This is a genomic window from Micromonospora sp. U56 (assembly GCF_018070095.1).
Classification (GTDB): domain Bacteria; phylum Actinomycetota; class Actinomycetes; order Mycobacteriales; family Micromonosporaceae; genus Micromonospora; species Micromonospora purpureochromogenes.
In genome coordinates, this window is record NZ_JAGPYL010000010.1 from 1 (window position 1) to 93,462 (window position 93,462).

The 93,462-nt window shown below is 70.7% G+C and carries 81 protein-coding genes, 3 tRNA genes and 2 pseudogenes; 53 read left to right on the forward strand and 33 right to left on the reverse strand.

The window, feature by feature from the left end; genetic code table 11:
- From KBX37_RS06225 to rdgB, 10 genes and pseudogenes are all read left to right on the forward strand, one after another.
- Window positions 1-784 (forward strand): annotated as a pseudogene (locus KBX37_RS06225) (hypothetical protein); the annotation flags it as partial.
- Window positions 785-899: 115 nt separating this feature from the next.
- Window positions 900-1,190, forward strand: a complete 291-nt coding sequence (clpS, locus tag KBX37_RS06230) for an ATP-dependent Clp protease adapter ClpS (protein WP_088963684.1) — start codon at window positions 900-902, stop codon at window positions 1,188-1,190.
- Window positions 1,191-1,192: 2 nt separating this feature from the next.
- Window positions 1,193-1,687 carry a DUF2017 domain-containing protein gene (locus KBX37_RS06235; RefSeq protein WP_179806249.1) on the forward strand — a complete coding sequence of 165 codons (495 nt, stop codon included), beginning with the start codon at window positions 1,193-1,195 and terminating at the stop codon, window positions 1,685-1,687.
- A 54-nt stretch (window positions 1,688-1,741) separates the two neighbouring features.
- Entirely contained in the window at window positions 1,742-2,230 is a 489-nt protein-coding gene (locus KBX37_RS06240) for a Mov34/MPN/PAD-1 family protein (RefSeq protein WP_210774967.1), read from the forward strand.
- A 62-nt stretch (window positions 2,231-2,292) separates the two neighbouring features.
- Complete coding sequence (locus KBX37_RS06245; protein WP_210775036.1) at window positions 2,293-2,637, forward strand: MoaD/ThiS family protein; 345 nt, start codon at window positions 2,293-2,295, stop codon at window positions 2,635-2,637.
- 12 nt (window positions 2,638-2,649) lie between these two features.
- Window positions 2,650-3,615 carry a PLP-dependent cysteine synthase family protein gene (locus tag KBX37_RS06250; protein ID WP_210774968.1) on the forward strand — a complete coding sequence of 322 codons (966 nt, stop codon included), beginning with the start codon at window positions 2,650-2,652 and terminating at the stop codon, window positions 3,613-3,615.
- A 192-nt stretch (window positions 3,616-3,807) separates the two neighbouring features.
- Window positions 3,808-4,554 carry an MBL fold metallo-hydrolase gene (locus tag KBX37_RS06255; RefSeq protein ID WP_179803392.1) on the forward strand — a complete coding sequence of 249 codons (747 nt, stop codon included), beginning with the start codon at window positions 3,808-3,810 and terminating at the stop codon, window positions 4,552-4,554.
- A gap of 67 nt (window positions 4,555-4,621) precedes the next feature.
- On the forward strand, window positions 4,622-4,783 hold the full coding sequence (locus KBX37_RS06260) for a hypothetical protein (protein WP_307848976.1): 162 nt from the start codon (window positions 4,622-4,624) through the stop codon (window positions 4,781-4,783).
- A gap of 46 nt (window positions 4,784-4,829) precedes the next feature.
- Complete coding sequence (gene rph / locus KBX37_RS06265; protein WP_210774969.1) at window positions 4,830-5,558, forward strand: ribonuclease PH; 729 nt, start codon at window positions 4,830-4,832, stop codon at window positions 5,556-5,558.
- Entirely contained in the window at window positions 5,555-6,172 is a 618-nt protein-coding gene (gene rdgB, locus KBX37_RS06270) for an RdgB/HAM1 family non-canonical purine NTP pyrophosphatase (RefSeq protein WP_210774970.1), read from the forward strand. Before rph ends, rdgB begins: the two co-directional genes overlap by 4 nt.
- Before the next feature lie 130 nt (window positions 6,173-6,302).
- Here rdgB and hutH read toward each other — a convergent pair whose 3' ends face one another.
- The 6 genes from hutH to KBX37_RS06300 form a co-directional block, all read right to left on the reverse strand.
- The gene (gene hutH, locus KBX37_RS06275) at window positions 6,303-7,838 is read right to left on the reverse strand and encodes a histidine ammonia-lyase (RefSeq protein ID WP_210774971.1); all 1,536 of its coding nucleotides are present in this window, start codon (window positions 7,836-7,838) and stop codon (window positions 6,303-6,305) included.
- On the reverse strand, window positions 7,835-9,004 hold the full coding sequence (hutI, locus tag KBX37_RS06280; RefSeq protein ID WP_210774972.1) for an imidazolonepropionase: 1,170 nt from the start codon (window positions 9,002-9,004) through the stop codon (window positions 7,835-7,837). Before hutI ends, hutH begins: the two co-directional genes overlap by 4 nt.
- A gap of 51 nt (window positions 9,005-9,055) precedes the next feature.
- Window positions 9,056-10,414, reverse strand: coding sequence for a formimidoylglutamate deiminase (locus KBX37_RS06285; RefSeq protein WP_210774973.1), 1,359 nt, complete (start codon window positions 10,412-10,414; stop codon window positions 9,056-9,058).
- A 148-nt stretch (window positions 10,415-10,562) separates the two neighbouring features.
- The gene (locus KBX37_RS06290; protein ID WP_210774974.1) at window positions 10,563-11,762 is read right to left on the reverse strand and encodes an allantoate amidohydrolase; all 1,200 of its coding nucleotides are present in this window, start codon (window positions 11,760-11,762) and stop codon (window positions 10,563-10,565) included.
- A gap of 53 nt (window positions 11,763-11,815) precedes the next feature.
- Complete coding sequence (gene hutU, locus KBX37_RS06295) at window positions 11,816-13,471, reverse strand: urocanate hydratase (protein WP_210774975.1); 1,656 nt, start codon at window positions 13,469-13,471, stop codon at window positions 11,816-11,818.
- 13 nt (window positions 13,472-13,484) lie between these two features.
- Window positions 13,485-14,336, reverse strand: a complete 852-nt coding sequence (locus KBX37_RS06300; RefSeq protein ID WP_210774976.1) for a MurR/RpiR family transcriptional regulator — start codon at window positions 14,334-14,336, stop codon at window positions 13,485-13,487.
- A 185-nt stretch (window positions 14,337-14,521) separates the two neighbouring features.
- Between KBX37_RS06300 and KBX37_RS06305 the strand changes: the two genes are divergently transcribed.
- The 9 genes from KBX37_RS06305 (at window position 14,522) to KBX37_RS06345 (ending at window position 27,000) form a co-directional block, all read left to right on the forward strand.
- The gene (locus KBX37_RS06305; protein ID WP_210774977.1) at window positions 14,522-15,922 is read left to right on the forward strand and encodes a hypothetical protein; all 1,401 of its coding nucleotides are present in this window, start codon (window positions 14,522-14,524) and stop codon (window positions 15,920-15,922) included.
- 38 nt (window positions 15,923-15,960) lie between these two features.
- A complete protein-coding gene (locus tag KBX37_RS06310) occupies window positions 15,961-16,566 on the forward strand; it encodes a hypothetical protein (protein ID WP_210774978.1) in 606 nt (201 codons plus the stop codon).
- 146 nt (window positions 16,567-16,712) lie between these two features.
- Window positions 16,713-19,358: an acyltransferase family protein gene (locus tag KBX37_RS06315; RefSeq protein WP_247657154.1), complete on the forward strand. Its 2,646-nt coding sequence runs from the start codon at window positions 16,713-16,715 to the stop codon at window positions 19,356-19,358.
- A 5-nt stretch (window positions 19,359-19,363) separates the two neighbouring features.
- Window positions 19,364-20,509, forward strand: coding sequence for a glycosyltransferase (locus KBX37_RS06320; RefSeq protein ID WP_210775038.1), 1,146 nt, complete (start codon window positions 19,364-19,366; stop codon window positions 20,507-20,509).
- Window positions 20,499-21,983, forward strand: coding sequence for a hypothetical protein (locus KBX37_RS06325; RefSeq protein WP_210774979.1), 1,485 nt, complete (start codon window positions 20,499-20,501; stop codon window positions 21,981-21,983). Before KBX37_RS06320 ends, KBX37_RS06325 begins: the two co-directional genes overlap by 11 nt.
- Entirely contained in the window at window positions 21,980-23,194 is a 1,215-nt protein-coding gene (locus tag KBX37_RS06330; protein ID WP_210774980.1) for a glycosyltransferase, read from the forward strand. The genes KBX37_RS06325 and KBX37_RS06330 overlap by 4 nt, the downstream gene beginning before the upstream one ends.
- Window positions 23,191-24,447 carry a hypothetical protein gene (locus tag KBX37_RS06335; RefSeq protein ID WP_210774981.1) on the forward strand — a complete coding sequence of 419 codons (1,257 nt, stop codon included), beginning with the start codon at window positions 23,191-23,193 and terminating at the stop codon, window positions 24,445-24,447. The genes KBX37_RS06330 and KBX37_RS06335 overlap by 4 nt, the downstream gene beginning before the upstream one ends.
- 28 nt (window positions 24,448-24,475) lie before the next feature.
- Window positions 24,476-25,744 carry a DUF1800 family protein gene (locus tag KBX37_RS06340; protein ID WP_210774982.1) on the forward strand — a complete coding sequence of 423 codons (1,269 nt, stop codon included), beginning with the start codon at window positions 24,476-24,478 and terminating at the stop codon, window positions 25,742-25,744.
- Window positions 25,744-27,000 (forward strand): DUF1501 domain-containing protein, encoded by a 1,257-nt coding sequence (locus KBX37_RS06345; protein WP_307848977.1) that lies wholly within the window; start codon window positions 25,744-25,746, stop codon window positions 26,998-27,000. Before KBX37_RS06340 ends, KBX37_RS06345 begins: the two co-directional genes overlap by 1 nt.
- A gap of 18 nt (window positions 27,001-27,018) precedes the next feature.
- On the opposite strand, the gene KBX37_RS06350 is transcribed toward KBX37_RS06345, so the two are convergent.
- Window positions 27,019-28,323, reverse strand: coding sequence for a sugar transferase (locus tag KBX37_RS06350; protein WP_247657155.1), 1,305 nt, complete (start codon window positions 28,321-28,323; stop codon window positions 27,019-27,021).
- 355 nt (window positions 28,324-28,678) lie between these two features.
- Window positions 28,679-29,752 carry an LCP family protein gene (locus tag KBX37_RS06355; protein ID WP_210774984.1) on the reverse strand — a complete coding sequence of 358 codons (1,074 nt, stop codon included), beginning with the start codon at window positions 29,750-29,752 and terminating at the stop codon, window positions 28,679-28,681.
- Window positions 29,753-29,879: 127 nt separating this feature from the next.
- On the opposite strand from KBX37_RS06355, the gene KBX37_RS06360 reads away from it, so the two are divergent.
- Together KBX37_RS06360 and KBX37_RS06365 are read left to right on the forward strand one after the other, a co-directional pair.
- Entirely contained in the window at window positions 29,880-30,713 is an 834-nt protein-coding gene (locus KBX37_RS06360) for a class I SAM-dependent methyltransferase (RefSeq protein WP_210774985.1), read from the forward strand.
- A gap of 128 nt (window positions 30,714-30,841) precedes the next feature.
- Window positions 30,842-31,783: an expansin EXLX1 family cellulose-binding protein gene (locus tag KBX37_RS06365; RefSeq protein ID WP_210774986.1), complete on the forward strand. Its 942-nt coding sequence runs from the start codon at window positions 30,842-30,844 to the stop codon at window positions 31,781-31,783.
- Window positions 31,784-31,786: 3 nt separating this feature from the next.
- Here KBX37_RS06365 and KBX37_RS06370 read toward each other — a convergent pair whose 3' ends face one another.
- The 4 genes from KBX37_RS06370 to bcp form a co-directional block, all read right to left on the reverse strand.
- On the reverse strand, window positions 31,787-32,317 hold the full coding sequence (locus KBX37_RS06370) for a GNAT family N-acetyltransferase (RefSeq protein WP_210774987.1): 531 nt from the start codon (window positions 32,315-32,317) through the stop codon (window positions 31,787-31,789).
- Window positions 32,318-32,382: 65 nt separating this feature from the next.
- Window positions 32,383-32,468, reverse strand: a tRNA-Leu gene (locus KBX37_RS06375).
- Window positions 32,433-33,359 (reverse strand): hypothetical protein, encoded by a 927-nt coding sequence (locus KBX37_RS06380; protein WP_210774988.1) that lies wholly within the window; start codon window positions 33,357-33,359, stop codon window positions 32,433-32,435. The genes KBX37_RS06375 and KBX37_RS06380 overlap by 36 nt, the downstream gene beginning before the upstream one ends.
- 30 nt (window positions 33,360-33,389) lie before the next feature.
- On the reverse strand, window positions 33,390-33,866 hold the full coding sequence (gene bcp, locus KBX37_RS06385) for a thioredoxin-dependent thiol peroxidase (RefSeq protein WP_210774989.1): 477 nt from the start codon (window positions 33,864-33,866) through the stop codon (window positions 33,390-33,392).
- A gap of 123 nt (window positions 33,867-33,989) precedes the next feature.
- Here bcp and KBX37_RS06390 point away from each other — a divergent pair, with 123 nt between their 5' ends.
- From KBX37_RS06390 to KBX37_RS06405, 4 genes are read left to right on the forward strand one after another with little or no spacing between them, the layout of a single operon-like run.
- The gene (locus KBX37_RS06390) at window positions 33,990-34,706 is read left to right on the forward strand and encodes an energy-coupling factor ABC transporter permease (RefSeq protein WP_210774990.1); all 717 of its coding nucleotides are present in this window, start codon (window positions 33,990-33,992) and stop codon (window positions 34,704-34,706) included.
- Window positions 34,703-35,104: a PDGLE domain-containing protein gene (locus tag KBX37_RS06395; RefSeq protein WP_210774991.1), complete on the forward strand. Its 402-nt coding sequence runs from the start codon at window positions 34,703-34,705 to the stop codon at window positions 35,102-35,104. Before KBX37_RS06390 ends, KBX37_RS06395 begins: the two co-directional genes overlap by 4 nt.
- Window positions 35,104-35,874, forward strand: a complete 771-nt coding sequence (cbiQ, locus tag KBX37_RS06400) for a cobalt ECF transporter T component CbiQ (RefSeq protein WP_210774992.1) — start codon at window positions 35,104-35,106, stop codon at window positions 35,872-35,874. Before KBX37_RS06395 ends, cbiQ begins: the two co-directional genes overlap by 1 nt.
- Entirely contained in the window at window positions 35,871-36,641 is a 771-nt protein-coding gene (locus KBX37_RS06405; RefSeq protein ID WP_210774993.1) for an energy-coupling factor ABC transporter ATP-binding protein, read from the forward strand. The genes cbiQ and KBX37_RS06405 overlap by 4 nt, the downstream gene beginning before the upstream one ends.
- Before the next feature lie 49 nt (window positions 36,642-36,690).
- Here the strand turns inward: KBX37_RS06405 and KBX37_RS06410 are convergent, their stop codons facing one another.
- Genes KBX37_RS06410 through KBX37_RS06425 form a run of 4 tightly spaced genes read right to left on the reverse strand, consistent with a single transcriptional unit; the run spans window position 36,691 to window position 39,639 of the window.
- Window positions 36,691-37,788, reverse strand: coding sequence for a hypothetical protein (locus KBX37_RS06410; RefSeq protein WP_307848978.1), 1,098 nt, complete (start codon window positions 37,786-37,788; stop codon window positions 36,691-36,693).
- Window positions 37,785-38,501, reverse strand: coding sequence for a thioredoxin domain-containing protein (locus tag KBX37_RS06415; protein WP_210774994.1), 717 nt, complete (start codon window positions 38,499-38,501; stop codon window positions 37,785-37,787). The genes KBX37_RS06410 and KBX37_RS06415 overlap by 4 nt, the downstream gene beginning before the upstream one ends.
- Window positions 38,494-39,018: a MauE/DoxX family redox-associated membrane protein gene (locus KBX37_RS06420; RefSeq protein WP_210774995.1), complete on the reverse strand. Its 525-nt coding sequence runs from the start codon at window positions 39,016-39,018 to the stop codon at window positions 38,494-38,496. Before KBX37_RS06420 ends, KBX37_RS06415 begins: the two co-directional genes overlap by 8 nt.
- A 33-nt stretch (window positions 39,019-39,051) precedes the next feature.
- Window positions 39,052-39,639 carry a sigma-70 family RNA polymerase sigma factor gene (locus tag KBX37_RS06425; RefSeq protein ID WP_210774996.1) on the reverse strand — a complete coding sequence of 196 codons (588 nt, stop codon included), beginning with the start codon at window positions 39,637-39,639 and terminating at the stop codon, window positions 39,052-39,054.
- 108 nt (window positions 39,640-39,747) lie between these two features.
- Here KBX37_RS06425 and KBX37_RS06430 point away from each other — a divergent pair, with 108 nt between their 5' ends.
- The 4 genes from KBX37_RS06430 to KBX37_RS35900 all read left to right on the forward strand — a co-directional run bounded on the left by KBX37_RS06430 (window position 39,748) and on the right by KBX37_RS35900 (window position 43,990).
- On the forward strand, window positions 39,748-40,392 hold the full coding sequence (locus KBX37_RS06430; protein WP_210774997.1) for a zf-HC2 domain-containing protein: 645 nt from the start codon (window positions 39,748-39,750) through the stop codon (window positions 40,390-40,392).
- Window positions 40,393-40,493: 101 nt separating this feature from the next.
- Complete coding sequence (locus tag KBX37_RS06435; protein ID WP_210774998.1) at window positions 40,494-42,158, forward strand: copper resistance CopC/CopD family protein; 1,665 nt, start codon at window positions 40,494-40,496, stop codon at window positions 42,156-42,158.
- Between the two features lie 20 nt (window positions 42,159-42,178).
- The gene (locus KBX37_RS06440) at window positions 42,179-42,919 is read left to right on the forward strand and encodes a YcnI family protein (protein ID WP_210774999.1); all 741 of its coding nucleotides are present in this window, start codon (window positions 42,179-42,181) and stop codon (window positions 42,917-42,919) included.
- Window positions 42,920-43,054: 135 nt separating this feature from the next.
- Window positions 43,055-43,990 carry a hypothetical protein gene (locus tag KBX37_RS35900; RefSeq protein WP_210775000.1) on the forward strand — a complete coding sequence of 312 codons (936 nt, stop codon included), beginning with the start codon at window positions 43,055-43,057 and terminating at the stop codon, window positions 43,988-43,990.
- 147 nt (window positions 43,991-44,137) lie between these two features.
- On the opposite strand, the gene KBX37_RS06450 is transcribed toward KBX37_RS35900, so the two are convergent.
- Window positions 44,138-45,388 (reverse strand): glycosyltransferase family 87 protein, encoded by a 1,251-nt coding sequence (locus KBX37_RS06450; RefSeq protein WP_210775001.1) that lies wholly within the window; start codon window positions 45,386-45,388, stop codon window positions 44,138-44,140.
- Window positions 45,389-45,460: 72 nt separating this feature from the next.
- Here KBX37_RS06450 and orn point away from each other — a divergent pair, with 72 nt between their 5' ends.
- Together orn and KBX37_RS06460 are read left to right on the forward strand one after the other, a co-directional pair.
- Complete coding sequence (gene orn / locus KBX37_RS06455; RefSeq protein ID WP_210775002.1) at window positions 45,461-46,051, forward strand: oligoribonuclease; 591 nt, start codon at window positions 45,461-45,463, stop codon at window positions 46,049-46,051.
- Between the two features lie 111 nt (window positions 46,052-46,162).
- Window positions 46,163-46,238, forward strand: a tRNA-His gene (locus tag KBX37_RS06460).
- 51 nt (window positions 46,239-46,289) lie between these two features.
- Here KBX37_RS06460 and KBX37_RS06465 read toward each other — a convergent pair.
- Together KBX37_RS06465 and KBX37_RS06470 are read right to left on the reverse strand one after the other, a co-directional pair.
- Window positions 46,290-47,576: an Ig-like domain-containing protein gene (locus KBX37_RS06465; RefSeq protein WP_210775003.1), complete on the reverse strand. Its 1,287-nt coding sequence runs from the start codon at window positions 47,574-47,576 to the stop codon at window positions 46,290-46,292.
- A gap of 234 nt (window positions 47,577-47,810) precedes the next feature.
- Window positions 47,811-49,070 carry an Ig-like domain-containing protein gene (locus KBX37_RS06470; protein ID WP_210775004.1) on the reverse strand — a complete coding sequence of 420 codons (1,260 nt, stop codon included), beginning with the start codon at window positions 49,068-49,070 and terminating at the stop codon, window positions 47,811-47,813.
- A gap of 185 nt (window positions 49,071-49,255) precedes the next feature.
- Between KBX37_RS06470 and KBX37_RS06475 the strand changes: the two genes are divergently transcribed.
- From KBX37_RS06475 to KBX37_RS06530, 12 genes are all read left to right on the forward strand, one after another.
- Window positions 49,256-49,331: transfer RNA gene (locus KBX37_RS06475), tRNA-Lys, on the forward strand.
- 230 nt (window positions 49,332-49,561) lie between these two features.
- The gene (locus tag KBX37_RS06480) at window positions 49,562-49,978 is read left to right on the forward strand and encodes an NUDIX domain-containing protein (protein ID WP_210775005.1); all 417 of its coding nucleotides are present in this window, start codon (window positions 49,562-49,564) and stop codon (window positions 49,976-49,978) included.
- Window positions 49,979-50,324: 346 nt separating this feature from the next.
- Complete coding sequence (locus KBX37_RS06485) at window positions 50,325-51,704, forward strand: hypothetical protein (RefSeq protein WP_210775006.1); 1,380 nt, start codon at window positions 50,325-50,327, stop codon at window positions 51,702-51,704.
- A gap of 7 nt (window positions 51,705-51,711) precedes the next feature.
- The gene (locus KBX37_RS06490; protein WP_210775007.1) at window positions 51,712-52,596 is read left to right on the forward strand and encodes a phosphotransferase; all 885 of its coding nucleotides are present in this window, start codon (window positions 51,712-51,714) and stop codon (window positions 52,594-52,596) included.
- 446 nt (window positions 52,597-53,042) lie between these two features.
- Window positions 53,043-53,204 carry a multiple cyclophane-containing RiPP AmcA gene (gene amcA / locus KBX37_RS06495; RefSeq protein ID WP_210775008.1) on the forward strand — a complete coding sequence of 54 codons (162 nt, stop codon included), beginning with the start codon at window positions 53,043-53,045 and terminating at the stop codon, window positions 53,202-53,204.
- A complete protein-coding gene (locus KBX37_RS06500) occupies window positions 53,201-53,518 on the forward strand; it encodes a hypothetical protein (RefSeq protein WP_210775009.1) in 318 nt (105 codons plus the stop codon). The genes amcA and KBX37_RS06500 overlap by 4 nt, the downstream gene beginning before the upstream one ends.
- Window positions 53,519-53,618: 100 nt before the next feature.
- Window positions 53,619-55,757, forward strand: coding sequence for a radical SAM protein (locus tag KBX37_RS06505; RefSeq protein ID WP_247657157.1), 2,139 nt, complete (start codon window positions 53,619-53,621; stop codon window positions 55,755-55,757).
- Window positions 55,758-55,771: 14 nt separating this feature from the next.
- Window positions 55,772-56,818, forward strand: coding sequence for an aldo/keto reductase (locus KBX37_RS06510; RefSeq protein WP_210775010.1), 1,047 nt, complete (start codon window positions 55,772-55,774; stop codon window positions 56,816-56,818).
- 13 nt (window positions 56,819-56,831) lie between these two features.
- On the forward strand, window positions 56,832-57,386 hold the full coding sequence (gene cyaB / locus KBX37_RS06515; protein ID WP_210775011.1) for a class IV adenylate cyclase: 555 nt from the start codon (window positions 56,832-56,834) through the stop codon (window positions 57,384-57,386).
- 167 nt (window positions 57,387-57,553) lie between these two features.
- Complete coding sequence (locus KBX37_RS06520) at window positions 57,554-57,772, forward strand: sigma factor-like helix-turn-helix DNA-binding protein (protein WP_374103676.1); 219 nt, start codon at window positions 57,554-57,556, stop codon at window positions 57,770-57,772.
- Window positions 57,772-58,782 carry a CU044_5270 family protein gene (locus KBX37_RS06525; RefSeq protein WP_210775012.1) on the forward strand — a complete coding sequence of 337 codons (1,011 nt, stop codon included), beginning with the start codon at window positions 57,772-57,774 and terminating at the stop codon, window positions 58,780-58,782. Before KBX37_RS06520 ends, KBX37_RS06525 begins: the two co-directional genes overlap by 1 nt.
- Window positions 58,783-59,262: 480 nt before the next feature.
- On the forward strand, window positions 59,263-60,060 hold the full coding sequence (locus tag KBX37_RS06530) for a DeoR family transcriptional regulator (protein WP_210775013.1): 798 nt from the start codon (window positions 59,263-59,265) through the stop codon (window positions 60,058-60,060).
- 125 nt (window positions 60,061-60,185) lie between these two features.
- Here the strand turns inward: KBX37_RS06530 and KBX37_RS06535 are convergent, their stop codons facing one another.
- The gene (locus KBX37_RS06535; protein ID WP_210775014.1) at window positions 60,186-60,689 is read right to left on the reverse strand and encodes a hypothetical protein; all 504 of its coding nucleotides are present in this window, start codon (window positions 60,687-60,689) and stop codon (window positions 60,186-60,188) included.
- A gap of 484 nt (window positions 60,690-61,173) precedes the next feature.
- Between KBX37_RS06535 and KBX37_RS06540 the strand changes: the two genes are divergently transcribed.
- From KBX37_RS06540 to KBX37_RS06560, 5 genes are all read left to right on the forward strand, one after another.
- A complete protein-coding gene (locus KBX37_RS06540) occupies window positions 61,174-62,061 on the forward strand; it encodes a replication-relaxation family protein (RefSeq protein WP_210775015.1) in 888 nt (295 codons plus the stop codon).
- A 383-nt stretch (window positions 62,062-62,444) separates the two neighbouring features.
- Window positions 62,445-63,362, forward strand: a complete 918-nt coding sequence (locus tag KBX37_RS06545) for a DUF2637 domain-containing protein (RefSeq protein ID WP_210775016.1) — start codon at window positions 62,445-62,447, stop codon at window positions 63,360-63,362.
- Window positions 63,337-63,753 (forward strand): hypothetical protein, encoded by a 417-nt coding sequence (locus KBX37_RS06550; protein ID WP_210775017.1) that lies wholly within the window; start codon window positions 63,337-63,339, stop codon window positions 63,751-63,753. The genes KBX37_RS06545 and KBX37_RS06550 overlap by 26 nt, the downstream gene beginning before the upstream one ends.
- Entirely contained in the window at window positions 63,750-65,222 is a 1,473-nt protein-coding gene (locus KBX37_RS06555; RefSeq protein ID WP_210775018.1) for a tyrosine-type recombinase/integrase, read from the forward strand. Before KBX37_RS06550 ends, KBX37_RS06555 begins: the two co-directional genes overlap by 4 nt.
- Before the next feature lie 2,953 nt (window positions 65,223-68,175).
- Window positions 68,176-68,814: a hypothetical protein gene (locus tag KBX37_RS06560; protein ID WP_210775019.1), complete on the forward strand. Its 639-nt coding sequence runs from the start codon at window positions 68,176-68,178 to the stop codon at window positions 68,812-68,814.
- 387 nt (window positions 68,815-69,201) lie between these two features.
- Here KBX37_RS06560 and KBX37_RS06565 read toward each other — a convergent pair whose 3' ends face one another.
- From KBX37_RS06565 to KBX37_RS06580, 4 genes are all read right to left on the reverse strand, one after another.
- Window positions 69,202-72,492, reverse strand: coding sequence for a DEAD/DEAH box helicase (locus KBX37_RS06565; RefSeq protein ID WP_210775020.1), 3,291 nt, complete (start codon window positions 72,490-72,492; stop codon window positions 69,202-69,204).
- On the reverse strand, window positions 72,489-75,404 hold the full coding sequence (locus KBX37_RS06570; RefSeq protein ID WP_210775021.1) for a DUF1156 domain-containing protein: 2,916 nt from the start codon (window positions 75,402-75,404) through the stop codon (window positions 72,489-72,491). The genes KBX37_RS06565 and KBX37_RS06570 overlap by 4 nt, the downstream gene beginning before the upstream one ends.
- Window positions 75,405-75,406: 2 nt before the next feature.
- A complete protein-coding gene (locus tag KBX37_RS06575) occupies window positions 75,407-75,775 on the reverse strand; it encodes a hypothetical protein (protein ID WP_210775022.1) in 369 nt (122 codons plus the stop codon).
- 116 nt (window positions 75,776-75,891) lie between these two features.
- Window positions 75,892-79,119, reverse strand: coding sequence for an ATP-binding protein (locus KBX37_RS06580; protein WP_210775023.1), 3,228 nt, complete (start codon window positions 79,117-79,119; stop codon window positions 75,892-75,894).
- A gap of 664 nt (window positions 79,120-79,783) precedes the next feature.
- Between KBX37_RS06580 and KBX37_RS06585 the strand changes: the two are divergent.
- Window positions 79,784-80,984 (forward strand): annotated as a pseudogene (locus KBX37_RS06585) (IS110 family transposase).
- 352 nt (window positions 80,985-81,336) lie between these two features.
- Here the strand turns inward: KBX37_RS06585 and KBX37_RS06590 are convergent.
- On the reverse strand, window positions 81,337-81,837 hold the full coding sequence (locus tag KBX37_RS06590) for a site-specific integrase (RefSeq protein WP_210775024.1): 501 nt from the start codon (window positions 81,835-81,837) through the stop codon (window positions 81,337-81,339).
- Here KBX37_RS06590 and KBX37_RS06595 point away from each other — a divergent pair.
- Window positions 81,786-82,067 carry a PP2C family serine/threonine-protein phosphatase gene (locus KBX37_RS06595; protein WP_210775025.1) on the forward strand — a complete coding sequence of 94 codons (282 nt, stop codon included), beginning with the start codon at window positions 81,786-81,788 and terminating at the stop codon, window positions 82,065-82,067. The genes KBX37_RS06590 and KBX37_RS06595 overlap by 52 nt on opposite strands.
- Before the next feature lie 505 nt (window positions 82,068-82,572).
- A complete protein-coding gene (locus KBX37_RS06600) occupies window positions 82,573-83,067 on the forward strand; it encodes a hypothetical protein (RefSeq protein ID WP_210775026.1) in 495 nt (164 codons plus the stop codon).
- Window positions 83,068-83,303: 236 nt separating this feature from the next.
- On the opposite strand, the gene KBX37_RS06605 is transcribed toward KBX37_RS06600, so the two are convergent.
- Window positions 83,304-83,570 (reverse strand): hypothetical protein, encoded by a 267-nt coding sequence (locus KBX37_RS06605; protein WP_210775027.1) that lies wholly within the window; start codon window positions 83,568-83,570, stop codon window positions 83,304-83,306.
- A gap of 241 nt (window positions 83,571-83,811) precedes the next feature.
- Here KBX37_RS06605 and KBX37_RS06610 point away from each other — a divergent pair, with 241 nt between their 5' ends.
- Together KBX37_RS06610 and gltX are read left to right on the forward strand one after the other, a co-directional pair.
- Window positions 83,812-85,035 (forward strand): IS256 family transposase, encoded by a 1,224-nt coding sequence (locus KBX37_RS06610; RefSeq protein WP_210775028.1) that lies wholly within the window; start codon window positions 83,812-83,814, stop codon window positions 85,033-85,035.
- Window positions 85,036-85,843: 808 nt separating this feature from the next.
- Window positions 85,844-87,292: a glutamate--tRNA ligase gene (gene gltX, locus KBX37_RS06615; RefSeq protein ID WP_307848979.1), complete on the forward strand. Its 1,449-nt coding sequence runs from the start codon at window positions 85,844-85,846 to the stop codon at window positions 87,290-87,292.
- On the opposite strand, the gene KBX37_RS06620 is transcribed toward gltX, so the two are convergent.
- The 7 genes from KBX37_RS06620 to KBX37_RS06645 all read right to left on the reverse strand — a co-directional run bounded on the left by KBX37_RS06620 (window position 87,186) and on the right by KBX37_RS06645 (window position 93,028).
- On the reverse strand, window positions 87,186-87,782 hold the full coding sequence (locus tag KBX37_RS06620; protein WP_210775030.1) for a hypothetical protein: 597 nt from the start codon (window positions 87,780-87,782) through the stop codon (window positions 87,186-87,188). The two genes, gltX and KBX37_RS06620, sit on opposite strands and share 107 nt — an antisense overlap.
- Window positions 87,749-88,219: a DUF6361 family protein gene (locus KBX37_RS35905; RefSeq protein WP_374103677.1), complete on the reverse strand. Its 471-nt coding sequence runs from the start codon at window positions 88,217-88,219 to the stop codon at window positions 87,749-87,751. Before KBX37_RS35905 ends, KBX37_RS06620 begins: the two co-directional genes overlap by 34 nt.
- A gap of 65 nt (window positions 88,220-88,284) precedes the next feature.
- A complete protein-coding gene (locus KBX37_RS06625) occupies window positions 88,285-89,040 on the reverse strand; it encodes a DUF429 domain-containing protein (RefSeq protein ID WP_210775031.1) in 756 nt (251 codons plus the stop codon).
- Window positions 89,041-89,253: 213 nt separating this feature from the next.
- Entirely contained in the window at window positions 89,254-90,150 is an 897-nt protein-coding gene (locus KBX37_RS06630) for a hypothetical protein (protein WP_210775032.1), read from the reverse strand.
- A 318-nt stretch (window positions 90,151-90,468) separates the two neighbouring features.
- Window positions 90,469-91,359: an alpha/beta fold hydrolase gene (locus KBX37_RS06635; protein WP_210775033.1), complete on the reverse strand. Its 891-nt coding sequence runs from the start codon at window positions 91,357-91,359 to the stop codon at window positions 90,469-90,471.
- A gap of 89 nt (window positions 91,360-91,448) precedes the next feature.
- Complete coding sequence (locus KBX37_RS06640) at window positions 91,449-92,345, reverse strand: thioesterase family protein (RefSeq protein ID WP_210775034.1); 897 nt, start codon at window positions 92,343-92,345, stop codon at window positions 91,449-91,451.
- Entirely contained in the window at window positions 92,321-93,028 is a 708-nt protein-coding gene (locus KBX37_RS06645) for a TetR/AcrR family transcriptional regulator (RefSeq protein ID WP_210775035.1), read from the reverse strand. The genes KBX37_RS06640 and KBX37_RS06645 overlap by 25 nt, the downstream gene beginning before the upstream one ends.
- Window positions 93,029-93,462: the final 434 nt, after the last annotated feature.

Sequence of the window (93,462 nt, forward strand, 5' to 3'; positions counted from 1 at the left end):
CGAGCATCCCGGCCCGCGCCGGGCCCTCGGCGCCAGGGCCGCCGACGCGGGGCTGCGCCGCGCCAGACTCCACCCGCCCGAGCTGCCCGGCGCCCACGGCCGGGTGGCCGTCGTGCCCGACGCCGACGCGGGAGGCTGGTCGGAGCGGCTGGAGCGGCAGACCCGCACCTGCGCCCGCAGCATCCGCCAGCACCTCGCGCTGGAACTGGCCAACATCCACCTGCGCGCGGTCCAGGAGATCGTCTTCGGGGTGGGCTGCGCGGCCCTGCCGCAACTGCTCGACCGGGAGATGGAGGCGCTGTCCCTGCTCGCCACCGCCCAGTGCGACCAGGCCGTGCGCGCGGTCATCGACGACGCCGCCGCGCGGGTCCTCGGCGCGCCGCTGGCCGAGGGGGTCCGGCAGCGGATCGCCGCGGCCGTGCGGTGGGGTCTGGCCGACCAGCCGCAGGGCCGGGACCTGGAACGGGTGCTCCTGGTCACCAGCACCGCCGGGGTGGGCGACCTGGTCGGCACCGGCGCGATCGACGCACTGGCCGGCCATCCCGGTGCGGACCGCTTCGAGGTGCTGCCGCCGGTCGCGGTGGCGCTCTCCGGCGGGTGCTGGCAGCACTGGCGCACCCCGGGCAACAACGATCCGATGGCGGCCCGGTCCTGGGCCCAGCGCGCCCTGCGCGAGGTGGAGTTGGAGCTGGCCCGCGAGGTGTCCCGGCGCTTCGAGGCGGTCCGTCTCTCCCTTGGCGCGGTGCTCTCCGATGCCCTCGATCACGGCATCCTGCTCGCCTGAGCGCGGCGTCGTCACGTCGCCGCCCCGCCCGGTCCGCGCCGCCCGGGAGGGTGATCCGGGCCGCCCCGGCGTTCCGGTTCATCGGTTCGCCGAATCCGGTGGCACGATGGGGGGCATGGCGGCTCCACAGGTTGCACCGGTCGAGACGCCGGACACCGACGAGGTGCCGGTCTCGGACCGGCCTTGGGTGACGATCGTCTGGGACGACCCGGTCAACCTCATGACGTACGTGACCTGGGTCTTCCAGAAGCTGTTCGGGTACAGCCGGGAGAAGGCCGAGAAGTTGATGCTGGACGTGCACCACAAGGGCCGGGCCGTGGTGTCCAGCGGCGCCCGGGAGCGGATGGAGCACGACGCGTCGCAGCTGCACGCTTACGGGCTGTGGGCGACGGTGGACCGCTCGTGAGCATGTTCCGCCGCCAGGGCGGCCGCTACGTCGCGACCTTCGCCGTCGATGAGGTGCGGGTGCTGCGCAAGGTGGCCTCCGAGGTGGTCGGGCTGCTCACCGACGGGTTCGACCACTCCGACCCGGTGGTCGGGCGGCTCTTCCCCGACGCGTACCCGGACGACCCGGCGAACACGGCGGAGTTCCGCCGGTACACCGAGGGCGACCTCAAGACCGCCAAGATCGACCAGGCCGGCGCGATCCTGGCCGCGCTGCCGGACGAGGCGGGCGGCGAGGTGCGGCTGGACGCCGAGGCGGCCGAGGCGTGGCTGCGGGCGCTCAACGACGCCCGGCTGGCGATGGGCGTCCGGCTGGAGATCAAGGACGGCACCGACCTGGGCGAGGAACTCGACGACGCGGTCGCCGAGGACCCGACCTCCTCGCGGGTGTTCCAACTGTCGGTCTACGCCTACCTGGGATATCTCCAGGAATCCCTGCTCAACGCCCTGATCGACTGAGTGTGACGGTCACCGCATCGCAGTCCGCGGCCGGTGGGCGCTAGGCTGGGCGGCGTGCTGAGCATCGACCGGTCGATCGTCGAGGCGATCGTGGCGCACGCGCGCCGGGACCACCCGGACGAGGCGTGCGGCGTGGTTGCCGGTCCCGCCGGCAGCGACACCCCCACCCGGCACATCCCGATGGACAACGCCGCGCGCTCGATGACGTTCTACGAGTTCGACTCGATGGAGCAGCTGCGGGTGTGGCGGGAGATGGACGACCGCGACGAGGAACCGGTCGTCATCTACCACTCGCACACCGCGACGCAGGCGTACCCGTCCCGGACGGACATCTCCTTCGCCGGCGAGCCCGGAGCCCACTACCTGCTGGTATCCACCCGCGAGCCGGACAGCGAGGAGATCCGCTCCTTCCGGATCGTCGACGGCGTGGTGACCGAGGAGCCGGTGCGGATCGTGGACGCCGCGGTGGACCCGCACGCCGTCCAGTCCTACATGTTCGGGCAGAGCCCGGCGACGGTCGACTACGAGTGTTCCGGCCGCTGACCTTCAGCGCCGTTCACTTCCCGTCCGTCACCGAGGCACACCCGATCAAGGAGCACGCCACCATGGCCATCGAGGTTCGCATCCCCACCATCCTGCGCAGCTACACCGGCGGCGCGAAGGTCGTCGAGGGCGCCGGGGACACCCTGGGCGACCTGCTCACCGACCTGGACTCCCGGCACGCCGGCCTGCGGGGCCGGCTGGTCACCGACGCCGGCGCGCTGCACCGCTTCGTCAACGTCTACGTCAACGACGAGGACGTCCGCTTCCTCGGCGCGCTGGACACCAAGCTCACCGACGGCGACAGCGTGACCATCCTGCCGGCCGTCGCCGGTGGCGCGTTCGGCTTCGCGGCGGCAGCCGCGATCGCCTCGCACGCCGTCTCGCGGCGCGCGGCCGTCGCTCGCTGACCGGCGGCCGTCATGGCTCGCTACGACAGCCTGCTCGACGCCTGTGGCGGCACCCCCCTGGTGGGGTTGCCCCGGCTCTCGCCGACGGTGCCCGAGGGGGCACCGCCGGTGCGGCTCTGGGCCAAGCTGGAGGACCGGAACCCGACCGGCAGCATCAAGGACCGGGCGGCCCTGTTCATGGTCCGCGCGGCCGAGGAGTCCGGCCGGCTCCGGCCGGGTGACACCATCCTCGAACCGACCAGCGGCAACACCGGCATCTCGCTGGCCATGGTGGCCAAGCTCCGCGGCTACCGGCTGGTCTGCGTGATGCCGGAGAACGTCTCCACCGAGCGGGTCCAGCTGCTCCGGATGTACGGCGCGGAGATCATCTTCTCGCCGGCCGCCGGCGGCTCGAACCAGGCCGTCGCCACCGCCAAGCAGATCTCGGCGGAGCACCCCGACTGGGTGATGCTCTACCAGTACGGCAACGACGCCAACGCCCGGGCGCACTACGAGACGACCGGCCCGGAGCTGCTGCACGACCTGCCCACCATCACCCACTTCGTGGCGGGCCTGGGCACCACCGGCACCCTGATGGGCACCGGCCGCTACCTGCGGGAGAAGGTCGACGGCATCCAGGTCGTCGCGGCGGAGCCGCGCTACGGCGAGCTGGTCTACGGCCTGCGCAACATCGACGAGGGGTACGTTCCGGAGCTCTACGACGCCACCGTGCTGTCCCGGCGTTTCTCCGTGGGCACGCGGGACGCGGTGCTGCGGACCCGGCAGCTGGTGGAGGTCGAGGGGATCTTCGCCGGCTTCTCCACCGGCGCGATCCTGCACGCCGCCCTCGCGGTGGCCCACGAGGCGGTGCGGGACGGCCGCCGCGCCGACGTCGCCTTCGTGGTCTGTGACGGCGGCTGGAAGTACCTCTCCACCGGCGCCTACGGCGGCACGCTCGCCGACGCCGAGGACGCCCTGGAGGGTCAGCTCTGGGCCTGAGGCCCGACCCTGGGCCGGCCGGTCCACAGCGGCCGGCCCGGGGGTGTCACGTTGATGACAACTTCCAGTAGATGATTCTTGCCCCGCCGTCGCTGCGCGTAGGCTGCGCAGCGTGGCGTACGCGTCGGTAGAGATCATCGGCGAGGCTCGCACCGGCGTGTCGACTACGATGAGTAACGACAAGGCGACCGGATGAGACTGACCGTTCTCGGCTGCGCGGGCAGCTTTCCCGGCCCCGAGTCCCCCTGCTCCGCCTACCTCGTCGAGGCGGACGGCTTCCGGCTCCTGATCGACTTCGGCTCCGGGTCGCTCTCCACCCTCCAGCGCTACGCGGGGCTGCACGCCCCGGACGCCATCCTCCTGACCCACCTGCACTGCGACCACATCCTCGACGCCGCCTCGTACGTGGTGGTCCGCCGGTACGCCCCCGACGGGCCGTACCCGCCCCTGCCGGTGTACGCCCCGTCCGGCGCGCCGGACCGGCTGGCCGCGGTCTACGACCAGGAGGACAGCACGGTCGAGGACGTCTACCAGTTCTACGGCCTGCAACCCGGCACCTTCCCGATCGGCCCGTTCACGGTCACCGTCGACCGGATGAACCACCCGGTCGAGACGTACGGGGTGCGCCTGGAGCACGGCGGGCGGGTGCTCTGCTACTCCTCGGACACCGCGCCCTGCGACGCGCTGCTGCGGCTGGCCCAGGACGCCGACGTCTTCCTCTGCGAGGCGAGCTACCTCGACGGCATGGAGAACCCGCCGGACCTGCACCTGACCGGCCGGGAGGCCGGCGAGGCGGCGACCAAGGCGGGGGTCGGCCGGTTGCTGCTGACCCATCTCGTGGTGGCCTGGGGCAGCGAGTCGCACACCGTCGAGTCCGCCGCCGGCGCGTACGCCGGTCCGCTGGAAGTGGTCCGGGCCGGCGCCGCGTACGACGTCTGAGCGGGCACCTCCTGGATTGACCGACTGAGCCGGGTCCGCCCGGCGCACGTACGGCACGGCGGCCTCGATGGCCGACGCGGTCGTCCGGCTGCTGGACCGGCCGGAGGCGGCGCGGCGGGCGACCGCCCGGGCGCGGGCCGAGGAGTTCGGCTGGCCCGCCGCGGTCGCCGGTTTCCTGCGGGTGCACGGGGCGGAACCGGACGGCACGCCGCCGCGGCTGCCGGGCTGAGGACACCCCGGGGCGGTTCGATCACTCGACCGCATAAGGTGCAGGCATGGCGCGACCTGACGGGCGGCTGCCCGACCAACTCCGACCGGTGACCCTGACCCGCGGCTGGAGCACCCATCCGGAGGGCTCCGTGCTCGTCGAGTTCGGTGGCACGCGGGTGCTCTGCACCGCCAGCGTCACCGAGGGGGTGCCCCGCTGGCGCAAGGGCTCCGGGCTCGGCTGGGTGACCGCCGAGTACGCGATGCTGCCCCGGGCCACCAACACCCGCTCGGACCGGGAGAGCGTCAAGGGTCGGGTCGGTGGCCGTACCCACGAGATCTCCCGGCTGATCGGCCGGAGCCTGCGGGCGGCCATCGACCTCAAGGCGCTGGGCGAGAACTCGATCGTGCTCGACTGCGACGTGCTCCAGGCCGACGGCGGCACCCGGACGGCGGCGATCACCGGCGCGTACGTGGCGCTGCACGACGCGGTGACCTGGCTCGCCGGGCGCAAGGCGCTGGCCGGCAAGCCGGAGAAGGTGATGCACCGGTCGGTGGCGGCGGTCAGCGTCGGCATCATCGCCGGCGAGCCCCGGCTGGACCTCGACTACGCCGAGGACGTGGCCGCCGAGGTCGACATGAACGTGGTGTGCACCGGCGAGGGCGACTTCGTCGAGGTGCAGGGGACCGGCGAGGCCGGCATCTTCTCCCGTACCCAGCTCGACTCGCTGCTCGACCTGGGGCTGTTGGGCTGCGTGGAACTGGCCGACGCACAGCGGAAGGCACTCGCATCATGAACAAGGTCCTGCTCGCCACCCGTAACCGCAAGAAGCTGATCGAGCTGCAGCGGATCCTCGACGGCGCGCTCGGCGCGCACCGGATCGCCCTGATCGGGCTGGACGACATCGAGGAGTACCCGGAGCTGCCGGAGACCGGCCTGACCTTCGGCGAGAACGCGCTGATCAAGGCCCGGGAGGGCTGCCGCCGCACCGGCCTGCCCACCATCGCCGACGACTCCGGGCTCGCGGTCGACGCCCTCAACGGCATGCCGGGCGTGTTCAGCGCCCGCTGGGCCGGCCGGCACGGCGACGACCGGACCAACCTCCAGTTGGTGCTGGACCAGATCGCCGACCTGCCCGACGAGCACCGCGCCGCCTCGTTCGTCTGCACGGTCGCGCTGGCGCTGCCCGGCGGCAAGGAGCACCTGGTCGACGGCCGCCAGGCCGGCCGGCTGCTGCGCGCGCCGCGCGGCGACGGCGGATTCGGGTACGACCCGATCTTCCTCGGCGACGGTCAGGACCGCACCAACGCCGAGCTGACGCCGGAGGAGAAGGACGCGATCAGCCACCGCGGCAAGGCCCTGCGCGAACTCGCCAAGCTCGCCGCCAAGGTCCTCCCACCCACCCCCTGACCCCCTCCCGCGCGTCACCCCACGGGCGCGGGCACTTTCACGGAAAGAGTGGCTGTTCCGCGTCGAATAGCCACTCTTTCCGTGAAAGTGCGGGTCGGGGAGCGGGGTGGGGAGGGGGCAGGTGGGCGGGTCAGGCGAGGGGGCCGAGTTCGCGTTCGATGGCGGCGCGGAGGTCGGGGCCGGCCAGGACGGCGCGGGCGGCTTCCATGACCGGGGCGAGGAAGACGTCCGGGCCGGGCTCGCCGGCGACCGGGGCCAGCGCCTCGACGGCGGCCCGGCCGGCGGGCGACGGGGTGAGCGGCGCGCGCAGCTGGAGCCCGCGCACGGCGGCCAGCAGTTCCACCGCGAGCAGGCTGGTCAGGTTGTCCAGCACCGTGCGCAGTTTCTTGGCCGCCGCCCAGCCCATCGAGACGTGGTCCTCCTGCATCCCGCTGGTGGGCAGCGAATCCACCGAGGCGGGGGCGGCGAGCCGGCGGTTCTCCGCCACGATCCCGGCGGCCGTGTACTGGGCGATCATCAGGCCGGAGTTGACCCCGGCGTCGGGGGAGAGGAACGCCGGCAGCTCCCGGTTGCGGGCCACGTCGAGCAGCCGGTCGACCCGGCGCTCGGCGATCGCGCCCACCTCGGCGGCGGCGATGGCCAGGTAGTCGGCGGCGAAACCGAGCGGCGCGCCGTGGAAGTTGCCGGTGGACTCCACCCGGCCGTCGGGCAGCACCACCGGGTTGTCCACCACCGAGAGCAGCTCCCGCGCGGCCACCGTCGTGGCGAAGTCCAGGGTGTCCCGCGCGGCGCCGGCCACCTGCGGGGCGCAGCGCATCGAGTACGCGTCCTGCACCGCGTGCGCCAGGTCGTCGCGGTGCGAGTCCATCACCCGCGAGTCCTGGAGCAGCCGGTGGATGTTCGCCGCCGACGCGGCCTGGCCGGGGTGCGGCCGGATGGCGTGCAGCTCGGGCAGGAACGGCCGCTCGGAGCCGAGCATCGCCTCGATGGCCAGGGCGGCGGTCACGTCGGCCATGGTGAACAGGTGCCGGGCGTCGTGGATCGCCAGCAGCAGCATGCCCAGCATGCCGTCGGTGCCGTTGATCAGCGCCAGTCCCTCCTTGGCGGCCAGCGCGATCGGCTTCAGCCCGACCCGGTTCAGCGCGTCGGCGGCGTCCATCCGCTCGCCGGCCGGGCCGAGCACCCAGCCCTCACCGAGCAGCACCAGCGCGCAGTGCGCCAGCGGCGCCAGGTCGCCGGACGCGCCGAGCGAGCCGTGCTCCGGCACCCACGGGGTGATCTCGTGGTTGAGCAGGTCGACCAGGGCCTCGGCGACCAGCGGGCGGACCCCGGAGTGGCCCAGCGCCAGCGAGCGGACCCGTAGCAGCATCATCGCCCGGACCACCTCGCGGGGCATGGGCGCGCCGACCCCGGCGGCGTGCGAGCGGATCAGCGCGTGCTGCAGCTCGGCTCGCCGCTCGGGTGCGACGAAGGTGTTCGCCAGCGCGCCGAAGCCGGTCGAGACGCCGTAGACGGGTCGGCCGGCGGCCTCGATGCCGTCCACGATGGACCGGCTGGTGCTCATCGCCTCCACGGTGGCCGGGTCGAGGACGACCTTGGCGGTGCCGCGGGCGACCGCGAGCACGTCGGCGGGGGTGATCCCGGTGGGCAGGATGGTCACGGTCATTGCGGAACTCCGTTGTGCAGAACCTGGCGGATCAGTGGTACACCGGGCCGGTAGGCCAGGTGCAGGTGGGACGGGGCGTCGAGGATCACGAGGTCGGCCCGGGCGCCCGGGGCGAGCACCCCGACGTCGTCGCGGCGCAGCGCCCGCGCGCCCCCGGCGGTCGCGGCCCAGACGGCCTCCGCCGGGGTCATCCGCATCTCGCGTACGGCGAGCGCCACGCAGAACGGCATCGACGAGGTGTACGACGAGCCGGGGTTGCAGTCGGTGGCGAGCGCCACGGTCACGCCCGCGTCGAGCAGCCGGCGGGCGTCCGGATACGGCGAGCGGGTGGAGAACTCCGCCCCGGGCAGCAGGGTGGCGACGGTCGGCGAGCCGGCCAGCGCGTCGACGTCGGCGTTGCTCAGGTGGGTGCAGTGGTCGACGCTGGCCGCGCCCAGCTCCACCCCCAGCCGTACCCCCGGGCCGGGGCCGAGCTGGTTGGCGTGCACCCGTACGCCCAACCCGGCCGCCCGTCCGCAGGTGAGGATCGCCCGGGTGTGGTCGGCGTCGAAGGCGCCCCGCTCGCAGAAGACGTCCACCCAGCGCGCGTACGGGGCGGCGGCGGTGAGCATCGGCCCGCAGACCAGCCCGACGTAGTCGTCGGGGCGGTCGGCGTACTCGGCGGGGACGACGTGCGCGCCGAGGAAGGTGGTCTCCGCGCTGACCTCGGCGGCGATCCGCAGCGAGCGGGCCTCGTCGGCGACGGTGAGGCCGTACCCGCTCTTGATCTCCATGGTGGTGCTGCCCTGCCGCATGGCCTCCGCGCGCAGCCGGCGCACGGTGGCCCGCAGCTCCTCGTCGGAAGCGGCCCGGGTCGCGCCGACGGTGGTCCGGATGCCGCCGCCGGTGTACGGCTGCCCGGCCATCCGGGCCGCGAACTCGGCGGCCCGGTCCCCGGCGAAGACCAGGTGGGCGTGGCTGTCCACGAAGCCGGGCAGCACCGCCGCGCCGCCGGCGTCGATCCGTCGGTCGGCGGCCGGGGCGTCCCGGGACGGGCCGATCCAGGCCACCCGGCCCTCCTCGACCAGCAGCGCCACCCGGCGGCGGATGCCGAGCGGGCCGCCCTCGCCCGTGCCGGCGACGTTGGTGACCAGTTCGCCGATGTCGTCGAGCAGCAGGCTGCTCACGCCGTCCCTCCGCTCTGCGGCCCGGTGCCCCAGAACCGCCGGCCCGCGCGGCTACGCACCGGACACCGCCGTGATCGCGTCGCGCAGCTCGGCCGGCACGTCCACGGTCAGGTGCGCGCCGTCGCGCACCACCTGCCGTCCGTCGACGACCACCGAGCTGACGTCGGCGGCGGTCGCCGCGAAGAACGCCCCGACCGGCGGCACCCCGGCCGTGCGGGCGGTGTCGAGCCGTACCGTGACCAGGTCGGCGCGGTCACCGACGGCGAGCCGGCCGGCGTCGGCCCAGCCCAGCGCGGCGTGCCCGCCGGTGGTCGCGGCGGCCAGCAGGTCGACTGCGGTGAAGTGCCCCCGCCGGCGGGTGCGCAGCCGCTCGTCCAGCTCGACCGCGCGGGCCTCCTCGAAGAGGTCGACCACGGCGTGGCTGTCACTGCCCAGGCTGAGCGGGCTGCCGGCCTCGACCATCCGCCGGGCCGGCCCGAGCCCGTCGGCCAGGTCCCGCTCTGTGGTGGGGCAGAGGCAGACCCCGGTGCGACTCTCCCCGAGCAGCGCCACGTCCGCGCCGGTCGGGTGGGTGGCGTGCACGGCGGTGACGGCCGGCCCGAGCACCCCGTGGTCGGCGAGCAGCCGGGTGGGGGTGCGGCCGTGTACTGCCCGGCAGGCGTCGTTCTCGGCGGGCTGTTCCGACAGGTGCACGTGCAGCGGCGCGCCGCGCCGGTCCGCCCAGCCGGCGACGGTGGCGAGCTGTTCGGCCGGCACCGCGCGGACCGAGTGGATGGCCGCGCCGACCCGGGCGTGCCCGGCGTCAGGGGTGAACGCGCTGACCCGGTCCGCCCAGCGCAGCGCGTCGCCGTCGCCGAACCGCCGCTGCGGCCCGGCCAGCGGGGCGCCGTCCACGGTGGCGGTCAGGTAGCAGGTGTCCAGCAGGGTGATCCGGATGCCGGCCTGCGCGGCCGCCTCGACCAGCGCCGCCGACATCGCGTTCGGGTCGTCGTACGGGGTGCCGTTCGGGCCGTGGTGCAGGTAGTGGAACTCGCCGACGCAGGTCACCCCGGCCAGCGCCATCTCCGCGTACGCGGCCCGGGCCAGGGCCAGGTACGAGTCCGGGTCGAGCCGCTGCGCGACCGCGTACATCCCGTCCCGCCAGGTCCAGAAGTCGCCCCGCCCGGCGTGGGTGCGTCCGCGCAACGCCCGGTGGAAGGCGTGCGAGTGGGCGTTGGCCAGGCCGGGCAGCGTCAGCCCGGGCAGCCGGACGGCGTCACCGAGCACCTCCACCCCGGCGGCGGGCCGGCCGGCGGTCAACGGGGCGACCGCGGTGATCCGCCCGTCGACCGCCTCGATCAGCACGTCCGGGGTGGGCTCGGCGTGCTCGGGCAGCCAGGCGTACTCGGCGAGCCAGCGGGTGGCGGTCATGGTGTCGACTCCCTGTGGAGCTGAATCGTCTGCGACATCACCCGATCATGGCCGCGCCGAATCGTCTGCGACATCAGCTCCACAGCCCCCGCCGGGGCCGGTGCCGCCCGGCCCCGGCCCGTCGTCGGCCCGGCCGGCCGGGCCGGGCTCATCGGCATGCCAGCTCCTGGAGCACCCGGGCCAGGGCGGTGACCCCGGCGGCACAGTCCGCGTCGGCGGCGGACTCGGCGGGGGAGTGCGACACCCCCGTCGGGTTGCGAACGAAGAGCATCGCGGTGGGCAGGTGCGCGGCCAGCACCCCCGCGTCGTGGCCCGCCCCGGTGGGCAGCACCGGCGCGTCGAGCAGCGCGGCCAGCCGGTCGGCCAGCCCGCCGTCGAAGGCGACCAGCGGGGTGGCCGACTCCTCCGTGCAGGTCAGCTCCGTGCCGTCCCGCTTCGCCCGCTCGGCCGCCTTGGCGTGCACCGCCCCGACCAGCCCGCGCAGCGTCTCCGGTTCGGCCGCCCGGGCGTCCAGCCAGCCGGTCACCCGCGACGGGATCGCGTTGGTGGCGTTCGGCTCCACCGACACCCGGCCCACGGTGGCGTGCGCGTCGCGCAGCCGGGCCTCCTTGTTCGCTGCCAGCACCGTGAACGCGTAGGTCAGCATCGGGTCGCGGCGGTCGGCCATCCGGGTCGTACCCGCGTGGTTGCCCTCGCCGTGGAAGTCGAAGCGCCAGCGGCCGTGCGGCCAGATCGCGCTCGCGACCGCGACCGCCGCGTCGGCCTCGACCAGCGCGCGGCCCTGCTCGACGTGCAGCTCCACGAAGGCGGCGAAGCGGCCGAGCAGCGCCGGGTCGGCGCCCGCGGGCCGGTCACCGAGCGCCTCGGCGAAGCTCACCCCGGCCGCGTCGCGCAGGCCGGCCGCGCGCTCCACCGCGATCTCCCCGGTGACCAGCCGCGACCCCAGGCAGGGTACGCCGAACCGCGCCCCCTCCTCCTCCACGAACGCCGCCACCACGATCGGCCGGTCGGGCGTGACGCCCGCGCCGCGCAACTCGTCGACGGCGAGGAACGCGCTGACGATGCCGAGCGGCCCGTCGTACGCCCCGCCGTGCGGCACCGAGTCGAAGTGGCTGCCGGTGAGCACCGCGCCGCCGGCCAGCGAGTCACCCCACCAGGCGAAGAGGTTGCCGTTGCCGTCGGCGGTGACCGGCATGCCCCGGTGCGCGGCCTGCTCGCGGAACCACTCCCGCAGCCGCAGCTCCGGCTCGGTCAGCGCGTAGCGCAGGTAGCCGCCGCTGCCGGCGTCCCGCCCGACCGGCGCGATCTCGTCCCACAGCGCCCGGAACCGGCCGGCGAGATCCGTCACGGCATCCCTGTTGTTCGCGACTGCGGGGCTCCGCTGCGCTGCACTCCTCGCGCTCACGCGGAACCCTCGGCCATCGGCACCCGGACCCCGGTCCGCTCGGCGACCTCGCGGGCGGCCTCGTACCCGGCGTCCACGTGCCGGATGACGCCCATGGCCGGGTCGTTGGTGAGCACCCGCTCGATCTTCTGCCCGGCCAGCGCCGTGCCGTCGGCGACGCAGACCTGCCCGGCGTGGATGGACCGCCCGATGCCCACCCCGCCGCCGTGGTGGATGGACACCCAGGACGCGCCGCTGGCGGTGTTGACCAGCGCGTTGAGCAGCGGCCAGTCGGCGATCGCGTCGGAGCCGTCGGCCATCGCCTCGGTCTCCCGGTAGGGGCTGGCCACGCTGCCGCAGTCCAGGTGGTCCCGGCCGATCACCACCGGCGCGGACAGCTCACCGGAGGCGACCATCTCGTTGAACCGCACCCCGGCCTTGTCCCGCTCGCCGTAGCCGAGCCAGCAGATCCGCGCCGGCAGGCCCTGGAAGGCGACCCGCTCGCCGGCCATCCGCATCCACCGGGCCAGCGACTCGTTCTCGGGGAACAGCTCCAGGATGGCCCGGTCGGTGGCCGCGATGTCCTTCGGGTCGCCGGAGAGCGCCGCCCAGCGGAACGGGCCCTTGCCCTCGCAGAACAGCGGCCGGATGTACGCCGGCACAAAGCCGGGGAAGTCGAACGCCCGCTCGTAACCGGCGAGCTGGGCCTCACCGCGGATCGAGTTGCCGTAGTCGAAGACCTCCGCGCCCGCGTCGAGGAAGCCCACCATCGCCTCGACGTGCTTCGCCATCGAGACCCGGGCCCGGTCGGTGAACTCGGCCGGCTTCGCCGCCGCGTAGTCCCGGGCGTCGGCCAGCTCCACCCCCACCGGCAGGTACGACAGCGGGTCGTGCGCGCTGGTCTGGTCGGTCACCACGTCGATCTCGACGCCGCGCACCAGCAGCTCGGGGAAGACGGTGGCGGCGTTGCCGACCACGCCGACGCTCAGCGCCCGGCGGTCCCGCTTCGCGGCGAGCACCCGCTGCACCGCGTCGTCCAGGGAGTCGGCGATCTCGTCGAGGTAGCGGTCGCGCACCCGGCGCTCCAGCCGGCTGCGGTCCACGTCCACGATCAGGCACGCGCCGCCGTTCATGGTCACCGCGAGGGGCTGCGCCCCGCCCATCCCGCCGCAGCCGGCCGTCAGCGTCAGCGTCCCGGCCAGGGTGCCCTCGAAGCGCTTCGCGGCGACCGCCGCGAACGTCTCGTAGGTGCCCTGGAGGATGCCCTGGGTGCCGATGTAGATCCACGAGCCGGCGGTCATCTGCCCGTACATGGTCAGGCCGAGCTGCTCCAGGCGACGGAACTCCGGCCAGGTGGCCCAGTCGCCGACCAGGTTCGAGTTGGCCAGCAGCACCCGGGGCGCCCACTCGTGGGTGCGCATGACCCCCACCGGGCGGCCGGACTGCACCAGCATCGTCTCGTCGTCGCGCAGCTCGGTGAGCGTACGCACCAACGCGTGGTACGACGGCCAGTCCCGGGCGGCCTTCCCGGTGCCGCCGTAGACGACCAGGTCGTCCGGGCGCTCGGCCACCTCCGGGTCGAGGTTGTTCATCAGCATCCGCAGGGCGGCCTCCTGCGGCCACCCCTGGGCGGTGCGTGCGGTGCCGCGAGCGGCGCGGACGGGCTGGTGCATCTCGAAACTCCTCTCAGCCGAGGAACAACTGGCGACGGGCGGCGGACGACTCGAACGCCTCCAGGCGAGCCTGCGTGTCCGCCGGGGAGGCGTCGCAGATCGCCTGGAGGACCACCATGGCCAGGGTCATCGGGGCGGTGTGCAGGTCGAAGACGAGGTCGGTGCCGACCGTGGCGGGCAGCACCAGCTCGGCGTACTCGGTCGCCGGGCTGACCGGCGAGTCGGTGATCGCGACCACGGTCAGCCCGGCGTCGCGGGCCTCCCGCAGCGCCTCGAAGGTCTCCCGGGGGTAGCGGGGCAGGACGAAGGCGAGCAGGGCGGTCGCCCCGGACGCCGCTGCCTGCTCCAGCCGGTCGGTGAGCAGGCTGCCGCCGTCGTCGAGCACCCGGACGTCCGGGTGCACCTTCGCGGCGAAGTAGGCGAAGTACGCGGCCAGCGGCGCCGCCGCGCGCAGCCCGAGCACCGGCAGCGGGCGGCTGGCCGCAAGCAGGTGCCCGGCGGCGGCGATCCGGTCCCGGTCGGCGAGCTCGCCGGCGAGCCGCTCCAGGTTCGCCATCTCGGCGCGGACCGCCCGCTGGAGTTCGTTGCCGTCGCCGTCGCCGCCGGTGGCGCCGCCGGCGGTCAGCTCGCGCAGCCGCCGCCGCAGCGCCGGGTAGCCGTCGTGGCCGAGCGCGACGGCGAACCGGGTCACCGACGGCTGGCTCACCCCGGCCAGCTCGGCCACCTCGGCCGCCGACAGGTACGACGCGGCGGCGGCGTGCTGCACCAGGCAGTGCGCGATGCGGCGCTGGGTGGGCGTGAGCCGGACGCCGTGGAACAGGTCGAGCACCCGGTCGGGGGGTGCGGCGACGGCTCCGTCATTCATGGCGTGACTGTATGCATGAAAACTTTCAGACGCAACCGTCGTCCGTTCGGTCACACCCGGCCGACCGTCGGTGGTCCACACGGGAGGAACCCCTGGTGGGGCGGGTACGGCCGCGACTGCCGGCGGCCGCCGCGCTCGCGACGTTTCTGTACTATCCGCACGGCGGGTGAGCAGAGGAGTGGGGCATGCAGCCGGACGGTCCGTACAGGTTCACCGAGGTGATGGGCGTCTGCCAGGTCGGCAGAGCCTGGTGGGCCGTCGACGGGCAGGACCGGCTGGTGACCGTCGCGGTGCTCGAACCCGTGGTGGCCGAGGACCCGGCCTGGCGTCGGGCCTTCTCCGCCATGGCCGACGCGCTGGCCGCCCCGGGCGGTGGCGGCGGGCCGTACCTGGCCGCCGACTTCACCGCGGCCGCGCCCTGGGTGGCGTACGCGGCCGACGGCGGGCCGGGTGCCGACCGGCTCTTCCTCGCTTTGGGCCACGAGATCCACAGCGAGGAGGCGGGCGAGGACAGCACCGTGGCGATGCTCCAGGTGCCCCAGTCGCAGCCGGCCCCGTGGGCGGTGCAGGGCGACCCGACGCAGGTCTCCGCCCCGCCGCAGTCCGTGTCGACGCCGTCCGTGTCGACGCCGTCCGTGTCGACGCCGCCCGTGTCGGCGCCGCCCGTGTCGGCGCCGCCGCACCAGGCCGCCCCGCCGCCGGTCTCCGCTCCGCCGCAGCCGGTCGCCACGCCTCCCGTGTCGGCCCCGCCGCAGCCGTTCTCGACGCCCCCGTACCCGGTCTCCACGCCTCCGCACCAGGTGTCCGGGCCGCCGGTGTCGCCGGCGTACCCGCACCCGACCAGCGTGCCGCCGTACGACCCGCTCGCCTCCACCGCGCGCCGGATCCAGCCCTCCGAGCCGCGCCGACGCCGTACCGGGCTCTGGCTCGGGATCGTCGCCCTGGTCCTGGTGGTGATCGCCAGCGCCGGTGGGGCTTTCGTCTGGGCGAACTCGAACGGCACCGACAAGCCGAAGACCACCGCCTCCACCAGCCCGGTGCTCCAGCCGGAGCAGAAGTCGCCGCCCCAGTCGCCCGGCATCGAGCCGCCGAGCGCGGGCGAGTGGCCGAAGGAGTGGCCCAAGTTCAACCCGGGCGACGCGGTACGCACCTTCTCCGATCTGGAGGGCCTGGGCTTCACGCTGAAGGTGCCGGCGGAGTGGGACTGCACCCCGGCCGGCCGCGCGCAGGGCTTCGTCAAGTACAACTGCGGCGTCTCGAACGGCAAGCAGCAGATCGGTGGCGAGCTCATCGTGCGGGACTGCCCGGCGCCGTGCGACACGCAGCGGCAGACCGCGATGCGTCAGGAGGAGGACGCCTGGGGCCTCCAGTGGATGCGGGGCGGCCAGTTCGTCTCCTATGCCGACTCCAGCAAGCTCCAGCTCGACGGTGAGCGCCGGTACGGCGTCGTGCTCGTCGCGTACTGGCGCGGCGGGGACACCGGGCAGATCGACCGTCAGCTCGTCTTCCGGATGACCTCCCCGATCGACGGGGCGGGCCGGCTGCGCCGGGTGGCCAACCACCTCCGCGACACCCTGATCTTCTGACCGAGCCGACCCCCTTCATCGTTCCGCGGAGATCCGACATGCCCTCTGGTACGGCCTTGGCGCGTCGGTTCGCCGTCCTGCTCGGCATCATCGTTATCGGTTTCACCGGTGCCGTCCCCGCCGCGGCGGCGGCGCCGACGTACGCCCGCAACGAGCCGGCGGTCGCGGTGGCGACCCCGTCCACCGTCTTCCTCGAGGCGAGGTACGTCGGCTATCTCCGCAGGACCGCCGGCGGCGCCCTGGTCCATCCGGAGCCGGTGGTCGTGGTGCGCCGGTGCAGCGGCGTGGTGGTGAACCCCGACGGTTACGCGGTGACCACCACCGTGTGCGTACAGCCGAGTCGGGAGGTGCTGCTCGTCAACGCCCTGTACCGGCTCGGCCGCACCCTCGTGCAGCAGAACGAGCTGCCGGCGGAGCGGCTGGACACGTTCGTCGCCGGCCTCAGAACCTCGTCCACGTTCACCGGCGCGAAGCGGGGCACGACGCCGACCGTGCGGCTGACCGGACAGTTCGGCGCGGCCAGCTCCGGGGACGGCGCCGCCCCGGCCGTCGCCGGCGTGGTCACGAAGGCGCTGCCGCCGGCCGGCTCGTCGCGCTCCTGGACACCGACACGTCCGCCGATGGCGAACCGATCCGTGACCTGATCGCCACCGCCAACATCGGGCGGCTCCTCGACCAGGGCGGTGTCGACAACCGGCTGAGCGAGGTCGACCGCGCGTTCCGCTCGGCGCTGAACGGCTATTTCGCCGGCCGGTACTCGCAGGCGACGGAGCGGTTCGACGACGTCCTGATGCAGGACCCCGGGCACGTCGCGGCCCGGGCGTACCGGCAGCGGGCGGAGGAGCGGCTGAGGCTGGACGGCGACGCCACCGAGAACGCGGCGAACTGGTGGTTGTACCTGCTGTCCGCTGCGGGCGGCGTGCTCGTCATCGGCGCGGTGAGCTTCCTGCGGCGGGCGCTCGGCGGCCGGTTGCAGCCGGCCCTGTCGGGCGGGCCGGGCCCGGAGGCCGTCGACGCGGCCCCGGAGGGCGGTGGCGCTGCCCCGGAGGGCGTTGGCGCGGAGCCGCCGGCCCGGGAGGCGGTCACCCCGCCCGATCCGGTTGCGCCGCCCGCGACCGCCGCGCCGGTGCCGTCGTCGCTGGCGGACACGGTCGTGCTGGCCCGGCCCGGGACCGGCAGGACGGACGCCCCCGTCCCGTCGTCGCTGGCGGACACCGTCGTGCTGGTCCTGCCCGACCTGGACCGGGCGGACCCGCCCGCGCCGTCCTCGATGGACGACACGGTGGTACTGAAGTTGCCCGAAGCGCGGCCACCCGCGCCGGCGCAGGAGTCGGCCGACCCGGAAGGCGCCGCACCTGCGACGCCCACCGACGCCGCACCCGAGGCACCCCGCGAGCGGCCGCGGAGCGCCTTCCGCCCCGACATCGAGGGTCTCCGCGCGCTCGCCGTCCTGCTGGTGGTGCTCTGGCACGCCGGCGTCCCGTACGTCTCCGGCGGGTTCGTCGGGGTGGACGTCTTCTTCGTCATCTCCGGCTACCTGATCACCACCGGGATGGCGGCCGAGGTGGCCGCCCGGGGTCGGCTGTCGCTCGGTCGGTTCTGGGCGAGACGGGCCAAGCGACTGCTGCCCAGCTCCGCGCTCGTCCTGCTCGCGGCCCTGGTCCTGACGCACCTCCTGCTGCCGGCCATCCGCTGGCGGGACACCGCGTGGGACGTCGTGAGCAGCGCCCTCTACCTGGTCAACTGGCGGCTCGCCGAGCAGTCGGTCGACTACCTCGCCGCCGACCAGGCGCCGAGCATCGTGCAGCACTACTGGTCGCTCGCGGTCGAGGAGCAGTTCTACCTGGTGTGGCCGGTGCTGCTGGTGGGCATCGCCTGGCTGGCCCGGCGCGGACGCGCCCCGCACACCCGGTTCCGCACCCTCGCGCTCGGCGTGGTGGGCGTCGTCTGGGCGGCCTCCTTCGCCTGGTCCGTGCTGCTGGTCGAGACCGACCCCGGCCGGGCCTACTTCGTCACCACCACCCGGATGTGGGAACTCGCGGTCGGCGCGCTGCTCGCGCTGGCCCCGCTGCGGCGGCTGTCCGGCGCGGTCGCGTCGGCGGCGGGTTGGCTGGGCGTCGCGGCCATCGCGGCCTCCGCGGTGGCCCTCGACACCACGATCCCGTTCCCGGGCGCGATGGCGCTGCCGGCCACCGTCGGGGCGGCCCTCGTCATCGCGGCCGGGGCGACCGGGCGGTACGGCCCGGTCGCGCTCCTGCGGCTGCCACCGATGCAGTTCCTCGGCGGCATCTCGTACACGCTCTATCTCTGGCACTGGCCGCTGCTGGCGGTGCTCACCGCGCGGATGCCCGACCCGGGCCTGCCGGCCGTGGCGGCCACCGTGGCCCTCTCCGTGGTGCTCGCGTACCTGACCAGCCGGTTGGTGGAACGGCCGCTCTGGCACTCGCCGCGGCTCGCGGTGCGACCGCGGGTCGCGCTCGGGCTCGGGGCGGCCTGCACCGTGCTGTCGGTCTGCGCGGGCCTGGCCTTCCAGGTCACCACCGGTCCGGCCGCGCCGGACAGCGCGGCCGTGCGCAACGCGCTGGGCGCCGCCGTGCTGACCGCGGACGACACCACCGGCGCGGGGGCGCCCGTCGACCGCGTCCCGTCGGTCGTGCCCGACCCTTCGGTGGCCCGGGACGACCTGCCGTCGGTCTACGCCGACCGGTGCCACGCCAGCCAGACCGATCGCAAGGTGCTGCGCTGCGCGTACGGCGCCCGGGAGGCCGCCGTCACCGTCGCCGTGATCGGTGACTCGCACGCCGCGCAGTGGGTGCCCACCCTGCGGGCGGTGGTGGAACGACGGAACTGGCGGCTGCTGACGTACACCAAGTCGCAGTGCCCGGTCCTCGACGTCGACGTGGTGGGTGGGGACGGCCAGCGCCCCAACAACAGCTGCGCGGCCTGGAACCGGGACCTGCGGGCCAGGCTCGCCGCCGATCGTCCGAACCTCGTCGTGACCACCAGCTACAACTACTCCGCCTACCGGGACGGCCGGACGCTCAAGGGGGCGGACGGCCGGGCGGCGCTGGTGGACGGGATGCGCCGGACCTGGCAGTCGCTGGCCCGGGTCGCCCCGGTGGTGGTGCTGCGGGACACCCCGGCGCCGCGCTTGGACGTCGCGGAGTGCGTGTCGGCCCACCCGGAGCAGCTGACCAGGTGCGCGGTGCCGCGCGACGAGGCTCTGGCCGGCATCGGTCCGCTCCAGGTGGACGCGGCGAAGGGCCTGACCGGCGTACGGCTGGTCGATCTGAACGACGCCATCTGTCCCGCCGAGCGGTGCGCGGCGGTCATCGGCGGGGTGCTCGTGTACCGCGACACGAACCACCTGACGGCGACGTACGCGCGGACGCTGGGGACCCGGCTCGACGAGCAGTTGCAGATGGTGATGGGGTGAGCGGAATGATCAGCAGGGACAGCGGTGCCGCCGTGGTCCGTCCTGCCGGCGAGGGCGTGGATGACCCGCTGCTGGCCGGCCGGTCGGTCGCCCTGGTGCACGAGTGGTTCGGCGCCACGGGCGGCTCGGAGAACGTCTTCCTCGCCATCCAGGAGGTGCTGCCGGACGCCAAGGGATTCGTGCTGTGGCGTGACCACGACGCGCGACGCGGCCTGGACCTGCGGGAGTCGTGGCTCGCCCGGACACCGTTGCGGCGGTCCAAGGCGCTGGCGTTGCCGCTGATGCCGCTGACCTGGCGCACCCTGACCCGCGAACGGTTCGACGTGGTCATCTCGTCGAGCCACGCCTTCGCGCACACCGTGAAGTTCCGGTCCTCCCCGGACGCGCGCTACCTGAGCTACATCCACTCGCCGGCCCGCTACCTGTGGAGCCCGGACTTCGACGGTCGGGGCTCGAACGGAATGCTGACCGTGCCACGGCGCGTGCTGCAGGGCGCCGACGTGCGGTTGAGTCGGCACGTCGACAGCTACGCCGCCAACTCCCGCGAGGTCCAGGCCCGGATCCAGCGGTTCTGGAAGCGCGACGCCCGCATCATCCACCCGCCCGTCGACGTGGACTATTTCACCGACGCCCCGGCGGCCGAGCGCCGGCAGGACCGCGGCTACCTGCTCGGGGTCGGGCGCTGGATCCCGTACAAGAAGTTCGACCTGATGATCGAGATCGCCGAGGCCGCCCGGCTGCCGCTGGTGATCGCGGGGTCGGGGCCGGAGGAGGAGGCCCTGCGCCGGCAGGCGGCGCGGGTCGGGGTCCCGGTCACCTTCGAGCGGCAGCCGTCCCGGCAGCGGCTCCGCGAGCTGTACTGGGGGGCGAAGTGCCTGCTCTTCCCCACCCACGAGGACTTCGGCATCATCCCGGTGGAGGCGATGGCCTGCGGCACGCCGGTGCTCGGGCTGCGCCGGGGCGGGGTACTGGAGACGGTGGTCGACGGCGAGACGGGGTTCCTGGTCGACTCGGACGACCCCCGGGAGTACGCCGCCATGCTCGGCCACGTCGACGGACTGGCCCGGGACCGGGTCCAGGCCCACGCCGCCCGGTTCTCCGCCGCGGTCTTCCGCGCGAACGTGGCCTCGTGGGTCGCCGATGCGACCTGACGTCGCCGGGGCGGCCGCGCACCTGCGGCGGCCGTCCGGCCGCTCCCTGGTCGCGGCGGTCACGTTGCTGGCCGTCGTCACGGCCCTCGGCGTCACCACCGTGCTGCCCCGTCCGACCGTCGCCGGTGTGCTCGGCCTCGTCGTGATGGCCGTGTGTCTGGCGGCCCTCTACCAGACCACCCGGTCGGAGTCGTTCACCCCCGTCGCCGTCACCTTCTGGGCCTTCGTCACGGTCTGGGTCGGCTTCGCGCCGCTGCTGCAGATCCGGGACCGGCGCCTGCCCTGGCCCGACCTGCCGCTCGACCAGGACTACGTCAGCGCGCAGGTCATCCTCCTGTTCGCGGTCGTCGCCTACTGGGCCGGCAACACCCGCCGCCTGCCCGCGCCGCGCCCGAACACCTCGCCCCGGACCCGGGTCACCATCGAGAAGGCGCTGACGGTCACCGCCACCGCCGCCGTCCTGGCGGTCGGCTGCCTGCCGATGACCGGCGGTCTGGTTGTCCGGTTCACCAGCCGCGACGACCTCCAGCGCGCCATCGCGGAGGCGGGCCTCAAGAGCCGGCAGGACCTGGCGCTGCTCGGCCTGCTCAGCACCTTCCCGGCCGCGGTTGCCGCGGTCGCCCTCGTGCTGTGCCTGCTCTGCTGGCGGAGCCGGAACTTCGTCGGCCCGAAGGCGCGGTGGATCCTGCTGGGCACCACAGCCGTGGCGGTGCTGCTCAACGTCATCTACAACAATCCGCTCTCCGCCAACCGGTTCGCCGCCTTCGGGGTGCTGCTCGCCGCCGGCCTGGCGATCGTGCCGTTCGAGCGGCAGCGTTGGCGGACCCTGTTCTCGCTGGGCATGCTGACCGGGCTCGCCGTGCTCTATCCGCTGGCGAACCTGTTCCGCAACGCGCGGTCGCGCGGCAACCTCCGGTTGGGCCTGGACGCGTACTACACCTGGGACTTCGACGGTTTCCAGCAGACCGTGAACGCCGTCTACCACGCCCGGGTGCACGGCCACACCTGGGGCCACCACCTGGTGTCGGCGCTGCTGTTCTGGGTGCCCCGCTCCTGGTGGGAGGGGAAGGCGATCCCGGCCGGCAACGCGGTGGCGGCCGGCCGGGGCTACGGGTTCCAGAACCTGGCCCTGCCGTTCTGGGCCGAGACCTACCTGGAGTTCGCCTTCGTCGGCGTGGTGGTGCTGTTCTTCTTCTACGGCCGGCTCGCCCGGCGACTCGACCGCGCGATGACGGCCACCCCGGCCGGGCTCGGGACCGCCCTCACGGTCACCTTCGCCGCCTTCCAGATCGGCCTGCTTCGCGGCCCCCTCGGCGCGCAGATCCCGTTCGTCGGTGCCGCGTTCGCGGTGCTCGTCGTGGGCGTGCTGGTCCTGCCCGACCCGGGCTGGCGGCTCACCCGACCGCCCCCACCGGTGGAGCACGGCTCGACGGCCGACGCACCCACCGGAGGAGAAGGAGATGGCGCACAATGACTGAATCACGGCCCAGGATCGCCGTCCTCGCCGACTGGTGGTGGCCGGACGAGGTCGGCGGCGCGGAGCGGTCCGCCCAGGCGGCCGCGCGGGAACTGGCCGGCTTCGCCGACGTGTCGGTCTTCGTGCCGTCCACCGCCGATCGCACCTACTCCGACGGGCCGCTCACCGTGCACGCCGTGCGTCGCCCCTTCGCCCGGCGGCAGCACGCGGACACCCGGGTCCGGCGCGGGCTGGAGTTCCTGACCGCCTGGCTGCTGCCCCTGGTCGCGTCGCGCCTGACTCGCCGGATCGGGGCGTTCCGCCCGGACGTCGTGGTGGCCACCAACATCTCCCGCACCGGTCCCTGGCTGCCGCGCTGGGTGAAGGCGCGCGGATTGCGGTACGTCCGGGTCTTCCACGACCTGAGCGACACCTGCTGGCGTCGGTCGCGGCTGAAGGACTCGCGCAACTGCGAGACCGTGTGTGGGGAGTGCCGGGTCAAGGCGGGAATCATGCGGGGCGCCACCCCGCGCGGCGCGGTGAGCGTCTGTGTGTCCGGCTTCGTCCGCGACCAGCTCGTCGACGCGGGCCTGACCACCCCGGCGGCGAGCCTGGTCGGCTATCCGCTGATCGGCCCGGCGGAACCGGTACGCCCGGCGGGGCGCATCGACGAGACCCTGCTCGTTGTCGGCTACCTCGGCCGGATCGACCCGGTGAAGGGCATCGAGTCGGCGATCCGTACCGCTGGCGCGTACCAACGGAACACGGGCACCGGGGTGCGGGTGCTGGTCGCGGGCGAGGGTCAGCCCGACTACACGCGGACGCTGGCCGAGCTGGCCCGGTCGGAGGGGGTCGCCCTGCACCTGCCCGGCCGCATGACGGTCGACGCGTTCTGCGACTCGGTGGATGTGGTCCTCATCCCGTCCCGCTGGATGGAGCCGTTCGGCCGGGTCGCGGTCGAGGTCGGGCGCACCGGGACACCGATGCTGGTCTCGCCGCTCGGTGGCCTGCCGGAGGCGGCTGCCGTCTCCGGCGGCGCCTACGCGTACGCGGACTTCCAGGATCCGGAGGGGGCCGCGGTCGCGCTCGGTGAGCTGCTGGCCGGCGCGGCCCTCCCGGTCACCCGAACGGGCGGCGATGCGGCGATGACGCTGCCGCAGACCGTGGTCGCCGCCACCCGTCGGGCGTGGGCCGGTGTGGACGACGCGACGGTCGGGCGGCGGCCGTGACCGGAACGATCGCCCCGCCGCGGACCGGCGGGCGAAACTGGGCCCGGCTCGCCCTCACTCTCGGGCAACTGGCCCTCATGGGCACGGGTCTGGTCCTCAGCCTCTCCCTCGGGTATGCCGGTGACCTGTCCGCGGTCGGCGCCACCGCGCCCGCCATGCTGGTGTTCCAACTGGCCTGCGGCGTCCTGCAGCGGTCCCTCGCCGAGGCGACGCTGCTCGCCGAGGCACACGCCGAGCGGGTGGCCGAGCGGACGGACTGCCAGCGGTCGGTGGCCGCCGCGTTCACCGGCGGGCTCGTCGGCGCCGGGCTGGCGGCGGCGTCGGCGCTCGCCGTGTCCGGCGGGTCGATCGAGCTGGCCGTCGCCTACGCGGCCGGCATTCCGTTCGCGCTGGCGCTGGACATCGGCCGGGCCGCCGGCGTGGCGGCGGGGGCCGCCCGGGCGGTCTTCGTGGAGACGGCCGCGTGGCTGGCCGCGCAGCTGGTCCTGATGGTCGTCTTCGCCGCCGCCCGCTCGCCGCTGGCCATCTGCCTGTCCTGGGCCGCCGTGAACGCGGTGTTCTTCCTGGCCGCCGCCGGCCGACCCGAGCGGCGCCCGCTCTTCTCCGGACTGGTCGGGTGGGTGCGGTCGCGGCGGAACGTGATGGGCGCCGCCTCGCTGGACGCCCTGCTCGTCGGGCTCACCCCGGTGCTCGCCATGCAGGTCACCGCCTTCGTGGTCGACGCCGCCACGCTCGGCGTCATCCGCATCACCCAGCAGCTGTTCGGGCCGTTGGCATTCGTGTCGATCACCTTGCGTCGGGTGCTGGTCTATCAGCGCAAGGCCAACGTCCAGACGACCCGGAGGCAGGACCTCCGCGACGGGATGCTGGCGTCGGCGCTGATGACCGCCGGTTCGGTCGTCCTCGGGGTGGCGGTGCTCGTCGGGCAGGGGTTCGTCCCCGCGCTGGCCTTCATCCCCGCGGGGTGGATCCTGGTCGCGGCCGGGCTGGAAAAGGCCGCCCTCGGCTTCTCCTACGGCTGCTCGCTGAGCAGGTTCGTCCGCGGCGAGTTCGACCTGCTCCTGCGCGCCCGCTACGTCATGCTCGGCCTGACGGTGCTCGCCGCGCCACTGCTGACCGTCGTGATCGGCGCGTCCGGGTACCTGATCGGCTCATCGGTCGGCATGGTCGTCTACTCGCTCGTCCTCGTCGCGTTGCCGGCCCGCCGCCGTCCACAACCGACACCCGTCGCGTCGGGTGCCGGCCTGTCCTGATGAGAGCCTCTCGTCTAGGTTGTCGGTCATGAGCGACAGTGTCGGCCTGCTGCTGCGGCGTGCCGGATTCGGCCCGACCGCGGTCGAGCTCGCCGCCGCCCGCCAGGCCGGCTACGCCGCGGCGCTGTCCGGACTGACCGCGCCGCCCGGCCCGGACGTCGGCGCGACCGGCGCGCCCATCCCGGACCTCGGGCCCGACGCGTACGCGGGCAAGCGCGACCTGACCTACGAGGAGAAGGTCAAGCTGGAGGACCTGCGCACGGCGCAGACCGAGCAGATCACCGAGTGGTGGTTGAACCGGATGACGGTGGCCAGCCACCAGGCCGTCGAGAAGCTGGTCTTCTTCTGGCACGGGCACTGGGCCACCTCGGTCAAGAAGGTGCGCAGCCCGCAGCTCATGCTGAGCCAGCACCGGACCCTCCGCGGCGCCCCGGACTTCACGGTCATGGCCCGGCGGATGGTCGTCGACGCGGCGTTGAACCACTACCTGGACGGGCACCTCAACACCCGGCGGGCGCCCAACGAGAACCTCGCCCGCGAGCTGTGCGAGCTGTTCCTCCTGGGGATCGGTAACTACACCGAGAAGGACGTCAAGGAGGCGGGGCGGGCGCTCACCGGCTGGCGGTTCAGCCTCACCATGGGGCGGTCGGTCTTCGACCCGAGAGCCCACGACCCGGGGCGCAAGACCATCCTGGGCCGGACGGCGAACTTCACCGCGCAGAGCCTCGTCGACGTGTTGCTGATTCAGGAGACCTGCCCACGGTTCATCGCCACCCGCCTCTGGTTCCGGTACGGCTCGTCCACCAAGCCCCTGCCGAAGGGCCTCCAGGAGAAGATGGTGCGCGCCTTCCCCGCACCGATGGCCATGCTGCGGGTGCTGCTCGCGGACGAGGCGTTCCAGGCGACGGCCGGCACGATGGTGAAGCAGCCGGTCGAGTGGCTCGTCGGCGCCCTGCGGCAGCTGGGGGTGCGGCCCGCCAACCTCACCCCCGAGACCCGCAGAGCAGTCCTGCACGATCTGGAGAACCTGGGGCAGTTGCCGTTCGCGCCCCCCAACGTGGGCGGCTGGCCCTCCGGCGGCGCCTGGCTGACGTCCGCCGCGGCCCAGGTCCGGTTGCGGCTGGCCGGCCGGATCGCCGAACAGGCGCCGGTCGACCAGCTGACCCCGGAGAGCCTGGCGTACGTGCTCGGCGTCGACCGGTGGACGAACCGCACGTACGCCGTGTTGCGGGGCGCGCAGGACCGGCGGCAGCTGTTGACCCTGGGTCTGGTGAGCCCGGAATACCTGGTGACATGATGATGGATGCGCTGACTCGACGTCGGTTCCTGCTCGCCTCGGGCGTCACCGCGGGCGCCGCGCTCGCGGCGGGCGCCGGGGGCATAGGGATCGCCCACCTGCTGCGAACCGCGGGACAGGACCCGTCCGCCGCGCGGTCGAAGAAGCTCGTCCTGGTGACGCTCTACGGCGGCAACGACGGGCTGAACACGGTCATCCCCTACACCGACTCCGCCTACCACTCGGCGCGCCCGGAGCTGGCGTACGACGCCGCGAAGGTGCTGCACCTGGACGACGCCCTCGGCCTGAACCCGGTCATGCGGGGCATGAAGCAGCTGTGGGACGAGAAGCGGCTGGCGGTCGTCCTCGGGGTCGGCTACCCGCGGCCGGACCGCAGCCACTTCCGGTCCATGGACATCTGGCAGACCGCGTCCCCGGCCGAGCCGGTGACGACCGGCTGGGTGGGCCGCTGGCTCGACGGCACGAACGCCGCGCCGGAAGCAGCGGTCAGCTTCGAGCCGGTGCTGCCCCCGGTGCTCGCGGGGCAGACCAGGGCCGGGTCCTGCGTCAGCGTCGGCGGCCTCGAACTGCCCCCTGGCATCACCGCCGACGCCGTCGCGGCCCTCGGTCGCGGGGAGCCCGGGGAGCCGGAGCTGCAGGCCCGGGCGGCCCGTGCCTACGGCGATCTGCTCCACGTCGATCGGTTGGTCCGCGGCGCGGAACGGCACCAGAGCCCCTCCCCGGACAACGCGGGCGAGGAGGTCCTGACCACGGGTCCGGGCAGCCGGAGCGTCCTGGAGACCCAGTTGGCGCTGGTGGCCCGTTGCGTCGAGGCCGCCGTGCCCACCCGGGTCTACTCGGTGAGCCTCGACGGGTTCGACACCCACGCGATGGAGCGGGCCGGCCACGAGAGCCTGCTCACCCGGCTCGACCGTGCGTTGTCGGCGTTCGTGGCACGGATGGCGCGGACCGAGGCGGGACGCCAGGTGACCGTGGTCGTCTACAGCGAGTTCGGCCGCCGGGTACGCGCCAACGCCTCCCAGGGCACCGACCACGGGACGGCCGGACCGGTGTTCGTGCTCGGGCCGACGGTGGCCGGCGGGTTCCACGGCGAGCAGCCGAGCCTCACCGACCTGGACGACGGCGACCTCAAGGCCACGATGGACTTCCGGGACGTCTTCGGCACGGTTCTGGCATCGGTGCTCGACGCCGATCCCGACCGCTACGTGGGCAGCGGCTACCGGACGAAGCCGCTGCCGCTGCTCAGCGTCGACTGAGGAGGGGTGGGTGACCGCTCACCGGCCGCCCGCCCGGAACACCTCCGCGATGGTCCGCAGGATCACCTTGACGTCCAGCCAGAGCGACCAGTTCTCGATGTAGTAGTTGTCGAACCGCGCCCGATCGGAGATCGGCGTGTCGCCCCGCAGGCCGCTGACCTGTGCCAGCCCGGTGAGCCCGACCGGGACCCGGTGGCGCATCGCGTAGTTCGGGTACTCGGCGGAGAACTTCTCCACAAAGTACGGCCGCTCTGGCCGCGGCCCGACCACGCTCATCTCCCCGCGCAGGATGTTCCAGAGCTGCGGCAGTTCGTCTAGCGACGTACGGCGCATGAACCGCCCGATCGGCCCGACCCGCCGGTCGTGCGCGATGGACCAGTTCGTCTGCGACTCGTGCTCGTTGACCGGGCGCATCGACCGGAACTTGATGACCTGGAACGGCGTGCCGTAGCGGCCGATCCGCTCCTGGCGGAAGAAGACGCCCCGCCCGCCGTCGAGGAACGTCGCGACCACGCAGAGCAAGAGCAGCGGGCTCAGCGCGAGCAACGCCAGCGAGGCGAGGACCACGTCGGACGCCCGCTTGATCGCCCAACGCGGTCCGGACAGTGTGATGTCACCGATCTGCACGATCGGGATGGCGCCGACGTGGTCGGGGTATGCGCCCTGGGATCGGGATCCCCAGAGGCGGGGGACCGCCCAGAGGTCACAGCGGGCGCTGACCGGACGCAGCAGAAACTCCATCACGGTCGCGTCGGGACAGTCCGGATCGGCGATGATCAGGACTTCGCACTCCACCAGCCGGACGAGCTGCTCCAGGTCGTTGAGCGTGCCGATCAACGGCAGTCCGCCGGCGTCCTGCCGGGACGGCGCGTCGACGCAGCCGACGAACCGCAGGCCGTACTGGGGGTAGCGGCGGAGCAACCGGGCCAGCTCCACGCCGACCGGGCCCCCTCCGACGATGATGGCGTTGTGCTCCAGCCACCGGCGCTTGCGCGCCAGGAGGGTGAACTTCCTGGTGCAGGCCCGGCCGATGATCACCAGCCCCGCGGAGAGCGCCACGCCACGCATGAATCCGCTGACGTACGGCACCGAGTCGTGACGCTCGGCCGCGATGATGGCCACCACCGCGCCGGAGGCCAGCAGACGCCCGCAGAGGCTCGGCAGCTCGTCGAGGATGCTGAGGTGACGGCGGGCTCGGTAGAGCCCCCCGGCGGCGAAGACAGCCACCGTGAGGGCGGCGTTCGCCAGGGTGCCGCGCCAGTAGTTCTGGCTCAGCAGCAGGGGGGCGAGCAGCGCGGCGAGGTCGACGGGCAGGACCAACATCCAGGCCCGGAGCCCGCGCGTCCCCTTCGAGGCCCGCGAGCTCGCGTACGGTAGCACCGCGGTGGTGTCGAGACCGGGGCGCGCAGCCGGGCTCATGGGCTCGCTGGGCAGCCGGACCGAGGGAATCCCCGCGAGGACTCCCTCGTCACCCAACAGGTGGGGCGGTGACGCGACGGCCCCCGGTGATTCATCCTGGAGCTGCGCCGTGCCCGCAGCCGGTCCTGTTGTCGCCGAATGGCCTGACATTGTCGATTCTCCCCCGTGACGGCCCGGGCCGCTTGATGCCGGCACCGGGCGATCGAAGGATACGAGCGGCTCACTGACGCCACCACAGCCGGCACGACAAAGGAGGGTCCTACTTTCCGGCGGAAATGATCTGCTGGACCGAGTCACGGCGGACTGCGTCGAACAGCTCCTTGGCCTTGGCGTTGTCCGGGAACACCACGCTCTCGCTGCCGACCCGGCCGGTGCCCTTCACCGGGCAGGTGTAGAACCCGAGGTTGCCGCTGCGCAGATGGCGCATCTCCATCGCCAGGTCCACCAGCGACATCGACTTGTCGACCGCCACCGAGTTGGCCGTGGCCTTCACGAACGAGTTCAGCTTGGTGGGGCTGCTCAGCGTCCCACCCGAGGCCGCCTTGTCCAGGATCGCCTTGATCACCTGCTGCTGGTGCTTGATCCGGGTGAAGTCGCCGTTGGCGAACGCATAACGCTCCCGGGCGTAGTCCAGCGCGGTGGCCCCGTCCATTGTCTGCCGACCCGCGACGAACTCGCGCTTGCCGCCGGGGTTGAGCGAGTGGGTCGAGGTGAAGCCCTGCTCCACGTCGATCTCGATCCCGCCCAGGGCGTCGACGATCTCCTTGAAACCGGCGAAGTCGACCATCGCCACGTGGTCGATGCGGACCCCGGTGAACTTCTCCAACGTCTGCACCATGAGCGGCACACCGCCCCACGCGTAGGCTGCGTTGATCTTGGCGTCCCGGCCGCCCCGACCCTGATCCGAGCGCGGGACGTGCGTCCAGGTGTCCCGCGGGATCGAGATGAGCTGGGCGCTCGACCGGTCCTTCGGCAGGTGGGCCAGGATGATGGTGTCGCTCCGGGAACCGCCGGTGTTCTCCGGGTCGCGCGAGTCGCTGCCCAGGATCATGATGTTCATCGCGCCCTTGGCGACCACCTGCGGCCGGGACTCCTCGGGCACCCCGGTGAACGCGTCGACCCGGTCGATGGAGGAGTTGACCGAGCGGTAGTACAACCCACCCGCGAGGACACCACCGCCGGCCAGCAGCGCCAGCACCAGCAGCACGATCAGGGCGATACGCCGGCCGCGACGCGGAGCCGGAGCGGACGGCTGGCCCGCAGCGTCGACATCCTCCTCTTCGGACGCGAAGAAGCGCGGTTCGGAGACGGCGAACTGCTGACGATCTGACATGGCCGCGATGCTACTGATTTACGTTTGCCTCCGGGGACCCTCGTCCGTACGGTCAGCCCCGGCCACCCGGTCGGTGAATCAAAAACTTTCTTCGCCACTCTTCACCTTCACCTGGTACAACCTCGGCGTGGACGCAACGACGCTTCGCCGGGCCATCGCCCGCACCCGCCTCGCCCCGGTCGCCGCCTTCCCGAAGCGGCTCGGCCGCGTCGCCCGGCACGACGCCAGGGTCATCCGCACCTCCGCCCGCTGGCTGTTCACCTCCCGTGAGCACCACAACTACACCTACGAGCTGACCAAGCTGAGCCGCCAGCACCTGACCTGGTTCGTCAGCGTCGTCTGCGGCACCCCCGTCAAGCAGGTCCGCGCGTACGTCGAGGAGATCGAGTCCGACGACACGCTGCGCGGCCACATCGAGCGGGCCACCGCCGGCGCCGCCCGCCGCGGCCTGGCCGACAAGCAGGTCCGGTACGCCCGCCGCGTCGGCTGGTACGCCATCGTCCGCGCCACCCGGCCCGGCCACGTCGTCGAGACCGGCGTCGACAAGGGGCTGGGCAGTTGCGTGCTCGCCGCCGCCCTGCTGCGCAACGCCGCCGACGGGCACCCCGGGCGGCTCACCTCGCTGGACATCAACCCCGAGGCCGGCTACCTCGCCCGTACCGCACCCTGGTCCGACGTGGTCGACCTGGTCATCGGCGACTCCATCGCCTCCATCACCGCGCTGGACCGGCCCGTCGATCTGTTCCTGCACGACAGCGACCACAGCCGGGCCCACGAGAAGCGCGAATTCGAGGCGGTCGAGCCGAAGCTCGCCCCCGGGGCGATGCTGCTCACCGACAACGTCACCCACACCGACGTGCTCGCCGCCCACGCCGAACGCACCGGCCGGCGCTTCCTCGCCTACCGGGAGACCCCGCGCGACCACTGGTACCCCGGCGACGGCATCGGCGCGGCCTGGTGAGCGCTCCTGGCGTTGGGGCGGCCGGCTCAGCTTTCGCTTAGCCGGCTTGTCGCCCGGCTTACCGGTCCGGCAACATCGACCGGCGTGACCGACGGCAGCGCTCCCGGCGTCTCCGCCCCCCCCGTTCCATGGCGGGCCGCCGCCGGGCCCCCCGCTCCGCCCGTACCCGCTGGCTGGCCGCCGGTGGCGTCGCGGCGCTCGCCGCCGTGCTGGGGCTCAGCCTCGCCCTGCGCTCCGGCGCCGCACCCGCCTGCGCCGCGCCTCGGGCGCTCGCCGCACCGCCCGTCGGCGGCACCGTCCACAAGGGAAAGGCCACCTGCTACGACTCCAAGGGCGCGGGCGGCAACTGCTCCTACCCGTCCGCGCCGGCCAACCGCCGCTACGTCGCCCTCGGCCCGTCCGAGTACGCGGCCGGCGCCGCCTGCGGTGGCTTCCTCGACGTCACCGGTCCGCGCGGGACCGTCCGGGTACTGGTCATGGACCAGTGCCCGGAGTGCGAACCCGGCCACCTCGACCTGTCCCGGGAGGCGTTCGCCGAGATCGCCGACCCGGTGCAGGGCATCGTCGGGATCAGCTACCGGGCGGTGGTCGACCCGCCGCTGCCCGGCCCGCTGACCTACCGGATCAAGGAGGGCGCCTCGCAGTGGTGGTTCGCCGTGCTCGTCGGCCAGCACGGCAACCCGCTGCGCTCGGTCGAGGTGCGGCCGGGCAGCTCCGGCGCCTGGCGCGGCGCCGCGCGGCAGGACTACAACTACTGGCTGATCGAGTCCGGCGCCGGTCCCGGGCCGTACGCCATCCGGGTCACCGACGGGTACGGCAACCGCGCCACCGCCACCGGCATCCGGATGGCGCCCGGCCAGGTGCAGCGCAGCACGGTCAGGATGTACGGGGGTGCCGCTCCCGCCAGGGCCACCACGCCGGCGCGGTCGCCGTCAGCGCACCCCAGCCGGTCGGCAACCCCGTCGGTGTCGGCGTCGCCCGACCTCGCGGCGGCCGCCTCCCCGCCGGCCGTGCTCGACGCGGCGGTGGCGCCGGTAGGCCCCACCCGTGCGGCCGGTTGCGGCGGCTGACCGTCAGCCCGCCGGCTCGTCCAGGTCCCGCCACATGAGGATCTCGTCGCGGTCGTCGCCGGGGGCCACCCGCAGCGCGCCCGGCAGCCGCCCGATCTCCCGGTAGCCGAGCCGGGCGTAGAACGTCTCCAGGCCGAGCCCGCCCCGCACCGTCACGTGCAGCGCCCGCCAGCCCAGCTCCGGGGCGCGGCGCGCCGCCTCCCGCATCAGGTCGAGGCCGTAGCCCCGGCCCTGGGTGTCCGGGTGGACCATCACCCGCTTGAGGATGCCCCAGTGCGTCTTCAGGTGGAACCGGTTGTCCGCGAAGATCAGCACCGCGACGAGGCGGTCGTCCTCGTACCCGACGAGCAGCCGGTCCGGCCCGTCGGTGACGTCGGCGAGGGTCCGCTCGGCGACCGGACGGACCTCGGCGGCGCTGACCGGGGCGACGAAGCCGACCGCGCCGCCGGCGTTGGTGACGTCGACCCAGAGGTCGACGATCCGCTCGCGCAGGTCGGGGGTGAGATCGGGGTCGAGGACGAAGCGCAGACTCACGCCGGCAATCCTGACGAACAGGCGCGGCGTGAGCCCGCGATGGTGACGCGCCTGACAGTGGTGCCTGGTGCGGGAGAGGGGATTCGAACCCCCACGTCCTTTCGGACACGGGCTCCTAAGGCCCGCGCGTCTGCCGTTCCGCCACTCCCGCCGACCCGCTGAGTCTAGAGCGTCGCGCCGAAACGGTGTGCAGGCCCGCTCGCCGGAGGATGTTCGACACCGTGCCATAGCTGACCACGCATTCACCGCCGGACGACTCCCGGATGACCTCGGCCAGCTTTCGCGGGCCGAGGGCGGGGTTCGCCAGGGCGTACCGCACGACCGTCTCGTGGTGAGTGGACCCTGGTGCTGGTCCGGAAGCCTGTCGGGGTGCGGGCGTGACCGTGCCGGTGGCGGCGAGTCGTCGGCGAAGACGCGGGAGGTGGTTGCGGTGACAGCCGATGCTTCTCGCCGCGTCGACCGGGCGGAGGACGCCGGCTTCCACCTGTCTGATCAGATCCGCCACGGCGTCGGGCGCGACTGGCGCCGGCAGCCGGGGTGGCGTTGACGGAACGTCAGTGGGCGGCGGTGCGGGGGCACGATTGCGGCCGGCGTAGGTGGCTGTCTGACTGTGGCAGTTCGGGCAGAGCAGTCGCAGGTTCGGCGGGCGGTTGTCGAGGAAGTCACCGCCGATGTGGTCGACGTGCAGGATCAGCGGGCGACCCCGCCACGTCGGCCCGATCGCGCACTCCTCGCACTCCTCGGGGACGCCGATGTCCCGTAGTGCCCACTTCAACCGGGTGCCAGGTGTGCGGCGGGCACCCTGCGGCAAGCGCACCAGCAGTTGCGAGGAGGTGGTCCGCCGTTCGCCCCGGCGGCCCTTGTTGTGTGCGTTGCCCGTGAAGTGCGAGGTGTCGATGCCGAACCGCTTCAACTGGCGGCTGATGTGCGCGTGCGACCCACCGCTGATGCGGACGCCGAGTAGCCGCATCACCCCGGCGATGGAGTGCGCGGCGGCGGCCGCCTCGGCGAGCGCCTCGGGCGTGTACCGGTATCGGACCACGCACGCACCGTAGCGGCCGGGTGTGACACCTCAGTCGAGGCCGAGGTCCCGCCGCAGCTTCGCCACGTGCCCGGTGGCCTTGACGTTGTAGAGCGCCCGCTCGATCTTCCCGTCCGGGTCGATGACGAACGTGGAGCGGATCACCCCGGTCACGGTCCGGCCGTACATCTGCTTCTCGCCGTACGCGCCGTACGCGGTGAGCACCGCCTTGTCGGCGTCGGTGACCAGCGGGAAGGTGATGGCGTCGCGCTCGCGGAACTTCGCCAGCTTCGCCGGCTTGTCGGGGGAGATGCCGATGACCTCGTAGCCGCTGGCCTGGAGCGAGGCGAGCGAGTCGCGGAAGTCGCAGGCCTGCTTGGTGCAGCCGGGGGTCATCGCGGCCGGGTAGGCGTACAGGATGACCCGGCGGCCGCGCAGGTCGGCCAGGGAGAGCGTCTCGCCGGTGTCGGTCGGCAGGGTGAAGTCGGGGGCGGGGTCGCCGGGGTTGAGGCGGTCGGGCGCGGTCATGGCAGCGACCTTACCGCCGTCCGGGACGGCGTCGGGCGACGCGCGCCGGCCGCGTGGTGATCAAAACCATGGCTTGTTGCCAAGTATTGGCAACAACATGGTCTGCCAAATAGGCTGCGCGGTGTGGACACCCTGGCGATGCACATCTCGAACGGGATCATCAACGGTCCCGTGGCGGGGATCTTCGCGGCCGTCGCGCTCGCCGCGCTGACCTTCTGCGTGCTGCGCAGCCGGCGCGACCTGGACGACCGGCTGGCCCCGATGGCCGGCCTGGTCGCCGCCTTCATCTTCGCCGTGCAGATGCTCAACTTCCCGATCTTCACCGCCGGGGTGAGCGGCCACCTGCTCGGTGGCGCGCTCGCCGCGCTGCTGGTCGGCCCCTGGGTGGGCGCGCTCTGCGTGGCGGTGGTGCTGGTCGTGCAGGCGCTGGTCTTCGGCGACGGCGGCGTCGCGATGCTCGGCCTGAACATCACCAACATGGCGATCCTCGGCACCGCCGCGGCGTACCTGCTGATCGCCGGGCTGCTGCGGGTGCTGCCCCGCACGCCGGCCGGGCTCGGGGTGACCGCGTTCGTCTCCGCGCTGCTCAGCGTGGTGGTGGCGGCCCAGGGCTTCGTCTTCCAGTACTGGCTGGGCGGCACCACCGACCTGGGCGGCAACATCACCGGCTTGGCCGGCACGATGGCCGGGGTCCACCTGCTGATCGGCATCGGCGAGGGGCTGATCACCGCGACCACCGTGGTCACCGTCGCCAAGGTCCGGCCCGATCTGGTGTACGCGCTGCGCGCCCTGAAGCCAGCGACGCCGGCGCCCGTCCCGGCCGTCGGAGGTGTCCGGTGAGGAAGCGTTCCTGGGGTTTCGTGGCGGCTGGCCTACTGGTGGCGCTGCTGCTCGCCGGCGTGGTCAGCAACTACGCCTCGTCGCACCCGGACGGGCTGGACTCGTCCCTGCTCAAGGGCTGCACCGTCGACGCCGACGGCGAGATCACCGGTGGCTCCTGCCCGGCCCAGCAGGCGAAGGACCACGAGTTGGCCGACAGCCCGCTGGCCGACTACGGCATCCGGGGAGTAAACAACGGCTTCCTCTCCACCGGCCTGTCCGGGGTGCTCGGCGTGCTGTTGACCTTCGCCGTCGGCGGTGGCGTCTTCTGGCTGCTGCGCCGGCGCGGCCCGGCCCGCCCCGACGACGCCGGCGGCACCCCGCGCGAGGACCGGCAGCCGGCCGGCGCCGCCGGCTGATGGGCGCGGGACACGCGCACGTGCTCTACCGGGACGCTGCCTCACCGGTGCACCGGCTGGCCCCCGAGGTCAAGATCGCGGCGATGGTGCTCTTCACGCTCGCCGTGGTGGCCACCCCGCGCGAGGCGTTCTGGGCCTTCGGCGGGTACGCCCTGCTGGTCACCGGGGTCGCCGTGCTGGCCCGGGTCGGGCTGCGCTGGCTGCTGCTGCGCGCCACGATCGAGCTGCCGTTCGTGCTGTTCGCCTTCGCGCTGCCGTTCCTCGGCGCGGGGGAGCGGGTGCAGCTCGTCGGGCTCAGCCTCTCCGTCGACGGCCTCTACGGCGGCTGGAACATCCTCGCCAAGGGCACCCTGGGCGTACTCGCGTCGCTCCTGCTGGCCGGGACCACGACGACCCGTGACCTGATCCTCGGCCTGGACCGGCTGCGCTGCCCGCAGATCCTCACCCAGATCGCCACGTTCATGTTGCGCTACCTGGACGTGCTGGTCGGCGAGGCCCGCCGGATGCGAGTAGCCCGGGTGTCCCGGGGTGACGACCCGCGCTTCCTGTGGCAGCTGCGCGGCTTCGCCGCCGGCGTGGGGGCGCTGTTCCTGCGCGCGTTCGAGCGCGGCGAGCGGGTCTACCTGGCGATGGTGTCGCGGGGCTACTCCGGGCGGATGCCGGCGGTCTGGCAGGGCGCGGGCGCGGCGAGCGCCGGGCAGTGGCTGGCTGCGGCGACCGTGCCGCTGGCGGCCGTCTTCATCGCCGCCACCGCCGTCGTCCTGACATGATCGGGTACGTGCAGACCGCTGTCTCCCTGGACGTCCGCGGCGTCCGGTACGCGTACCCGGACGGTCATCTCGCCCTGAACGGGGTGGACCTGACGGTGCCGCGCGGCGAGCGGGTGGCGCTGCTCGGCCCGAACGGCGCCGGCAAGACCACCCTGGTGCTGCACCTCAACGGCATCCTCACCCCGACCGAGGGGACGGTCAGCGTCGGCGGGCTCACCGTCAGCCGGGACCGGGCCGAGCTGGCCGAGGTCCGGCGCCGGGTGGGCATCGTCTTCCAGGACCCGGACGACCAGCTCTTCCTGCCCACGGTGGCCGAGGACGTGGCGTTCGGCCCGGCGAACCTGGGGCTGCGCGGGGCGGAGCTGACCGAGCGGGTCGACGAGGCCCTGGCGGCGGTGAAGATGAGCGAGCACCGCGACCGGGCCCCGCACCACCTCTCCTTCGGCCAGCGGCGTCGGGTGGCGGTGGCCACCGTGCTCGCCATGCGCCCGGAGATCCTGGTGCTCGACGAGCCCTCGTCCAACCTCGACCCGGCCGCCCGGCGGGAACTGGCGGAGATCCTGCGCGGCCTGCCGGTGACTCTGCTGATGGTGACCCACGACCTGCCGTACGCGGCGGAACTCTGCGAGCGCGCGGTCATCCTGGACGCCGGCCGCATCGTCGCCGACGCCCCCACCCCGGAGATCCTCGGCGACGCCGACCTCCTGGCCCGGCACCGCCTCGAACTGCCCTACGGCTTCACCCCGCACTCCCTGCCCCGCCCCTGACGCCCCGCTCCGATCCGACCGGCAGCGGCCGCGGGTGACGGGGGGCGGTTCAGGCGGACACTTCGGTGTGGGTCGTCGCCGCCGGGGCGGTGCGGGAGGCGGCGTGCAGGCGGAGGATTCCCGCGCCGACCGCGCCGGCCCCGCCGACCAGGACCGCCAGGAGCAGCAGCCGGGCGTACTGGCCCGGCCAGGGGACGGGGGCGACCGCGCGGGAGAGGACGCCAAGGTTGGCGACGCCGGCGAAGAGCGCCAGGCAGGAGCCGGAGAGCGCCAGCGCGAAGTCGGCCGCGGCCGGCCGGCGGGCCAGCGCGTAGCCGCCCGCGGCGATCGCCCCGAGCCCGGTGAGCAGTGGCCAGATCTGCCCGCTGAGCAGCCCGCCCAGCACCCCGCCGACGCTCTCCGCGCCGGCGTCCAGCTCCCGCCCGACCACCAGGACCACCGCCGCCGCGCCGCCGAGCGCCAGCAGCGCCCCGACCGCGCGCAGCGCGCGGTCCCCGGCGACCGAGCCGGCCGGCAGCAGCCCCGCCGCCGCGACGGCCAGGAAGCCGAGCGTGGCGGCCACCCACCAGGGGTACGGGTCCGGCGGCGGCACCCAGTCCAGGGTGCCCCGGATCTCCACCTGCTCCGCGCCGTCGCGGACCGGCACGGCCCAGTCGCGTACCCGGTGCGTCCGGTTCGGGTCGGCGACGGCCTGGGTCGGCGGCCCGGACTCCCGCCACTGGGTCCGCTGGTCGTGCCAGCGCACCCGCGGCTCGGCGGCGATCCGCCGCCACTGCGGCGGCGCGGCCGGGTCCGCCTCGGGCGGCAGCGTGGTGTCGCCGGCCAGCGTCCGGTTCAGGAACGTCGTCGGGGAGCGGCTGTTCTCGTACGCACCTGCCGGCCCCACCCGCAGGTACGGCTCACCCGAGTAGCCGATCACCTCGACGTCCCGGCCGGTGCGGTTGACCAGCTCCAGCCGGGCGCCCGCCTCGACGGCCCGTACCGTCAGCCCGGGACGGGCCGGGGTGAGGCCGGTCGCCTCGATGCGGTAGTCGGTGCCGTCGGGGGCGTCCGCGCCGTGCGCGGCGGCCGGCGTGGCGAGGGCGAGCAGGGTGAGCAGCGCGGCCGTGGCGACCAGGCCGGCCCGGCGGAGCAGGGCGAGAATCACTTGCCGGCTGCCTCCACGGCCGCGGTGATCCCGGCCGGGGTGCGGTCGGCGACCTCCCTGCCGTTGACCTTGATGGTCGGCGTGCCGGTGACGCCGGACCTGCTGGCATCCTCGGTCACCTTCTCGGTCCACGGCTTGTACGTCCCGTCCTTCACGCAGGAGCCGAACTCGTCCCGGTTCAGGCCGACGCCCGCGCCGATGTCGATCAGCTCGTCGTTGCTGAGCCCGGCGCTGCCCTCGGGTGGCTGCCGCGCGAAGAGCGCGTCGGTGAACTCCTTGAACTTGCCGCCCTGCGCGGCGCAGCCGGAGGCGGCCGACGAGCGGGTGGAGTATTCCGTGGTGGAGAAGCGGTTCAGGTAGGCCACCGGGTGGAAGACCACCCGGGCCTTGCCGTCCTTCACCAGCTGGTCGATGGTGGCGCCGCTGACCTGCTGGAACTGTTTGCAGGCCGGGCAGAGGTAGTCCTCGTAGAGGTCGATGGTGACCGGGCCGCCGCCGATCACGATGCCGGTGCCGGCGTCGTTGGCGCCGCGCGGCGCGGTGAACTCGTCGGCGCGCTGGCTGGACCAGACGCTCCAGCCGATCAGGCCGGCGATCACCAGCACGACGACCGCGGCGACGGACGCCCAGAGCGTGCGCCTGCGCCGGGCCTCCCGGGCCAGTTGCTCGCGGACCACCCGGGCGGCGTCCCGCTGCCCCTTGCGACTACTCATCGTCGTCCTCCACGGCGGATTCGCCCGTCAGCCAGCCGTCCACCGAGACGGGGGTGCGGGGCCAGATCAGCAGGAACCCGGCCAGCGCCAGGAATCCCAGGTCCCGGAGGATCTCCGGGAGGTAGCTCGGGGCCTGCCCGGCGGCGAGCTGGCCGCCGCTGCCGAAGCAGCCGCAGTCGATGGCCAGCCCGCGGCTCCAGGCGGAGACGATGCCGGTGACGAAGACCACCAGCAGCGCGGCGGAGACGCCGCCGGCGAGCCGGGTGGCCAGGCCGACCAGCAGGATCGCGCCGAGCGCCAGCTCCACGAAGGGCAGCGCCGCGCCGACCACCATGGCCACGTCGTACGGCAGCAGCTGGTAGGCGTTGACCGCGCGCCCGGAGGCGGCGAGGTCACCGACCTTGGCGGCGCCGGCGACGAGCCAGACGGTGGCCAGGCCGAGCCGGGCGGCCAGCCCGATCCAGGGGCGGACGGCGGGCCAGCGGGCGGCCCGGATGCGGGGTGCGGTCACGATCATTGGTCGTCGCGTCCGGCCGATTGGTTCCACCGTTCAGCCGGCCAGCGCATCGCCGACCGCGTCGACCAGGTCGTGCCGGGCGCGGGCCACCCGGGAGCGGATGGTGCCGACGGGCACCCCGGCCACGGCGGCGGCCTCGGCGTACGAGAGGCCGAGCAGCTGGGTCAGCACGAACGCCTCGCGGCGCTCGGCCGGCAGCCGGCGGACCAGGTCGGCGGCGCCGAGGTGCCCGGCCGGGTCCGGGTGCGGGCGGCCGGTGTGGGCGTCGGCGGCGAGCCACTCGTCGAGCCGGCGCCGCCGCACCACGGTGCGCAGGTGGTCGGCGCAGACCCGCCGGGCGATGCCGAGCAGCCAGGTACGCGCGCTGGCGCGCCCCTCGAAGCCGGCCAGCGCCCGGAACGCCCGCAGGTAGGTCTCCTGGGTGAGGTCGTCGGCGGTGTCCGGGTCGACCAGGGCGGCGGTGAACCGCCACACCTCGGCCTGGGTGGCCCGGACGAAGGCGGCCTGGGCGGGGGGATCACCGTCGCGGGCACGCAACGCCCAGTGCGTCGCCGGGTCGCGCGCAGCGCCGGGTGCCGCGTCGGGGCGGCCGGCGGTGGTGTCGCGCGGGGCGGGGATCACGTCACCCGAGGTTACGCGGCGTATCCGGGGCGAGCAGGGTCGTTCGGCCCTTTCTATGGCCCGGCCCACGTCGGGAACTTTCCCGCACTGCCACCCGACTACCTGCTCATGAAGTGCGACGACGTACGCGTGGCGCTGTCGGCGCGGCTGGACGGCGAGGACCCGCAGGCACCGGCCGCGGCGCTGGACGCGCACACCGCTTCCTGCCCCGAGTGCCGGTCCTGGCTGGCCCGCGCCGAGCAGGTGACCCGGCTCACCCGGGTCCGCTCCGTGCAGGTGCCGGACCTGACGGCCCGGGTGCTGGCGGCGGTCGCCGCCGACCCGGTGCTGGCCGCGCGTTCGCCGGCGGCGGTCCGGGCCGCTCGTCGTCAGGTGCTGCGGGTCGCGGTGGCGGTGGCCGCGGTGGCCCAGCTCGCCATCGCGCTGCCGATCCTGCTGGCCGGGCTCGGCGTGGCCGCCGATCCGCACACCAGCCGGGAGATGGCCTCCTTCGACGTGGCCCTCGCGGTGGGTTTCGCGCTGGCCGCGTGGCGACCGGAGCGGGCCCGGGCGTTCCTGCCGGTGGCGCTGGTGCTGGCGCTCTGCCTGGCCGGCACCAGCGTGGTCGACATCGCCAACTCCACCACCGCCCTGGTGCACGAGGTCGGCCACCTGGCCGCCGTGGTGCAGGCCGGCCTGCTCTGGGCGCTCGGCCGGGTCAGCGGCGAGGCCGACCGGCCCTGGTCGCGCGCGGTCGTGGCGGGGCGCGGGTGAGGCCGAGCGTCCCGGGGCTGCCCGCCGCCGCCCGGCCGGGGTCGGACCGGTCCGGTGCCGGTACGGGGTCGGGTCGGCGCGGGGGCGTCGCGTCGGCGAGCATGGCCGGCATGAACGTCGTCGATCGTCGTTGGCTCGCGCGGCTGGGTACCGCCGCCGGCCTGCTGGTCACCCTCGTCGCGCTGCTGCTCGCCCCGGCCGCCCCGGCCAGCGCCCACGCCGTGCTGGCCAGCAGCAGCCCGGTCGCCTCGGCCGTGGTGCCGAGCGCCCCGGCCGAGGTGGTGCTGACCTTCAGTGAGTCGGTGCGCAAGGTCACCGGCAAGATCCGGGTGATCGCCCCGGACGGCTCCCGGGCCGACCGGGGCGAGCCCACCTTCGAGGGTGCGCTGGTGACCGTGCCGGTGGACCCGTCCGGGCCGCGCGGCACCTACCTGGTCAGCTACCGGGTGATCTCCGCCGACAGTCACCCGGTCTCCGGCGCCTTCACCTACTCGGTCGGGGCGCCCTCGACCCCCCCCACCGATTCGGGGGCGGAGAGCCGGGCGAACCCGGTGGTGGAGAACGCGGTCAAGGTGGCGAAGTACCTGGGCTACGTGGGTCTGCTGCTGGTGGTGGGTCCGGCGCTGGTGCTCGCCGCTCTCTGGCCGCACCGGCTGTCCCGCCGGGGCCCGGCCCGGCTCGCCTGGGCGGGAGTCGGGCTGCTCGCGCTGGCCACCCTGGCCGAGCTGTGGCTGCAGGTGCCGTACACCGCCGGGGGTGGGCTGACCGACGTCACCGGGGCCGGCTTCAGCGAGATGCTCGGCAGCACGTACGGCACCGCGCACCTGGTGCGCCTGGGTCTGCTCGCGGCGGCGGTGTTCCTGCTGCGCCCGCTGACCCGGGGCCCGGTGGGTCGTAGTGACGCGCTCATCCTGGCCGTGTTGGGCGGGGCGGGGCTGTTCACCTGGCCGCTGGCCGGGCACCCGGCGGCCTCCCCGGCGCCGGCCGTGTCGGTGGCCGTCGACGCGGTGCACCTGGGCAGCATGGCGGTCTGGCTGGGCGGGCTGGTGATGCTGGCGGTCTTCCTGCTGCGCCGCGCCGACGAGCGGGAGCTGGGGGCGATCCTGCCGATCTGGTCCCGCTGGGCGGCACTGGCGGTGGCGGCGCTGCTGCTCGCCGGGATCGTGCAGGGGCTGATCGAGGTGGGCGGCGTGCGGCCCCTCGTCGACACCACGTACGGCCGGCTGCTGCTGGCCAAGGTGGGGCTGTTCGTGCTGGTGCTGGCGGTGGCCGCGTACTCCCGGTGGCTGGTGCGGCGGCGGACCGCCGCGCAGCGCCCGGTGCCGGTGCGGCGGGCCATCTGGGCCGAGCTGGCGATCACCGCGGTGGTGCTCGGGGTGACGGCCACCCTGGTGCAGACCACCCCGGCCCGGGTGGCCGGCGATGACGTGGCCGGCGCCCCCGCCGGCTACTTCTCCACCACGCTGACCAGCCCGATCTACTCGCTGCAGGTGGAGCTGGATCCGGCCGAGCGGGGCAACAACTCGCTGCACCTGTACGCGTACACCAGGGACAACCGGCCGCAGCCGGTGGCCGAGTGGAAGGTGACCGCCGCGCTGCCGTCGGCGGGTATCGAGCCGATCGACATCCCGCTGCTGCCGCTGACCGACAACCACGTGACCGGGGAGATCAACTTCCCGAGCGCCGGCGAGTGGCAACTGCGCGTCACCGTCCGCACGTCCGACATCGACCAGGCCACGGTGACCGCCACCGTGCCGATCAGGTAACCAGGAAGGCTCTCCCACAGATGATCCGTCTCCGGCGTCCCGCAACCGCCGCCGCTCTCGCGCTCGCCGCCGTCACCACGGCGGTGCTCGGCTTCGCCGGGCCCGCCTCGGCGCACGTCTCCGTCAACCCGAAGGAGGCGACGCAGGGTTCCTACGGCCGCTTCGCCTTCCGGGTGCCGAACGAGAGCGACACCGCCTCCACCACCAAGGTCGAGGTGGTGCTGCCGGAGAACGCGCCGGTCGGCTCGGTCTCCACCATGCCGGTGCCCGGCTGGACGGTGGCGGTTCAGAAGCGCAAGGTGGACCCGCCGATCGAGGTGCACGGCAGCCAGCTCACCGAGGCGGTGTCGAAGCTGACCTGGACGGCCACCGGCGACGCGGCGGTGAAGCCCGGCCAGTTCCAGGAGTTCCCGGTCTCGATGGGCCCGCTGCCGCAGGTCGACCGGATGGCCTTCAAGACCTTGCAGACGTACTCCGACGGCAACGTCGCGCGGTGGATCGAGGAGCCGACGCCCGGCGCCGAGGAGCCGGAGAACCCGGCGCCGGTGCTCACCCTGGCCCCAGCTTCGGCCTCGGCCTCGGCCACGCCGGGAGCGGCGCCGGCCGGGCAGGCCGCGGCCGACGACGACGCTGACGACGAGGACACCGACGGGACGGCGACCGGGCTGGCCATCGCCGGTCTGGTGGCCGGGCTGGCCGGTCTGCTCCTCGGTGGACTGGCCTTCGCCCGGACCCGCCGGGAGGCGACGCCGAAGGCCTGATCCGCTCCGCCCGCCGGCGGAGTCGGAGTCGCTCCGGCGGGCCGGCGGCTGTCCGTCCCCACCGATATGCGCAGATCGTGGCGGTCTCGTCGGTAAGGTCTGCCGGGTACCCGGACACCGAAGGAGACGGAACGGATGCGGTTCGTGCGGTCGCTCGTCGGAATGCTGCTGTTGGTCGTCGGGATCCCCGCCCTGCTGGCGGGGGGTGGCCTCAGCCTGGTCGCCGGGCACGCGAGCACCGACGGCACCTTCAGCGCCCGGTTCGAGCCGGTGCGCAGCGCGGGCCGGGCGGTGGTGGTGCAGGACGTCGACGCACTGCTGCGCGCGGAGGCGCCGTTCACCCGGGTCGGCGGGACGAGGCTGCGGCTGACGGCGCGTACCGCCGACGGGCCGGCCTTCGTCGGGCTGGGGCCCGCCGACGAGGTCCGCCGCTGGCTCGCCCCGGTTCCGCACGGCACGGTCGACCGGATCGCGCTGGCCCGCGGGCCGTTGCCGGTCCGGTTGACCGACGCCGACGCCGCGCCCACCGCCGGGCCCGCCGGCGCGGTCCCGCCCGCCCCGCTCGACGCGCCCTTCTGGGTACGCGAGGGGATCGGCGCGGTCGAGTGGACCCCGGGTGAGCTGGCCGGCCGCCGGTTGATCCTGGTGGTGATGCGCCCCGACGGCGGCGCGGGCCTCGCCCTGGACCTGCGGGCCGAGGTGCGGTCGGACTGGTTCCGCCCGGTGGCCTGGGGCGCGCTGGCCGGCGGGCTCCTGCTGATCGTGCTGGCGGTGCTGGTGCTGCTGCGCCCGGTACGCCCGCGCGAGGTGGTCTTCGTGGTCGAGCCGGACCAGGTCCCGGTGCTCGCCGGTCGGTTGGGCGTCAGCTCGCTCAGCGGCCTCGGCGCGGCACCCGAGCCGGAGCCGCAGCTCGTGTCGATCGGGGCGCCCGAGCGGTCCCGGGCCGCCATCGGCGCGGTGCCGGCGCGCCGTCCGGCCACCCTCGCCGACCTGCCGCCGTGGCCGCCGGAGCGTCCCGAGGAGACGGCCGAACCGGTGCCCGGAAGCCCCCGGCCCGCCGGCGCGGACTGACCCGCCACGGCGAACGGCCCACCGCGCTGCCGACGCGGAGGGCCGTCCTCACCGGGGGATCGGTGCTACCCGACAGACGTCTGCGGTAGGTGTCGCCAGATTAGCGGCGAAAGTCGGCCACTGGAAGATCTGTCCATTTAGCGCAACTTATCCAGGGGTCAGCTCCGCTCGCCGGCGCACCGGGAGCGTCACCAGCAACAGCAGGGCCAGCAGCACGTAGGCGTTGCGCACCAGGAACTCCGCCGGGGTGTCGGTACGCGCCGGGGCCACGCCCCAGTCGAAGAAGGACACCACCCCGTAGATGATCACGAACGCCGTGCCGACCGCGAGCGCGAGCAGTCGACGGCGCCGCCGGCCCCCCGCCACGGTGTCCCGGTCCGCGCGCAGCGCCGCGTCCACCAGCACCACCACGGCCGGGATGAACCAGTAGATGTGGTGGGTCCAGGTGATCGGGCTGACCAGGCCGCCGACCAGCCCGGTGAGGGTCAGCCCGGCGAGTTCGTCACCGGCCCGGGCGGCGCGGGCCGCCCGCCACAGGCCGTACCCGGCGACGACCGCGACCAGGGCCAGCCAGAGCAGCTGGTTCGGTTTGGCCGGTGCGTCGATCCGGCTGAGCAGCCCGAACAGCGACTGGTTGCCGGTGTAGTCGGTGCGTCCGACCCGGTTGGTGGCCCACAGCTCGTGCGTCCAGAAGCGCCAGGAGTCCCGGGGCGCGAACGCCGCGGCCAGCAGCGTCGCCGCCGCCGCGGTGACGCTGGCCACCACCGCCGCCCGCCACCGCCGGCTCACCAGCAGGTAGGCGATGAAGATGCCCGGGAAGAGCTTGAGCGCCGTCGCCAGCCCCACGCCCACCCCGGCCCAGCGCCGCCTCCCGGGTACGGCGAAGAGCAGGTCGGCCAGGATCAGCACCACCAGCAGCATGTTGATCTGCCCGAAGGTGATCGTCTCCCGGGTGCTCTCCACCGCGAACACCAGCAGCACCGCCACGGTGAGGGTGAACGTCCGGGGCAGCCCGTGCCGTTCGATCACCGGGCGGACCAGCCAGCGGGTGGTCACGATCACGCCGATCGCGGTCAGGACGGTGAAGACGGCGATCGTCACGCCCAGCGGGAGCATCGCGAACGGCCGCAGCAGCAGCGCGCTGAACGGTGGATAGGTGAAGTACAGCTCGCCCTGGACCCGGTCCGGCTGCACGTAGTCGTAGAGCGGGTGCCCGGACGACCACCAGTCCATCGCCCGCATGTAGATCTTCAGGTCGAAGAAGTCGTGCACCATGCCGGGCAGGTAGAGGGCCGGCAGCACGGCGGCCAGCGCCAGCACCGTGACGACCCGACGGACCGTCCGGCCCCCCTGGTCGTCGGAGCTGACGGCGGGTGGCGCGACCGGTTCTGCTGGCACGGGGAAACCCTAGCGGTCCGGTCCGCCGCCGGTGCCGAGGCGCGACACCAGGGCTGCGGCTAGTCTGTCCCGGTGGCTGACCTTCTCGTCTGGATCGACTGTGAGATGACCGGGCTGGATCTCGCCGGCGACGCGCTGATCGAGGTCGCCGCGCTCGTCACCGATCCCGACCTCAACGTGCTGGGCGAGGGGGTCGACGTGGTCATCCACGCCGACGAGGCGGCCCTGGCGGCGATGCCGGAGATCGTGCGCACGATGCACGGCAAGTCCGGGCTGACCGAGGAGGTGCGGCGCTCCACCGTCACCCTGGCCGAGGCCGAGGACCTGGTGCTGGAGTACGTCACCAGCCACGTCAAGGACCCGCGTACCGCCCCGTTGTGCGGCAACTCGATCGCCACCGACCGGGGCTTCATCGCCCGGGACATGCCCCGCCTCGACGCCCACCTGCACTACCGCATGATCGACGTGTCCTCGATCAAGGAGCTGACCCGGCGCTGGTACCCCCGGGTGTACTTCGGCCAGCCGCAGAAGGGCCTCGCCCACCGGGCGCTGGCCGACATCCGGGAGAGCATCCGCGAGCTGGAGTACTACCGGCGGACGATCTTCGTACCCCTGCCCGGACCGGACGTGGAGACGGCCAAGGGGATCGCCGCCCAGCTGTAGACCGGGGCGTCGGCCCTTGCGGGCGTGCGGTGCGCAACCCGCTGGACGGGGGTGGCCGAGGTGTGGCTATTATTAGTCCGCACCGCCCGGGCGACCGGCGCGGAAGGCATGGTGGCTGTAGCTCAGTTGGCAGAGCACCGGGTTGTGGTCCCGGTTGTCGTGGGTTCAATTCCCATCAGTCACCCCAGACCCGAAGGCCCCCTCCTCGCGGAGGGGGCCTTCGTCGTGTCTGGGCCGCTCAGGGGGTGGGGTCCACGCTGGGAGCCTCGTCGCCGGGGGTGGCCTCCGGGCTCGGGGTGGCCTCCGGCTCCTCGTACGGCACGGCGCTGCCCTTGACGTAGTCGTCCCAGCTCATGTTCCAGTCGGTCCAGCCGTTGCCGTTCTGGAGCTTGCGCTCGGTGCCCTTGACTGTGATCGGGTCGCCGATGCGGGTGTTCTCGAAGAGCCACTTGCCGTCGGCCATCGAGACGTTCACGCAGCCGTGCGAGACGTTGACCCGGCCCTGCTTCCCCTCGGACCAGGGCGCGGCGTGGATGAACTCGCCGCCCCAGGTGAGTCGCTGGGCGTAGTCGATCTTCGTCCGGTACCCCTCCTCGGGGCCCAGCTCCTCCAGCGTGTCGAAGACCGTCTTGCGGAGCTTCTCGATCACCACCATGGTCCCGCTGGACGAGGGGGTGGTCTTCTTGCCGAGGCTGACCAGGACCGTCTTGACGACCTTGCCGTCCTTGGTGACGGTCATCCGCTTGGTCTTGTTGTCCACCTGCATCACCAGCGACGGGCCGATCTTGACATCGACGGTCAGGTCGGAGCGGCCGTACCAGCCGTCGCCCATCGGCAGCCCGCCGGCCTGCACCCGGTACGACACGGTGGTGCCCGACTGCCAGAACTCCTTCGGGCGGTAGCGGACCTCGGTGGGGCTAGACCAGTGCCAGATCCCCGCCTGCGCCGGCGTGGTGGTGACGGTCATCCGGCGCTGGACGTCGTCGCGGTAGTCCTCGGGGATGGCCCGGCCGAACCGGACGATCAGCGGCATACCCACCCCGACCACCTGGTTGTCGCCGAGGAAGCTGGTGATCCGTACCTGCTTGTCGGGCTTGGCCATCACGGTGAAGGCGCTGGTCGCGGTGGCCGGCTTGCCGTCGTCACCGGTCGCCGTGACGGTGGCGGTGTACTTCTCGCCGTACTCCAGGGCGCCCGCGGGGAGCCAGCTCTTGCCGTCGGCGGCCAGCTCGCCCTCGACGGCCTTGCCGCCGGCGTCCGTGAGCTCGACGCTGGTCTCCTTGGCGTCCTTCGTGGTGAAGGTGATGCCGGTGGAGGCCGGGACGTCGGTCGCGTCGGCCTTGGGTTCGGTGATGGTGGCCGCGGCCTTCGGGGCGCTCTCGCCGCTGCCCTGCCAGCTCGACGGCTTGTCGTCGCCGGAGCCCGTGCAGGCGGAGGTGAGCGCCAGCGTCGCGGCGAGGAGCCCCGCCGCGAGTGCGCGGCGCCGCCCGGCGCGCCGGGTCAGCCGGTGGTGGGTAGCTCGCATGATTCCCTCACAGTCGTGGTCCCCGATGCCCCATCCTCTCCCACTGACGCGAGAGAGCGCCGGTCGGTTGCCGGCCGTGAACAGAAACACGCCGATCGGGGAGTGCGAATATCGGCAAAATGTGGGGCTTTCGCGAGGGCTGCTCGGTTCCGCTGGCCCCCACGCACCAGTGAGCGGCGCGGGTCGGGCCGCTCCGGTCGGGCCGGCGTGACCGCCGACCCGACCGGGTGAGTGCTACAGCAGCGGGCCGGAGCCGCCGTCCGGCACGGGCAGGGCGCTGCCCTTGACGAACTCCGACCAGCTCAGGCTCCAGGCCGTCCAGCCGTTGCCGGGGGCGACGCGCCGCTCGGTGCCCTTGATGGTGATCGGGTCGCCGATCTTCGTCTGCTCGAAGAGCCAGCGGCCCATCGCCATCGAGACGTTGACGCAGCCGTGCGAGACGTTCTGCCTACCCTGCACCCCCTCGGACCAGGGCGCCGCGTGGATGTACTCGCCACCCCAGGTCAACCGCTGGGCGAAGTCGATGTCGGTGCGGTACCGGTTGTCCGGGTCGGGGTCGTCCATGGTGTCGAAGACCGTCTTCTCCTTCTTCTCCATCACCACGAGGGTGCCGCTGGAGGAGGGAGTGCTCTTCTTGCCCAGGCTGACCGGCAGGGTGCGGACCATCTCGCCGTCCTGGTACACGGTCATCTTCTTGGTGTTGTTGTCGACCTTCATCACGAAGGACCGGCCGATCTTGGCGGTCGCCGTACGGTCGACGTTGCCGTAGCGGCCGTTGCTCAGCGGCATGCCGGCCAGCGCGATCCGAACGTCGAGGGTGGTGCCCGGCTTCCAGTACTCCGGAGCCCGGTAGTAGGCCTGGGTGCCGTTGTAGACCCAGTGCCAGGCGCCCGGCTGCGGCGGGTCGGTCTTGACGAACATCCGCTTCTGCACCGCCGCCCGGTCCTTCTTCGGGATGCCCGGGTGGAACTCGACGACCACCGGCATGCCCACGCCGTACGTCTTGTCGTCGAAGAGGTAGAGGCCGGAGCTGATCATCGACTTCGGCTTGGCCATGGTGGTGAAGGTGCTGGTGCCCTGCCGGGGCTCGCCGCCGGTGCCGGTGCCGGTCACCGTGGCGGTGTACGCGGTGCCGTACTTCAGCGGGGCCGACGGCACCCAGGAGGAACCGTCCAGCCGCATCCTGCCCGCGACCTGCTTGCCGTCGGCGGAGGCGAGGGTGACCGAGGACACCGTGCCGCCGCCCGGCAGCTTCGCGCTGATCTCGGTGCTCACCGGCTTGTTCTTCGCCCCGTCGGCCGGGCTCACCGTCAGGCTCTGGGCCGGCGCGGAGGTCTCGGCCTCCTGCGAGGCCGCGGGTGCGCCCGTACCCGGAGCCGCGGCGCCGACGAACTCGGCGGCCTTCTTCTGGTCGTCTCCGCACCCGGTCAGTGCCAACGACGCCACCAGGGCCAGGGCACCCACCATCGCCCCGGCCCGCGTGAACCTGCCCATTCCCACCTCAGTTCTCGCGTGCCTGGCGACATGGTGCCGTATCGACGCCGCCGCGCTGGTCCCGTCAAGCGGTCGGACGAGCGATTTCGTGGCTTCTGCCCGTTAAGCTCGGCCGAACAGGTGAGCCGGGTATCGGATTGGAACCCGGCTCAGGGACCTGCTAATGTTCTCTCCGTTGCCAACGAGCGCCGCTAGCTCAACTGGCAGAGCAGCGGACTCTTAATCCGCGGGTTCGGGGTTCGAGTCCCTGGCGGCGCACCAACGATCAAGGCCCTGACCTGGTGGTTCACACTGGGTCGGGGCCTTTTTCGTGTACGTCGGTGGTGGGTGGTCGCTCGGTGGGTGCTCGGGAGCCGTTGGACCTGGCCCGGGCCGGTGGGACGCGGTGCGATGCCGGCGGACAGACCCATAGATCAAGTGGGTGCTCTGCTGCCGGTGCATCCTCCGGGTGCGGATGGGGGTTAGTTGTGCGGCGGATCATGCGTAGGTCGGTGCGGGCCATTCTTCTGGATGAGGAGGACCGTCTCGTGCTGATCAGGCGGATCAAGCCCGGCCAGGCGCCGTATTGGACGACGCCGGGCGGTGGCGTGGAGTCGACGGATGCCTCACTGGAGGCCGCGCTTCGCCGGGAGTTGTACGAAGAACTTGGTGCCGAGGCCGACCGGTTCGCCCAAGTATTCCTGTTCACCGCCCCCACTGGTGAGGGCGTAGCGGTCCAGCACTTCTTTGCCTGTCGGCTACTTCAGCTCAATGAGGACGCCCGTACGGGGCAGGAGTTCGTTGACCCGTCGCGTGGTGGCTATCAGCTTGACCGGTTGAGGATCGACGAGCTGCCTGCGGTGGATCTCAAGCCGGACGCGCTGAAAGAGTTCATCACCTCCAACGAGGAGTCTCTGCTCTCGGTATAGGGCAGTCTGGCCAGACCATTGCTGAGTCGAGTCTGAACTCATATCGGCTACGCCGGGTACGGGCCTGGCCGCCGCGTCGGGCGGGCCAGCCGACCGGCGCGCGGAGCTAGGGCGCGCTGGTCCAGTCACCGCCCCGGCCAAGTCATCGGGTGCCTTCGCCTCGACTCGGCCCGTCGGAGGACGAAAGATGGGTCTGCTCCGGAGACTGCGGTTGATCTCGTGCGGGACATCGTGAGGGCCCATCGTGGGTGTTCCGGATGCTGCTGCATGCGGCGACTCTGGGGTGGTGTCGTCGACTCGACGACCTTCGACTTGATGTGACGGCGCGGATGCGCTGTGCTGGCAAATGGTCGTCGTCCGGTCGGAGGTGATCGTGGCCGCGCAGGTGGATCCCGAGTGGTGGAGTTCCGGGCTTTGGAACGGCCGTCCGATCAGTGAGTTTCTGCAGCGACGCGACATCACTGCGGTCTTCCGCTTCCTTCACGCCCGGGGCGTGTCCTACGGCAGGATCGCAGCTCTTGTCGGCGTCTCGGCCAACCGCGCTACTGAGATCGCCAAGGGCGTCCGGCAGGTCACGGCCTACGACGTATTGGAACGGATCGCGGCCGGTCTGAACATTCCGCGTCCGGCTATGGGGCTCGGCCGCGACGAGGACAGCGTCGTGCCGCGTGACGCCAGTCGCGTGGCCGTGGAGGGTGGAGCGGATCGATCGACTGCCGGTGTGGGGGCCAGCGAGGTCGGAAGCCTGGTCAGACTCCGTCTGGGACTGGACGAGGCTCTGGCGGCGTCGAGTGTCGCTCCTCGGCAGCTTGAGCTGATCGAGCAAGCTGCTGGCGAGCACCTGAGGGTCTATCCCTCAGCTTCGCCGCAGATCATGCTGTCGCTGCTGGCCGCCGACTGCCGAGAGATTCAGGTGCTGTCGCTTCGGCGCCAGCCGGCGGCGGTCCAGGCCCGGTTGTCCGGGGTGGCGGCGCTGCTGGCGACGATGTGCGCCGACGCGTTGATGAGGCTCGGGGATGTGGCCGAGGCTCGGCGGTGGTACGGCACGGCGATCCACGCGGCGGACGACAGCGGGGAGGCTCGTTTCAGGGTGCTCGTGCGGGCCCAGGCGGCGATGTTGCCGTACTACTTCGGGGATCCCGCCCAGACCGTCGCACTGGCTGATGCGGCTCTGGCGGTCACGTCGATCGCGTCGTCGTCGGGTGCCCTGGCGGCTGCGGGCCGGGCGCGTGCCCTGGCCAGAATCGGCGCCGCCGAGCAGGCGCGGTCGGCCGTCGATCAGGCGCGCCGGTTGTTCGATCAGGCCGGCGACGAGGATACCGACGTGGCGTTCAGGTTTCCGGCGAAGCGGCTGTTGTTCTACCTCTCCGGCGCGTACACCTGGCTCGGTGACACGGGTGAGGCGTACCGGGTCCAGGACGAGGCGTTGCGGCTTTACGGCGCGGTTCCGGCCGTACCGATCGACGTGGCGCTCATCGCCCTGGACCGGTCGATATGTCTTGCGCGGGACCGGCGGGCGACCGAGGCGGCGGTGACCGCGCGTGATGCTGTCGCGGACCTGCCCGAGGCGCAGCGGACGGAGATCATCCTGACCCGGGCGACCGACGTGGCCAGGGCGATCCCTGAAGAGAGCCGGCGCGGTCAGGTCGCCACCTTGACGGACTACGTACAGGCCTGCCGCGAGCGCGCCCGTAGTCTTGGGACCACAGCCGCACTCGGTCCCTAGGAGCCCCATGTTCGTCGAGGCGCGCACCCGGCCGGTGCTCGCCGAGGTATGTCGTCTCCTCGGCTACCCCGACTCGAACGCGACCCTGCTGCGGCACCACACCAACGCCGTCTACGCAGTCGGTGACGTGGTCGTCAAGATCGCACCCGGCGACCAGGACCTGGATCGGGTGCGCGCGATGGTAGCCGTGGTCGACTGGCTGGTGGACCAAGGGTTCCCCACGGTGGGCCTTCACCCAGGACTGGCCCAGCCGTCGGCGGTGGGCGGGCACGCCGTCACGGTCTGGCAGCGTCTGGACCCGGCACACGACCATCCCATCACCGTCTCCGAGCTCGGAAGCCTTCTCCGGGACCTGCACGCCTTGCCCGCTCCGCCGGTGCCATTGCCCGTACTGCGGCCGATCCACGGCATCGAGCGATCCGTGACCCGTTCGGAAATCCTGAACGGCAAGGAACAGGATCTGCTGATGAGCCGGCTCGAGACGCTGGCTGCCGGCTGGGAAGCGATGCGCTTTCCCCGCGGCACGAGCCTGATCCAGTCCGATCCGCAGATCCGCAACGCGCTCCGGCGCTTCGACGGCACGCCCGTACTCGCCGACTGGGACGGTGCCGCCCTCGGACCCCGCGAGTGGGACATCGCCACGGTCGCTGTCCACTGCCGCCGATTCGACCCGCCCGGCCCGGGAGCCTTCGCCGATTTCACCGCCGCCTACGGCTGGGATGTCACCTCCTGGTCCCAGTTCGAGGAGCTGTGCCAGCTACGCGAGCTGCAGATGATCGCTACCAACGCCCGAAAGTCCCGCCCCGGGACCGAGGCCGCCGACGAAGTGCATCGCCGGATTGCCGGCCTCGCTGACGACGGGGCGGACCTGCGCCGGTGGCGGATTCTCTGAAGCGAGCCTTCTAGGGTACGGGCGCCGCCCGTCCCCTAGGCGTCAGCCCAGTTCAGACACGGTGAGGTGCACCGTGGCCCACCACCGTGCGTCTATCTCCGCCCCGTCATTCCAGCGATCGTGAACGCCAGAACACGTCGGCGGGCCGGTCCAGGTTCACCTCGACTCCATGGCACGCCGACGGGCCAGCGGCACCCACACGCCAGGGAGATCCAGATGGACGTGCCATTGGGCGGCAGGTCGGAAGGCGACCCGACGCACCGGCAAGTGCTCACGCCCGGCACCCCGTCGGCCGCACGGGTGACTCCCCGCTCGCGTACCGCCATCGAGGCTGCGAGGGCTGGTGACCGGCGGTCCGCTCCCTGCCGCTGGCCGACGGCGGTGGGCTCGCCGGCGCGCCGGCAAGCCCACCGCGCACCGACCCCAGCGCCGGTCCGGGGTCGGCCATGACCGTGTATGTCTCGCGGTACGCCGCGACCGGTGAACTGCCCCGGGACCTCACGGATCGCGCTCAACCGGTGGAACGGCCGGTGGCCGATCTGCCGCTGCTGACGCACGCCTGGCGAATCGTGTTCGAGCAGCAGGCGCGGAAGCGCGACCGCCGATGAGCGGCAACGGAGCAAGCCCGGCGGAGCTGGGCCGGGCGGTACCGACGGAGCATCTGCCGCTGCGTCCGCTCTGGCTGTGCCGCCGCTGCGGGCAGCCCTGGCCCTGCGGACGGGCGCGGCTCGCACTGCTGGCCGAATACCGCGACAACCGGGTCGGCCTCTTCGTCTACCTGGCCGGCCTGCTCTATGAGGCCATCGACGACCTGCACCAGCTCCACCCGAGCACCACCGGCGACGTCACGGACCTGTTCGACCGGTTCCTCGGCTGGCCCGCCCGACACCACGGCGGGGCCGGATCCACCACGCCGCGCTGAGCTGGCCCTCCCGCCCTTTCACCGCTCTCTTCTTCTGCCGCTACCGCAGGGGCGGCGACGCACGCCCATGCCCAACCCCTGTTCGTCACGGAGGTGTTCCATGCGTGACCTGCTCCCGTCCGTCCACGACCGGCTGCTGTACGCCTGCGCGCACGCCACCGGCTGCATCCCGCCCCGTCGCGAGCCGTTGGCGGCGGTGCCGTTGGAGGACCCGAACGCCCTACGCGCCGCCCTCAGCTTGACAATGAGGGAGGAGCGGACAGTGGTGGTGACCGGAACCCTGGACCGCAGGCTGGTCCTCATCCAACAGCCGTCAGGACCATGGACAGCCGCCGACCTTTCCGGGCAGCCGCACGGCAGCCGGGCATGGCCCGCGTGGACCGCCGGCCACCTGACGGTGATCGACCCGGACAGTTGGCTGTCCACCGCGCAACTCACTCCAGAGGGCCAGCGACGGCTGCTGCGGCCGAGGCTGCTGTTGGCGTCGCTGTACCACCCGGAGCACTTCCCGCTTCCCCGGTTTCCGCTGGCGATCTCCGACCTGGCCCGAGCGGCCCGGTCGACCCTGCTCGGGCAGGTCGAACTGATGGATATGCAGCTCGGTTTCGGACTGGACGACATCGTCGATCGGGTCCGCGACGGGGTGGAGGTGCTGGGCGTGTCGGTGACCTTCGGCCAGCATGACCTCGCCGTCCGCCTGTTGGACGCAGTCACGGCCCTCGACCGGCCGCCCCTGGTGGTCGCCGGCGGCTCGCTGACCGTCCGCAACGAGCAGATCCTGCTGGATCGCTATCCGAACCTGCTCATCTGCAGGGGGGCGGGAGAGCCCACGATGGCCGACGTGCTGGCCCACTGGCATGGAGACCTGGACGTCGGGCAGATCCGCGGCATTGGTTTCCGGGGCACCAAGCGGTCGCGTACCGTGCTGCCGATCAACCTTTCCCGCCGGACCGCGACCGTGGCGAACCGGTCGCAGACCGACATGTGGCCGGAACTGGATCTGCTTGACCGCACCTTCGCGCACCGTGGGGTCGCCCAACTCGAGTCGTCGAGGGGCTGCACAAACTACTGCTCGTTCTGCCCCCGCGGGCACAAGGGGCAATGGGCGGGGGCGCGTCCCGACGCGTTGCCCTGGCTCCTGCGTCAGATGGGGGCGGTGTTTGACCGGCACCCGGATCTAAACAGGACGATCTACCTGGTCGACGAGGAGTTCATCGGACGCGGCGATGACGCTGTCACCCGCGCCCTGCAGGTCGCGGACACCCTCGCCCAGACGGGCTTCACCTGGGAGACGAGTTGCCGGGTCGACCAGGTCGTCCGTCCCGACCGGGACCGAGCCTGGCACCTCGACCGCGGTCACCTCTGGCGGGGCCTGGTCGAGCGGAAGCTGCGGCGCTGCCTGTTCGGCGTGGAGTCGGGGGTGACCTCGATCCTGGACCGCTTCAACAAGGAGACCACCGGCGAGCAGAACGCCCTGGCCATCCGCACCCTTACCGCATTGGGCGTGCCGCCGCGATTCACCTACATCACCTTCGACCAGTTGATGACCGCAGCCGAGCTACGTCAGACGTACGCCTTCCAGGGCCGCACCGACCTGTTGCTGCAACCGCAACCCCAGCTGAGCGTCGCCGAAATCATCGATGGGGTCCACGACGAGCGGTGGGTCGCCGCCCACACCGCAGGACGTCCCTTTTACACCGGCATCAGCTATCTGCTCGTCGGCATGGAATGCCTGATCGGTGCCGCCTACACCCGCCGTGCTGAAGCGGCCGGACTCACCGGGCGGGCCGACCCGTCGATGGGAAGGGTCGAGGCCCGCTACGCGGACTGGCGCATCGGGGTCCTCGCCCGCCGCTCCCAGCTGTGGATCGACCGGAACTTCGCGCTGGACTACACCCTCAAGTCGTTGGAGAAGATCCTCACCGGCCGGCCGTACGCCATGGTCCGTAACCTGCGTCGGCTGCTGAAGGACGCCGCCTACCGATTGTTCGGCACGATGCTCGACGAACTCTCCCGCACCGATCCGAGCGCAACGGACGACGGTGATCTCGACGCGCGATGCCAGGACGCGGCCGACGCTCTCCTGATCCAGCTGCGCAGTGACCTGGCACCGGTCGTCGCTACGGTCACCGCGGCCCTGCCGGCCGACCGCCGTGACATCCTCCGGCAAGAACACCGAAGATGGGCCGCCGCCCACGGCTGGCAGTTGATCAACGCGGCGGACCCGTGCGGCACCTGAACGGACCCGACCCCATGAGCCTCCTGCCGCGACGCCATCTCGTCGGTCTTAACGCCGACGTCTCCGTCATCGGAGCCGGCTGCTGGACCATCGGCGGCCGTGCGACCAACCGAGGCACCCCGATCGGCTGGGACGGCGTCGACCCCGACGCAGCCTTCGCCGGACTCGTACGCGCCCTCGAACGGGGCGTCACGCTCTACGACACCGCCGACGTCTACGGCCTCGGCCACTCCGAACGCCTCCTCGGCCGGCTTCTCCGCCTCGCCCCACGGCAGAGCCTGACCATCTCCAGCAAGGTCGGCTACTTCGCTGGCACCGCCCGTCACGCCTACCACCCTGCGCAGATGCGCGCGCAACTCGCCACCACCCTGGACAACCTCGGCACCGACCACCTCGACATCTACCTCCTCCACAGCAGTGACTTCGGCCCCGACGACCGGTACCTGCCCGACGCGGTCGACCTCATGCACACCTGGCGCGACCAGGGGGTCATTCGCGCGGTCGGCATGCGGGCGCCACACCGGTTCGCCGAGGAATGGGCCACTGCGGACGGACCGGAGGCGGCCGAGACACGCCGCTGGCTGTACCTGTTCGACCAGGCACGCCCCGACGTGCTCACCGCCCGCTACAACCTGCTCAGCCAGCCGTACGGCGACCACGAGACCGACATCTTCCGCTTCGCCCATCGCAACGGCGTCGGGGTTCTGATCAAGCAGGTCTTCGGGAAGGGCCTTCTGCTCCAGACCGGATCCGGCCCCGACCAGCGGCAGTACAGCGCCGCCGACCACCGCAGCACCGACCCGGCCTTCACGCCGGACCACCGAGGCCAAGTCCACGCCCGACTCGCGCCCCTGCGCGACCGGTACGGCCACAGCACCAGCGCCATGGTCCACCTCTGCGTGCAGTACGCCCTGCACCACGCACCCGACGCCGCGATCCTCGCCGGCTTTCGCAACGCCAGCCAGATCGACGCCATCATCGCGGCACTCGACCATCCTCTCCAAACCGACGACATCACGCAGATCCGCGCCGTGCTCCACGCCAGCCCGTACACCGACTGATAGGAACAACACCGTGCGCTACATCGAGGTTGAGAAGAAGTACCGCCTGGCCGATGCCGAGGTTCTCAAGGCCAGGCTCGCCGAACTCGGCGCGAAACCCGCCGAGCCCACCCGGCAGGTCGACGCCTACTACAACGCCCCGCACCGCGACTTCCTCGCCTCCGACGTGATCTCCGACTGGCTGCGTCTCCGTACGGAAGACCACGGAGCGTCGATCAACTTCAAGCGCTGGCACCCGGTTGACGCCGTGGTCAAGACCCACGCCGACGAGTACGAAACCTCCGTCGGTGACGCCGAGACCATCCGCCTCCTGCTGGAATCCCTCGACTTCCAGCCCCTGGTGACGGTCGACAAGACCCGCCAGGCATGGACCCTGCCGGACGTCGAGATCGTCCTCGACCACGTCGTGGACGCCGGCGACTTCGTCGAGTTCGAGTTCAAGGGCGACGCCGTGGACGTGAGCGACGCCACCCAACGCCTGGACGCGTTCATCGTCGCCCTCGGCATCGAGCTCGGCGAGCAAATCAACAAGGGGTACCCGCACATGCTTCTCGGCCGCGACCACTGATCCTTACTGCTTCGACACGTGTCCGCGGCGTACTCACCGCGCTCGAACAGGTTGGAAAGACATGCGTACGACCACCGTGGGCGACGTGACGGTCCTTCTGCCTGACCTCGACCCGGAAGACCTCGACCAGGTCACCGGCCTACCCGACGATCGCCGACGTCCGGGCCGTGCTGGCCATTCTCAGCGAACTCGACCAGGAAATCCTCCGGCTGATCGGCTGGGAGGAGTTGACGGTGTCCGAGGCGGCCCAGGTTCTTGGCTGCACTCGGGCGACCGCGGCGGTGCGCCTGCATCGCGCCCGTCGCCGCCTCGCTGAGGCGATGTCGGACCGGCCCGCTCAGTCCCGGCGTCGCCCCGTGTTGGCGACCACTCGAGAGGAACTGTGATGTTCGGAGCAGAGCGCACCCGTACCCTCCTCGGCCCGGTCGACCCGGCCCGGCCCGCCGCCGTCGCACCGCCGCTGGTCTCGGCGCACGAACTGATCAACCGCGCCGGCACCACCGAGATGGTCGCCGGGCGTCGTCGCGTGAGCCGGACCCGCCGGCTGGTTCTGACGGCGGGGATGCTGGCGGTCGCGGCCGGTGCCGTGGCCGTTCTCCAGCCGTTCGACAGGCCCTCACCGGACGTTCCGGACGGGCCCGGGAGCACAGCGGGATCGGTGCTCGTGCCGGTCTCGTACCAGTTCGATACGGACCCACCAGACGCCGGCCCGCATCTGCGCGCGCTGGCCGGCAAGATCAAGGACGCGGAGTACGACCACCTCGGCGGGCGCTACATGTACCACCACACGAAGGTGTGGGGCGATCCGGTGATGACCTCTGCCGACGGCCGTCACCACGTCGCCTTCGCCGACGAGACGAAGGTCTGGCAGGCCGCCGACGGGACCGGCAGCCAGATCAACACACAGTTGGAGCCGCAGTACCCCGACCAGGAGTCCCGCGACTACTGGCAACGCAACCTGGACTCGCGTCCGGCAGTTGACGGCGCGGCGGCTCCGGCCATGATCCCGCTGCCGCCCATGGAGTTCACGCCACCGTCGGCCGACCCGTCGCGGCTGCGCGAACTGCTCAGGGTCGAGTACGGGCCGGGCGCCGCGAGCAAGGAAGTCAGCACTATCTACGCGCAGTTCGTCATACCGCGTGCGGCCCGAGCGGAGATCCTGCGGGTCCTCGCCGACGTGCCCGGCTTCCGCTGGCGGGGGCAGGTGACGGATCGCGCCGGTCGGGACGGGGTCGCCGTCACCTTCGACGACCGCGAACACGACGCGCAGTCTCTCCTGATCTTCGACCCGAAGACGGGTGAGCTGCTCGCCCACGAGCGACTGACGCTGTCGCCCGTGCGGATCGGCGCGTACCAGGTGATCCTCGATGCCGCCTGGACTGATCGAATGGGTTGAACGCCGAACTCCGGGGCCGCTCCTTCCGGGAGCGGCCCCGCCGCAATCTCGGGTGCCAGAGCTGTGGCTGGACAGGCCGCGCGCGTTGTTACTTCAAGTAACCATCGTGTCGAGGCGTGGCGCATCATCGCCGAGTCGGGACGGGCTTGTCGCGCGCCTCTGAAGATCAGCGCCGCAGTGCGGCGCCGACCTTAGAGATCAACTATTAGCGGTCTGATTTGACCCTACCGCGCTTTCTGTCCTCGGATCTTCGGCTGATTCACTGAACAGTGATCTCCAAAATCGGCCCCAAAACCCGGTTTGGGTATGTGGGTGCTCGCACGGCCCGTCGACGCCTCGCCCAACGGCCCACGGCGAACGCTGTCTCCGGTCAGGGCGGTCCAGGCTACCGATCTCCCGGCCGGAACATCGACCACTCTCTGTTGCGGGCTGTGGGAAACAGGATGTTGGACCGGCGGTGCGCGGAGGGATCATCGGAGAATGGGTGACCAGGGTGCCACGCGGCGGTTGTCCCCGCGGCGGTGGCGGATCCTGTCGTACCTGGCGCAGCACGGTTCCGCGTCGACGCTGGACGTGGCGCTTGTCTGCGCGGTGTCGCGGCTGACGGCCCACCGGGACCTGGTGTGGCTGCACGAGGCGGGACTGGTGAACCGCGAGCGTTCGCCGGAGGACCGGACCCATACCTGGTGGTACGAGGCCACGGCCGAAGGGACGGAGGTGCTCCGGCGTGCCTTGACGGCGTCGGGGCGGCCGGTTCCGTTGCGGTTGGGTCAGCGGTCCTCCGGTCGGGCGGATGCTCTGCTGTTCCTGCCGTTGGTCGAGGTGTCGCGGCGCGACCCGGGGCGGTGCGAGCTGTTCCAGTGGCTGGCGACGATGGAGACCTCGTCGTGGTTGCGGCAGCACGACCTGGCGCAGCTGCGGGCCGACGGCTACGGCGTCTGGCTGCAGGATGGGCGGTGCCTGCGGTTCCTGGTACACGTCGATCGTGGCCCGATCGGCGACGTTGTCGCCGAGCACGAGCGGCCGGCGTCAGGGCTGGGTGGATTGTTGGCCGGCTACCGGCGTGCGGACCGGCTGGTGCCGGTCGGGGCGGTTCTGCTGGTCGCCCAGGACGCCGAGCGGGAGGAACGACTGCGGGCCGACCTGCTCCGCGAGCCGCTGCCGAACGTTGTCGCCACGACCACGCAGCAGTTGTTGTATCGCCACTGGCCGGACGAGCAGGTATGGCAGGTGCCGGGGAACATCGGCAGGTGTCGCCTCATCGAGGTCGGATCGTGACCGCACGACGTCACGATTCTCGGGCCGCCGCCAACGCCAGCGGCATGGTGCGGGATCTCGCCAGCGGCGGTCCCGAGTGGCAGACAGCCGTCAAGCGCGGCGGCCGCGACGGCTTGGAGCTCGCTCTACCGCGCCTGCATGAGCCAGCTCTCGATGACTGTGAAGTCTTGCTCGGTCAGCCCGCGACGTGGGTCGACTCGATGTAGCAGTGCCGGGCGGTGGTGATGAGTCGATACCCACTGCTGATCGGCGTGGGAGATCTCGTCGTCGAAGGGGCGTCCCTGTGCCCACTGGATCAGCCCACGGGTCTTCCAGTGCAGGACGCCAACGTCGTCGGCGTCGGGCCAGTCCACGACGGGCAGGGTCGGTAGCCCGAGCAGCGGCGCGAGCACGTCGTTCGCCTCGCTCATCCAGGTCGTCGCCCACACCAGATCACATGGCAGGGCCTCCAGCCGGCGGCCGTGTTCCGGATCGACCTTGTGCAGCAGGGGATGGGCATCGGCCGGTAGGACCGGTGCCTCGCGGCGGCCCTGCGACATGCCCGGCCCAGCCGCCTTGGGTGTGCCGAACGGGATGAGGGTGCCCTCCACGTCGAGGAACAGCAACGGACGTGTCGCAGGGGCGGACATGACCCGAGAGGCTAGCCCCCACCTTCGCCACCAACCACCTCCGCGCGCTTACCCCAAGTCCATTCGTCTCGCTACTGCTCCCGCATACGTGCGCCGCTGGGGTGGCGACCACAGCAGGGTAGGCGCCGGGATGTATCTAACCGGCCCTTCCCGCTCCGGCGGCGCTGTGGTGACCCGACCACGCCACCAGCACCACATCCCACACCCTCAACCAAGGAGTTCTCGTGCTTTCGCCGACACCCTTAACTACGGCCGCAGGCATTGGCAGTGACGACTTCCGGCTTGATCCCCGTTCGGGGGTCGGGCTTGGGGGCAGCGTTGACGTCAGTCTTCAGCCGGACCCCCGAACAGACCCCCGGTTTCCTCTCACAACGCAGGTCAGCCCGTCTGTCAGCGCTGGAACCTTGTCCTGCGACAGACCCTGCCTGGTCTCGGGTCTCTCCCCTGGGGCGGGCATTCCGTACCGGAAAGGAGGTGGTAGCCGGTGGATGATCCGGTCCTTCGGGTCCAATCCCAGCTGACCGGCCGTGACCGCGTGCTGCTGGGCTGGTTGTACGACCACGGCGTGTTGACGTCGTTCCAGATCGCGAGCGCCCTGTTCCCGTCGTTGGACTTCTGCCAGCGGCGGCTGCGGACCCTGTACCGGCTGCGGCTGGTGGCCCGGTTCCGGCCACAGCGTGCCGACGGCGGCTCGTACCCGTACCACTACGTCATCGACCAACTCGGCGCCGAGGTCGTCGCGGCCAGCCGGGACGAACGCCCACCGCGGCGGGACCACGCCCGGGTGGAGCGGCGGCGCTGGACCTCGACCCGCAGCCTCGCGCACCGGCTCGGGGTGAACGGTTTCTTCACCGACCTGGCCGGGCACGCCCGCACCCATCCGGGCACTGGCCTGCTGGAGTGGTTGCCCGAGGTGGCGTGCCAGCGCGCCGGGACGTTCACCAGCCGGCAGGATCCCGGGTTGGTGCGGGCGTATCAGCCGCGGGTGCGCCCGGATGGTTACGGCCGGTGGGTCGACGGCGGTGCCGAGGTGCCGTTCTTCGTCGAGTACGACACCGGCGCCGAGCAGTTGTCGATCCTGGCCGGCAAGGTGGACGGCTACCGGGAGTTGTTCGCGACGATCGGGCGGGCGTGGCCGGTGCTGTTCTGGCTGCACTCGGCCGCTCGGGAGCGCAACCTGCGCCGTGTGCTGGCCGACGTGCCGCTGATGGTGCCGGTTGCCACCGGGGCCCGCGACCACGCCGCGATGGCGGGCCTTGGCCCGGCTGGGGCGGTGTGGGCCGTGGCCGGCGGGGAAGGGCAGCGGCTGCGGCTGGCGGATCTGGCCCGGCATGCCGTTGACGTCTCCAGCCGGGCGGGTGAGGCCGCGTGATCGGCGACGGCAAGACGGCGGTGGACAGTACCTCCGCTGCGGATCGGACAGCAACGGCCGGCGTCTGTCACGCATCTGTCGTGAGCGGCTCGGCCGGTGCTGGCAGATCCGTGAGAGCACCGGACGTCCGGTCCCACAGCGGCCGGACCACGTCCCGGTCCGGCGCGTCCGCGGAGGGCGGTCCGCAGCCGGTGTCTGGTCGGCGTCCCGACTGTTGTCCAACGCGGGGTCGGTCCGCCACCCGGTCCGGCCTCCAGCGGGTGACGGACGAACCGTTGCCCCGGCCCGCGTCAGGGAGGTGATCGGCCACGACGACACCGATCCCTGACCCGGACACCAGTCCGCGCGGCAGCCGCGTCGAGGGCGGCGTTCAGGTCGTCATCATGCTGGCCATCGGCGGCGCAGCGGGGGCGGCCAGCTTCACCCACGTGCACAACGTGGCCGCCGCGCACGGCCAACCCGGCTGGTTGGCCTGGGCCGACGCGATCGTTCTGGAGCTGATGTCCATCGCCTCCGGCCTGGAACTCCGCCGCCGCAAACGCGCCCACACCTCCACCGTGTTCCCGGCCACCGTGTTGGCCTGCGCCGTCACCCTGTCCCTGGCGGCACAGGTCGTCGAGGCCGAACCCTCGGTCATCGGCTGGGTCGCCGCTGCCGTACCCGCGCTCGGGTTCCTCGTCATGGTCAAGATCGCCCTCGGTCGAACCAGCACCGCCACGCCCGCCACCGCCGAGACGGTTGGGGACTGTCGACCGGATGAGGCAGGGCGGACCGTTCCGGCTGGTGGACCGGACGAGGCGACCGGGTCCGCTGTCACGGCGGGAGACCGGTCCAGCACCCGGACCGTCCGCTCACCGGACGCTCGCCGCCGACACGGCGGACCGGACCGGCACCGGCGAGTGGACCGGGGACCGTCCGCGCAGCCATCCGGCGACGTGGCCGAGCTGCTGCCTGCGGCACGCAAGGTCCGGGACCGACTCGCCGCGGACGGACAGGCACTGACCCGCGCGGCACTCGCCGAAGCCCTCCGCGCAGCCGGTCACACCGTGTCCAACACCCGAGTATCCGAACTCCTCAAGACCCTCAAGGCCGAGTCGCCTGCACCACCCGAGCTGATCGTGAGTCCGGTCATGCCGACCAACCCGACGCCACCGCCTTTGTCACCGGAGCGGCGCGACGGTGGCGGAGCAGCCACCCCTGCGCCGGTCGACCCCGGCGGGATCACCTCGCTCGAACAGCACAGCCATCCCTCTCACGGCCAGGAGAAACCTGACTATGTACGGCCCCACGAATCCCGTTGACCAAACCATCCGTACCACGACCGACAGCACCACCACCCCGCCCCCGCCCACCGTCGAGGAGGTGTGGACCGTCGAGCGCATTCGTGCCCTGGGCGTCACCACCACCCTCGCCACCACCGCCTCGGTGCTCGGGATCAGCCGATCCCAGGCGTACCGGCTCGCCGCCACCGACCAGTTCCCCATACCGCTGATCCGGGCCGGTAGCCGCATCATCGTCCCAGTCGCCGGCCTCCTCCAGCTCCTGCTGGTCGAGGACCCTGCTCCGACCGATGACGACCGACGACTTGATGCCGACGCGAAGGTGAGCGTGGATGCGACGACCCCGCCACCAGCGGATTCCGCCCGGCACCGCTGGCGGCACCATACGAAGCATCCAGGAGACGATGAGTGAAGGGCTCCACCTTCAAACGCTGCGGCTGCCGCGACACCACCACGGGCCGGCGACTGGGACGCTCCTGTCCCCAGCTGCGCCGGCCCGGCGGCGGCTGGTCCCGCACCCACGGCCAGTGGCACTGGCAGATCGAAGTGCCCTCCCGCGCCGACGGCACCCGCCGCCCACTCCGCCACGGCCCCTACGCCACCCAGGCCGACGCCGACGCCGTCCTGGACGGCATCCGGGGCGCGCTCGCCGTCCCCGACCCCACCGACCCGCACACCACCGTCAAGACCGGCGACCTCATCGAAACCGCCGTCAAGACCGGCGCGCCCATCCCCACCCCGGACCAGGTCCGGCGGGCGCTGCACCTGGACATCACCCCCACCGAACTGCCCACGATGCAGGCGTACCTGACCGACTGGCTCGCCGGACGCAAAAACATCAAGACAGGCACCCTGCGCTCCTACGAAGGTCACATCCGGCTGTACCTCATCCCGCACCTCGGCCACCTACGCATCGACCGACTCCGCCCCGGCCACATCGACGCCATGTACGACGCCATCACTGAACGCAACACCACCATCGCCACCCTGCGCGCCAGCCGCGACCCCGAGAAGCGCGACCAGGTCAAAAACCAGCGAATCGTCAGCCCCAGAACCCTGCACGTCATCCACGCCACCCTGCGCAAGGCCCTCAACGACGCCATGCGCCGCCACCGCTACATCGACACCAACCCCGCCCTCATGGTCGAACTACCGACAGCCCGACCACCCAAGCCCACCGTCTGGACCGACCAGCGCATCAAGACGTGGCGCGACACCGGCAAGACCCCCAGCCCCGTCATGATCTGGACCCCCGAACACACCGGCAGATTCCTCGACCACACCGACGACGCCGGCGACCGGCTCTACGCCCTTTACCACCTCATCACCTTCACCGGCCTGCGCCGAGGCGAAGCATGCGGCCTGCACTGGGGCGACCTCGACCTCGACGCCGCCACCCTCACCGTCCGCTGGCAACTCGTCCAGCACGGCTGGGCCACCGCCATCGACACCCCCAAGACCACCGACAGCGAGGCCGCGGTCGCTCTCGACACCGAGACCGTCGCCGTCCTACGTGCGCACCGTGCCCGGCAACACCGCGAACGCCTCGCCGCTGGCGCTGCCTGGACAAAGACCGGACTTGTCTTCACCACCCTCACCGGCGGGCGGCAACACCCCGCCGACGTCACCGACCACTTCCACCACCTCGCCGCCCAAGCCGGACTACCACCCATCCGACTTCACGACCTCCGCCACGGTGCCGCCACCATGGGACTCGCCGCCGGCGTCCAGATGAAGGTCATCTCCAGTCGGCTGCGCCACTCCAGCCCACACTTCACCGCCAAGTTCTACGGCGACGTCCTACCCGAGCTATCTCATGCCGCGGCAGAAGCAACCGCATCGGTCGTCCCGCGACGGCGTGGCTCGACAAGGCCGGCATAGACCCGGAGGCTGCCACCCGTCGTCGGCAGCGGCGGCCAGCGCGCACCCCCTGGCCGGCCGCCGCCGCGTTGACGAGTGACCTCATGGAGGCAATCAGGACCCGTACGGCGGCATCCCTGGCGACCGGCCCTGGCAGGGACGGCGGTCGCAGTGGGCATCAGAAGGCCAATTATTGGTACGCCAGCAACCAGCAACCAGCAACCTCACCAACGAGCGATCGTGCAGCCAGGGCTTGCCATCACGTCCACCGCGCCGGCCGTTCGCGCCCTGGTCTTGCCCTTGATGGTTGCTGGGCGTGCCTCAATGACGCGACGTAGCCACGCCACCGCTCACCGCGAACGGTGGCCCCACAGCGGCAAGTGTCATAAAGGATGCGTCCGCGCCCTCGGCGTCGACCTTGCTCACCATCTGCGGTGGTCGCGGTGGCGGCGCGGCCAACGAGCGTGGCCGACGAGCCAAGTAGACACGCGCTAATCTCGAACTTTCGGCCACGGTCCTGAACGGTGGCTGCCGCCACTGGCCGATCTTGTCCCAGGTGACCTACTGAGCGTATTCGGGCCTGCCGTGCTGTTCTGATCATCGATATTCTCGGCTGGTGGCTGAAGGCGCGCGCGCAGAACAGGCAGAGTCCGAGGAACCGATCGCGGTCAACCTCCCACCCTGGTCGCCGTCAGAGACCTTGTTCCATCCCTGGTTTGCTAGGCGGCCGCAGGCGTACGCGGTCGCGGCCGTTGCCTTCACCTTGACACCTGATGGAGCGGCGGATGGAGTCCTTCGAGCGGCAGTTGAACGTCAGGACACTGACGTGCTCCGTGATCTGCTCTCCGATACGACCGTTGGTGATTGGCCACGGCCCAAGGTCGTAGATCTGTGTGCTGGGGTCGGAACTCTAGCTGCCGCAGCCTCAACACTCGGCTGCGACGCCACTGCGGTCGAGCTGCACTCAGTGCCACATCTGCTTTGTCGGCTGCTCTTTGAGTACTCGGTAACTGCGCGCCAAGCCTCAGTTCCAGGGACCGCGGGCAGCCCGTATTATTCACGTCGGCCAGTAGCGGTGAATGACGATACCGATCATCGCGGTCATGCCTGGCAGGGGCTCGCGACCGAGCTATCGGACGCCGTCGATGGCATACTTGACTCTATAGGGGCGCAACTGGGGTGGGCGTTTGACGACGATCTCGCCGTTACGATTTGGGCAAGATGCTCTCCATGCAGTGCCTGCGGTATGGTCATCCCGCTCGTCAGTGAGCATCCACTGGCCAAGCCACGTCGCACAGAAGGTCAGGCGGCCCAAGCGTTGCGAATCGGGGCCAGCGCAGAGGGCCTAACCGTCGCTCTATTTGCTGGCGATGATAGCGCCGAAAGCACGCCGGTAGTCCGGCAAGGCATGATGAGTTGTCCGCGGTGCGGGGCAACAACTACTGGGGTCCGATCAAGCGAAACCGACTTGGTAATGCCGCTGGTCGAGGGGCGTCGGGCATCTGTAGGTTACCCATTAGAGTGGAGGTCGGTGCGGTCCGCAGGGCCGGTTCCCCTAGATAATGCCACATTCGAAACACGGGAAAGGCAAGGCCTTCGATCTGAGTCGGTGAAAACCTCCGACGCGGGCGAGTCTACGGCGCTTCCGATCGCTCAGCCGAGCGCCCTGTGGTGTCACGTCCGCGGACAACCCCGAACGGTGAGTCAAGTATTGCTGCCGTCTCAGCAGCGCTATCTGATGGCGGCCAGTATTGCCATCCGCGAGGCCGAGCAACGTCTCCGCTCACGTTCCGTCCTAAGTAGATCGCAACGTGATGCCGTATTGACCGGACTGTCGCTGCTGTTGACGTCGCACGCAACGTCAGCCAGCAGCCTGGCAACCTGGGACCCGCGGAGGCAACAGATAGCGTCTCCGGAGCAGCGCCCGATCCGGGTTGCTCCGGCGATGTTCGCCGAGGCAGGTCCGGCCACGATTCGTAGGTGGTGGCGGGCGAGTCTAACCCGGCTCGTCGAGCACATGAAGCGCTCGGGTCCTGCTGCGCCCGTCCATGCCCGACTAGCCGACGCAGCGCACACCGGCCTGCCAACATCTTGCGCCGACGCAGTCATCTGGGACCCACCTCACTATGACAATATTGACTATGCCGATAGGTCTCGCCCGTATGACCTTGTGCTCGCTGGCCTACCGTTTTCCCGGACCAGCTCGGCATCCGCAAAAACACACGGCGATACTTCACGACAGAGGGTCGGTTTCGACGTACAACGATACGAGGCCGAGCTGAGCGCACAGGCGAACGAGGTAATTCGCCTCTTGCGGCCGAATGCCCGGGCTGGCGTGTTGTGGACAGCGAGAGACGCGAGAGACCTGCAGGGCTTCCTCAACATCATCGCCAGCTCGGGCCTGGAACTACAGCAGGCAGTCCGCCTTACGGAACAGGCACCAACAAGCATTGCCCTAACGTCGCCAAACTCCGGGCCGCCAGTTACCTATCTCCTAGTGCTGCGCCAGATCGCTGGCGCTGCGCGCCGGTCACGCTTTCAGGTCGACGCGGGCCGTGTGCTGCACTTGGCTGACACGGGAGCTCCCGCACTTTACGAGGGGCTGGCGCGAGTCCTGCTCGACCACTGGGACGAGCAGGAGACCGTACGGCACCTGTCCGCAACAAAGCCCCCCGCTGCGGCGTTGATGGCCGCCGAGTACGTCGCCTCGCACCCAGCCCCTGCGGACCTACTGCTGGAACTCGGTCGACCAGCCCTCTTAAGGGTCCTCGATGAACTCGGTGGGGACCAGATGGCCGCAGCTAGTCCCGACGTACACGCCGTACCCCATGCCGTGCTGCGCCTTCTCGGCTTCAGCGTCGCCTCGTCCGGCGGTTTCTCAATACCCTCCGCGTTACGACGAGCCCAGCAGGCATCCGAACGCCTACGCCGTAGCACCGGCCTCCAAGACGCTCGGGAGATCACCCTGACGATAGTGACTGAGGTGGAGCGCATCCTGCGCTTCGCGTCCGTGACGTGGGGAAGCCTTATTGCTGACGACTGGACTAGGCCGGTTGCCGAGATCGTTGCCAAGTCATCCAACAAGACTTTCCGTGGCCTTCGCAGCATGGCATTTGGTGACTGGAAGACCGTCTTCTGTCTGTTGCCTGGCCGGCTGCGGAACCTACCGCAACGCGGCGCCATCTTTGACGTTGTCGCTACAACAGTTCGTAAGCAGAGGACCGACGAGCACCTCAGCGCCATTGTCCGCCTACGCAATGCGGTCGTACACGACCACGGCGATTACTTCAACCGCCCCCAGAGTGATCTGGTGAGAGAGATGTACTCAGCTTGCTCTCGCGCCATCGACGTGCTGTCTCACCTGTATCAGGCGCACGTTCTCCCAATGGCCCTGCAGCCACAAGAGGAGCGCCGCGACAGGTACGGGCGCCGGCTTCTCACCTTGACCGATGCAGAGGGAATGGCTGTCGAGGTATTCGTAGCTCAAGAAACCGATATGTCTCAGCCGCTGATCTATGTGACGTCGGGTGTCAGCATGCGGGATGTAGCGCCCATCCTCCTGCCGGCTAACACAATTGAGGCCGAGCTCGGCCAGGACCGTTACCCTCAGTGATTCCGCGCTCCTCGCACCCGATTATACCCGTGCCGTTCGTGAATGCGGCTCCGGCTGCGGCGCCTGCGAATGTCAGCTGCACATGCCCTGAATTCCTGCCCACGACGTACCCGGGACTGTGACCGGTCGGCCGCCGGTGGAGCTGATCCCTGATATAGAGAACACATCCGACGCCGTGACGGGAGTACTGTCGCAAGCTTGCTAAACCTGTCCCGGCTCCCTCGCCTCATACAATGGTAAGACCTCTCCGTGCACCATGCGGGCGAGATCCTTGCCGTATCGCCCGCGGGATCGAACTGGCGGCGCCACGCGGTGCGGCGCTCGCGGTGCAGGGGGGCTGCACCCCATGTCCATCGGCGCCTATAAAGGCCGGAGTGAACAAATGAGTTACGAAGGCCCCTCGCTCGGGTCGGCCGAAGCGGCTGCATCCAACAGTTCCGCCAGGATTTTCGCCTCCGCAGTACCCCAGGTGAACAACGCCACATCGCGCTTACTCGCATCGGCCACGGCGCGATCAAGGGACACGAGCTGCGGCGCCGCACCGGGCAGCGCGAGTTCCCAGACGCCATCCTCGGCGGGGTCGGGTCTGAACCACGGCGCAATGGCCTTATTGCCGACAACGGCGGTGGCTAAATCGGAGAGGGTGGCGGATGGGTGGAGCTCGGGAACTGACAGGGACTGCTGCTCCGCATCCGATAGGCGCACGTCGCCGCTGGTGGCCTCCTGGACGCGTTCCCGGATATCGCGGGCGGCTTGGGCCGCCGCTGTGTCCCGCTGGGTGGGGCCACCAGCCATCGCCGCTGCCTTGATCGCGGCCTCAGTCGCGGCGAGGACCGGCTGGGCGTCGCCGACGATCTCCATAAAGTCACCGAAGTCGTCCTTGATGGATGAGTAGATTGCCTGCTCGACGGTGTCAGCGTAGAAGTAGTTGCTGATGGTCACGACTTCGTGGGAGGCACCGATCCGGTCGACGCGTCCAATGCGCTGTTCCACTCGCATGAGGTTCCATGGCATGTCATAGTTGAACAGCCGGCCGCTGGTCTGCAGGTTCAGGCCCTCGCTCATGCTGTCGGTGCCGAGCAAGATGCGGATCTCGCCCTCCCGAAACAGCTGCTTCAGCTCATTTTTGGTTATCTTCGTCCAGGTGGACGTGACCGGGTCCCACCGCTCGCCGCCTCGGCCGGAGTAACACGCGACGCGCTGGTATGGGCCAGCGAGCCGGTCCCGTAGGTAGTCCAACGTGTCGGTGTACTGCGTGAAAAGCACGACGCTGTCGTAGCCGTTGAAGAGGGCGTCCTTGAGGTCGTCGTAGAGCCGCTCGGCCTTGGTGTCCTGGCCGCCGAGCTCCTCAATATCAGCAATAAACGAGTCGAGTTCGGCGATCTCGGCGGCCAGTAGATTGGCTGAGATCGGGTCCCGGACCCCGGTCAGGTCGACCCCGCTCTCGTCGTCCTCGGTTGCTGTCTTGTCGTCAGGATCGAGCAACTCGGAGATGGCGAGCGCCCGCCCGGCGGCGAGCGCGTCGCGGCGTCGCTTTAACGACAACCGGACGGCCTGGAAGCTGCTGGTTAGGCGGCGCCGGTACACCGTCATGATGAAGCCGAGGGCTCTGGCGGCGGGGTTCCCTGGGCTGGCGGCTATGTAGGCGTTGTAGTAGCGACTGATATAAGCGTCGATGCGCTCGTACAACTTCCGCTCGGCCGGGGACAGCCCGATGAACTCGTCGCGAATCGTGCGTCGCGGAATGATGAGGTCGGCGGGTAGCAGTCCCTGCTCCTGATAGCGGCGCATCGTGCCGCGGGTATGCCGGAACACGCGGTCCCGCATTGGAGTGTGCTCGCGCAGCCACTCGTCGGCGAGTTCGCATTGCCGGTCGTTCCACCCAAGGACGCGTTGGCGGCTGGGCGGGGGCGGCTGGTGCAGCCGCAGTATGCTGCGCGAGACCACTGGCCCTAGCTCGCTGACGACCTTGTTCCTCATCGGCTCGTCGGCGGCGACATCCGGGGCGTCGAGCTCGTCGCGGAGCATTCGCGACAGGAGCGGCCAGTCACGGTCGGCGTGCGGTCGGCGGAGCTCGGCGTAGTACCGCGCGAACTTGTCGGCGGATTCGGACCACTCACCTGGCAGCCCGAGGAGCTCGATGAGGTCCCACGCCTCGTGCGGTGCCATCTGCATGGGGGTGGCCGACGCTAGGTATAGCGCCTTCCAGGATCGCTGCGCCTTCATCGTCTGCAGCAGGCCCAGCAGCGTGTTCGGCGTGCCGTTCGCCTTCAGCCCGCGCCGGCGGGCGTGGTGCGCCTCGTCAACCAGCACCACGTCCCAGCTACCGGCGAGGACCTGCTCGCGCCGATCGGGGCGCCGGGCCAGATGGGAGGACGCGAGTACGACCGGGAAAGCCGTCCACGGATTTGCGGTTGGCTCGAACGGGATCTCTCGGTTGTGCCGGTCGAGGAACATGCCGCCCTCGTATCGCGGTACGTCCAGGCTGATCTTCTCGTGGAGCTCCTCCTGCCACTGCGACATAACGCTCGCGGGAACCAGCAGCAGGGCTGTCGCGGCCCGGCCGGACAAAAGCAGTTCTCGCAGGATCAGCCCGGCCTCGATGGTCTTCCCGAGGCCGACCTCGTCGGCGAGCAGGTAGCCGCGCGGGTAAGTCTCCACGGCCCGAATCGCGATGAGCTGCTGGTGGGGCAGCGGCACCGCGGCTGCGCTTGCCACTCCCACCATTGTGCGGGAAAGTGGCGCGCGCAGGATCTCCAACAGCCTGACCCGGTCGGCCTCAACTGCATTCTCGTCGGCCTCCGAGTCCCCGGTTGCCGTTGGGGTCCAGCCTCGCGCGGGGCCTCCACCCAGTGGGTCGTCCGGCACGTCAAAGTTGCGCAGCCGCGGATCGGGGTCGTGCGGGGGTGGAGTCCAGCCCGCCGGAACGATACTGATAAGACCCTGCCGGAGCGCGGCCGGAACCGGCAGCACCGCCCAGCCGGCGTCCGGCGTGCCGTTCCAGTGCTGCTCCAATCGGCGGGTGACATCCGCGCCGTACAGCGGCCACACGGCGTCATTCCATGACCAGTAGACGTGGAAGGTTTCGTGATTGCCAGCCCATCCGGCGACCGTCTCGTTGTCGCTGCCCGAGAACGCGACCTGTCGGCCGAGCGCGTCAGTGAAGAGCCCGTACTTCGAGTGGAAGTAGCGACGGGCCTGGTGCGGCCGTAGCGGATAACCCTGGCTGTCAACTGGCACCCCAACGCGGAGCTCAAGCAGGCCCTCGCGCAGCATCCAGGCGAATAACCGTAGGTGCTCCCTCTCGACAATGCTTACGCCCTCCGTAAGCGGCTCGAGGGATAGCCGCTCGGCGACTACTTGGTCCAGCGGCTCGCCGCGCAACACAGCGTCGACGTCCTCATCGGAGAGCTGCGCACCCACGACGAGCTGCATTCTTCCCCGACGGGCCGCGAACGGCGCGAACCCAGCAGCGGCACGCGCCAGGACCTGCGCACTGAAGTAGCCGACAAGCCGCCTGTATTCGATCGCCCGCGCCAGCAGCGGCACGTAGAACCGGGTGAGCGGCTGCTCCCCGGTCGAGTAGGCAACCTGCAGCGGAACTTGTGTGAGGTCTGACTCAGGCAGGGCCGGAGGCACGCGCTCGCCCCCAAGCCCTGCGAAGGCCGGCTCGATCACGTGAGCAAATCCGTGATCATGTCGCCCTGGATATGTGACTCCGTCTCCACTGGATCGGCCGGGACGGCCACTTGTGGGAGGTAAGCCGTGACGAGCCGGTCGAGGCACCCGGCGAGCGGAAGCACGAACGCGCCCTTAGCCCTGACGCGGGGTACGGCGTTGACGAGCGCCTGCACGGCGGCGACAAACCGACCATCCTTCGTCAAGCCCGTGCGGTCCATCAGTGCCTTGGCGTGTGCCAGGCCATCCTCGTCTGCGACCAGACACACCGTGTGGACCGCGTCCACCAGGCTGCCGAAGGAAGCGGCCTGCGGGCGAACGCCCGGCAGTCCTTCGTCGCCCGCCCGCGGCCGGACCCGCTCCTTCGGGCTCAGCAGCCGCACGGTGCCAGTCTTCTTCTCTAGAATTCTGACTCGCTTTAGCTCGTCGATGTCCAGTCCACCGACCGCTAGAGCCAAGCGCCGCCCTTCGTCAAAGGTGGCGGTGTCGTCCTTCACGACGTCCCAAAAACCGACAACGAAGTCGGTGAGCGGGTCGAACTCGATCGGGTGCCCGACGAGGCGTGCCCGCTGCACGCGCACGATTTCCGACCGCGCGATCGTCAGCGCCTCCTCGGGGCGAAGGAGTCTTGCCCGGCCGTTCTCGTCCGCCTCGCTGCTGTGGACTGGCCAGTGCTGGCTTACCACCCCGAGCGTTGGGCCATAGGCGGACAGCATAAGGTCCACGCCGTCGATCCCGTCGGCGCGAAACCGCTCCACGGCCTCGCGCGCGGCTTGGCGGACCTCGCCCTCGATATCTTCCAGATACACGTCGTGGGACGTGGTCTGCTGGGCGCGTCGCTTCCGACAGACCAGCATGATCGTGCTCGCAGCCGAGTTGACGCCCGACTGGTGGAGCGAGTGCTCGGCTTCGGTATTCACCGGCCAGGACGACTCGATCGTAAAGCCGGCCTTCAGCAGGCCCATGCCGAGCGTGTCCCACGCCTCGGCGCGCTTGTGGGTGAACATGACGGTCAGCACACCGTCGTCACGGAGGACCCGCCGGGCCTCCGTGAAGATCGCCGTCATCTTCGCCTCGTAATCCGCGTCTGCAAGAGCGCGCATTCTTTTGCCCATGTGCGCGAACCGGGACGCATTGGCAACGGCTTCGTTGTCCTTGTCGGCCACGTCGTCCGGGAACAGTTCCGGCGCAATTTGTCCGATGGTGCGCTTCTCCCAGACGTAGAAGAAGTCGCTGAGCTCGGCGTACATGACGTTGTCGTAGTAGGGAGGGTCCATGCACAGGTGGGCGACACTGCCGTCCGGTAGTTCGGGGATGTCTGCAGCGTTGCCCTGCGTGACCGTGATCTCTCGGCGCATCGGCTCGCCGGTCATGGCGTTGCAGCCCGTTTGAGCCATCAAGGTGGCGAGGCCCCCGTACGCATCAGTCAGCTGCTCCAGTGCCCAGGCGTACAGTGCGGTTCCTTCGAACTCGGCGAACGCCCACTTGAAGGAGAAGTCGTGTCGCTGAAAGACCTGCGCGATCTTCTGCCGCGACTGGTCCCAGGCGGCCGACTTCGCGTTGTACGTGATGCTCTTTCCCTGCATCGTCCCGAGCAGTGTGAGCACCGCCTTGGTGCGCTCGGCAGGTAGGGAACCCTGAATCTCCTGGATCAGCCGGCGGTACTCCTCTACGAAGATCCCGTGCACCAAGAGCTGGCGGCTGGTGAACATGTCTGCGAAGCCGTACATGCCGAATAGCCTCGGGCGGGAGCTGCGGCCTCGATCGCCCTTTTCCGCTAGTAGCTCTGTCGGTAGGACGTCCGTTGCGTACCATGCGGGCCGAAGCTCGGCCAGCGCCTCTTCGGCTGCCTCCACTGCTCGATGGTCGGCCGTTGTGGGGCTGCGGAACGCTCTCGTGCCATCGGGCAGCCGGACTGCGACCGCGTACAAGGTCGACGTCATGCGGCCGGCCTGGGCCTCGCTCTTGATGTACGCCTCATCAATCACTTGGTCGTCCCACGGGCTGAGGCCATCGCCCCGCTTCACCGTGCCGGCGGCGGGGTCAAAGTCGATGTCCTTGCCCCGCACAATCTCAAACTCGGGGCGATCCAGCACGCTGCGGCCGCGTTCGGTAATAAGTCGGACAGCAACCTCTTTCCCTTTCGCCGAGCGCAGCGTCCAGTCAGGGACGAGCGGCACGGGCTTGCCGGTGTTCGGGCAGGCCACGGTCTGCGCCCAGATATACGTCGCGACCTGCTCGTCCTCACCTGACGGGAAGTACTGCGCTACGCGCGCTTGCACGCGACTGGTCAGGAGGCCGCCCCACTTTTCCAGATCGGCAACTAGGTCCAGCCCATATTGAGCCGGGTACTGTACCCCGCTGCGCAGGACGGCCGCAGCGACTCCGTTGAGATCGTTGGCGTGGGTGCGCAGGCCCAGTCGGGTAGCGGCGAACGGGATACTCCCGCCCCCGGCGGTGACATCTGCGACCAGCGGTTGCTCGCCCCAGGTGCGATCTAGTACCGCTGCCAGCAGCCGGGTGTGATCCTCAGAGGGGTGGTTCCTGAAAGCTTGCTTGTACGTGTAGGGGTTTGGGATGCGAACCCCGCTGCTCACGGCGGCGTCGTAAGCCTTGCGGGCCTTCACAGGGTCGCCCCAGATGCCAACGAGGTACTTGAGCCAGTTGCGGTAAGCCGCCTCTGTTTGAAGCTGCGGGGCGTCGGGGAATGCCTTTGCAAGCTTCGGTGTCCAGGCCGGGAGAAGGCCGGCGAGCACAACCCCCGCACTCGCGACAAGCGGCCGCCGGGCCCACCACACATGCAAAAACGACAGCGGGGGGAGGGCGCTGGCGGCCGCGCGCTCGCGGCGGGACTCGATGCCTAGCTCGGCCATCGGCAGCCAGTCCTCCGAAAGGACCCGGGGGCTGTCCATGCTTACTCCTCTGCCAGAAATAGGCGAAGCGCCCGACGGACGCGTTCGGCATCGGGGCCGACAACCTTGGCGTACCAGTAGTAGGTCTCCTCCGTGCTCATGGCAGAGACCCCTGCGACAATTCGCCGAATGCGGTCCGGTTTACTCACGGGCTGAGCGGCGAGCAGGGCGAGCGCAAGCCGAACCCCAGCGGCTTCGTCCAGCGGGATCGGCCCGCGACGGGACAGCGACAGTACGCCGGCCTGGTGACCACTCGCGCGCACAGCGGCGACAAGCGCGTCGAGGAGCCGCGCGGTCTGCAGCGGGGTGGTGCTGGCGACCCTCGATGCGAGTGTCCGATTGCCATCGGCGTACGCCTCCTCGAGGCGCACGCCGTACCGGTCACCTTCACCGCTACGAGTGGGTGCGGGCTGAACCGTGAGCCGGAACGTCCGGATGCCGGCCTTGTGAAGCCCTGTCGCCATTGAGCGCCTTGCGACTGGGCTCGTCATGCGACGGTTCCTTCGACGGTGAGCTCGGACGGGCCGAGGCCACGGATCACGCCGTCGACGGTGCTGAACGCCTCGTCCGTGGGCGTCACGCCATTCTCGCCGAAGTCAAGCGTCAGGGTAAACGTACCGTCGACCTCGTTTGCTGCCTTGAAAAGTGCGACCAGCTTAGCGCTGACCTGCTGGTACCTGGCTTTGTCACCTTCGAGCCTGATGTCGACGGCGCCGTCCAGGCCGGGCAGCGACGCGGCTACGTCGACCGCGACCCGGGCGGGCTGCTTTGGCATCTGCGTGAGGGCCATACCGAGTAAGTCGAAGTCCTGCAGGCCGCTGCCCGCCTCGGCGCGAACAGTAAGCCGCATCTCGACGAGGGGCTTGCCTTTGTCTACCAGTGCGTCGCGGAAGTTGCCTAGCGCGATGCCGGCTTGGCCCGTCTTGGCCTCGATGCGCTTGGACACCGGCTTGGCGACGGCCGACTGGACGCCCAAACTGTCGGCCTCGGCCTTAGTGAGGATGTGAAAGCTGTCCAGGCTCCGCTCACGGATTTCCTTCACACCGAGCGCCTTCACACCGGCAGCAGGGGTAACGTCCGTGACGACAAGCTTGCCCTGCCGGAACGCCTCGGCGAGCTGATCGGCCACCTGCGCCTTGGTCGGCTCCTTCTGGCAACGGGCCTCGAGCGCGGCTCGCAGCGCGGGACCGGTGGTCGCCGGGCTGACGCTAGCAAGCACGTCCCCGAGGGACGGCGCACGGCCGAGGACGCCCTTAGCGGCCGCCTCCTCGGCGGTGTAAAGCTCGGCGGTGTCTACGAGCTGCACCGCCGGGGTGGCCGACGTCGCGCTGTACGCCTTCTCAGTGAGCGTGTCGTAGTAGACCCAACCGTCGTTGGCAATGCCCTTCTTAATCGCGTCCGTGAGTAGCGTCGGGTCGAGCAGCAGCAACGCGGACTGGTCCCTCCAGAACCAGTCGTTGATCTTTCTCGTCGTGGTCGACTCGGGCTTGTCCCAGGCGCGCTGTCGCAGCCAATTAGTTGGGATGGGCTCGGTGCGGACCTTACCTTCGTTGATGAGCAGCTCACGGACAGTACGGACCACGCTTTTGGCCGTGTCGCCCTTTTGCGCCGCTGGGAGCTCGCGGTGCGCGAGGTGGTTGCTGCTGGCGTCTTTGACCGGGTAGTACACGTGTTTGTAGCAGCGGGTGACAGCGATGCGGGCATTCAGGCCACTGTCGTCGTACATCTCGCGAACCCTCGTCTTGACCTCGTTCGCGAACGTCGCGAGGCGCGCCGGCTCGGTAACCAGCGCTTCCAGCGCTAGCTGGGAACGGACTCGGTCCTTGAGGTCCTCGACGGCTCCGGTGTCCGCAACGACGAACACCACAGCGTTGCGGTATGCCCGCAGGCTTCCTGCTGCTCCGGCGCGGTCGCGCATTTCGACCACTTGGGGAGGCGCCGTCGCCGACGAGGTGCCCTCCACCGATATGTGGTCGTAGTCGAAGGCCACAACTCGAAGGCGCGGATCGTCCGGGACAGAGGCAGGGCTAGTGGGAAAGACGACGGCAGTAACACCGGCATCGCTGGTGAAGGACTTGGCGATGAGGGCCTTGGTCTCCTCGGTAACCCGGGTGCTTGGGATATCGCGCTTGCCGTCCTCGACGATCTTGTTAACGTTTGGCTCGGTATGGAACCGCCACCGCGTGCCGTCGTAGGTCAGGTGCCAACAGACCCGCTCTGCCTCGGCCAAAGCCTCGTCAAGGATCTCCGGGGCTTCGCCGACGCGCAGCGTCCCTAGAACGTACTCGTTGCGCCCGGCGCCGACACCTGAGCGCATCTCCAGCGAGTGCAGGAACACCGTGGTGGCGGTGCGAGTGGCGAACGGCGGCTTGCCGGGGAAGCGGGCGACATCGACAGCGTGGCAGTGCGACTCTGGGCCGGCCAGATCGACCTTAGCGACGCCAGAGAAGGCCGCCCGGTCGATCGCGATGGTGAGGTGGTTGAGCGTGTTCAGCCGAGCGAGGTTGATGTCGGCGACGTTAATGATCTCGGGGTTGGCCGTGCCTTCCCACAAGTCCGCCACTACTTCCGCGAGGAGCTTGAGCGAGCCGCGGGCGCGCTGGAAGTTCGGGATGCTCCCCAGCCGCTTGTCCAGCACGCGGATCGTCTCCGGGTGGAACGGGTAGCTTGCGGCGACCGCGTCACCATAGTGAGCTGGGCTCTCCGCGCCGCCAGCCAGCGCAACGGTTGCCCCAACTTGTTGGTACAGGCCGCGGTACGCGTCTCCGGCTTCCTCCGCGGCGGTCGGATCGATGCTCTCGAACAGCCGCCGCTTGAGAATTTCCGCGACCTCGCTGTCGGTCGCCGGCTGGATCACCCGCCCCGACCGGGCGAGGACGCTGGCGCTCTCCGCGTGGGCCGTCGCAGCCCTGCTGGTGCCGTCGAGAAGGTGGCCGAGTTGACTCGTCTCCTTGGCGTAGGCGTCCCCGGAGGAGGCGAGGCTGATGATGACGACCACGCCGGGGTCACCCATCGCGAGTTCGAACAAGTTCTTGAGAAAGACCGGGACCTGGGCGGCGGAGCGGCGGACATTCTCGTTGCCGGACTCCGCCACCTGACGCAGGTGTTGAGCGATCTCGTCGATGATGATGACGGTCGGTCGGCCGGCCATGGCCTTACGAAGCGTCTCGGTCCCGGGGGCCGTCCGTTCCAGGTCGGACTGAGCGAGCGCTTGGTGGGCAGCCGGCCCGAGCTGAGCCCCCACCTCACCCCAGAGAGTGCGGCTCGTCAGGCCATTGGTGGCGAGACCGTTCACCGGATCCAGGGCGTCGCCGACGACGGCAGCGACGCTAACCGGCCCCTCGGGCAGCAGCGATGTGTCGACGAAGTCGTTGACGTTCGCCGGGCGGGCACCCTTTGCGAGGTGGTACACGGCCACCAAACTGTGGGTCTTGCCGCCGCCGAACGACGTCTCAGCGCGGAGGACGCCGTGATCGCCGTCATCGCCTGCGACGCCAGCAAGGCGTCCAAACGTCTTGGCGAGGAGTTGCTTCAAGCCGCTCGTCGGGTACGTCAGGTCGAAGAAGCGGTGTGCATCGGAGTAGACCTCGTAGCCACTCGGGTCTCGGACGACCTTGTCCAGCTGGGCGGCGAACTGGTTGTCGCTCATGCCGCCCGCGAGCACGTCCGGCCTCGGAACACAGGTGCTCCGAATGCCGCGAAGGGCGCTGCTCATTGGGCCTGCCTTCCGATCGTGATCCTCCGTCTACCGAGGAGTGAAGAGCCAGGATAAGGCGAGCCCGGCTCCGAATAGGACCCACCCTATGGCTGATGTCAGGCGAGAAGTGGAGCTGGTGCTGGCTCCTCGGCCGCGACCGCCCTGCCGTCCGCGCCTACCGCATACCGGCGACGGCGTCGCCGCCCGCCGCGCGCACCGCCACGATCCACTCGCACGCCTGCTTGCCGAAGTCCCGTCCCGCCACCGCTGGCACCGCCACCACGTTGGTCAGGCTCGCCCTTCGACCAACCGCTGCGGGGCGCGGTCGCAGCGCGGCCGTCAAGGCCGAACCTCCTTCGACCACGAGAGCAGGCACAGCCGCAACGTTGACGGGTCCCAATGCCCCCGATCAACGGGATTCGGCGATGTAAGCGGTCGCCCGTTACCTTTTTGATCGTCTCCAGCCCGGGGACTGCTCGGTCGTCCGGCCCGGTATGACTTACTGCCCCTGTCGTACGCATGATCCGGGGGTGTTGTCGCCGGGCCGGGTGGCGTCGACGGACCGCTGATAGGGACACGGCCACCTGCGGTGTTGGGGTAGGTCTCTTCGTAACGTGGCTGCCGGCAGCCGACGCCAGATCGGCGACCGGGCCGGCCGACGACGTCGCGGGGAGGCGATGCGGTGCACGGCGGTTATCAGGTGTTTCTCGGTCTGGATGTCGGCAAGGACGGGCACCACGCCGTCGCTCTGAACCGCGAGGGCAAGCGGCTGCACGACGCGGCGCTGGTCAATACCGAGGCCAAGCTGCGGCAGGTGTTAGACAAGCTCGCCCGGCACGGGCGAGTCTTGGTCGTGGTCGACCAGCCCGCCTCGATCGGGGCGCTGCCGGTCGCGGTCGCCCGTGCCTGCGGCCACCAGGTCGCCTATCTGCCTGGGCTGGCCATGCGCCGCATCGCCGATCTGCACCCAGGCGCCGCGAAGACCGACGCCCGCGACGCCTACGTCATCGCTGATGCCGCCCGCAGCCTGCCGCACACGCTGCGCCGCGTTGACGTCGGCGACGACGCCCTGGCCGAGCTTGAGGTCCTGGTCGGCTTCGACGACGACTTGGCCGGCGAGGCCACCCGCCTGGCGAACCGAATCCGTGGACTGCTCACCCAGATCCATCCCGCTCTGGAACGTGTGCTCGGCCCGAAGGTGCAGCACAAGGCCGTGCTGGAGCTGCTGTCACGCTGCGGCGGCCATGGCCGGGCTGCGCAAGGCCGGTCGGCGCAAGCTGGCCGCGATCGCGGGCAAGAACGCGCCTCGGATGGGCGAGCGCCTGGTCGAGCAGATCATGACGGCCCTGGACGAGCAGACCGTCACGGTTCCCGGCACCACGGCGGCCGAGACGATCCTGCCGAGGCTGGCCGACAGCCTGCGTGACGTGCTTCAGCAGCGCGACCAGGTCGCCGCCGAGGTGGAGAGGATGCTCGATGCCCACCCTCTCGCCCCGGTCCTGACCTCGATGCCCGGCATCGGCGTCAGGACCGCCGCCCGGATACTGCTCGAAGTCGGCGACGGCACCGCCTTCGCCACCCCCGGGCACCTTGCCGCCTACGCCGGTCTGGCCCCCGTCACCCGCCGCTCCGGCAGCAGCATCCGCGGCGAACACCCACCCCGAGGCGGCAACAAGCACCTCAAACGCGCTTTCTTCCTCGCCGCGTTCGCCGCCCTCGCCGACCCCACCAGCCGCGCCTACTACGACCGCAAACGAGCCGAAGGCAAACGCCGCAAGGCCGCCCTCATCTGTCTTGCCCGACGCCGCTGCGACGTCCTGTTCGTGATGCTCCGCGACAAGATCCCCTACCAACCACGTCCAGCGGCCCCCGTCGCCGCTTGACGAAGCCCATAGGGACACCCCCCCGCGTGCCCTAGCCGCGAGTGCGGGCGTCATGGCTGCGTCCACCTACGGGCGCGCATTGGTGCTCGACGGGTGCTCGGGCGCCGTGGACGGGCCCGTGGTCGGGTGGACTGACTGGGACGCCGACTCGACCGAATCGGGCCATGACCGCGAACAGATGGACTCACGCGACCCGGTTGGACCGGGTGACTCGACCAAGATCAGGCTCTTAATCCGCGGGTTCGGGGTTCGAGTCCCTGGCGGCGCACCACTGAAGGCCCAGTCACAGCACATCTCTGCTGTGACTGGGCCTTCGCGGTTTCTAGCGGTACAGCCATTGGTACAGCCGAACTCACCCGAAGAGCCGCTTCGCCGCTGCGTCCATAGCCGCCCGCTCGACCTCGGCCAGGACGTGTGCGTACGTGTTCATCGTCAACGCGATCTGGCTGTGGCCGAGGGTCTTCATCACGGTGCGGGGAGATGCGCCCGACGCGAGAAGGAACGTGGCGCAGGCATGTCGAAGATCATGCAGCCGTAACCAGGGCAGGCCTGCGCGAGCCCGAGTCGCATGCCAGGCACGGTCGACGTTGCGCGGCTCCATGGGCGTGCCGATCGTCGAGGCGAAGATCAAACCAAAGTCCTGCCAGCGCTCGCCCGCTTGGAGCCGTTCGGCCGCCTGCCGCCGCCGGTGAGTGCGGAAAAGCGCCATGGTCTGCTCGGGAACCGGCACGGTCCGCCGTGAGCGTTCCGTCTTCGGTTCGGCGAAGTGGAGCTGCCCACCAGCACGGAGCAGTGCCGGACTTGCCTGAGAAGCTGGCGCGCTTCCTTGACGGGCGAACCGACGGCCGGTCACCGGATCTGACCGTCCTGCAGCTTCGCCCCGGCGACCGGTTGCTGTTGTGCTCGGATGGACTGAGTTCGTACGTACCGCCGGGCCTCATCCGCAGTGCCCTCAACTCGGCTGACAGCCCGCCACACGTCGCCGACGCGCTCATTGCCGCCGCCATCGATCATGGCGGGCACGACAACGTCACGGTGATGGTCATCGACATCGCGGACCAAGCACTCGACGGACGCCGCTGATCGGTCACTGAGGGACAACAGGCACAGTGAACCCACTGCCGAATTCCGCTTTATCAGATCAAGAGCGGCCCGCAAAGCGGGCCGCGCCGGCCCGGTCCCGGCCTGCTGGCGACCTTCGGCCGGCATCGGCCGGGCCGGCCGGCCACGCTGAGGGGCGACCAGGACGCTGAAAGACCTCGGGGCTCCGCCCCGAACCCCGGCCCTCCTCAGAGATCAGCCGCGGATCACCTCGCCGGGCACCACAAGGGCTACCAGCCTCCCCGGACGGGGCCAAGGTCGTTCGGCTGGTGAGGCGCTCCACCTTGTCCCCGTCCGGGGAGGCTGGACGGTCTACGACTGCCCGACGAGGAGATCCTTCATCCCAACCAGCGCGCTTCGGCTCATGGAGGTTGAAGCCTGCCCACACCTATCGCACCTGTTCAGCCAGTAAGTAGCCTGTCCGAGTTCAGGCCATCGCGGTGGCAGAGCTGCCCTGGATGGAGACGCCCAGCTGCCCGCTCCGCCGATGGATGAGGAGTCAAAGCGCGTGGTGCATGACGTCAATGACCGTAGGGCAAGAGTGCTCGTCGCTGCGATTGCCATATTAGGGATGCTCTTCCTGGTGCCGGCATCATCAGTCCTGGGCACGTTCTGGTTTCGCCATGGGACGTTCAAGGATGGAGTGGTCGTCGACGCCCGCGTGTTGAAGGTGGTTCCAGGGCGAACCGGTGAAGCCGAGATCGAGTATTTCGCCGACGGTGACCGTCATCAGGGGTGGATCTACTGTGGCACCTCATGTTCTGACAAGGGGGATCAGATGGAGGTTGAGTACTCGACCAGCGACCCGAGTCAGGTGGTCCGGAACAGGGCGCGCCCGTTCTCGGTGATCGATGTACTTGCCCTTGTCGTTACCGGTGCCGGAATCGTGGTCTCCGGGGTTCTGCTCAGACGGGACATGGCCGCTCCTCGGCGGCATCGGCGAGCACGACCGCCCGACGAGCCGACAACGGCCTTCTTGTAGCCACAAGGCCCATGGGTCGTTCACCGGGCACAAGTCAGGGCCACCGGACAGCTACGCCGAGGCTACGGATCAGAGGAGCCGCCGGGCCCGGGCCCTCCACGGGCCAGTAGCCACAGGGCCGAGCGGTCACCAGCGGGCAGCAGACGTCAACGGCCCCGCCGCCGCGAGCAGGCTTTTCGGGCATCACAACCGGTTGAGCACGCTCTTCCAAACTGGCGCTCCGGGTCCAGCGCCAGCTACGCCGACAACTGCTGATACGCCGCGAGAATTAGCAGAGCGATGCCGACCACCGTCGTTGCCCAGCCGGCGCGCAAAGTTGCCGTTGGATGGCGAGGCCACCAGCCGCCCGGAGCCCAGGCAGGAAGGAGCGGTTCCTTGCCGCGGGATCGATGCCGCCGGTACACATAGCCTTGCCCAACGGAGATGAGGCCAAGGACGATGACCAGCAGCGCGGCGAGCGCCAGTTCGAACGGCCGGGCTTCGGCTCCCGCTGCAACACGCATGGCTGCGACGGTAGGCAGAGCTGCCCTTGCCCGCCACCCTCTGGGGCCAGCCGTACAGCCACTCGTACAGCCAAGCCTGCCGGCGAGCGCCGACGCTGCCCGACAAGGACGGACGGGCTGGGTTGCGTCCCGCCGGGTGGTGTAGAAGCTGACCGGCTTCGGCGTGCCGCCGAGATGGAGGTGGGTCATCGCGTGAGTCTCTGTGTGAACGACCAAGAACACGCAGAGGACGGAGTACGCGATGACCCTGGACCAGTCTGCCTTGTTGGACGTGCTGGATGCACTCAAGGCAGCCGAGGTGAATGATCGTGTCCGGCAGGCCGCGGAGACGATCTATCAGGCGTTGATCGAGGCGGAGTTGACCGCGGTGATCGGCGCCGCCCCGCACCAGCGCAGCGAGGCCCGGGTGGCGCAGCGCAACGGCCACCGCCCGCGCACCCTGACCACGACCGCCGGTGATCTGGATCTGCGGATCCCGAAGCTGCGTACCGGCTCGTTCTTCCCCAGCCTGCTTGAGCGGCGCCGGCGGGTGGATCAGGCGTTGTTCGCGGTGGTGATGGAGGCCTACCTGCACGGCGTGTCCACGCGCAAGGTCGACGACCTGGTCAAGGCGTTGGGCGCGGACTCGGGGATCTCCAAGTCCGAGGTGTCGCGGATCTGCGCCGACCTCGACGAGGAAGTGGGCGCCTTCCGCGACCGGTCCCTGGCCTCGGCCGCGTTCCCCTACGTCTTCCTCGACGCGACCTACTGCAAGGCCCGGGTCAACCGGCGAGTCGTCTCGCAGGCGATCGTGGTCGCCACCGGGGTTCGGGCCGACGGCTGGCGGGAGGTCCTGGGCTTCGCCGTCGGTGACAGCGAGGACGGCGCGTTCTGGACCGCGTTCCTGCGCAGCTTGAAGGCCCGCGGACTCGGCGGGGTGCAGCTGGTCATCTCCGACGCCCACACCGGCCTCAAGCAAGCCATCGCCGCGGTGCTGCTCGGCGCCGCGTGGCAACGCTGCCGGGTGCACTTCCTGCGCAACGTCCTGGCCCAGGTGCCCAAAGGCAATGCGGAGATGGTCGCCGCGGCGATCCGCACCATCTTCGCTCAACCCGACGCCGCCCACGTCCGCGAGCAGCTCGACGTCATCGCCGGCATGCTCGGCCGGCAGTTGCCCAAGGTCGAGACGATGCTCCGCGACGCCGCGCATGACCTGCTCGCCTTCACCGGGTTCCCGCCCAGTCATTGGAAGAAGATCTGGTCGACGAACCCCCTCGAACGGATGAACAAGGAGATCAAACGCCGCACCGACGTCGTCGGTGTCTTCCCCAACCCCGAAGCCCTGCTCCGCCTCGCCGGCGCCGTCCTCGTCGAAGCCCACGACGAATGGCAAACCGGCGACCGCCGCTACCTCGCCGAAGGCTCCATGGCCCAGATCAGCCCACCCCCGAAAGCCACCGCCGCCAGCGAACTCATCGCCGCCTAACCAGACTCGTTGCCAGCCCGGCAGCGAACCGGAAAACTGAACAGCGCACAGGGCCTCACGCAGGCGACCTACACCACGTCACGGGACGTGACCGACGGGCTGACCAGGAGCGCGATCACCTGACCAGCCATCCGCGATCTTCTCTTAATCCGCGGGTTCGGGGTTCGAGTCCCTGGCGGCGCACGGTGATCGAGGCCCTGGCCTGGCGTTTTACGTCGGGTCGGGGCCTTCTCCGTATCCCCGCCGATGGCCGGGTGCTCGCCTGGGTGCTCGGGAGCGGTTGGACGGTTTCCGGCAAGCCATGGGCGCGGTGCCGTGATCGTGGACACAAGCCACCCAGACCGTGGGGCGGCACGCGACCGGCAGCCGGGGTGCCGGCCAAGACGTGGCTCCGTCCTTGGGGTCCCCCATGGCGATCTTGAATCTGGCGCCCTTCTCTGGGCGCGGCGTCCTGCGGATCGTGCGGGAAGATCGGTGACGTGGATGTCCCCGAGCTTCTTGTCGAGCTGCCTGTCACGTGCCCGTGGTCGTTGCGGGTGAGGCCGGCAGCCCTGCCTTGTTAGCGGCCAGCAGGATAGTCTCCAGGCGTAGCCGGCCAGTGGGCGAGCTTCCTGGCCGTGCGCCTGGCCGTGCGGCCTACTGGCCGCGACGAGTCACGGTCGCTGGTTAGCCTCGTAGGCGCCAATTTGGCGCCTACGGTTGTCAGGTGCCCGATCTGGCCTTGCCCTACCAGTTGTGGCGGTAGCCGGGGAATTCCGACGTGCTGCCAGCACGGCCGCCGTATGGCCCTGCCTATAGGCTGATTGACGTGTCTGCTTCTGCGGTTAGGCTTCGCTTCGCGCCCTCTCCTACGGGCATGTTCCACGTGGGGAACGCTCGGTCGCTGCTGTTGAATTGGGTGGTAGCCCGACAGTCTGGCGGGACGCTGGTGTTGCGGATCGAGGACACCGATGCGGCACGCTCGCGGCCGGAGTGGACCGAGGGCATCGTGCGGGCGATGGCGTGGCTGGGTGTCGGCCCTGACGAGTACGAAGGTCCATTGTTCCAGTCGTCCTACGCGGCCGAGCACGCCAAGGCCGCGCAGCAGTTGTTCGACACAGGAAAGGCGTACTTCTGCGACTGCACGCGGGACGCGGTTCAGGCGCGGTCGGGCAGCCAGTACGCCGGGTACGACGGCTACTGCAGCAGTCGTGCGCTGGAGGCTGGCGAGGGCAGGGCGCTGCGGTTCCGGACGCCCGATGAGGGCGTGACGGTCGTCAAGGATCTTGTACGTGGTGAGCCGAGGTTCGAGAACCGGCTCATCGAGGACTTCGTCATCGCTCGTGGTGACGGGTCGCCGGTGTTCCTGCTCGCCAACGTGGTGGATGACATCGCGATGGGCATCACCCATGTGATTCGGGCGGAGGAGCACTTGCCGAACGCGCCGAAGCAGCAGTTGCTGTGGCAGGCTCTCGGGCACGAGCCGCCGACGTGGGCGCACACGCCGATCTTGGTGAACGAGAAGCGGCAGAAGCTGTCGAAGCGGCGGGACAAGGTTGCGCTGGAGATGCATCGGGATGAGGGTTTCCTGCCCTCGGCCATGCGCAACTATCTGATGCTGCTGGGCTGGGCGCCCTCCGGTGATCGTGAAATCGTGCCGTGGTCTGTGATCGAGGACGAGTTCCGCCTCGATCAGGTGAACTCGGCTCCGGCCTTCTTCGACCTGAAGAAGCTGACGGCGTTCAACGGGGAGTACATCCGGGCCTTGAGCCTCGAGGAGTTCGTCGCCGCCTGCGCCCCCTGGCTGACCGGGCCGTTCGTGACCGAGGAGGAGAAGGCCCAGGCCGGGTTCGGAATCACGGTCCCGCCGTGGCGGCCGGAGGCGTTCGACCCTGCGGTGTTCGGGAAGGTCGCTCCGCTGGCGCAGACGCGTATCAGTCTGCTGTCCGAGATCGTCCCGAACGTTGACTTCCTGTTCCTCGACACCGTCGAGATGGACGAGGCCGCGTGGGTGAAGGCGAGCAAGGACGCCAAGGTGCTGCCCGACGTTACCGCCGCGTTCGAGGCCCTCCCGTCGTGGGAGGTCGAGCCGCTGAAGCAGTCGTTGCTGGCGGTCGGTGAGGCGCACGGGCTGAAGCTGGGCAAGGCGCAGGCACCGGTCCGCGTCGCCGTCACCGGCCGATCGGTGGGTCTGCCGCTGTTCGAGTCGCTGGAGGTATTGGGCCGCCAGCGGACGCTAGACCGGCTGCGCGCGGCTGCGGCACACGCTGCCGGGTGAGGCGCTGGTACGTCGCGACCTGCTCGGCTAAGGGTCTACGCCATTCGGCGCAGACCCGTTCGATCAGATCGGGTCGCGCCGCTCCGACGTGGTGCGTCAGATCTCTGGCGGCGGTGCGTCGATCAAGCACGGCGGACATCTTTCGGTCGAGCGCCGCGAGGCGGGCCGGGTCGAAGTAGGAGTCCCGTGGAGCTGGCAGGACCGGCCGCAGCCGGTCGAGCACATGCCAGAACGTGTGCGGTGGCCTGCCCTCAATGAGGTAGGGCTCGGCCACGTACCAGCGGATGGACGACGGGCGGATGCACGTTGACGTGAGATCGGCGATCCGGACCGGTGAACCCATGGGCTCACGAAGCTTCGGCAGGAACAGATAGCACACGGGAGCCTGGCCGCCGAGTAGGAGCCGCAGTCGGTGCTGGATGCCGACAGCGTCGATCTTGTCGGTGCCGCGCACGATCACATTGATGCCCAGGTCGAGGTCGTCGACCACGGAGGCAAGGTGCCACAGCGCCCTGCCGTCCGCTCGGGTGAGTGGTACCCGATCTCTTGGCTGGCACCGGGGAGGCGTTGCGTTGACCACGGAAGTGCGCGCCGCCTCCACCGCCCCGGGAATGATCCGGTCGGCGGCTTGCAGGACAAGGCTGGGAACGCCTCGTGTCCAGGTGAGCACTCCCAGACCACGGAGGTGGTCGAGGGCCGCCCTGTACTGGTCTCGTTGCCGTCAACCTGCGCGGCGAGGCGCTCACCGCGCAGCCCACGCCGCTGCGCCTCCTGATAACACCACGGCACGGTCAGCAGGTACCGCGCCCGGGTCTGCAGCACCGAGGTCCCGGGAAACAGCAGGTCACTGAACGCGTCGCGGACCTGGCCGACGCCCAACTCGTCCCGGCTCTCCGCGTCGCTGAACAGCTTGAGCAGCTCACGCATCCGGTTTCTGGTCGTCGCGGGAACTGTCCAGCCAGCTCAACCCCGAGGCCATCAATACCCTCCGCTCATCCTTCTGCACCATCGATGAGGTCGCTGAGCGGACCGGTGGGCAGAGCGATCCAGCCCTCGACACGTGCGACCGTCCGCTGCTCGTCGCTCGGCTGGACTGCCTTGCCGATCGCCGCGGCGCGCGCGTTCAAGGCCGCGATCACCGAGTCGAACGCGTCATGGCTGCGCCGACACAGCCCCTCAAAAGCACCCAACTCCAGCCAGGGCGCGGCCTCGCGAAGCGCAGTAACCAGATCGGCATGCTGCATGTGCTGACCCCGGCCCTTGTAACCGCGGTACGCCAATCCCCAGCGGCACAGGGCCGCCGCCGGGTACACCTCCACGATCCTGCCCCCGCCGCAACGGTCGACGTCGTGTCCGGCGGCAGCGAGCATCGCCAGCAATCCGACGCAACGGAAGGCGGCGTGAGCGATGCGGTCCGCGGCCACACTGAGCGGGATGATGCTGGTCTCCTCGCGGACCACCTCGTCCGTCAGCCGGTAAGCCAGGTGACGCCGCCACTGGGCGCCGTCGGCATCGGCATCGGTGACGTGGCCGATTCGATGGGCCTGCACGAGCGAGACGAAAGGCTCCGGCCAGCCGAGGGGACAGTCCAGTCCGACCTTGTCAGCGTGCTCGCTGGCCTCGACGATGCGGGCGTCGCTGACGTCGAGGACCAGGTCCCGCACTATGGCGCGGTCCGGCAGCCATTCGACCGCGGCCATCGCCGTACGCATGTCCGCCGCTGCGAGGTCGACGCCGAGGGTCAGCACCGCACCACTCTAGGTGTCGTTAGCGCATTAGGGCATGGCTCGACCGACGGTCGTTAGCCGATGTTCAGCCGTATCCGGGATCCGATGTGCTGAGCCAGGGCTGGGTGCGGTGCGGCGGCGTCGTCCACGACGCGACGTTCCGCAGCACACCGATTCTTGTTAGTCCAATGGGCCGAGCGGCCGATTGCGGTGCACCCGGATCGCTCTTCGCGGTCAGGCGGCTGGCCTTCGACGTGGCCGGGCCCTAATGGCGGCGGCCAAGTCAGCGCCGGTTGCAGCCAGATCGATGGGCGTGCCGGCGAGCTGATTGGCCAGCTCATCGATGCGATATCGCAGCAGCCGCTGATATCGAACGGCGTAGACGGCGACATGAGTGACGCGGTGACCATCGTGATGGGCAAGCAGGGCGTACGTCAGGATCTGACGGATCAGCTCGTCAAGGTAGCGGTCTTCGTCGAGTCGACCGCTCTTCACTTCCAGCACGGTGGTACCAAGGAGGAAGTCGGTGTGGCGGTGTCCGTCGAGCAGGGACAGCTGCGCGGTCGCCGGCCCGTAGGAGCGGAAAGCGCTGTGGAAGCCACTGGAGTAGCTGGCCCAGACGGTACGGAACACACGTCTCGTGTGATACGTCTCCTCGGCACGACCGCTGAGGAGGCCCGGGTACTGCTCAAGGAGATGCTGCGCGACATCTACGGAGTCTGAGCAATGACGGTCGAGGTCGTTGAGCAAGTTACGGACGTGAGCGAGCCGACTGGCCACGGTGAAGATGCGCGCTGGCTGCAGCGCTGAGCCGCTACGGCGCCAGACGTCGTATGCCGTGGTGGCGTTAATGGTGGGCCGGTAGCCGGCCATGTTGAGCAATCGGGCCGCAAGGTCGTGGTCGAGGCAGTGGAGCAGGCGAAGGTACGGGCTCTGATCGCACAAGGCCAGACCAATCGCGAGTTCCACAACGTGGCCGAAGAACGACTTGTTCGGCGGGTCGATCAGCAGAACTGGACAGCGGCAAAGGTCCGCCGCAATTTCGGCGCGCAGAACATGCTGGTACGGAAACGTCTCGGCCAGCAAGGCGCCGACGGGATCCTGCGAGACGTCATGGGATCCGGCGATCATGGTGGTACTCCTCTCGCGGCGGGAGCGACGCTGACCACGGGTGCGGCAGCGTGGGGCCCGACTGGTAGGGAACGCGCGAGATAGGCGGCCCGTCCAGATAGGCGGCGCATGCTATCGGCGATCCGGGTCTGGTACACGAGGACCGGCCACTGCGTCCGTAACGAGTCAGCGAGTCGACGCAGATACAGCGCCTCCAGCAGTTGGCGGGTGAACCGGGCGAACGCGTCGCCGCGTACCAGGGTGCCCTCGAGGTAGAAGACGGCTACACGTCGTGAGGGCAAGGTCATCGAGCGCCTTTCGTCCGATGCGGGAAGAGAATCAGTGGATCGCGCTGGCAAATTCGGCGACCCTGCGGGCGAGGGGGCCACCGGCCCGTACCCATCTGAAGTGGCTGAGCCGGACACCCTCCTCGGCCGTCGTGTAGTGCATGCGCTTGACCGGTGCGGCCGTGAGCTTGCGGCACAGGTAGTCGAGGCCCGCTGCGGGTGCGTAACGGTCGCCCTCGACGCTGACGGCGAGCACCGGGGTCCGTAACTGGGCCAGGGCCGGCTCCGGGTCGAAGCCGTTCAGCGCCGGATACCGGCCGTGCCGGGCGGTGTACGACCAGTCGCCGATCACCCCGCGCGACTGCCGGCCTCCGAAACCCCAACCAGGCCAGACGCCGAAAAGTGCCGCGGTGGCCCCGACGCTCTGCGTCTGCGTCAGGGTGAGCACCCCGCGGGCACGGGGATACGTCCGCCAGTACGCCAGTCCCGCGGCCGCCACGACCATGCCGGCGATGCCAGCGCCGCCGGTTGACGCGAGGTGCAGCAGGCACGCGTGTGCACCCAACGAGTGGCCGAGCAGCAGTAGGGGCCGGCCCTCGAGCCGAGGTTTCAACACCGCCTGGACCGCGCCGACGTCAGCGGCGAGGTCAGCGTAGCCGTACCGGGAGGCCCGGCTGGGCCGCGGTGAGCTGGTACCGGTGCCGCGCAGGTCGGCCACGTGGACGGCCAATCCCACGTTTCGTAGCTCGATGGCGAAAGGACGATAGAAGCGCGCCGGCACGCCCATCGCCGGCCAGACCACTACGGCCGGCACGCCGGGAGTGTCCGGCTCGGGATAGGTCTGCAGCCCGAGGCGCTCCGCGCCGCGGTCGACATACTCCTGCTCGTACTCCACGGGCAACTCCTCCTTCTCGGGACCTTGGTGGCCGGCGTGCTCCGCCATCCGGCGGGCCACAGCGAGGTTGTCGCAGATGAGCCACCATGGTCGTATGACCCCGTCGGTCGGCCGCGGCCCCTGGCGCTCGGCCTGCATCAGACGTGCGCGGGAAACGCGTGTCTCCGCTCTGGCGCGCGGGCCAGTTGCCGGGACTGGGCCACGAGGCGGCCGGACTCATCCCAGACCTCAGCGTCTTCTTCGAAAAAGCCGCCCGCGAAGTTGCGGGTGGTGTGGCTGACCCGCAACCATCCGCCCGAGGGTCTCGCCCGCACGTGCACGGTGAGCTCTACCGTCGGCATCCACCCGAAGATCCCGAGTTCGAAGGCGGTCGGTGGCAGGCAGTCGGCGGCGAAGATCAGCAGCAGGGGATCGGGCTGGCGACCATCGGGCATCCGAAGCCAGCCACGCAGTGCTCCAACGCCCGAGGGCTGTCCGAATGCCCAGCCGACGGTGGACGGGTCGAGCCGGAGGTCCATCTGCCGGATGAAGGGTGCCCGCTCAAGGAATGCGGGCGGTGCATGGTCGGCCGGGAGGCAGTCGTCAGGGTCGGGCATGCGGGGCGGAGCGGCTGTGGTGAGCACCTCGTCGGTGAGCGCGCCCAGGTCGCCGTAGCTGGCCAGCACCCGCAGCCGTTCCACCTCTGTGCCGTCCTTGCCGGATTGCATCAGCCGCGCCGCACCGGTGGAGAGGTGGCGACCGGATCGCACCGACCCGGTGCGTACGGTCACCGGACCGGGGTGGCAGGCGGAGAGGAAGTAGGCGGTCAGGGCGAACGGGTCGCGGTGGCCGGACCCGCTGCCGAGTTCCTTGGACAGGGCCCGGGCGACGAGGGCGGAGAGCAGACCGCCGTTGATGCCAGCGCCGACCCGCCACCCGTCGGGCAGGACGGCATCGAACACCGATTCGTCATCACCGCGTGGAGTGACCGCTGTGGCACGGTCAAAGTCGCTGCACAACGGGTCCTGGCTCAACGTCTCACCGGCTTGTTGCATCTTTCTGGCTCCTTCCGCGGTCGTTCGGGGAGGGCGGCGATCCATCGCGGTAGGCCCGCCGGGGGCGGGGTGGGCGAGGGGTCCCCGGTCACACTGCCCCAGACGAACGTCCAGAGTTCATTGGCGATCAGCGCCGGATCAGGCCGTGGTTGCCACGTAAGCGCAACGCCAACCGTGGTCCTCATGCCGCCGAGTACCGCCGCGGCGAGCAGGCGCGGGTCGCGGCCGGATGGAAGATCGCCCTCCGCCTGCCCATGGCCGATATTGCGGGCACCCCGCTCGATAGCGGCATCAAGCCGTTGTGCCTCGACCGCCGCCACGTCTGCGTCCCGGGCCAGCGGGCCCAGCACAATCGGAGCCAGAGGCTCGTCGAACAGGAACCGCACCCAGGCGCTGGTGCGTTCGTGCTCGCGTTCATACCAGCTCTGGCCCGGGAAGGACGCGTGCAGCACCGCGTTGTCAAGCCGGTCGTAGAACAGCTCCACGACGGTGGTGAGCAGACCGCTGCGAGTGCCGAAGTACCGGTACGGCAAGCCCACGGACACCCCCGCCCGGCGAGCAACCGTCGCCATCTCCAGCCAGCCCCGGTTGTCGATCAGCTCCTCAGCGGCGGCCTGCAGCAGGCGCTCGCGGGCTCGTTGGCCGCGGACCGACAGCGAGGACGCGGCAAGGGTCGATGCCATGTCGAGGATACTAAGTTGAGTTCAGCTCATTTGTCTAGATGGCTAGTCGCGCGGCGCCGTTGCGTTGCCGGATCGATGGCCGCGTTGAACCCGTGTCGGATCGGCGGTCAGATCGCCCTGTGGGACAAGGCAATCGAAATCCAGAGCTCGCTGGTGCGCGGGAACATCGCCCGGGCCCGCCAGCGGAACTCAGAGGCGACACCAGCACAGGTAATCGGCGGTCTCAAGTAGTCAGTGCATCACATGAGATGATCATGAGACGTTACTGATTCGGAGGCAGGACTAACGCGCCAAGGGCGCAGCTGTCGACAGACATCCCATGAGCGGAGCGGTCAAGCTGCGGCGGTTTGGTCGTGCGCTTCGCGGTGGTGCCAGGCGGTGGCCTCGTCGTAGGGGGTGCGGGTTTTGAGGCAGCCGTGGAGGATGCCGACGAG

Excerpts from the sequence above, each read along its gene's own strand:
- KBX37_RS06305 (WP_210774977.1), top strand. The coding sequence starts at position 14,522 with ATGCAGCCGGACGGTCCGTACAGGTTCACCGAGGTGATGGGCGTCTGC.
- KBX37_RS06630 (WP_210775032.1), bottom strand. The coding sequence starts at position 90,150 with ATGATCGCCGGATCCCATGACGTCTCGCAGGATCCCGTCGGCGCCTTG.
- rdgB (WP_210774970.1), top strand. The coding sequence starts at position 5,555 with ATGAACAAGGTCCTGCTCGCCACCCGTAACCGCAAGAAGCTGATCGAG.
- KBX37_RS06490 (WP_210775007.1), top strand. The coding sequence starts at position 51,712 with ATGTTCGTCGAGGCGCGCACCCGGCCGGTGCTCGCCGAGGTATGTCGT.
- KBX37_RS06350 (WP_247657155.1), bottom strand. The coding sequence starts at position 28,323 with ATGTTGGTCCTGCCCGTCGACCTCGCCGCGCTGCTCGCCCCCCTGCTG.
- KBX37_RS06355 (WP_210774984.1), bottom strand. The coding sequence starts at position 29,752 with ATGTCAGATCGTCAGCAGTTCGCCGTCTCCGAACCGCGCTTCTTCGCG.
- KBX37_RS06640 (WP_210775034.1), bottom strand. The coding sequence starts at position 92,345 with ATGCAACAAGCCGGTGAGACGTTGAGCCAGGACCCGTTGTGCAGCGAC.
- KBX37_RS06245 (WP_210775036.1), top strand. The coding sequence starts at position 2,293 with ATGGCCATCGAGGTTCGCATCCCCACCATCCTGCGCAGCTACACCGGC.
- clpS (WP_088963684.1), top strand. The coding sequence starts at position 900 with ATGGCGGCTCCACAGGTTGCACCGGTCGAGACGCCGGACACCGACGAG.
- KBX37_RS06415 (WP_210774994.1), bottom strand. The coding sequence starts at position 38,501 with ATGAGTAGTCGCAAGGGGCAGCGGGACGCCGCCCGGGTGGTCCGCGAG.
- bcp (WP_210774989.1), bottom strand. The coding sequence starts at position 33,866 with ATGACCGCGCCCGACCGCCTCAACCCCGGCGACCCCGCCCCCGACTTC.
- KBX37_RS06420 (WP_210774995.1), bottom strand. The coding sequence starts at position 39,018 with ATGATCGTGACCGCACCCCGCATCCGGGCCGCCCGCTGGCCCGCCGTC.
- KBX37_RS06505 (WP_247657157.1), top strand. The coding sequence starts at position 53,619 with ATGCGTGACCTGCTCCCGTCCGTCCACGACCGGCTGCTGTACGCCTGC.
- KBX37_RS06285 (WP_210774973.1), bottom strand. The coding sequence starts at position 10,414 with ATGACCGCCACCCGCTGGCTCGCCGAGTACGCCTGGCTGCCCGAGCAC.
- KBX37_RS06405 (WP_210774993.1), top strand. The coding sequence starts at position 35,871 with ATGATCGGGTACGTGCAGACCGCTGTCTCCCTGGACGTCCGCGGCGTC.
- KBX37_RS06260 (WP_307848976.1), top strand. The coding sequence starts at position 4,622 with ATGGCCGACGCGGTCGTCCGGCTGCTGGACCGGCCGGAGGCGGCGCGG.
- KBX37_RS06330 (WP_210774980.1), top strand. The coding sequence starts at position 21,980 with ATGACTGAATCACGGCCCAGGATCGCCGTCCTCGCCGACTGGTGGTGG.
- KBX37_RS06435 (WP_210774998.1), top strand. The coding sequence starts at position 40,494 with ATGGCCGGCATGAACGTCGTCGATCGTCGTTGGCTCGCGCGGCTGGGT.
- amcA (WP_210775008.1), top strand. The coding sequence starts at position 53,043 with ATGACCGTGTATGTCTCGCGGTACGCCGCGACCGGTGAACTGCCCCGG.
- KBX37_RS35905 (WP_374103677.1), bottom strand. The coding sequence starts at position 88,219 with ATGCGTGAGCTGCTCAAGCTGTTCAGCGACGCGGAGAGCCGGGACGAG.
- KBX37_RS06545 (WP_210775016.1), top strand. The coding sequence starts at position 62,445 with ATGCTGGCCATCGGCGGCGCAGCGGGGGCGGCCAGCTTCACCCACGTG.
- KBX37_RS06570 (WP_210775021.1), bottom strand. The coding sequence starts at position 75,404 with ATGGACAGCCCCCGGGTCCTTTCGGAGGACTGGCTGCCGATGGCCGAG.
- rph (WP_210774969.1), top strand. The coding sequence starts at position 4,830 with ATGGCGCGACCTGACGGGCGGCTGCCCGACCAACTCCGACCGGTGACC.
- KBX37_RS06470 (WP_210775004.1), bottom strand. The coding sequence starts at position 49,070 with ATGGGCAGGTTCACGCGGGCCGGGGCGATGGTGGGTGCCCTGGCCCTG.
- KBX37_RS06465 (WP_210775003.1), bottom strand. The coding sequence starts at position 47,576 with ATGCGAGCTACCCACCACCGGCTGACCCGGCGCGCCGGGCGGCGCCGC.
- KBX37_RS06550 (WP_210775017.1), top strand. The coding sequence starts at position 63,337 with ATGTACGGCCCCACGAATCCCGTTGACCAAACCATCCGTACCACGACC.
- KBX37_RS06430 (WP_210774997.1), top strand. The coding sequence starts at position 39,748 with ATGAAGTGCGACGACGTACGCGTGGCGCTGTCGGCGCGGCTGGACGGC.
- hutH (WP_210774971.1), bottom strand. The coding sequence starts at position 7,838 with ATGACCGTGACCATCCTGCCCACCGGGATCACCCCCGCCGACGTGCTC.
- KBX37_RS06315 (WP_247657154.1), top strand. The coding sequence starts at position 16,713 with ATGCAGGACCCCGGGCACGTCGCGGCCCGGGCGTACCGGCAGCGGGCG.
- cbiQ (WP_210774992.1), top strand. The coding sequence starts at position 35,104 with ATGGGCGCGGGACACGCGCACGTGCTCTACCGGGACGCTGCCTCACCG.
- KBX37_RS06610 (WP_210775028.1), top strand. The coding sequence starts at position 83,812 with ATGACCCTGGACCAGTCTGCCTTGTTGGACGTGCTGGATGCACTCAAG.
- KBX37_RS06500 (WP_210775009.1), top strand. The coding sequence starts at position 53,201 with ATGAGCGGCAACGGAGCAAGCCCGGCGGAGCTGGGCCGGGCGGTACCG.
- KBX37_RS06605 (WP_210775027.1), bottom strand. The coding sequence starts at position 83,570 with ATGCGTGTTGCAGCGGGAGCCGAAGCCCGGCCGTTCGAACTGGCGCTC.
- KBX37_RS06535 (WP_210775014.1), bottom strand. The coding sequence starts at position 60,689 with ATGTCCGCCCCTGCGACACGTCCGTTGCTGTTCCTCGACGTGGAGGGC.
- KBX37_RS06325 (WP_210774979.1), top strand. The coding sequence starts at position 20,499 with ATGCGACCTGACGTCGCCGGGGCGGCCGCGCACCTGCGGCGGCCGTCC.
- KBX37_RS06525 (WP_210775012.1), top strand. The coding sequence starts at position 57,772 with ATGTTCGGAGCAGAGCGCACCCGTACCCTCCTCGGCCCGGTCGACCCG.
- KBX37_RS06510 (WP_210775010.1), top strand. The coding sequence starts at position 55,772 with ATGAGCCTCCTGCCGCGACGCCATCTCGTCGGTCTTAACGCCGACGTC.
- KBX37_RS06310 (WP_210774978.1), top strand. The coding sequence starts at position 15,961 with ATGCCCTCTGGTACGGCCTTGGCGCGTCGGTTCGCCGTCCTGCTCGGC.
- KBX37_RS06530 (WP_210775013.1), top strand. The coding sequence starts at position 59,263 with ATGGGTGACCAGGGTGCCACGCGGCGGTTGTCCCCGCGGCGGTGGCGG.
- KBX37_RS06345 (WP_307848977.1), top strand. The coding sequence starts at position 25,744 with ATGATGGATGCGCTGACTCGACGTCGGTTCCTGCTCGCCTCGGGCGTC.
- KBX37_RS06645 (WP_210775035.1), bottom strand. The coding sequence starts at position 93,028 with ATGGCATCGACCCTTGCCGCGTCCTCGCTGTCGGTCCGCGGCCAACGA.
- KBX37_RS06440 (WP_210774999.1), top strand. The coding sequence starts at position 42,179 with ATGATCCGTCTCCGGCGTCCCGCAACCGCCGCCGCTCTCGCGCTCGCC.
- KBX37_RS35900 (WP_210775000.1), top strand. The coding sequence starts at position 43,055 with ATGCGGTTCGTGCGGTCGCTCGTCGGAATGCTGCTGTTGGTCGTCGGG.
- KBX37_RS06300 (WP_210774976.1), bottom strand. The coding sequence starts at position 14,336 with ATGAATGACGGAGCCGTCGCCGCACCCCCCGACCGGGTGCTCGACCTG.
- KBX37_RS06320 (WP_210775038.1), top strand. The coding sequence starts at position 19,364 with ATGATCAGCAGGGACAGCGGTGCCGCCGTGGTCCGTCCTGCCGGCGAG.
- KBX37_RS06635 (WP_210775033.1), bottom strand. The coding sequence starts at position 91,359 with ATGGCGGAGCACGCCGGCCACCAAGGTCCCGAGAAGGAGGAGTTGCCC.
- KBX37_RS06340 (WP_210774982.1), top strand. The coding sequence starts at position 24,476 with ATGAGCGACAGTGTCGGCCTGCTGCTGCGGCGTGCCGGATTCGGCCCG.
- hutU (WP_210774975.1), bottom strand. The coding sequence starts at position 13,471 with ATGCACCAGCCCGTCCGCGCCGCTCGCGGCACCGCACGCACCGCCCAG.
- KBX37_RS06485 (WP_210775006.1), top strand. The coding sequence starts at position 50,325 with ATGGTCGTCGTCCGGTCGGAGGTGATCGTGGCCGCGCAGGTGGATCCC.
- KBX37_RS06235 (WP_179806249.1), top strand. The coding sequence starts at position 1,193 with ATGTTCCGCCGCCAGGGCGGCCGCTACGTCGCGACCTTCGCCGTCGAT.
- KBX37_RS06255 (WP_179803392.1), top strand. The coding sequence starts at position 3,808 with ATGAGACTGACCGTTCTCGGCTGCGCGGGCAGCTTTCCCGGCCCCGAG.
- KBX37_RS06365 (WP_210774986.1), top strand. The coding sequence starts at position 30,842 with ATGGCGGGCCGCCGCCGGGCCCCCCGCTCCGCCCGTACCCGCTGGCTG.
- KBX37_RS06250 (WP_210774968.1), top strand. The coding sequence starts at position 2,650 with ATGGCTCGCTACGACAGCCTGCTCGACGCCTGTGGCGGCACCCCCCTG.
- KBX37_RS06600 (WP_210775026.1), top strand. The coding sequence starts at position 82,573 with ATGGATGAGGAGTCAAAGCGCGTGGTGCATGACGTCAATGACCGTAGG.
- KBX37_RS06580 (WP_210775023.1), bottom strand. The coding sequence starts at position 79,119 with ATGAGCAGCGCCCTTCGCGGCATTCGGAGCACCTGTGTTCCGAGGCCG.